The 115,343-nt window shown below is 28.6% G+C and carries 120 protein-coding genes and 1 pseudogene (2 of these 121 only partly in view); 86 read left to right on the top strand and 35 right to left on the bottom strand.

Annotated features, from left to right (window positions below; all coding sequences use genetic code 11):
- The 25 genes from nhaD to AEBR_RS09340 form a co-directional block, all read left to right on the top strand.
- On the top strand, window positions 1–1,110 hold the 3' portion of the coding sequence (gene nhaD / locus AEBR_RS09460) for a sodium:proton antiporter NhaD (RefSeq protein ID WP_129086483.1). Its footprint begins 279 nt before the window's first position; only the last 1,110 of its 1,389 coding nucleotides appear in the window; its start codon lies beyond the left edge, outside the window; the stop codon is at window positions 1,108–1,110.
- Between the two features lie 129 nt (window positions 1,111–1,239).
- The gene (gene guaA, locus AEBR_RS09455) at window positions 1,240–2,775 is read left to right on the top strand and encodes a glutamine-hydrolyzing GMP synthase (RefSeq protein WP_128979615.1); all 1,536 of its coding nucleotides are present in this window, start codon (window positions 1,240–1,242) and stop codon (window positions 2,773–2,775) included.
- Window positions 2,776–2,907: 132 nt separating this feature from the next.
- Window positions 2,908–3,159, top strand: a complete 252-nt coding sequence (locus AEBR_RS09450; RefSeq protein ID WP_172658885.1) for a hypothetical protein — start codon at window positions 2,908–2,910, stop codon at window positions 3,157–3,159.
- Between the two features lie 169 nt (window positions 3,160–3,328).
- Complete coding sequence (locus AEBR_RS09445; protein ID WP_129086485.1) at window positions 3,329–3,667, top strand: hypothetical protein; 339 nt, start codon at window positions 3,329–3,331, stop codon at window positions 3,665–3,667.
- A 392-nt stretch (window positions 3,668–4,059) separates the two neighbouring features.
- Window positions 4,060–4,335 carry a hypothetical protein gene (locus AEBR_RS09440; RefSeq protein WP_129086486.1) on the top strand — a complete coding sequence of 92 codons (276 nt, stop codon included), beginning with the start codon at window positions 4,060–4,062 and terminating at the stop codon, window positions 4,333–4,335.
- Window positions 4,336–4,337: 2 nt separating this feature from the next.
- A complete protein-coding gene (locus AEBR_RS09435; protein ID WP_129086487.1) occupies window positions 4,338–5,447 on the top strand; it encodes a PIN domain-containing protein in 1,110 nt (369 codons plus the stop codon).
- 295 nt (window positions 5,448–5,742) lie between these two features.
- Window positions 5,743–6,564: an HNH endonuclease gene (locus tag AEBR_RS09430; RefSeq protein WP_129086488.1), complete on the top strand. Its 822-nt coding sequence runs from the start codon at window positions 5,743–5,745 to the stop codon at window positions 6,562–6,564.
- Between the two features lie 33 nt (window positions 6,565–6,597).
- Window positions 6,598–7,524, top strand: a complete 927-nt coding sequence (locus tag AEBR_RS09425; protein ID WP_129086489.1) for a phospholipase D-like domain-containing protein — start codon at window positions 6,598–6,600, stop codon at window positions 7,522–7,524.
- Window positions 7,525–7,628: 104 nt separating this feature from the next.
- The gene (locus AEBR_RS09420; protein WP_129086490.1) at window positions 7,629–7,838 is read left to right on the top strand and encodes a hypothetical protein; all 210 of its coding nucleotides are present in this window, start codon (window positions 7,629–7,631) and stop codon (window positions 7,836–7,838) included.
- Window positions 7,839–8,258: 420 nt separating this feature from the next.
- Window positions 8,259–11,234: an Eco57I restriction-modification methylase domain-containing protein gene (locus AEBR_RS09415; protein WP_129086491.1), complete on the top strand. Its 2,976-nt coding sequence runs from the start codon at window positions 8,259–8,261 to the stop codon at window positions 11,232–11,234.
- Complete coding sequence (locus AEBR_RS09410) at window positions 11,221–12,843, top strand: Eco57I restriction-modification methylase domain-containing protein (RefSeq protein ID WP_129086492.1); 1,623 nt, start codon at window positions 11,221–11,223, stop codon at window positions 12,841–12,843. Before AEBR_RS09415 ends, AEBR_RS09410 begins: the two co-directional genes overlap by 14 nt.
- A gap of 54 nt (window positions 12,844–12,897) precedes the next feature.
- Complete coding sequence (locus AEBR_RS09405) at window positions 12,898–13,062, top strand: NUDIX hydrolase (RefSeq protein WP_164969449.1); 165 nt, start codon at window positions 12,898–12,900, stop codon at window positions 13,060–13,062.
- Window positions 13,063–13,634: 572 nt separating this feature from the next.
- The gene (locus AEBR_RS09400) at window positions 13,635–13,781 is read left to right on the top strand and encodes a hypothetical protein (protein ID WP_164969450.1); all 147 of its coding nucleotides are present in this window, start codon (window positions 13,635–13,637) and stop codon (window positions 13,779–13,781) included.
- Between the two features lie 119 nt (window positions 13,782–13,900).
- Complete coding sequence (locus AEBR_RS09395; RefSeq protein WP_129086493.1) at window positions 13,901–15,130, top strand: DEAD/DEAH box helicase; 1,230 nt, start codon at window positions 13,901–13,903, stop codon at window positions 15,128–15,130.
- A gap of 121 nt (window positions 15,131–15,251) precedes the next feature.
- Window positions 15,252–16,124, top strand: coding sequence for a DMT family transporter (locus AEBR_RS09390; RefSeq protein WP_228712145.1), 873 nt, complete (start codon window positions 15,252–15,254; stop codon window positions 16,122–16,124).
- A 192-nt stretch (window positions 16,125–16,316) separates the two neighbouring features.
- Complete coding sequence (locus tag AEBR_RS09385; protein ID WP_129086494.1) at window positions 16,317–17,135, top strand: alpha/beta fold hydrolase; 819 nt, start codon at window positions 16,317–16,319, stop codon at window positions 17,133–17,135.
- Between the two features lie 10 nt (window positions 17,136–17,145).
- Window positions 17,146–17,613 carry an HAD family hydrolase gene (locus AEBR_RS09380; protein ID WP_129086495.1) on the top strand — a complete coding sequence of 156 codons (468 nt, stop codon included), beginning with the start codon at window positions 17,146–17,148 and terminating at the stop codon, window positions 17,611–17,613.
- Between the two features lie 16 nt (window positions 17,614–17,629).
- The gene (locus AEBR_RS09375) at window positions 17,630–18,241 is read left to right on the top strand and encodes a LysE family translocator (protein ID WP_129086496.1); all 612 of its coding nucleotides are present in this window, start codon (window positions 17,630–17,632) and stop codon (window positions 18,239–18,241) included.
- Window positions 18,242–18,256: 15 nt separating this feature from the next.
- On the top strand, window positions 18,257–18,736 hold the full coding sequence (locus tag AEBR_RS09370) for a GNAT family N-acetyltransferase (protein WP_129086497.1): 480 nt from the start codon (window positions 18,257–18,259) through the stop codon (window positions 18,734–18,736).
- A 45-nt stretch (window positions 18,737–18,781) separates the two neighbouring features.
- A complete protein-coding gene (locus AEBR_RS09365; RefSeq protein ID WP_129086498.1) occupies window positions 18,782–19,156 on the top strand; it encodes a hypothetical protein in 375 nt (124 codons plus the stop codon).
- Between the two features lie 9 nt (window positions 19,157–19,165).
- On the top strand, window positions 19,166–20,011 hold the full coding sequence (locus AEBR_RS09360) for a DMT family transporter (protein WP_129086499.1): 846 nt from the start codon (window positions 19,166–19,168) through the stop codon (window positions 20,009–20,011).
- A 45-nt stretch (window positions 20,012–20,056) separates the two neighbouring features.
- Window positions 20,057–20,545 carry a GNAT family N-acetyltransferase gene (locus AEBR_RS09355; RefSeq protein ID WP_129086500.1) on the top strand — a complete coding sequence of 163 codons (489 nt, stop codon included), beginning with the start codon at window positions 20,057–20,059 and terminating at the stop codon, window positions 20,543–20,545.
- Window positions 20,546–20,562: 17 nt separating this feature from the next.
- Window positions 20,563–21,852 (top strand): APC family permease, encoded by a 1,290-nt coding sequence (locus AEBR_RS09350; RefSeq protein ID WP_228712146.1) that lies wholly within the window; start codon window positions 20,563–20,565, stop codon window positions 21,850–21,852.
- Window positions 21,853–21,931: 79 nt separating this feature from the next.
- A complete protein-coding gene (locus AEBR_RS09345) occupies window positions 21,932–22,885 on the top strand; it encodes a C-terminal binding protein (RefSeq protein ID WP_129086501.1) in 954 nt (317 codons plus the stop codon).
- Window positions 22,886–22,894: 9 nt separating this feature from the next.
- Entirely contained in the window at window positions 22,895–23,689 is a 795-nt protein-coding gene (locus AEBR_RS09340) for a PhzF family phenazine biosynthesis protein (RefSeq protein ID WP_129086502.1), read from the top strand.
- A 5-nt stretch (window positions 23,690–23,694) separates the two neighbouring features.
- On the opposite strand, the gene AEBR_RS09335 is transcribed toward AEBR_RS09340, so the two are convergent.
- A complete protein-coding gene (locus tag AEBR_RS09335) occupies window positions 23,695–24,090 on the bottom strand; it encodes a hypothetical protein (RefSeq protein WP_129086503.1) in 396 nt (131 codons plus the stop codon).
- 92 nt (window positions 24,091–24,182) lie between these two features.
- On the opposite strand from AEBR_RS09335, the gene AEBR_RS09330 reads away from it, so the two are divergent.
- From AEBR_RS09330 to AEBR_RS09305, 6 genes are all read left to right on the top strand, one after another.
- Window positions 24,183–25,115: a sialidase family protein gene (locus tag AEBR_RS09330; protein WP_129086504.1), complete on the top strand. Its 933-nt coding sequence runs from the start codon at window positions 24,183–24,185 to the stop codon at window positions 25,113–25,115.
- Window positions 25,116–25,158: 43 nt separating this feature from the next.
- Window positions 25,159–25,854, top strand: coding sequence for an alpha/beta fold hydrolase (locus tag AEBR_RS09325; RefSeq protein WP_129086505.1), 696 nt, complete (start codon window positions 25,159–25,161; stop codon window positions 25,852–25,854).
- Entirely contained in the window at window positions 25,847–27,034 is a 1,188-nt protein-coding gene (locus tag AEBR_RS09320; RefSeq protein ID WP_129086506.1) for a DUF3095 family protein, read from the top strand. The genes AEBR_RS09325 and AEBR_RS09320 overlap by 8 nt, the downstream gene beginning before the upstream one ends.
- Window positions 26,973–27,677, top strand: a complete 705-nt coding sequence (locus AEBR_RS09315) for an alpha/beta fold hydrolase (RefSeq protein ID WP_129086507.1) — start codon at window positions 26,973–26,975, stop codon at window positions 27,675–27,677. The genes AEBR_RS09320 and AEBR_RS09315 overlap by 62 nt, the downstream gene beginning before the upstream one ends.
- Before the next feature lie 88 nt (window positions 27,678–27,765).
- Window positions 27,766–28,326, top strand: a complete 561-nt coding sequence (locus tag AEBR_RS09310) for a DJ-1/PfpI family protein (protein WP_129086508.1) — start codon at window positions 27,766–27,768, stop codon at window positions 28,324–28,326.
- A gap of 44 nt (window positions 28,327–28,370) precedes the next feature.
- Window positions 28,371–29,105 (top strand): IclR family transcriptional regulator, encoded by a 735-nt coding sequence (locus AEBR_RS09305; protein WP_129086509.1) that lies wholly within the window; start codon window positions 28,371–28,373, stop codon window positions 29,103–29,105.
- 38 nt (window positions 29,106–29,143) lie between these two features.
- Here the strand turns inward: AEBR_RS09305 and AEBR_RS09300 are convergent, their stop codons facing one another.
- Together AEBR_RS09300 and sfsA are read right to left on the bottom strand one after the other, a co-directional pair.
- Entirely contained in the window at window positions 29,144–29,335 is a 192-nt protein-coding gene (locus AEBR_RS09300; RefSeq protein ID WP_129086510.1) for a YgaP-like transmembrane domain, read from the bottom strand.
- Between the two features lie 89 nt (window positions 29,336–29,424).
- On the bottom strand, window positions 29,425–30,108 hold the full coding sequence (gene sfsA / locus AEBR_RS09295; protein ID WP_129086511.1) for a DNA/RNA nuclease SfsA: 684 nt from the start codon (window positions 30,106–30,108) through the stop codon (window positions 29,425–29,427).
- An 86-nt stretch (window positions 30,109–30,194) separates the two neighbouring features.
- On the opposite strand from sfsA, the gene AEBR_RS09290 reads away from it, so the two are divergent.
- From AEBR_RS09290 to AEBR_RS09270, 5 genes are read left to right on the top strand one after another with little or no spacing between them, the layout of a single operon-like run.
- On the top strand, window positions 30,195–30,596 hold the full coding sequence (locus AEBR_RS09290; RefSeq protein WP_129086512.1) for a bacteriohemerythrin: 402 nt from the start codon (window positions 30,195–30,197) through the stop codon (window positions 30,594–30,596).
- On the top strand, window positions 30,583–30,771 hold the full coding sequence (locus AEBR_RS09285) for a hypothetical protein (protein WP_129086513.1): 189 nt from the start codon (window positions 30,583–30,585) through the stop codon (window positions 30,769–30,771). The genes AEBR_RS09290 and AEBR_RS09285 overlap by 14 nt, the downstream gene beginning before the upstream one ends.
- An 8-nt stretch (window positions 30,772–30,779) precedes the next feature.
- Window positions 30,780–31,787 (top strand): ATP-binding protein, encoded by a 1,008-nt coding sequence (locus AEBR_RS09280; RefSeq protein ID WP_129086514.1) that lies wholly within the window; start codon window positions 30,780–30,782, stop codon window positions 31,785–31,787.
- Entirely contained in the window at window positions 31,768–32,997 is a 1,230-nt protein-coding gene (locus AEBR_RS09275) for a vWA domain-containing protein (RefSeq protein ID WP_164969451.1), read from the top strand. Before AEBR_RS09280 ends, AEBR_RS09275 begins: the two co-directional genes overlap by 20 nt.
- A complete protein-coding gene (locus AEBR_RS09270; protein WP_129086516.1) occupies window positions 32,969–33,673 on the top strand; it encodes a hypothetical protein in 705 nt (234 codons plus the stop codon). Before AEBR_RS09275 ends, AEBR_RS09270 begins: the two co-directional genes overlap by 29 nt.
- A gap of 56 nt (window positions 33,674–33,729) precedes the next feature.
- Here AEBR_RS09270 and AEBR_RS09265 read toward each other — a convergent pair whose 3' ends face one another.
- Window positions 33,730–35,118, bottom strand: coding sequence for a hypothetical protein (locus AEBR_RS09265; RefSeq protein ID WP_129086517.1), 1,389 nt, complete (start codon window positions 35,116–35,118; stop codon window positions 33,730–33,732).
- Between the two features lie 1,759 nt (window positions 35,119–36,877).
- Between AEBR_RS09265 and AEBR_RS09260 the strand changes: the two genes are divergently transcribed.
- Both AEBR_RS09260 and AEBR_RS09255 read left to right on the top strand, forming a co-directional pair.
- Window positions 36,878–38,269 carry an SEL1-like repeat protein gene (locus AEBR_RS09260; protein ID WP_129086518.1) on the top strand — a complete coding sequence of 464 codons (1,392 nt, stop codon included), beginning with the start codon at window positions 36,878–36,880 and terminating at the stop codon, window positions 38,267–38,269.
- Window positions 38,269–40,860, top strand: a complete 2,592-nt coding sequence (locus tag AEBR_RS09255; protein ID WP_129086519.1) for a phospholipase effector Tle1 domain-containing protein — start codon at window positions 38,269–38,271, stop codon at window positions 40,858–40,860. The genes AEBR_RS09260 and AEBR_RS09255 overlap by 1 nt, the downstream gene beginning before the upstream one ends.
- A gap of 15 nt (window positions 40,861–40,875) precedes the next feature.
- Here the strand turns inward: AEBR_RS09255 and AEBR_RS09250 are convergent, their stop codons facing one another.
- The gene (locus tag AEBR_RS09250; protein ID WP_129086520.1) at window positions 40,876–42,048 is read right to left on the bottom strand and encodes an aldo/keto reductase; all 1,173 of its coding nucleotides are present in this window, start codon (window positions 42,046–42,048) and stop codon (window positions 40,876–40,878) included.
- 88 nt (window positions 42,049–42,136) lie between these two features.
- Here AEBR_RS09250 and AEBR_RS09245 point away from each other — a divergent pair, with 88 nt between their 5' ends.
- From AEBR_RS09245 to AEBR_RS09225, 5 genes are all read left to right on the top strand, one after another.
- Entirely contained in the window at window positions 42,137–42,700 is a 564-nt protein-coding gene (locus tag AEBR_RS09245; RefSeq protein ID WP_129086616.1) for a hypothetical protein, read from the top strand.
- A 10-nt stretch (window positions 42,701–42,710) separates the two neighbouring features.
- Window positions 42,711–43,133, top strand: a complete 423-nt coding sequence (locus tag AEBR_RS09240) for an ArsC/Spx/MgsR family protein (protein ID WP_129086521.1) — start codon at window positions 42,711–42,713, stop codon at window positions 43,131–43,133.
- Complete coding sequence (locus AEBR_RS09235; protein ID WP_129086522.1) at window positions 43,118–43,417, top strand: hypothetical protein; 300 nt, start codon at window positions 43,118–43,120, stop codon at window positions 43,415–43,417. Before AEBR_RS09240 ends, AEBR_RS09235 begins: the two co-directional genes overlap by 16 nt.
- A gap of 72 nt (window positions 43,418–43,489) precedes the next feature.
- On the top strand, window positions 43,490–44,053 hold the full coding sequence (locus tag AEBR_RS09230; protein ID WP_129086523.1) for a hypothetical protein: 564 nt from the start codon (window positions 43,490–43,492) through the stop codon (window positions 44,051–44,053).
- A 44-nt stretch (window positions 44,054–44,097) separates the two neighbouring features.
- Complete coding sequence (locus AEBR_RS09225; protein WP_129086524.1) at window positions 44,098–44,577, top strand: GreA/GreB family elongation factor; 480 nt, start codon at window positions 44,098–44,100, stop codon at window positions 44,575–44,577.
- Window position 44,578: 1 nt separating this feature from the next.
- Here AEBR_RS09225 and AEBR_RS09220 read toward each other — a convergent pair whose 3' ends face one another.
- On the bottom strand, window positions 44,579–44,893 hold the full coding sequence (locus AEBR_RS09220) for a monooxygenase (protein ID WP_129086525.1): 315 nt from the start codon (window positions 44,891–44,893) through the stop codon (window positions 44,579–44,581).
- Between the two features lie 64 nt (window positions 44,894–44,957).
- On the opposite strand from AEBR_RS09220, the gene AEBR_RS09215 reads away from it, so the two are divergent.
- From AEBR_RS09215 to AEBR_RS09195, 5 genes are all read left to right on the top strand, one after another.
- On the top strand, window positions 44,958–45,380 hold the full coding sequence (locus AEBR_RS09215) for a MarR family winged helix-turn-helix transcriptional regulator (RefSeq protein WP_129086526.1): 423 nt from the start codon (window positions 44,958–44,960) through the stop codon (window positions 45,378–45,380).
- 5 nt (window positions 45,381–45,385) lie between these two features.
- Window positions 45,386–46,300, top strand: coding sequence for a class I SAM-dependent methyltransferase (locus AEBR_RS09210; protein WP_129086527.1), 915 nt, complete (start codon window positions 45,386–45,388; stop codon window positions 46,298–46,300).
- Window positions 46,293–46,523 carry a cysteine-rich CWC family protein gene (locus AEBR_RS09205; protein ID WP_129086528.1) on the top strand — a complete coding sequence of 77 codons (231 nt, stop codon included), beginning with the start codon at window positions 46,293–46,295 and terminating at the stop codon, window positions 46,521–46,523. Before AEBR_RS09210 ends, AEBR_RS09205 begins: the two co-directional genes overlap by 8 nt.
- A gap of 86 nt (window positions 46,524–46,609) precedes the next feature.
- On the top strand, window positions 46,610–47,821 hold the full coding sequence (gene sstT / locus AEBR_RS09200; protein ID WP_129086529.1) for a serine/threonine transporter SstT: 1,212 nt from the start codon (window positions 46,610–46,612) through the stop codon (window positions 47,819–47,821).
- A 94-nt stretch (window positions 47,822–47,915) separates the two neighbouring features.
- Window positions 47,916–49,154, top strand: coding sequence for an L-lactate MFS transporter (locus AEBR_RS09195; RefSeq protein ID WP_129086530.1), 1,239 nt, complete (start codon window positions 47,916–47,918; stop codon window positions 49,152–49,154).
- A gap of 9 nt (window positions 49,155–49,163) precedes the next feature.
- On the opposite strand, the gene AEBR_RS09190 is transcribed toward AEBR_RS09195, so the two are convergent.
- On the bottom strand, window positions 49,164–49,682 hold the full coding sequence (locus tag AEBR_RS09190; RefSeq protein ID WP_129086531.1) for a hypothetical protein: 519 nt from the start codon (window positions 49,680–49,682) through the stop codon (window positions 49,164–49,166).
- Window positions 49,683–49,800: 118 nt separating this feature from the next.
- Between AEBR_RS09190 and AEBR_RS09185 the strand changes: the two genes are divergently transcribed.
- Entirely contained in the window at window positions 49,801–50,925 is a 1,125-nt protein-coding gene (locus AEBR_RS09185) for a hypothetical protein (RefSeq protein ID WP_129086532.1), read from the top strand.
- Between the two features lie 2 nt (window positions 50,926–50,927).
- On the opposite strand, the gene AEBR_RS09180 is transcribed toward AEBR_RS09185, so the two are convergent.
- The gene (locus AEBR_RS09180; RefSeq protein ID WP_129086533.1) at window positions 50,928–52,697 is read right to left on the bottom strand and encodes a L,D-transpeptidase family protein; all 1,770 of its coding nucleotides are present in this window, start codon (window positions 52,695–52,697) and stop codon (window positions 50,928–50,930) included.
- Between the two features lie 169 nt (window positions 52,698–52,866).
- On the opposite strand from AEBR_RS09180, the gene AEBR_RS09175 reads away from it, so the two are divergent.
- The 4 genes from AEBR_RS09175 to proX all read left to right on the top strand — a co-directional run bounded on the left by AEBR_RS09175 (window position 52,867) and on the right by proX (window position 56,910).
- A complete protein-coding gene (locus AEBR_RS09175; RefSeq protein WP_129086534.1) occupies window positions 52,867–53,514 on the top strand; it encodes a hypothetical protein in 648 nt (215 codons plus the stop codon).
- A gap of 204 nt (window positions 53,515–53,718) precedes the next feature.
- The gene (proV, locus tag AEBR_RS09170) at window positions 53,719–54,924 is read left to right on the top strand and encodes a glycine betaine/L-proline ABC transporter ATP-binding protein ProV (RefSeq protein WP_129086535.1); all 1,206 of its coding nucleotides are present in this window, start codon (window positions 53,719–53,721) and stop codon (window positions 54,922–54,924) included.
- Entirely contained in the window at window positions 54,917–55,939 is a 1,023-nt protein-coding gene (gene proW / locus AEBR_RS09165) for a glycine betaine/L-proline ABC transporter permease ProW (RefSeq protein ID WP_129086536.1), read from the top strand. The genes proV and proW overlap by 8 nt, the downstream gene beginning before the upstream one ends.
- Window positions 55,939–56,910, top strand: coding sequence for a glycine betaine/L-proline ABC transporter substrate-binding protein ProX (gene proX / locus AEBR_RS09160; protein ID WP_129086537.1), 972 nt, complete (start codon window positions 55,939–55,941; stop codon window positions 56,908–56,910). Before proW ends, proX begins: the two co-directional genes overlap by 1 nt.
- Before the next feature lie 12 nt (window positions 56,911–56,922).
- On the opposite strand, the gene AEBR_RS09155 is transcribed toward proX, so the two are convergent.
- From AEBR_RS09155 to AEBR_RS09130, 6 genes are all read right to left on the bottom strand, one after another.
- Window positions 56,923–58,290 (bottom strand): aspartate kinase, encoded by a 1,368-nt coding sequence (locus AEBR_RS09155; protein WP_129086538.1) that lies wholly within the window; start codon window positions 58,288–58,290, stop codon window positions 56,923–56,925.
- A 22-nt stretch (window positions 58,291–58,312) separates the two neighbouring features.
- Window positions 58,313–58,618 carry a hypothetical protein gene (locus AEBR_RS09150; RefSeq protein WP_128977780.1) on the bottom strand — a complete coding sequence of 102 codons (306 nt, stop codon included), beginning with the start codon at window positions 58,616–58,618 and terminating at the stop codon, window positions 58,313–58,315.
- Between the two features lies 1 nt (window position 58,619).
- Window positions 58,620–59,009: an ectoine synthase gene (locus AEBR_RS09145; protein ID WP_129086539.1), complete on the bottom strand. Its 390-nt coding sequence runs from the start codon at window positions 59,007–59,009 to the stop codon at window positions 58,620–58,622.
- A 1-nt stretch (window position 59,010) separates the two neighbouring features.
- Window positions 59,011–60,291 carry a diaminobutyrate--2-oxoglutarate transaminase gene (ectB, locus tag AEBR_RS09140; protein WP_129086540.1) on the bottom strand — a complete coding sequence of 427 codons (1,281 nt, stop codon included), beginning with the start codon at window positions 60,289–60,291 and terminating at the stop codon, window positions 59,011–59,013.
- On the bottom strand, window positions 60,288–60,791 hold the full coding sequence (ectA, locus tag AEBR_RS09135; protein WP_172658884.1) for a diaminobutyrate acetyltransferase: 504 nt from the start codon (window positions 60,789–60,791) through the stop codon (window positions 60,288–60,290). Before ectA ends, ectB begins: the two co-directional genes overlap by 4 nt.
- Before the next feature lie 249 nt (window positions 60,792–61,040).
- A complete protein-coding gene (locus tag AEBR_RS09130; RefSeq protein ID WP_129086541.1) occupies window positions 61,041–61,688 on the bottom strand; it encodes a winged helix-turn-helix transcriptional regulator in 648 nt (215 codons plus the stop codon).
- Window positions 61,689–61,877: 189 nt separating this feature from the next.
- Here AEBR_RS09130 and AEBR_RS09125 point away from each other — a divergent pair, with 189 nt between their 5' ends.
- Window positions 61,878–62,216 (top strand): MerR family transcriptional regulator, encoded by a 339-nt coding sequence (locus AEBR_RS09125; protein ID WP_129086542.1) that lies wholly within the window; start codon window positions 61,878–61,880, stop codon window positions 62,214–62,216.
- 10 nt (window positions 62,217–62,226) lie between these two features.
- Here the strand turns inward: AEBR_RS09125 and AEBR_RS09120 are convergent, their stop codons facing one another.
- Both AEBR_RS09120 and AEBR_RS09115 read right to left on the bottom strand, forming a co-directional pair.
- Complete coding sequence (locus AEBR_RS09120; protein WP_129086543.1) at window positions 62,227–62,703, bottom strand: HugZ family pyridoxamine 5'-phosphate oxidase; 477 nt, start codon at window positions 62,701–62,703, stop codon at window positions 62,227–62,229.
- Window positions 62,704–62,806: 103 nt separating this feature from the next.
- Window positions 62,807–63,856, bottom strand: coding sequence for a hemolysin family protein (locus AEBR_RS09115; protein ID WP_129086544.1), 1,050 nt, complete (start codon window positions 63,854–63,856; stop codon window positions 62,807–62,809).
- 170 nt (window positions 63,857–64,026) lie between these two features.
- Here AEBR_RS09115 and AEBR_RS09110 point away from each other — a divergent pair, with 170 nt between their 5' ends.
- On the top strand, window positions 64,027–64,416 hold the full coding sequence (locus tag AEBR_RS09110) for a hypothetical protein (protein WP_129086545.1): 390 nt from the start codon (window positions 64,027–64,029) through the stop codon (window positions 64,414–64,416).
- A 58-nt stretch (window positions 64,417–64,474) separates the two neighbouring features.
- Here the strand turns inward: AEBR_RS09110 and uvrA are convergent, their stop codons facing one another.
- Window positions 64,475–67,285: an excinuclease ABC subunit UvrA gene (gene uvrA, locus AEBR_RS09105; RefSeq protein ID WP_129086546.1), complete on the bottom strand. Its 2,811-nt coding sequence runs from the start codon at window positions 67,283–67,285 to the stop codon at window positions 64,475–64,477.
- A 192-nt stretch (window positions 67,286–67,477) separates the two neighbouring features.
- Here uvrA and acnA point away from each other — a divergent pair, with 192 nt between their 5' ends.
- The gene (acnA, locus tag AEBR_RS09100; RefSeq protein ID WP_164969452.1) at window positions 67,478–70,009 is read left to right on the top strand and encodes an aconitate hydratase AcnA; all 2,532 of its coding nucleotides are present in this window, start codon (window positions 67,478–67,480) and stop codon (window positions 70,007–70,009) included.
- On the opposite strand, the gene AEBR_RS09095 is transcribed toward acnA, so the two are convergent.
- The 7 genes from AEBR_RS09095 to AEBR_RS09065 are packed head-to-tail and all read right to left on the bottom strand — an operon-like array spanning window position 70,006 to window position 76,131.
- Complete coding sequence (locus AEBR_RS09095; RefSeq protein WP_129086548.1) at window positions 70,006–70,740, bottom strand: sulfite exporter TauE/SafE family protein; 735 nt, start codon at window positions 70,738–70,740, stop codon at window positions 70,006–70,008. The two genes, acnA and AEBR_RS09095, sit on opposite strands and share 4 nt — an antisense overlap.
- Window positions 70,740–71,516, bottom strand: a complete 777-nt coding sequence (cysE, locus tag AEBR_RS09090; RefSeq protein ID WP_128977805.1) for a serine O-acetyltransferase — start codon at window positions 71,514–71,516, stop codon at window positions 70,740–70,742. Before cysE ends, AEBR_RS09095 begins: the two co-directional genes overlap by 1 nt.
- A 1-nt stretch (window position 71,517) precedes the next feature.
- On the bottom strand, window positions 71,518–73,314 hold the full coding sequence (gene speA / locus AEBR_RS09085; RefSeq protein WP_129086549.1) for a biosynthetic arginine decarboxylase: 1,797 nt from the start codon (window positions 73,312–73,314) through the stop codon (window positions 71,518–71,520).
- Between the two features lie 2 nt (window positions 73,315–73,316).
- Window positions 73,317–74,534, bottom strand: a complete 1,218-nt coding sequence (hisS, locus tag AEBR_RS09080; RefSeq protein WP_129086550.1) for a histidine--tRNA ligase — start codon at window positions 74,532–74,534, stop codon at window positions 73,317–73,319.
- A complete protein-coding gene (gene tmk / locus AEBR_RS09075) occupies window positions 74,527–75,093 on the bottom strand; it encodes a dTMP kinase (protein ID WP_129086551.1) in 567 nt (188 codons plus the stop codon). The genes hisS and tmk overlap by 8 nt, the downstream gene beginning before the upstream one ends.
- On the bottom strand, window positions 75,084–75,575 hold the full coding sequence (coaD, locus tag AEBR_RS09070; RefSeq protein ID WP_228712148.1) for a pantetheine-phosphate adenylyltransferase: 492 nt from the start codon (window positions 75,573–75,575) through the stop codon (window positions 75,084–75,086). Before coaD ends, tmk begins: the two co-directional genes overlap by 10 nt.
- A 1-nt stretch (window position 75,576) precedes the next feature.
- Window positions 75,577–76,131: a UbiX family flavin prenyltransferase gene (locus AEBR_RS09065; protein WP_129086552.1), complete on the bottom strand. Its 555-nt coding sequence runs from the start codon at window positions 76,129–76,131 to the stop codon at window positions 75,577–75,579.
- Between the two features lie 223 nt (window positions 76,132–76,354).
- Between AEBR_RS09065 and AEBR_RS09060 the strand changes: the two genes are divergently transcribed.
- From AEBR_RS09060 to AEBR_RS08985, 16 genes are all read left to right on the top strand, one after another.
- Window positions 76,355–76,996 carry a recombinase family protein gene (locus AEBR_RS09060; RefSeq protein ID WP_128977812.1) on the top strand — a complete coding sequence of 214 codons (642 nt, stop codon included), beginning with the start codon at window positions 76,355–76,357 and terminating at the stop codon, window positions 76,994–76,996.
- A gap of 17 nt (window positions 76,997–77,013) precedes the next feature.
- Entirely contained in the window at window positions 77,014–77,658 is a 645-nt protein-coding gene (locus AEBR_RS09055; protein ID WP_129086553.1) for a CBS domain-containing protein, read from the top strand.
- Window positions 77,659–77,737: 79 nt separating this feature from the next.
- Entirely contained in the window at window positions 77,738–79,051 is a 1,314-nt protein-coding gene (locus tag AEBR_RS09050; RefSeq protein ID WP_129086554.1) for an MFS transporter, read from the top strand.
- A 228-nt stretch (window positions 79,052–79,279) separates the two neighbouring features.
- A complete protein-coding gene (gene rplI, locus AEBR_RS09045; protein ID WP_129086555.1) occupies window positions 79,280–79,729 on the top strand; it encodes a 50S ribosomal protein L9 in 450 nt (149 codons plus the stop codon).
- Window positions 79,729–80,265, top strand: coding sequence for an ATP-dependent protease subunit HslV (gene hslV, locus AEBR_RS09040; protein WP_128977816.1), 537 nt, complete (start codon window positions 79,729–79,731; stop codon window positions 80,263–80,265). The genes rplI and hslV overlap by 1 nt, the downstream gene beginning before the upstream one ends.
- 6 nt (window positions 80,266–80,271) lie before the next feature.
- Window positions 80,272–81,600 carry an ATP-dependent protease ATPase subunit HslU gene (gene hslU / locus AEBR_RS09035; protein WP_129086556.1) on the top strand — a complete coding sequence of 443 codons (1,329 nt, stop codon included), beginning with the start codon at window positions 80,272–80,274 and terminating at the stop codon, window positions 81,598–81,600.
- Between the two features lie 70 nt (window positions 81,601–81,670).
- Window positions 81,671–81,976 (top strand): hypothetical protein, encoded by a 306-nt coding sequence (locus AEBR_RS09030; RefSeq protein WP_128977819.1) that lies wholly within the window; start codon window positions 81,671–81,673, stop codon window positions 81,974–81,976.
- Window positions 81,973–82,761, top strand: coding sequence for a TatD family hydrolase (locus AEBR_RS09025; protein WP_129086557.1), 789 nt, complete (start codon window positions 81,973–81,975; stop codon window positions 82,759–82,761). Before AEBR_RS09030 ends, AEBR_RS09025 begins: the two co-directional genes overlap by 4 nt.
- 36 nt (window positions 82,762–82,797) lie before the next feature.
- Window positions 82,798–84,198, top strand: coding sequence for a lytic transglycosylase domain-containing protein (locus AEBR_RS09020; protein ID WP_129086558.1), 1,401 nt, complete (start codon window positions 82,798–82,800; stop codon window positions 84,196–84,198).
- Entirely contained in the window at window positions 84,185–84,985 is an 801-nt protein-coding gene (locus AEBR_RS09015) for a septal ring lytic transglycosylase RlpA family protein (RefSeq protein ID WP_475404877.1), read from the top strand. Before AEBR_RS09020 ends, AEBR_RS09015 begins: the two co-directional genes overlap by 14 nt.
- Window positions 84,986–84,995: 10 nt before the next feature.
- Entirely contained in the window at window positions 84,996–85,568 is a 573-nt protein-coding gene (hisB, locus tag AEBR_RS09010; RefSeq protein ID WP_128977827.1) for an imidazoleglycerol-phosphate dehydratase HisB, read from the top strand.
- Window positions 85,565–86,062 (top strand): KdsC family phosphatase, encoded by a 498-nt coding sequence (locus tag AEBR_RS09005; protein WP_129086559.1) that lies wholly within the window; start codon window positions 85,565–85,567, stop codon window positions 86,060–86,062. Before hisB ends, AEBR_RS09005 begins: the two co-directional genes overlap by 4 nt.
- Window positions 86,053–86,589, top strand: a complete 537-nt coding sequence (locus AEBR_RS09000; protein WP_129086560.1) for an LPS export ABC transporter periplasmic protein LptC — start codon at window positions 86,053–86,055, stop codon at window positions 86,587–86,589. Before AEBR_RS09005 ends, AEBR_RS09000 begins: the two co-directional genes overlap by 10 nt.
- A 4-nt stretch (window positions 86,590–86,593) precedes the next feature.
- Window positions 86,594–87,100 (top strand): LptA/OstA family protein, encoded by a 507-nt coding sequence (locus AEBR_RS08995; protein ID WP_128977833.1) that lies wholly within the window; start codon window positions 86,594–86,596, stop codon window positions 87,098–87,100.
- Window positions 87,100–87,702 carry a ribosome biogenesis GTP-binding protein YihA/YsxC gene (gene yihA, locus AEBR_RS08990; RefSeq protein ID WP_128977835.1) on the top strand — a complete coding sequence of 201 codons (603 nt, stop codon included), beginning with the start codon at window positions 87,100–87,102 and terminating at the stop codon, window positions 87,700–87,702. Before AEBR_RS08995 ends, yihA begins: the two co-directional genes overlap by 1 nt.
- Window positions 87,692–88,153: an N-acetyltransferase gene (locus AEBR_RS08985; RefSeq protein WP_129086561.1), complete on the top strand. Its 462-nt coding sequence runs from the start codon at window positions 87,692–87,694 to the stop codon at window positions 88,151–88,153. Before yihA ends, AEBR_RS08985 begins: the two co-directional genes overlap by 11 nt.
- Window positions 88,154–88,182: 29 nt before the next feature.
- Here the strand turns inward: AEBR_RS08985 and AEBR_RS15490 are convergent.
- From AEBR_RS15490 to AEBR_RS08965, 3 genes and pseudogenes are all read right to left on the bottom strand, one after another.
- Window positions 88,183–91,383: pseudogene (locus tag AEBR_RS15490) on the bottom strand (efflux RND transporter permease subunit).
- Window positions 91,376–92,143 (bottom strand): efflux RND transporter periplasmic adaptor subunit, encoded by a 768-nt coding sequence (locus AEBR_RS08970; protein WP_129086564.1) that lies wholly within the window; start codon window positions 92,141–92,143, stop codon window positions 91,376–91,378. Before AEBR_RS08970 ends, AEBR_RS15490 begins: the two are co-directional and overlap by 8 nt.
- Window positions 92,144–93,496, bottom strand: coding sequence for a TolC family protein (locus AEBR_RS08965; RefSeq protein ID WP_129086565.1), 1,353 nt, complete (start codon window positions 93,494–93,496; stop codon window positions 92,144–92,146).
- Window positions 93,497–93,731: 235 nt separating this feature from the next.
- Here AEBR_RS08965 and AEBR_RS08960 point away from each other — a divergent pair, with 235 nt between their 5' ends.
- Window positions 93,732–94,082, top strand: a complete 351-nt coding sequence (locus AEBR_RS08960) for a cupin domain-containing protein (RefSeq protein ID WP_128977847.1) — start codon at window positions 93,732–93,734, stop codon at window positions 94,080–94,082.
- Window positions 94,083–94,086: 4 nt separating this feature from the next.
- Here AEBR_RS08960 and fliP read toward each other — a convergent pair whose 3' ends face one another.
- The gene (fliP, locus tag AEBR_RS08955) at window positions 94,087–94,818 is read right to left on the bottom strand and encodes a flagellar type III secretion system pore protein FliP (RefSeq protein WP_420370942.1); all 732 of its coding nucleotides are present in this window, start codon (window positions 94,816–94,818) and stop codon (window positions 94,087–94,089) included.
- Window positions 94,819–94,903: 85 nt separating this feature from the next.
- On the opposite strand from fliP, the gene AEBR_RS08950 reads away from it, so the two are divergent.
- Entirely contained in the window at window positions 94,904–95,770 is an 867-nt protein-coding gene (locus AEBR_RS08950; protein WP_228712149.1) for a nucleoside recognition domain-containing protein, read from the top strand.
- Between the two features lies 1 nt (window position 95,771).
- Here AEBR_RS08950 and mrdA read toward each other — a convergent pair whose 3' ends face one another.
- From mrdA to AEBR_RS08935, 3 genes are all read right to left on the bottom strand, one after another.
- Window positions 95,772–97,550: a penicillin-binding protein 2 gene (gene mrdA, locus AEBR_RS08945; protein WP_129086567.1), complete on the bottom strand. Its 1,779-nt coding sequence runs from the start codon at window positions 97,548–97,550 to the stop codon at window positions 95,772–95,774.
- A 504-nt stretch (window positions 97,551–98,054) separates the two neighbouring features.
- Complete coding sequence (locus AEBR_RS08940; RefSeq protein ID WP_128977853.1) at window positions 98,055–98,351, bottom strand: EscU/YscU/HrcU family type III secretion system export apparatus switch protein; 297 nt, start codon at window positions 98,349–98,351, stop codon at window positions 98,055–98,057.
- 1 nt (window position 98,352) lies between these two features.
- Window positions 98,353–100,434, bottom strand: a complete 2,082-nt coding sequence (locus tag AEBR_RS08935; RefSeq protein WP_129086568.1) for a flagellar hook-length control protein FliK — start codon at window positions 100,432–100,434, stop codon at window positions 98,353–98,355.
- A gap of 87 nt (window positions 100,435–100,521) precedes the next feature.
- On the opposite strand from AEBR_RS08935, the gene fliW reads away from it, so the two are divergent.
- From fliW to ftsZ, 7 genes are read left to right on the top strand one after another with little or no spacing between them, the layout of a single operon-like run.
- Window positions 100,522–100,896 carry a flagellar assembly protein FliW gene (gene fliW / locus AEBR_RS08930; protein WP_128977857.1) on the top strand — a complete coding sequence of 125 codons (375 nt, stop codon included), beginning with the start codon at window positions 100,522–100,524 and terminating at the stop codon, window positions 100,894–100,896.
- Window positions 100,897–100,919: 23 nt separating this feature from the next.
- Window positions 100,920–101,267, top strand: coding sequence for an arsenate reductase (glutaredoxin) (gene arsC, locus AEBR_RS08925; RefSeq protein WP_129086569.1), 348 nt, complete (start codon window positions 100,920–100,922; stop codon window positions 101,265–101,267).
- 2 nt (window positions 101,268–101,269) lie between these two features.
- A complete protein-coding gene (locus AEBR_RS08920) occupies window positions 101,270–101,623 on the top strand; it encodes a hypothetical protein (protein WP_129086570.1) in 354 nt (117 codons plus the stop codon).
- The gene (locus tag AEBR_RS08915; RefSeq protein WP_129086571.1) at window positions 101,623–103,938 is read left to right on the top strand and encodes an AAA family ATPase; all 2,316 of its coding nucleotides are present in this window, start codon (window positions 101,623–101,625) and stop codon (window positions 103,936–103,938) included. Before AEBR_RS08920 ends, AEBR_RS08915 begins: the two co-directional genes overlap by 1 nt.
- Before the next feature lie 49 nt (window positions 103,939–103,987).
- Window positions 103,988–105,451 carry a peptidylprolyl isomerase gene (locus tag AEBR_RS08910; RefSeq protein WP_129086572.1) on the top strand — a complete coding sequence of 488 codons (1,464 nt, stop codon included), beginning with the start codon at window positions 103,988–103,990 and terminating at the stop codon, window positions 105,449–105,451.
- 2 nt (window positions 105,452–105,453) lie between these two features.
- Window positions 105,454–106,854: a cell division protein FtsA gene (gene ftsA, locus AEBR_RS08905; protein WP_128977867.1), complete on the top strand. Its 1,401-nt coding sequence runs from the start codon at window positions 105,454–105,456 to the stop codon at window positions 106,852–106,854.
- Window positions 106,854–108,002 (top strand): cell division protein FtsZ, encoded by a 1,149-nt coding sequence (ftsZ, locus tag AEBR_RS08900; RefSeq protein ID WP_129086573.1) that lies wholly within the window; start codon window positions 106,854–106,856, stop codon window positions 108,000–108,002. The genes ftsA and ftsZ overlap by 1 nt, the downstream gene beginning before the upstream one ends.
- 17 nt (window positions 108,003–108,019) lie before the next feature.
- On the opposite strand, the gene AEBR_RS08895 is transcribed toward ftsZ, so the two are convergent.
- Window positions 108,020–108,400, bottom strand: coding sequence for a heat shock protein transcriptional repressor HspR (locus tag AEBR_RS08895; protein WP_128977871.1), 381 nt, complete (start codon window positions 108,398–108,400; stop codon window positions 108,020–108,022).
- Between the two features lie 13 nt (window positions 108,401–108,413).
- Window positions 108,414–109,301 carry a DnaJ C-terminal domain-containing protein gene (locus AEBR_RS08890; protein WP_129086574.1) on the bottom strand — a complete coding sequence of 296 codons (888 nt, stop codon included), beginning with the start codon at window positions 109,299–109,301 and terminating at the stop codon, window positions 108,414–108,416.
- Window positions 109,302–109,461: 160 nt separating this feature from the next.
- Between AEBR_RS08890 and AEBR_RS08885 the strand changes: the two genes are divergently transcribed.
- From AEBR_RS08885 to AEBR_RS08865, 5 genes are all read left to right on the top strand, one after another.
- On the top strand, window positions 109,462–109,776 hold the full coding sequence (locus AEBR_RS08885) for a hypothetical protein (RefSeq protein ID WP_129086575.1): 315 nt from the start codon (window positions 109,462–109,464) through the stop codon (window positions 109,774–109,776).
- Window positions 109,777–109,778: 2 nt separating this feature from the next.
- A complete protein-coding gene (locus tag AEBR_RS08880; RefSeq protein ID WP_129086576.1) occupies window positions 109,779–110,933 on the top strand; it encodes an FAD-dependent oxidoreductase in 1,155 nt (384 codons plus the stop codon).
- Between the two features lie 87 nt (window positions 110,934–111,020).
- Window positions 111,021–111,614 (top strand): hypothetical protein, encoded by a 594-nt coding sequence (locus AEBR_RS08875; protein ID WP_129086577.1) that lies wholly within the window; start codon window positions 111,021–111,023, stop codon window positions 111,612–111,614.
- A 76-nt stretch (window positions 111,615–111,690) separates the two neighbouring features.
- Window positions 111,691–112,260 carry an ankyrin repeat domain-containing protein gene (locus tag AEBR_RS08870; RefSeq protein ID WP_128977882.1) on the top strand — a complete coding sequence of 190 codons (570 nt, stop codon included), beginning with the start codon at window positions 111,691–111,693 and terminating at the stop codon, window positions 112,258–112,260.
- Window positions 112,261–112,375: 115 nt separating this feature from the next.
- Window positions 112,376–112,951 carry a superoxide dismutase gene (locus tag AEBR_RS08865; protein ID WP_129086578.1) on the top strand — a complete coding sequence of 192 codons (576 nt, stop codon included), beginning with the start codon at window positions 112,376–112,378 and terminating at the stop codon, window positions 112,949–112,951.
- Window positions 112,952–112,987: 36 nt separating this feature from the next.
- Here AEBR_RS08865 and AEBR_RS08860 read toward each other — a convergent pair whose 3' ends face one another.
- Window positions 112,988–115,165, bottom strand: coding sequence for a heavy metal translocating P-type ATPase (locus AEBR_RS08860; protein ID WP_129086579.1), 2,178 nt, complete (start codon window positions 115,163–115,165; stop codon window positions 112,988–112,990).
- 9 nt (window positions 115,166–115,174) lie between these two features.
- Window positions 115,175–115,343, bottom strand: the 3' portion of a protein-coding gene (locus AEBR_RS08855) for a heavy-metal-associated domain-containing protein (RefSeq protein WP_129086580.1). The gene runs 38 nt beyond the window's last position; 169 of the gene's 207 nt are visible here — the last part of the coding sequence; its start codon lies beyond the right edge, outside the window — the gene reads right to left on this strand; its stop codon occupies window positions 115,175–115,177.

Here is a 115,343-nt window from a genome sequence, read left to right as displayed (position 1 = left end):
GCACAACATTTGATATTAGAAATTGCAGAAATTTTCTTCTTTTTATTTGTTGCTATGACATATATAGAATCTCTAATTCATATGAGTGTATTTGATAAGCTAAAATATGATCTTGTTTCAAAAGGGTATACGTATAGAAAACTCTTTTGGGTTACTGGATTTTTAGCGTTTTTTATCTCTCCAATTGCAGATAACTTAACAACTGCACTTATTCTTTCAACTGTGTTAATTACAATTGAAAAAACAAGAAAAGATTTCTTAGTTCCAGGTGCAATAAATATAGTTGTTGCAGCAAATGCTGGTGGTGCTTGGTCTCCTTTTGGAGATATCACGACTCTTATGGCTTGGACATCAGGGAAAGGTGCTTTTTCTGACTTCTTATTCCTTTTCCCAGCTTCAATTTTAGGATATATTGTAACTGCATTTTTATTATCTAAAGTGGTTCCAAATGAAGCTCCATCTTTTGATGCTTCAAAAGAGGTTGCTCCTAAAATGGCAGAAGGTGCAAAAGTTGTAATGGGACTTGGAGTATTTACAATCTTTTGTGCTGTAATGTCTCACCAAGTTTTACATCTACCAGCAATGTGGGGTATGATGTTTGGTTTATCTTTACTAAAAGTATATGCTTATGGACTAAAAAGAAAACATGGGAAAGAACACTTCAATATTTTTCATTCAATGGCAAAAATTGAAAACAATACTTTAATGTTCTTCTTTGGTATCTTAGCAGCAGTTGGTGCATTATACTTTATTGGATGGCTAGCACTTGCTTCAATTGTTTATGACCCAACAGTATTAGGTCCAACAATAGCAAATATTGCAGTTGGATTCTTATCTGCAATTGTTGATAACGTGCCTGTTATGTCAGCGGTTCTAAAAGCAAATCCAACAATGGAACACTCTCAATGGATGCTTGTAACTTTAACAGCAGGGGTTGGTGGTTCACTAATCTCTTTTGGTAGTGCAGCAGGTGTTGGAGTTATGGGTAAACTTCATGGAATTTACACATTTGGTTCTCATATGAAATATGCATGGATGGTACTTGTAGGTTATATCCTATCTTGTGTTATCTGGTATATACAATTTCAAATGTTTGGTTTTGGAGCATAAGAGGTTTATCCTCTTATGCCACAATTTTTTTACTCTTTATAGCTTTAATATAAACTCTTATTTAATTAACTTCAAATAGCTTTTAAGATATAATCGCGGATACTTACAAAATTCAAAGGAATCTTTTTTATGAAACATGTACCAATAGTTGTATTAGATTTTGGTAGTCAATATACACAAATTATTGCAAGAAAATTAAGAGAAGCTGGAGTTTATTCGGAGATTGTTCCATATAATGAAAAAATCGAAGATATAAAACAAAGAACTCCAAAAGGAATTATCCTTTCTGGTGGACCAGCTTCTGTTTACGCTGTAGATTCTTATCATCCAGATGAAGAAATTTTTAAATTAGGACTTCCTATTTTAGGTATTTGTTATGGAATGCAACTTATCTCTCAATATTTTGGAGGTTCAGTTATTCCAGCAAGTCATCATGAATATGGAAAAGCAAAACTTACATTTGAAAAAGAGTGTGATATTTTTAAAGATACAACCAATGGGCAAACAGTTTGGATGTCACATGGGGACAAAGTTGATGTTCTTCCAAATGGTTTTGAGATAATTGGTACCAGTGAAAACTCTCCATTTGCGGCTATTGCAAATGAAAAAGATAGTATTTATGCTTTCCAATTTCACCCAGAAGTTTACCACTCAGAGCAAGGTTCAAAGATTCTTAAAAACTTTGCAAAATATATTTGTGGATGTGAAAGTACATGGAATATGGGTTCTTTTGCAAAAGAACAAATTGCAAAAATTCAAGAAAAAGTTGGAGATAAAAAAGTTCTTTGTGGTGTTAGTGGAGGAGTTGACTCTTCTGTTGTAGCAACACTTTTAGCTGAAGCAATTGGAGATCAACTTATTCCAGTATTTGTTGACCATGGATTACTTAGAGCAAATGAGAGAGAAGATGTTGAAGCAATGTTTAAATCAAGAGGTGTAAACCTTATTACTGTTGATGCTTCTGAAATCTTCTTAAAAAAACTAGAAGGTGTTACAGATCCTGAGAGAAAAAGAAAAATTATAGGTGAAACTTTTATTGAAGTATTTGACCAAGAAGCTAAAAAACATGATGGCATTGAGTTTTTAGCTCAAGGTACTCTTTATACAGATGTTATTGAGTCTGTTTCTGTAAAAGGACCATCTAAAACAATTAAATCTCACCATAATGTGGGAGGATTACCAGATTGGATGACTTTTGAACTAATTGAACCTTTAAGAGAGATTTTTAAAGATGAAGTTAGAGCTTTAGGACTTGAACTTGGACTTCCTTCTCATATGATAGGACGACATCCATTCCCTGGACCAGGTCTTGCAATTAGAATTATGGGTGATGTAAACAGACCTGATTTAGAACTGTTAAGAAAAGCAGATGTAATTATGCTTGATGTTCTTAGATCAACTGGATATTATGATAAAACTTGGCAAGCTTTTACAGTTTTATTAAATGTAAAATCTGTTGGAGTTATGGGAGATAATAGAACGTATGATAATACTGTTTGTGTTAGAATAGTTGAAGCAACAGATGGTATGACTGCAACATTTGCTCATATACCACATGATATATTAGAAACAATTTCAAGAAGAATTATCAATGAAGTTGATGGGATCAATAGAGTAGTGTATGACATATCTAGCAAACCACCAGCAACAATCGAATGGGAGTAAAAATTTAAATTTAACTTCATCTTGCACTAGATTTAGATTTCGAGGTACTTATAGTACATCTTCATCTAAATCCAGCACAATCTAAAGCAAACTATTAATTTTAGAAAAAAGAATATAAATTAGGAAATAAATATGAAAATACTTAAATCGTTATTATTTTACCCTATGATGTTAATAAGAGGGTTATTTTTGAGAATTGTTCATTTATTGGCAGGTTTATGTATTTTAGGTCTTATTATGACTTTCTTTTTAGACAATACTCCAATTAATTTGCCATTTATTTTTCTTATAATTGGCTCATTGCTTGAGGCACTAGCTCATTTTTATGATATTATTTTAATAAAATTAAATCCTACTGATAATGAGCTAATTTTACACCAATAATTTTTAATACAAATAAAAATTTAAATTAGCAATAGCAATTAGAAATATTTTTGACTATATAGTTAATTATATATACTCGGAATTTCTCTAGAGAACTAAAAAAAGATGGATACACTTTCTATTATAGGTATAGTAAGAGTAAAAATAAGACCATTCTAAGGAATTTATCATGTCAGACTATGGTATTTGTAAGTTAATTATTCATGTAGACAAAGACGAAAGATATGTAATTTCAGAAACTCTAGAGTATGAAGATATGCTTCAATTATGTGGATTGCCAAGAAAATCTGAAAAATATATTCATAGCAACACAATTAAAGTAATCAAGAAAGACCAAGACTTTACTCTGGATTGTCAACTAAAAGAATATAACAGATTAGGTGTCTCAAAAGCTGTTTATGAGTTTGATGACCCTTACTCTACTTTAGAACAACATTTTTTTAAAGCAGCTAATACGTTAGTAGCTGGTGATGACTACATACTTCATCTAAATGCTTTCAATTATTAATAAAATATAACCTGACTTACTTTATTCATACAAATGAATTTAGTTATATTACACAATTTTACAAAAATCCGGTGATAGTCGCCATATTTTCGTAATATTTTTCGTTGAATAACTATTTTAAGGATATTTTATGTGAATGTTACGTTATCGAGCTATTTAAGTGATAAACTTATATAATGTATGTTTAATAAATAGTTATCGGCTCGCCTACGGCGACCCGATAACGGCAGTACTGAGCGAGTTCTTGTCATCCTTCGCCTTCGGCTCGGATAACAAGTCGCAGGAGCGAACACTCTTTCCCTCTCATTCAGTTGGATTTCGAAAACTTCGTTTTCAATCCTCCCTTCTGAGTGTCGCTCAGCACTGCCGTTATATTATTAGAAGGAATCAAAATGACTATGTATAAGTACATTGAACAAACTAAACTAAAAAAAGAACTTGATGAAAGAAATCCATTCTTAGTTGTGAATGAATGGGCAGACAATGCTATGGAGTTAGAAAGTAAAAAAATGATTAATGAAATCAGAGAACTTTTTAATTCTTTTACACTCCAAGAAATCAATACGTTTAGAATTGAAAGTCATTTAAATATGATATTCGAAGAATTGTCTGAAAAAAATATTTCTAGATTTTTGTCAAGTCAAGTACATTTGAAAAAAAATAGCTGATAATGAAATACATATTTTTAGACACAAATATATTCTTTAAAAATTGGTATCTTGACAGCAAAGATTTTGAAATATTAAAGCATTATATTAATACATCGGATAATGAATTATTAGTATCTAGATTAGTTTGCGAAGAAACAAACAATAAATTCAATGAAAGTTTTGTTGAATTAAGCCATACAATTGAAAAGTCAATAACAGATATTAATAACCTTACTAAAGGTGAAATATCAATTTCATTAGAGAATATCCATGATTACAATATCTCTTCAATTTTAGAGAAAAAATTTCCTCTAATATACTTTGACTATACTGATGTGCCTCACGAAAAAATTATTTCTAAAATTTTTAAAAAAGAAAAACCTATTAAAAACAGTGACATAGGCTATAGAGATGCATTAATATGGCTTTCCTTTGTAAATGCCATAAAACATACAAAAGTAGGAGTAGATGAGTATATTTTTATTTCAAAAAATCATAAAGATTTTTTTCTAAAACAAGGTGATACTTATTCTCTACACCATGATCTACAAAAAGATCTAGATGATGAAAATGTATCTGTATATATAGACTTGAAAAGTTTTTTTGACTCCCATCATATTTCCATTCCATTCAAAGAACTAAAAAACGATGAATTTCATAAATTTCAAGATCAATATACTTACTTAATTGAAGAAATGATTGACTATCAAATAGAAGAATATTTCTCCAATATTCCATACTCAGAGATACGACAAGCTATAAAGAAAAAATATTCTTTAGATACCTACATTTTAAGTAATATGTTCAATTTTAGAATTGAAATCATTGATGGAACCGAAGACCCAGAAATCGACAGAGTACAATATCTAGATGATAATGACAATATGCTTGTAGACTACCACTTGTGGATCCGTAACTGCATGATATATTTTGAAATACCAAATTTTTATTGTTCTTTTGTTGAAGATACCATTTATGCTCTATTTCAGGATGATAAAACAAATGAAACAACCACTTACTTTTTTTCGCCTCCCGATATATGTTTAGAATTAGAAATATTTTGTGATGTCAATAAGGAATATGTATCAAGTTTTGAGGTTATAGAAATGAACTTAGAAAAATACTGTTGAAAAAATATAACAAATCAAAGGAGGCCAATCAAAAACCCGCGGGCGGCTTTTTGATTGCTCATTTTAAACGTTATCGGCTCGCCTACGGCGACCCGATAACGGCAGTGCTGAGCGAGTTCTTGTCATCCTTCGCCTTCGGCTCGGATAACAAGTCGCAGGAGCGAACACTCTTTCCCACTCATTCAGTTGGATTTCGAAAACTTCGTTTTCAATCCTCCCTTATGAGTGTCGCTCAGAACTGCCGTTGTATATAATCGATATAATTTATTCATAATTAAAAATTCTAAGGAGTAGTATGAAAGAAAAAGACATATTTAAGATGGATTACTATCAAACATATTATTTTGCGGATATTTGCAACACTATTATGGAAAATGAATTTGAATATTTAAGAACCTTAGATGATTTTTGGGGAAATGGGCACATAAGTAATTTTATAAAACCTTTTCAAAAATATAGTAACTTACATATGTTTATTGAATTTACTATTGATAGACTATTTTATGAATCAAATCAAAATTATTCAGAATTTACAATTGATGAACTTTTAAATAAGAGGTTTTGGATAAATAACACACTTGACTACCATAATATTGAACATATATCATTTAAAGAATGGTATAAAAATAATAGTAATATTTCAACTCATGCAGAAGATTTAATGTATAAATATTTAGAATTTTTAGAGTTTAGTGATTTTTATATAAAGTTAAAAAATCAAATGATAGAAGAAACTTTTTTTATTTTGTTTTTAAATAGAAAATTTTTACGAGAATTTAACTTAAATCTTTCAGGAATATTAGAAATATCAGATATAGATGATATAAATGATTTCACATTAGTAAAACAAAATAAACTTGTATTAAAAAGAAAGCATATACCAAAATGGGCAGAAAAAGCAGTATTCTATAGAGATAGAGGAATCTGTACATACTGTAAAAAAGATTTATCAGGTGTTATGAATATTTCAAATAAATATCATATAGATCATATTGTACCATTAGAAAAATATGGACTAAATGATGTTTCAAATTTACAACTGTTATGCGAATCTTGTAATACTTCAAAAGGTAGTAAGCATACAAAAATTTCAAATGATTATGAAAGATGGTATTGATAAAATGTACAAAAAAACATTAGAGAAAAATAAATGTATTCTGTAGCACATTTTGAAGATATTAGTTATCATATTCGTAGAACATTACTCTCTGCAAAGTATTCTGTAAAGATTTGTGTTGCTTGGATTAATGGAAATATTTATAATACAATATTTCAAGAATTAAATGCTCGTGGCGTTAATATTGAAATAATCTATAACGATGATTATATTAATGCGAAGACACCTATTATAAAACTTGATAAAATACTATTATTTCCTGTGTTACCTAGATTAAGAAGTGCACTAATGCATGATAAATTTTGTATCATTGATGATGAAATATTAATTACTGGTAGCTTTAACTGGTCTATAAATGCAAGAAATAGTTTTGAAAATATTGTAATTATTTATCAGGACTATAAACTAATTAAACAATTTCTACACGAATTTGAAGATTTAAAAAACCATTTTTATTATGTTCAGCAAAATATACCATACAAACAAAAATGTACACAGTGTAATTCAAATACATATAATCTAGGTATATTTAGAGAAGAAGAAGGTAAATATTCAGATTCAGTAGTTCAGATATGGCAAATTTGTTATGCTAATCAACATACTAAACTAATATCAGAACAAGATGAGCAATTTATACATTCTTGGTTATTAGAAAATGATACAGATGATTTCAATGATGATGAAAATGAATATAATAAAGAAATTATGTTAGCTGAACTTAATTCAGAAAGAAAGAAAACTATTGAAATTCAAAATTATTTCAATTCTAGTCATAATGTGCCTATGCATGCTATAGGACAAAAGATTTTAACTAATTCTACACAACATTATAAATGGAATGAAGCACCAGATTGGGAAATTAAAATTATATGGAGAGATATGTATTTTAGAAAAATTATACCTAGCGAACTATATAATGATGAACAAATTGAAAATATTATAGAGAATTACAACTATTAAATATATAACAAAACATAGGAGCTAATAAGTTACCTTGCGGTCACTTATTAGCTCTATTCAAACGTTATATATAAAATTAACTTACAATAATAGGAGAAAATATTATGCATCATACGGATGTTCAAAAAATTGCAAAACTAGGTGCCAATATCGTAATAAGTGATGAATCAAATATTCATCATACAGATGCAATGAAAATTATTGAAATTGCTATAGAAAATGGAGCTACTGTTACAATAGAAAAAAAATATCACCATACTGATATAGAGAAAATGGCAAAAGTTGCAGGCAATAAACTTACAGTAAAAATATAACAAATCATTGGAGAGAAATATTTGACCCTAGCGGCTCAAATATTTCTCAACTCAAACGTTATCGGCTCGCCTACGGCGACCCGATAACGGCAGTGCTGAGCGAGTTCTTGTCATCCTTCGCCTTCGGCTCGGATAACAAGTCGCAGGAGCGAACACTCTTTTCCACTCATTCAGTTGGATTTCGAAAACTTCGTTTTCAATCCTCCCTTCTGAGTGTCGCTCAGCACTGCCGTTATGTTTCATTTTAAAGCACTTGACTGCTTCTGTGCATTTATCTTCCAGAAAGAAAAAATATTACAAAATGACATATTTTACTATTTTCACAAATTTTCTTGATAGAATCTTTCTTATGATATTTAATCAATTTGATTAATATTTTTAGATAAAATTACTAAATTATAACTATGGGATTTACTTTCAATGAATATTAACGACTTAATCAAAAAATATGATGAAAATAAAGATTATTATCAAACACCTAAATACAATGAAACCCAGTTAAGAACAGATTTTTTAAATCCTTTTTTTGAATTACTTGGATGGGATATTCGCAATACTAAAGGTAAACCTACTAATGAACGAGAAGTTTTATTAGAAGAGGGACTAAAAGAAGACACTTATTCTACTACAAAAAAACCTGATTATACATTTAGACTTTTTTCTGAAAGAAAATTTTTTCTAGAAGCTAAAAAACCTAGTGTGAAGATTGAATCTGATGAAAAATCAGCTAAGCAAGTTAGAAGATATGGATTTACTGCAAAACTAAAAATTTCAGTTTTATCAAACTTTGAATATTTATCAATTTATGATTGTTCACAAAAAGTTGAAGCCACTGATTTAGCTAATAACTCAAGAATTAAACTATATCATTACTCTGAATATGAAGAAAAATTTGAAGAGATAAAACAGCAATTAAGTTATGAAATTGTTTACAATGGTGTATTTGATGAAATATGGAAAGATATTGAGGCACAATTAGAACGATTCAGTGTCGATAAACTATTTTTAAAACAGATTAATGATTGGAGAATATTATTAGGCAAAGAAATATACTCACATAAACAAGATTTAACTATTGAAGAACTGAATGATATTGTTCAATCTTATATTAATAGTATTGTTTTTTTAAGAGTTTGTGAAGATAGAGATTTAGAAACTTATAAAACTCTTTTAAACTATGCAGATAAAAATGATTTTAATTCATTAATAAATAAATTCAAAGAATCAGATAAAAAATATAATGCAGGTTTATTTAATCTTGATTTTGTAGATGAAATTATTTCTAATAATAGCTCATCTTTTTGGACAATAATAAAACAGCTTTATTTTCCTGAAAGTACTTATTCTTTTTCTGTATTTGCTTCTGATATACTGGGAAGTATTTATGAAATATTTTTAGCAGAGCAGTTAAATATTATTGACAATGAAGTATTACTAATAAAAAAAGCAGAACATATAGATAGAGATATTGTAACTACTCCAACATTTATTATTCAAGATATTCTTCGCAAAACTGTTGTTAAACACTGTGAAGATAAATCAGATGAGGAAATATTAAATTCTACTTTTGCTGATATTGCATGTGGTTCTGGTGCATTTCTATTGGAAGTTTATCAGTTACTACATGATATTTTAGTTGACTATTATATAGAAAATAATGTAGATAAACTAATACAAATATCTATAAATACATATAAATTACCTTTTGATATAAAAAAACAAATATTAAAAAACTGTATTTTTGGAGTAGATAAAGATTTCAATGCAGTTGAAGCTACTAAATTTGGATTACTTCTTAAACTTTTAGAAAATGAAAACAACTCTTCTATAACAATACCTGTTCTACCAAGCTTAGAGGAAAATATATACTTTGGAAATAGCTTAATTAGTTCAAATGAAACTGATGATGCAAATATTGATGCAATAAACCCATTTGATTTTTTTGATACTAAATTTGATGTAATTGTAGGAAATCCTCCTTATATGTCAACAGAAGACATTAAAGAGTTTACACCATTAGAAAAACCAATTTTTGAAAAAATTTATCAATCTGCATATAAGCAGTATGATAAATATTTTCTTTTTATAGAACAAGGGATAAACCTTTTAAAAGAAAATGGATACTTTGGGTATATTGTTCCTAGTAAATTTATCAAAGTTACATCTGGAAAAAAATTACGAAAATTTATAAGTGACAACAACCTATTAGATTCATTAATCTCTTTTGGTTCAAATCAAGTTTTTAATAATAAAACAACATACACAAATATTTTAATTTTAGGTAAAAAAAAGAATGATAAATTTAATTATGTAAGTGTTAATAAACTAAATGAATGGAAAGCACAAAAAAACATTACCTCTAATCTAGTTTCAAATAAAGTGATTAAAGATGATAATTGGGTATTGATTCCACCACACTTAAAAAATATATACGATAAAATTATTAGTAATAGCATTTTATTAAAAGATTTAGTGTTGGAAGATAATATTATTAATGGTATTCAAACTAGCTCAAATACTTTATATATTCATCTATGTTCAAAGCTCGCAAAAGAAGACTCAACTTATTACTATATAGAAAAAGATAAAAAAATATGGAAGATTGAAAAAGAGCTTACAAAACCGTATTACCAAACAACAAAAAATGATACAAAATTTAATACATTTCGAGATGTTCAAGCAAATTCTTTTGTCATATATCCATATAAATTTGACTCTAATGGTAATCTAAAACTGGTATCGCTAGATGATTTAAAAGCAAACTATAATGGGCTATATAGTTATTTTACTCACTATAAAGAAAAGCTTGTCAGTAGAGATATTTCACCTGAAGCAAATGACTTTGATTGGTATAAATTTGGCAGAAGTCAACATTTGACATCTGCAATTTGCGAATCAAAAATTATAGTTGGTGTATTATCTAATGGCTATAAATACTCTATTGATTATAATGATACATTTGTATCGTCAGGAGGTACCGCAGGATATGCAATGATAAAGATTCCAAGTGATTCTGATTATTCAATATACTATATTCAAGCACTATTATCTTCAAAATACTTAGAGTGGTTTGCTTATTGGTATGGCGAAATTTTTAGAGGCAATTTTGTGGCTAGAGGAACAAAAATATTAAAAAAACTACCAATAATTAAAATAGACTTTTCAAGTGCTACGTCAAAAAAACTGCATGATAATATATCAAATACTCAAAAAGATTTAAATAATTTGCAAACTAGAATAGATAAAAATAATGGCAATAAAAGAAAACAAACTCCACTACAAAGACAATTTAGAACTAAAAAACAAGAACTAGAAAATTTATTAAAAGAGTTATATGACTTAAAAGACAAAGATAACTTAATACTAAATGTATCGGATATTTATGCGATTGATTAATGATGCATCAGAAGAAAAGTTAAGAGGTGGCTTTTATACTCCTTCCCCTATAGCGTCATTTATTTTAAAATGGGCATTTAACGGGAATAAAAAACTAGATATTCTTGAACCAAGCTGTGGTGATGGAGTATTTTTAGAAGAGATTCAAAAAGGTGCTTATGAGTATAATTCAGTAACTGCAATAGAATTTGATGAGATTGAAGCCAATAAGTCTAAAAGTATTGAATTAGATAAATCGACTATTATAAATACAGATTTTCATAAATATTGCATTAATACAAATAAAAAATTTGATTTAATTATAGGTAATCCTCCTTATATAAGATATCAATATTTTGATAAAGAGCAACAACAATATGCTTCTGATATATTTAATAAAGCAGATATAAAATACTCAAAATTAACAAATGCTTGGGTTTCCTTTGTAATAGGTTCTTCATTACTTTTAAAAGAAACTGGAAAAATAGGTTTTGTTCTTCCTGCTGAAATACTTCAAGTGGGTTATGCAAAACCTTTAAGAGAGTTTTTAGCACACTTTTACAATAAAGTAAATATAGTATCTTTTGAAAAACTAGTTTTCCCAAAGATACAACAAGAAGTTGTTTTATTGCTTTGTGAGAAAAATAATTCCAATACACATTTAATAGAACATTTAGAATTAAAAGATGCAGAAGAGCTAAAAAAACTTGATGTATCTAAACTAAAAAGTCCAAAAAAGAAAATAGATTTTAAATCTAATAAATGGACATTCTATTTCTTAGACCAAGAAGAGATAGATTTTTTAGAAAAACTTCAAGAAGATAGAATTATCCCGAAACTAGATAATTATGCAAAAGTAGAAGTTGGTATAACAACAGGTTCAAATCCATTTTTTACAGTTCCTTTATTCACTGTAAAAAAATATAATTTAGAAAAATATGCAAAACCGTTAGTTGGTAGAAGTGTACAAGTACCTAGTGCTATTTTTACAGAGAAAGATTGGGAGAAAAATAGAGAGGTAGAGGCTCGAACACATCTATTAGTTTTTCCAGAAAATTCTAAATTAAAAAATGAAAAAGGTGCACTGGAATATATTAAATTTGGAGAAAATGAACATATCCATAAAGGATATAAATGTAGAATTAGGAATGAATGGCAAATAATACCATCATTAAGAATCTCTGATGCTTTATTTATTAGAAGAAATAATCTATATCCTAAATTTATAATTAATGAAGCCAATGCCTATACAACAGATACAATGCATAGAGTTAGCATAAAAGAAAATATTAATATAAAAGCACTCACTGCAAGTTATTATAATTCTATCTCTTTAGCATTTTCAGAAATTTGTGGAAGAAGTCATGGAGGAGGAGTTTTAGAACTTATGCCAAATGAAGTTGAAGAAATTCTTTTACCTTATAATGAAAGTAATGCTGAACTACTTCCTTTTATTGACAAGATGATTAGAGATAAAAAAGATATATCCGAAATATTAAAAATTACAAATCAAAAGATACTAAAGGAAAACTTTGGTTTTTCAGATAGTGAAATAAAATTAGCTGATCAAATTTGGAAAAAACTATCAAATCGTAGATTAAATCGTGGAAAAAAACATAACAAAATCTAGCAGTGAACGCTAAAGCATCACTGAAGTCAAACGTTATGATTCAAAGGAAAATCTGTGAAACACTATGTAACTGGTTTTTTATTTACAAAAGATTTTAAACATGTTGTTTTAATAAAAAAACTAAATCCAGAATGGCAACGAGGCTTATTTAATGGTGTGGGTGGGAAAGTAGAAGAAAATGAAAAGCCTTGCGATGCTATGTCGAGGGAATTTAAATAAGAGACGGGAGTTGTCATAAACGCTGAAAAATGGGTTCATTTTTCACATATTCATCGTCCCAACTTTTATCACTTGGATCTATATTATGCTCATTCTGATCTTGCTTTTGATGTCAGGACTATTGAAAAAGAAGAAGTTCATATAGTAAAAGTTAATAACTTACCAAAAAATATTATTCCGAACTTACAATGGCTAATTCCTTTGGCTTTAGATAAAGAAATGGATTTCTCAAGTCCTATTTTAATGCAGGAAATTGCTAAAGAAAGAATTAAATCATAACAAATCATTTGAGAGAAATAAGTTAGACTACAATGAAAGAGGCAGTTATATATACTTAAAAATCCAAAAATTATTAAATAAAACATGATGATAAGTTTATATTAATCTTTTTTTAATTTTAAATACATTTTTTTAATAGATTTAATTAAATTAGTATAATTAAGTAGAATCTCATTAAGCTACGATATACTCTAGGATATAACAAAAACATAAGTTTTTAGCTCATTTAGTAATTTTTATATCAGAAATAATTGATTGTTCTATTAATTTATAAATAAAAAAAAGGAATCTATATGGCTAAACCTAATTATAATTATGAAAAAAGAGCAAAAGAGATAGAAAAACAGAAGAAAAAAGAGGAAAAACGTTTAAAAAAACAAGCTAAAAAAGAAAACACATCTGAATCTTCTAATGATTCAAACTCAAATACTGAGGATTAATTATAAAGCTTTTATATAGCATATTTATAATACTCAGTTTTCAGTTGATTCTAATAAATTCATAAAAGAGATTATAGCTATTAAGAGATTTCTTAATATAATAAACCAAAAGGAAATACTTGTCATTTGATATATTTAACTTATCTCTAGAACTTACAAAAGCATTAGAAAAAAACAATTATAAAGTGCCGACTCCTATTCAAGAAGCAGTAATTCCTCTTGTAAAAACAAAACAAGATATTATGGCACAAGCAAAAACAGGAAGTGGCAAAACTGCAAGTTTTGTAATCCCTATACTTGAAACACTAAAAGAAGATGAAGTACAAAAAAAAGCAAAAATAAAAGTTTTAGTTTTAGCTCCAACAAGAGAACTTACTCTTCAAATTGCTCAAACTTTTTCAACTTTAAGTCAAACTTTTTCAAAACAACTTTCTATAGTTTCAGTTATAGGTGGAGAGAAAATCGGTGAACAACTTTTAAAGATACAAAAAGGCTGCGATATAGTAGTCGCTACTTCAGGAAGATTAGTTGATATTATAGGAAAAAAGCAAATTGATTTATCTACAATTGAATATTTTGTTTTAGATGAAGCTGACAAAATGCTTGATTTAGGTTTTGTTCAAGAGCTTGATGAGATTTTAAAAATTATTCCAAAGAATAGACAAAATCTTTTATTTTCTGCAACATTTTCACCAAAAGTTATTGATATAGCTTCAAAGATAACTAATAAAGCTTTAAAAGTGAAAATAGAAGATTCAAATACAAATGTAAAAGAGATAACTCAAAGGGCAATATTTGTAAAAAAAGAGGATAGAAGTACACTTTTAAGGCACTTGATAAAAGAGAATAACTTTAAGTCTGTATTGGTTTTTATGGCAAATAAAAGAGCAGCAGATAATATAGCAAATAAGTTTATAAAAAAAGGTTTTGAAGCTGAATCTTTTCATGGAGATTTGAGCCAAGAAGAGAGAATCTCTACTCTTAATGATTTTAAAAATAAAAAAATCGATATTTTATTCTCTACAGATATTGCTTCAAGAGGATTACATATTGATGATATAGATTGTGTTGTTAATTTTGATTTACCAAGAAGTACAGAGGAGTATATCCATAGAATAGGAAGAACTGCAAGGGCAGGGAAAAGTGGAACAGCTATTTCATTTTTAGACAATGAAAATTTAAACCATTTTAAACTAATAGAAAAAAGATATAAATTAGATATACCAAAAGAGCAAATTGAAGGCTTTGATTTCACTATTGCAAATACTACAAAACAAAAGGGAAGCTTACCTATAAAAGGTAAAAGAAAAAGTAAAAAAGATAAATTAAGAGAGAAAGGGTTAAGATAACTATCTTTAAAATCTACCTATATGAAGTTTTAAATAATATAAATACTCTTATTACAAACTCCACCTTTATAGATTTTAATTAAATAATACTATTTATTTTATAAATTCAAAAAGGTTATAGATGTGTGAAAAGTTAAAATCAATAGATAAAGGCGTCCTTTTTATGCTTATTAGTGCATTACTTGGTGCACTAAATGGAGCTTTTACAAAATATCTATCACAAAGTATGGATCCTTTTGAAATAGTTTTTTATAGAAATTTAATAGGCGTTTTGATTGTAATATACAGTTTAAAAAAATATCATATCTCTATAAATACTTCAAAATTACATTTACTCTTTTTAAGAGGTATCTTTGGTGCACTTGCAATGGTTTTATTTATTTATACTATTGCAACTATTCCTTTAGGAGAGGCTGTTGTTTTAAATAAGACTTCACCTTTTTTTATAACAATTCTTGCCTACTATTTAATGAAAGAGACAATAAACTTAAAAACTTTTATTGCTCTTATTATTGGCTTTTTAGGGATTTTATTTATTATGAAACCTTTTGGAGTAGAGTTTTCTTATGAGCATATATTAGGTGTGCTTGGAGGATTTTTTGCAGCAGCAGCTTATGCAACTATAAAAAAAATAAAAGATATTTATGATGCAAGAGTTATTATGCTCTCATTTATGGGGATGGGTGTGATTATTCCTTTATTACTATTTATATTTACTCCTTATGTAAAATTTACTATGCATGTGGAGTCTTATATTTGGTTTCTTTTAATATTTATGGCAATTTTATCAACAACTTCACAATGGTTTTTAACAAGAGCTTACAGTCTTAGCAAAGCAAGTATAATTGGTATTGTAAGTTATACAAATATTCCTTTTGCAATAGGTTTTGGTGTAATATTAGGAGATTTATTGCCTGATACTTATACTTTAATAGGTATTATACTTATTGTAAGCGGTGGTGTATTAGTTAGCCGTAAAAGTAAAAATCAATAATTTTTATATAAAGAGTTAAAATGGAAAATAAAAACATACCTTTTCAAACAATAGATTGGTCAAAAAAACCTAAAATAGAACATAATTGATGGTGATTTTTTAAAACTAAAATAACTATTCTTAAAAATTATTTTTTATTGACATAGCTTATAAAATGGAATATAATCAATTATATATACCAAAGGATTTATTATGAAAAATCTTACAATGAAAACATCTGATAATGTAAATATAAATTACATTATGGAAGGTAGTGGTAAACCTTTGTTACTAATTCCAGGTTGGAGTTGTAGTTTACACTTTTTTGATAAAAATATACCTGTCCTATCTAAAAATTTTAAAGTTATTGCAATGGATTTGCGTGGTCATGGCAAATCAGACAAACCTGATCATGGATATAGAATTTCTCGTTTTGCAATGGATATAAAAGAACTTTTAGATTATTTAGATTTGGAAGATGTAACTATTGCTGGCTGGTCTATGGGTGCTTCAATTCTTTGGAGTTATTTGGAGCTATTTGGTAATTATAGAGTTAGTAAACATATTAGTATTGACCAATCTCCTGCTCAATATTTTGCACCTGATTGGAAATGGGGGCAACTTGGCTGTTATGATGTTGAGTCATATTTGCGTCTTTGTGCCTCTTTGACATATGAAGAGAGAGCAAGTGCAGAAGGTACTGTTTATGGTTGTATGCATAAAAAACCAACAGAAGAAGAGGTAAAATTTTTAGCAGATGAGATTATGGAATGTCCAGCAAGAGTAAAGATAGATATAATGAGAGATCATACAAATCTTGATTGGCGTGATTTTATTCCATATATATCAATACCAACATTAGTATGTGTTGCAAAACAGAGTCAAGTGTTTCCTTGGCAAGGAAGTGCGTGGGTAGGAGAAAATATACCAAATGCAAAAATAGAGTTTTTTGAAGATTGTGGACATATGTTGTTCTGGGATGATTCTGAAAAATTCAATCGCGTTGTAGCAGATTTTATTTTAGATAACTAAAAGAGAGAGTATGAGAATAGAGATACCAGGAAGAGAAGCTTTTGAGATAAAGAGTATAGTATTTGACTATAATGGAACCATTGCAATAGATGGAAGAGTGATAGAAGGTATTTTAGAACAGATTAATGAATTATCAAAGAGTTTTGATTTTTATGTAATTACTGCTGATACTTATGGAACTGTTCAAAAAGAGCTTGAGAATACAAGTTGTAAAGTTATTACTATAGGTAAAGAGAATCAAGATGAAAAAAAACTAGAGTTTATAAAGAGTTTAGATTCTAAAACTGTTTTAAGTGTAGGAAATGGTAGAAATGATAAGTTGATGTTAAAAGAGTCTATTTTAGGCATTGCAATTTTGCAAGATGAAGGTTTATGTACGCAAACTTTTTTAAACTCTGATATTTTGGTTAAATCTATTTTTGATGTATTTGGGTTTTTAAGAGATAAAAATAGGCTTATTGCAACACTAAGAAATTAGAATAAAAAGGAAAATAATGAGTACGGAGTTTTTAATTACCTCTTTAGTAGTGGTTTTAATACCTGGAACGGGAGTTTTATATACAGTTTCAGCAGGTTTGTTTATTGGCGCAAGGGCTGCTGTTTTTGCAGCTATTGGATGTACTTTTGGTATCTTGCCTTCTTTACTTGCAAGTATATTAGGACTTGCTGTTGTTATTCACTCAAGTGCTTTAGCTTTTCAAGTTATAAAATATATTGGTGTTGCATATCTTCTTTATTTGTCATGGTCAATGTGGAAAAATAGTAATGCCTTGGCTTTAAAAAAAGAAAAGTCTGATGAAAGACTTTTTTCAGTTATGATAAAAGGGTTTTTAATAAATATTTTAAATCCTAAATTAACACTTTTCTTTTTGGCTTTTATTCCTCAATTCCTCTCTTCAAATAGTAGTTCATATACAAGTGAAATGTTGGTTTTAGGTTTGATTTTTATGCTTATGACTTTGGTTGTTTTTATTTTGTATGGTTTACTTGCAACAAGTGTTAGAGAGTATTTAATAAATTCTGAAAAGATTAGTAAATATATACAAAGAGTATTTGCAGGAACTTTTGCTTTACTTGGGCTAAAACTTGCTTTTACAGATAGATAACTTGTAAGGATTCTTTTGTCAATTTATAAAGCAACAATAGATGATGCAAAGCTTATTTCATCAATTATTAGTAAAGCAAACAAAGATATAGCAAATAAGTTCTCTTTGGATATAAATAATTGCCCTAAACATCCCTCTTTTTATACAACCCAGTGGGTGCTTTCAGATATGCAAAGGCAAGAAGAGTATTTTTTATATAAAAAAGATAAAGAAGTGGTTGCTTGTGTTGCTTTTGAAAATCCAAGAGAAGAGGTTGGTTATTTAAATCGTCTTTCTGTAATTCCTTCTTATCGTCATAAAGGTATAGGAGAAGAGTTGGTAAAATATATCTTTGAGTATGCAAAGAGTAAAAATATAAAGAGATTAAGTATTGGAATAATTGCAGAACATCAAGTTTTAAAACAGTGGTATATAAAATTAGGTTTTAAAGAGTCAAATAAAAAATCTTTTCCCCATTTACCCTTTGAAGTTTTGTATATGAATATCTACTTTTAATCTAAAAATAACTAAAATAATAGAAAAATAATTTGGAGCAAAACTATGGAAGAGATAAAAGATAAAGAGCTTATTCATTATAAATGGGTGCTAAATCGTATACAAACTATTAAATATCTAATTGTAACAACAATCTTAGCTCTAATGGCATACACTGGAAGTTCTATTGATATAACAAATGATTTTTTATCTTTGGCAATTTTATCTATAGCTTCAATATTTTTATTAATCTCTTTATATCTTGCTGGAAAAGATGCAGGTGCTTCAATATTTTATATTGAGCAGTCACAAGAGGGAATTTCAAAAGAGTCAAGAGTGATTATGTATGTTCTTATTTTAATATCTTCAACTCTTATATTCATAGCTAAAATTTTAAATACTTTAGAGATGATTACCACAAATAGCGCAATGATGAGATAAAGGAAAGCAGTGTCTTTAACAGTTATGTTAGTAGTTTTATTAGCTGCGTTACTTCATGCAAGTTGGAATTTTTTAGTTAAACAAAATAGCAATAAAAATCTTAGTATGTCTGCTGTTGTATTAGGGCATACTCCTTTTGCTTTTATTGCACTTTTATTTGTGCCAATGCCAGAAATATCTTCTTTGCCTTATATAATAGCAGGAGCACTACTGCATACAGGTTATCAACTCTTTCTTTTAAATTCATATAAAATAGGAGACTTAAGTCAAGTCTATCCTTTGGCAAGAGGTGTAGCACCTCTTCTTGTGGCATTTGTAGCAGTTTTTATTTTAAAAGAGAGTTTGAGTTATCTTGAAATTTGTGCAATTATAGTAATCTGTACGGGAATTATTAGTTTAGTTCTTGTTAGACGAAGTGATGGTCTAAGAAATTACAAAGCAGCATTTTTGGCTATTGTTACTGGCTGTTTTATTGCTTCATACTCTATAGTTGATGGACTTGGAGCTAGGGTTTCACAAAGTCCTGTAGGGTTTTACTCTTTTCTTACCATATTAAATGCAATAATTTTTATGGTATTTGTCTCTATTAAACAGCCAAATACATTAAAGCAAGTTATTACAAAAAATTCAAAATTGGCATTAAGTGGTGGACTTTTCTCTTTTACTGCTTATTCTTTAGTTATTTGGGCTTTTACAATGGCACCAATACCTTTAGTGACAGCTTTAAGGGAAACAAGCATTGTTTTTGCTCTGCTCTTAGGAGTTTTTGTTTTAAAAGAGAGATTAGATTTGGTTAAACTTTTTGCTTCAATCACTACTTTAATAGGTGCAGGCTTACTTAAAATAAACAAATAGAAAGTTTCTTCTTATTATAATGTTTCTTCAAATTAAGGAAAAATAATGCTTATACGTGATGCAAATATCTCTGATTTTGAAGAGATTACAAAAATATACAACTATTATATTAAAGAGACAGTTATTACTTTTGAAGAGGAAGAGATAGACAAAGAAGAGATGATTAAAAGATTTGAAAAGATTAAAAAATCAGGGCTACCTTGGCTGGTTGCACAAAAAGATGGAGAGATTTTAGGATATGCATATGCACACTTTTGGCATGATAGAAGCGCTTATAGATTTAGTGTTGAACCGTCAATTTATTTAAATAAAAAATTTATTGGAAATGGTGTAGGAAAGGCTTTGTACAAACAACTTTTAACAAAATTAAAAGAGTTGGGAATAAAAAATGCTCTAGGTTTAATAACTGTACCAAATGATGCAAGTATAGCTTTGCATGAAAAGTTTGGTTTTAAAAAAGTTGGAGAACTTCCAAATATTGGGATTAAATTTGATAAATGGTTAAATGTAGGACTTTGGCAACTAGAAATGTAATATAAGGAGACTAAGTTTTGCAAAATAAAAGAACTATAGGGTTTTTTGGTGCTGTTGCAATTGGTATTGGTGGTATGGTAGGAGGAGGTATCTTTGCTGTTTTAGGTGAAGCTGTCTCTTTGGCACATGGAGCAACCGTAGTAGCATTTTTATTTGCAGGTATAGTTGCTTTATTTACTTCTTACTCTTACTCAAAACTCTCAGTAAAATATCAAACCCTTGGAGGTACAGTTAGTTTTATAGATAATGCCTTTGGACATAACTATTTATCAGGAAGTGTAAACTTTATGCTTTGGCTTAGTTATTTAGTTACAATCTCTTTATATGCTGTTGCTTTTTCCTCTTATGCCCAAGCATTATTAGGTAGTTCAAACAATTTTTATAATCATTTATTTATTTCGATAGCTATTATTTTGCCTTTAATTATCAATCTTATTAGTGCTTCTTTTGTAAGTAAATCTGAAACGGCAGTTGTTATAATAAAAGTTTTGTTACTTTTTTTAATAATAATTGCAAGTTTTTCTTATCTTGATTTTGAACGATTATCTCCTTCAAAATGGCAGGGAAGTTTCTCTATTTTGGTTGCTGGAATGATTATTTTTGTTGCTTATGAAGGGTTTGAACTTATTGCAAATTCAGCTCAAGAGATAAAAGAACCAAATAAAAACCTACCAAAAGCTTTTTATACCTCTGTTCTAATAGTAATTATTCTCTATCTTCTAATAGCAGTTACAACAATTGGAGCGGTTGATGAAAAGGAGTTAATGAATGCAAAAGATTATGCTCTTGCAATTGCAGCTAAACCTGCATTAGGACAAGCTGGATTCACAATTGTTTCTATTGCTGCTCTTTTGGCAACCTTTTCGGCTATTAATGCAACTATTTATGGAAATGGAAGATTAGGATATCTTTTGGCTATTAAAGGAGAGTTACCTAAACTTTTTGATAAAGAAAAAGATGGAATACCTTCTCTTAGTATAAGTGTAACAGCATTTTTTAGTTTAGTTTTAGCAAATAGTATTGATTTATCTCAGATAGCCATAATTGGGAGTGCAAGTTTTCTTCTTATCTTTTTTATTGTAAATGTAGCAGCACTAAAACTTTATAAGGAGATAGAAGCAAATAAGCATTTGCTTTTGGTTTCATGTACTATTAGTTTTATTGCATTAGTTACGCTTTTAGTTCATACTTTTTTTACAAATAGGGACTCAATTTATATTTTTATACTCTTTATTCTAATATCAATTCTTTTTGAAGTTTTTTATGGAAGAATGATTAGAAAACATATCTTTAATCGACCATATTAGTAGAAATAAGTTAGATTTTTAATCAATAATTAGATAAATTAAATTTTTAAAATTTTAATAAAGATTGGATTGAAATATTATGAACAGAGTTTACATTACAGATAAAATAACAGACCCTTACATAGAAAAAGATGTTTTAGGTGATGAATTATCAATGACACTACATGAAGAGGTAGAAGTTTTATTAGTTTGGCACAAAAAAATAACCAATGAATTTATAGATAGCCTACCAAACTTAAAAGCACTAATTAGATTTGGTGTGGGGTATGATGTTTTTTTAGACTTGGAGTATATAAAACAAAAAGGTATTTATGCTTCAAATACTCCTGATTATGGTACAGAAGAGGTTAGTGATACAGCAATTGCAATGATTATGAATATAGCTCGTGGTATCTCAAGATATGATTATAAATGTAGAGATTACAGAGACTCTTGGCAAATAAATACATTAGATTATATAAAAAGAACAAGTGATTATAAACTTGGGGTAATTGGAGCTGGAAGAATAGGGGGAAGTGTAATTCTAAAAGCAAATGCCCTTAGATTTCAAACACAATTTTATGACCCATATCTATCAAGTGGAACTGAAAAAATGCTTGGGGCAAAAAGATGCGAGAGTTTAGAAGAGTTGATTGAAAGTAGTGATATTATCTCAATAAACTGTCCTTTAACTTCTGAGACAAAAGCAATGATAGATGAAAAGTTTATAGCAAAAATGAAAAAGGGAGCTTCTATTGTAAACACTGCAAGAGGTGCTATTGTAAAAGATTTGGATGTTTTTTATGAACCACTAAAAAGCGGACATTTAAACTGTGTCAATCTTGATGTTTTGCCAACTGAACCTCCTGGAACTGGTCTAATGCTTGATGCTTGGAGAGCAAAAGAGTCTTGGCTTGATGGAAGATTTATGATAAATCCTCATTCAGCTTTTTATAGTGATAAAGCCTATTTTGATATGAGACAAAAAGCTGCATTAAATGCAAAAAGAGTAATAGAAGGGAAAAAACCAATAAATATTGTTAATGGACTATAAGGGAAAATAATGAGACTAAAAATAGATATAGTTGATGCATTTGCTGATGAACTTTTTAAAGGAAATCAAGCAGCAGTAATAGTCTTAGATGAGTGGTTAAGTGATGAATTAATGCAAAATATTGCAACAGAAAACAACCTCTCTGAAACAGCCTTTTTAGTAAAAAATGAGAAAGGGGTTTATCATATTAGATGGTTTTCTCCAATTTCTGAAATTGACTTTTGTGGGCATGCAACATTAGCAAGTGCATATATACTATTTAATAGTAACTCTAATATAGAAACAATAACTTTTTTTGCAAAAGCAGTTGGAGAGTTAGAAGTTAAAAAAGATAATGATTTTATTTTAATGGATTTCCCAAATAGAAAACCATCAAAAGTTGAAGAAGCTCCAAAAGAGCTCTTTGATGGCTTATCAATAACTCCTTTGGAAGTTTATAAAAATCAACAAGCTTATTTTGCAGTTTATACTAATGAAGATGATGTTTTAAATGTAAAATATGATAGTACTGAGTTGAAAAAATTGGCACCCTTTGATGTGGTTGTAACAGCACCATCAAATAATAAGAGTTATGATTTTACCTCAAGATATTTTTGGCCTGCAAATGGAGGGGATGAAGATCCTGTTACAGGTTCTATTCATACAGGGCTTGCACCTTTGTGGGGACAAAAAATGTCAAAAGAGAGTTTAGTTGCCCTTCAAGCTTCAAAAAGAACAGGTGTTTTATACTGTAAAGTCTCTAAAGATAGAGTTTTAATTTCTGGGAAAGCAGCTCACTATTTAGAGGGTAATATTACTATTTAAGTAGTTTACTTCTCTATTCTTTGTAGCAGTTTATAATTTTTGTAGTAGTTTAATGTTTGCATTAAAATTAATGCAATTAATCCCATTACCCAGTATAAAAACCAAAGTTTAATCATTCCTATAAAGCCATCTTCACTATAAAAGTCGATTACTTCAAAGATTAAAAAGAAGATTATTAGTGATTTAAGGGAACTATTATTTATGGGAATGAACTCAATTATTTCATAATCTTTTAGCTTGAATTTGAAAATAAAAAAAATAGAAGTAATTAAAATTAGAGCAAAAATTGAGAGGTATTCTCCTTTTATTATCTCTAGGGTTTTAATTTCTCCAAAAACAAATAAATAGGTTGCAATGATTATTATAAATGTTGTTGGAAATAGAAAAATAGGTTTGTTCAAACTCTCTCCTTATCGTTAAAGATGATTTTATCATAAAATTATTAATATAAAAATTTATCTACTTCTAATAGAAATCGTGCTAAAAATAGTTTATGAAAGATAAATTTGAACTAATAAGTGTAGATAAAATTTGGGATAAAGCCCCACACAATGCCTTTACTGATCTAATTAGATATGATAATAGCTGGTATTGTACATTTAGAGAGGGTGAGGACCATTTCACAAATGGGAAGATTAGAGTAATTAGTTCAAAAGATGGTAAAAAGTGGAAAAATATTAAATTTTTTAGGAATAAGAAGTTTGATTATCGTGACCCAAAATTTTCCATAACAGCTAAAAATGAACTTATGATTAATACAGCAATACACACTATTGACTCTTCAAATAAAAATCTATATCAATCAGCAACTTGGTTATGTAATGATGGTAAAAATTGGAGTGAAGCATATATTTGTGAAAGTGGAAAAGATAGTTGGCGATGGAGTGTATCTTGGGTAGATAAAAAAGCATATAGTGTTGCTTATATAGGGAAAGACAGATTAGGTTGTTTATATAGCTCAAAAGATGGAAAAACTTGGAAAGTTGTTAAAAAAGAGTTTTTCCCAGACAGCCTCTCTTTAGGAAATGAGAGTTCTATACTCTTTTTAAAAAACAAAGATGCATATTGTCTTTTAAGAAGGGACAATGGAACTTGTACAGGAGTGCTTGGATACTCTAAACCACCTTATAAAAATTGGAATTGGAAAGATTTAGAGGTTCGAATAGGTGGTCCTAAAATGATTTTTTTGGAAGAGAAAAATCTATTTTTAACTGTTGTTAGGTTAAATGATGAAAAAGTTAGAACATCTTTATGTTTAATAGACCCAAAAAAATCCAAACTCAAAGAAGTTTTAGAATTGCCTTCTTGTGGAGATACAAGTTATGCTGGGATGGTATATTTTGAAGATATACTTTGGATAAGCTACTACTCTTCACACGAAGATAATAAAACCTCTATCTATTTGGCAAAAGTTAAAATTAGTTAAAGTATTTAGTTTTTTCTAATAAAAATCGTGATAAAACTACTCTATGAAAGAAAAAATATATTTAATACCTGGTCTTATGACTGACAATAGATTATGGAGTAGATTAAAACCCCATTTAGAAGATGAGTATGAGTTAATTCATTTTCAACTACCACCTTGTGAAAACTTTGATGAAATAGCTGAACTTTTGGATAAAAAAATAGGTAATGATAAAGTTAATCTTTTGGGATTCTCTTTAGGAGGATATGTAGCTACACACTATTCTTTAAAATATCCCCAAAAAGTTAAAAGACTTTTTTTAGTTAGTTCAACTCCAAGTTCAACAGAAGATAAAGATATTCCAAGAAGGCAAAAAAAACTACAAGAGGCAAAAGAAAATGAATTTTCTCCCCTTAGTTTAGAAAAAGCAAAAGATCTTTTGGAGATAAAAGAGGATGAAGAGTTAATTCATATAGTTGCTAATATGTTTAATGATTTGGGAAGAGAGACTTTTATTCCTCAACTCTCTTCAACTTTAAAAAGAGTAAATCTTTTTGATGATTTGATTAAACTTGATATTCCTATTAGTTTTTATTACAGTAGTGAAGACAGACTTTTAAACCATACTGCAATTAATGCAATTTTACAAAAAGAGCATAAAATGAGAGTGATTTCAAGAAAAGGAGAGAGCCATAATATTCCTTTGGAGTTCTCAAAAGAGCTTAGCTTTGAGATACAAAGGTGGATGAAGAGTGAGTAACAGAACTTTCTTTAGAGACTTAAAAGCAATTAATAGTTTTGAAAAACTATATATTGATGAAGTGTATAAAGAGGTTCCCTCTGATTGGTATTTACTTGCAAGTGATATAAAAAATTCAACTTTGAAAATAGAAGAGGGTAAATACAAAGAGATAAATATGGTTGGTGCAATGACTATTATTGCAATTTTAAATATTGATAAAACCCTTGATTTGCCTTTTGTTTTTGGGGGAGATGGTGCTTTTTTATTAATACCAAAATTTATATATGAGCAGTCTAAACAAGTTCTTTTAGCTCTTAAAGAACTTGCAAAAGAGTCTTATGATTTGGATTTGAGAGTAGGGCTTATATCTTTATTAGAACTTCAAAAAGAGAAAAAATCTATATTAGTTGCAAAATATAGTTCAAACGCTGAATTTTCTCAAGCATTAATAAGAGGTGAGGGTTTAGACTATTTTGATTATTTACTGAAAAAAGATGAGAAGTATCATTTAAAAGGTAAACCTAAAAAAGATTTTTCCCTTGATTTGCAAGGATTAGAGTGTAGATGGCAATATATTAAATCTACAAAAGATGAATCTATCTCTTTAATTTTTAAATGCCTAAATCAGGATAGTTATAAAGATATCTTAAATGGCATTGAGAGTATAATAGGTGATGTACAAAGCAGACATCCCCTTTCAATAGAAAATTTGAATTTAGCTTTTGATAGTAGCAATTTAAGTGTTGAGGCATCAATTTTTTCTAAAACTTTTTTAAAAAAGCAAATAGTCCTTTTCAAACTAAGAGTTATTAATCTTTTGGGATCTCTTCTTATGGGGTTAAAAATAGGGCAATGGGCAAATTACAAAAAAAGAATTGTTCAAAGTGCAGATATTCAAAAGTTTGATAATATGGTAAAAATGGTATTTTCAACTTCCTATGAAAAGAGTGAAGAGTTGGAAAATTATTTAGAAAATAAGTTTAAGAAGAGTATTTTAGTTTATGGCTTGCATAAATCAAAGTATAGTTTAATGACTTGTTTGATTTTTGAAAGGCATGGAAAACATATACATTTTATAGATACAAGTAATGGAGGTTATGCTCTTGCAGCATCTGCATTGAAAAAGAGATTAAAAAATGAAAAAAGAGAAAATATACTTAATTCCGGGACTAATGAACAACGAGGAGCTTTGGAGTAAAATAAAACCCCAGCTTGAAAAGAGTTTTGAACTAATACATATTCCCATCCCAAACAGTGATGATTTTGAAGAGGCAATTAAAGAACTAGACAAATCTTTTGATGAAGAGAAAATAAATCTTGTAGGTTTCTCTTTGGGGGCTTATTTAGCTTCCTACTATATTTCAAAAAGAGCCAATAGAATAAAAAAGGCTTTTTTGATATCAGGAACTCCAAGTTCACTTAAAAAAGCAGAAAATGAGAGAAGAGAGCTTCTCTTAAAGCAACTAGATAACTTAAAATTCAAAAGTTTATCACTACTAATTATAAAAGCACATCTTAACAAAGAGAATAAAGAGAATAGTGAATTAATAAATTTGATTCATAGAATGTTTTTAAGTTTTAGTTTAGATGAGTATAAGATACAATTGCGCTCAACATTTAATAGAGTTGATTTACATAATGAGTTAATAAGCTCAAATATACCAATAAAACTTTTATACTCAAAAGGGGATAAACTCTTAAACCAAAACTCAATAAAAAAGATGAGAGAAAAAGCTTCAAAGATAGAGATGCTTGTTATGGAAGGCAGAAGCCATATGTTACCTTTGGAAGAGCCAGAGATTGTTGCAAAAGAGATAAAAGAGTGGTTTAGTTTCATATAGTGAAACATTAATCATTTAGAAACTCTCTTATATTTTTTATTAACACCAATTGTAATAATATAGATACAAATTATTACAAGGAGTGATTATGTCAAAAAAGATTCTTATTATTGCAGGTGATTTTGTAGAAGATTATGAGCTTATGGTTCCTTTTCAATGCCTTAAAATGTTAGGTCATACAGTTGATGTTATTTGTCCAGACAAAAAAGCAGGAGAGCATGTAAAAACTGCAATTCATGATTTTGAAGGTGATCAAACTTATACAGAGAAACCAGGTCACAATTTTACTTTGAATGCAAGTTTTGATGAAATAGATGAAACTAGTTATGATGCACTTTTTATCCCTGGCGGTAGAGCTCCTGAATATATTAGGTTAAATCAAAGAGTGTTAGAGATAGTAAAACATTTTGATGCAAAAAATAAACCAATTGGTTCAGTATGCCATGGAATTCAAGTTTTAGTGGCAGCAGGGATTATCAAAGGAAGAACTTGTTCTTCTTATCCAGCTTGTTCTCCAGATGTAAATATTAATGGTGGAACTTGGGTTGATGTAGGTTTTGAAGCAGCACATGTGGATGGAAATCTTGTTTCAGCTGCAGCTTGGCCAGCTCATCCAGAACTTTTAGCAAAATTTAACGAACTTTTATAAAACTTGTGCAAGACTAGGAGACTAGTTTTGCACCAAGGAAATAGATGTCTTCACAACTTAAATCTCTCTCTAAAGGTCTTATTGTTTACAAAGAGATAGTAAACTATGGAAAACCAATTTTAGCTTCAACCCTTTGTCAAAAGCTTGATATAAACAAAAGCACAATGTCTAGAATTTTAAAAACCCTAAAAGATGAAGATTATATTATCTATTTAGATGGGAGTAGTGAAGTTATAGCAAAAAACTTGGAGAATATAGATTTAAAAAAAACAAGAATTCAACTTTTGGTTGAAAAGAGCAAACCTCTTCTTGAAGAGATTCATAAAAAAACAAATGAGTGCTCATACCTTGGTATTTTTGATAACTATAAAGTTTTATATCTAAATCAGGTAGATAATTCTAATAGAAAAATTAAAACAAGAAATAGTATAGGACTTCAAACCCCTTTACATACAAATGCTTTGGGAAAATCAATTTTAGCTTTTGGAAACTATAGTGTAGATAATCTAAAATTAGAACAATATACTCTAAATACAATTACAGACATAGAACTTTTGAAAAAGAGCTTGCAAGAGGTTTTAGAAAATGGCTACTCTTTGGATATAGGTGAATATCAAGATAATATGCAGTGTGTTGCTGTACCTCTATTTAATCATGAAAATATACTTTTAGGAGCAGTTGGAATCTCTGGAACGAAAGATAGATTGTCTTTGGAAAAACTAAAAAGTTTAGGTAAAGAGATTTTAGATATTGTGGAAGAGTATGAGATTATCTGTTAGTATATTCCCACAAAAGTGGAAATATACAAAATACTCTTTTAGAGATTTTTAGGTGTACACTTTTTAGTGAAAATACAAATAGGGCAGAAATCAATAAGTCCTACAATTAAAGGTATTACCCCTAAATAAAACCAAAAAATTCCAGTATAAACACCTGCAGCAATTAATAAAATCCCAATTATAATCCTAAACTTTCTACAAAAGTTTCTAATTTTGTCATATTTATTCATAATATAATTTCCCCTAATAATTTTAGAGGAATTATATATTATTAAAACTTATTATAAATTTAAAAAGTAAGTTAAGTAAAACTTATAATTTAACTAATCTTTTTTATTATTTTTATCTCTTCTAAATCTATTTCTGATTGGTAGACTAAAACTTCTACACCATTTTTAGTAACCTCTTCAAAAGTCTTTGCATATTTTTTATCAATCTCTTCTGCTAATCTAAAAGGTAGATTGTCAGTTCTTTGTATAACATATAGCATAACAGAACGGTGACCCTCTTTTACCATTTGTTCTAACTCTAAAAGATGTTTTGTTCCTCTTGAAGTAACTGCATCAGGAAAAGCAAGGGTATTATTTAGCCTTAAACTTACGCTTTTTATCTCAACATAACACTTTTTGTTTTCATCTTCTAAAAGAATATCAATTCTACTATTTTGTCCATATTTTTGTTCAGGTTTTAGATTTTTGTAACCTTGAAGCTCTTTTATTGTGCCATTTTCTATTGCTTCAATTGCAATCTTATTTGCAACTCCTGTATTGGTACAAATAAGATTTTCACCCATTTTAGTAAGCTCCAAAGTATATTTTAGTTTTCTTTTTTTATCATCATGGAAAGTTACCCAAACAGGACAGTTCTCTTCAATACAGCTGGTCATAGCCCCACTATTTGGTACATGAGCAGTTATAGTTTCTCCACTATCCAAAACAATATCAGCCAAAAATCTTTTATATCTTTTTATTAGTTTACCACTGTATAGTTTGTCAAATTTCATTTTTATCCTTTTATCTTTAATTTTATAACCAATTTATACTTTTATTTTTTTTAATAACTAGGAATAAAAATTGCATATAAAATAGTATGAAAAATTTTGAGAATGAAAAACACCTACTTAATTATGATGAAATTGATGAACTTCATAGGGAATTTTTAGATATTTACAATAGTGTAGATAGTTCTAGTATTGATAGTTATATCCAAAAGTTAACGGCACTTTTACAACAAAGCAAGAGACACTTTAATGTAGAAGAAGAACTTATGGATAAATATAGTTATCCAAGAAGTAGAGAACACAAAGATGAACATAGAAAAGTTCTTGCAGAGATGCAATATTTTATAAACAATACAAACTCACTATTTGGTAAAAAGATGCTAAAAGCTTACTATAACGAGAAGTTAGGAGATTGGTTTGATTTACACCTTTTAAGTATGGATAGTGATTTAACTGCATTCTTGAAAAAGGTAGAAAATGGGATTGTTTGAAGATAAAATCAAAGATGAATTGATGCAAACAATCTTTACAAATAATTTAAAAACTTTTGAGACTATAAATTCAAAATTCAAACTTGATGAGAGCGAAAAATCAAAGGTTTTAGACCTTGTTTCAAAATTTAATGAAGAGTTAAATAGAGTACTTAAAAACAAAAAACTTTCATAGGATAAAAGATGATTACACCAGCAATTGGAACAAGCGAATTATATAAACAATTAAAGGCACTTTTAGATGCTGATATTCCATGTTTTATTCACGGAAGTCCTGGTATTGGAAAATCATATATAGTAAATGACATTGCAAAAAGAAGTGACTTACAACTAATTGATGTGAGATTATCTCAACTTGATGCAGTTGATTTAAGGGGAATTCCTACAATAAAAAACGAACAAACTAAATGGATGCCACCAATTTTTCTACCAAGTGATGAAAATTCAAAAGGAATTTTGTTTTTAGATGAATTAAACTCTGCTCCACTTTCAGTACAAGCTGCAATTTATCAGTTGGTTCTTGATAGAAAAATAGGTGAATATACACTTCCAAAAGGGTGGAGAATTATCTGTGCGGGTAATAAAATAAATGATAAGGGAATTGTTTTTAAACTTCCTAGTCCTCTTATAAATAGAATGGTTCATATTGTACTTGAAGCAAAATATGATGATTTTAAAGGTTGGGCAATCAAAAATGAGATACACCCTTTTATTATTGGATTTTTAGGTTTTAGACCAGATCTTTTAAGTAGTGAAGTTCCAAGCTCAACTGAGACAAATCCTGCTTTTTGTACTCCTAGAGCTTGGAATATGCTCTCAAATATCATAAAAAGAAATGAAGAGATAGCAAGTCTGCATCCAATCATTTATGGAACAGTTGGATATGGTGCTGCAATTGAGTTTATCTCTTTTGTAAAAGTTTATAAAACACTACCAAATATTGATGCAATTTTGGAAGGGAAAAGTGAAATGGTTCCCAATGAACCAAGTGCTTTATATGCTTTATGTGCTGCAATTATTGAAAAATATAGCAATAAAGAGCAAGCTGTAAATCTATTTTTGTATGTAAAACATCTACCAGTTGAGTTTAATGTAATGCTTATAAAAGATTTAATTGTAAAAGATGAAGATATAGCAGAACTTGAAGCTTTTGATGCTTGGATGGAGCAATATGGACAATACATCATATGATGAAGTCTTTCAAAAAATACGAATAAACTTCCTTTTTAATCACCCTTTTTTATCTGTATTAGCACTATCTATTCCAACTATTTATCAAGAAAATAGTAACTCAGCTTTTCAAACAAATGGAAATGAGATACATATTGATTTGAAAAAACTTGAAAAATATAGTAATGAAGAGATAACTTATCTTTATGCTCATACTTTATTACATATAGTATTAAAACACCCCTATAGGCAAAAAACAAGAGAAAGAAGAGTTTGGAATCAAGCATGTGATTTGGTTATAAACTTGATTCTTTCAACTTTTTCAAATGTGGGACAAATGCCCTTAGATGAAGTTTTAGATTTAGATTTAAAAGATAAGTGTGTTGAAGAGGTTTATGAAATTTTATATAAAAAAGAGGAAAAAGAACAGAATCAAGAGTCAAATGAGGGTGAAAAACAAAATAGTGAGATAAAAACTACTCCAAATAAAAAAGGTGATTTAGAGACCAATATTTATGATAAATCTAAGATGGATTTGGAAGAGGTAAGTGATGAAAAAAGAAATGAGAAAGAGAGAGAAAAACTTGATGGTATTATAATTCAAGCTTTATCTATAGCCAAAAAGAACTCCCGTGAGTATGAAGGTATGGCAATAGAGATTGATACTTTGATAAAACCAGAAATATCTTTTCAAGATATATTAAAAGAGTACTTAATAGCATCACTATTTGAAAAAACAACAACTTATGATAGACCAAATAAGAGATTTATACATAATGGTTTATATCTTCCTGGAAGTAAAAAAAATGATGAGTTAATTGAGGTTTTTATAGCTTTAGATAGTAGTTCAAGTGTAACTTTAGATGAGTATAAAAGATTTTTAGGTGTAGTAAAAGATGTATGTGATGGTTTTTATGAATACCAAGTTACAGTGCTACCTTTTGATTTAAAAGTAAAAGAGGAATATATTATAAATTTTGACTCTTTTAATCCTTTGATTGAAGAAAAACTTTTTATCCCTAAAAGTGACGGAGGAACAGATTTTGATGAGGTATTAAGGTTTTTAAAAAAATCAAGTGAAATAAAAAGTAATAATCTTCTAATGGTTTTAACAGATGGTGAGTTTACCATAAGTGAAGCATTGGTTTGTAGTACTTTGTTTGTAGTAAGTGAAAAGAAAAATATAAAGAGGTTTGAAAGCTTTGGAAGAGTTATTCAATTTGACCTATAAAGATGAGGTTGAAGAGTTAAAAGATCAAGAGAACTTTGAAAGTTTAGGGGATGAAAAGTATCTAAATCATCCTGATATGGAAGCTAGACTTTATTGGGCTTTTTGTAGACCAAATGGCTCAAGAGAGGAGCAAATAGCAGACACTGAACCTTTGGTATCTATTATGGCTTTTAACCACTCAAAACTACCAGCACTAAAAAGATTTCAACTGCTTCACAAAGATGTAATCATAGAAGATAGTTTAAGAGTAAAAATAAGAAATAGAACAAGAATGCTTTTTAGAAGCCTAACTGATGATGATTTTACTGAATTAAATCAGGTACTTGATTTAGTCCCTGTTTTTTTGCCTGTGGCAATAGATCAACTAAAAGTTGGAAGAAAATGGAATGATATAGTTGCAAATGAAATAGAGGCAACAAAGTTTATACAAAAAGCAAAAGATTATATAGATGAGAGCTTTTTAGAAGCTCTGTATTTCAAGCTTCAAAGCTTTGAAGAGTTTGATGAAAAAGAGTTAAAAGAGTATTTAGAAAAGATTATAGGTATAAAAAAGTTGGTTCATAAAATCATTTTAGACTATTATCAAAAAAAAGCTATGGAGTGGATTGCAAATAGTGATTTGCATATCTTGCAGAAAAAAGGTTTGGAGAAGTTAGTGGGGAAGTTAGATTATTAATTTTTATAACGGTTGACTTCAGTTACGCATGGCGTTAACTGCTAGGTCTTGTTATGCTATTGATTTGTAATATCTATTTTATAAATATTAAAAGTTGAAAAGCTGATAGTTTGATTATTGTCTTTTGTTAGTGCTAATAAAGAACCATCATTATCAATTTTCAAATCTATTAACCTAGTAGGTCGTCCAGAATTTATGTGAATTGATTGTCTTTTTGCCAATTGGATAGGTTTTCCATTTTGATCAAAAAAACTAATTAACCCATTCATTATACTGTTCCCGTCATATTCCATTCCACCTACAAAAATTCTTCCAACGTTATCTGTGACTATCGTATTGCTTTCCACTCGATAAAATGATCTAATATCAATTCTTCCATTTGTTCCAATTTTATTGTCACTAATACCTCTATGATTTATAGCCACGACAAAACCATTATTTCCTGCACCTACGGTAAGTGTTGTTCCATTTGGTAAAGTGGTGATATTATTGACTTGATTAACAAAACCATTGTGTAGTAAAACTGTAGAAATGTTTTTTACACCATTATCTCCAAAGTTATTATCTAACTTACCATCGGATTGATATTTTGCTACAAGACCAGATCCTGATTTTGCAGCGATGTAAAATGCATTTGAGTGAACATCATATGAAATACCAGAAGGGTAAGCAGTTTTATAAGTTTGTGGTAATGTTTCAGAAATTCCATTTAGTCCAAATGAAGGTACTATATTACCATCAGTATTTACAGCAATTATCGCTGTTCCTAGATCGTGTACTTCTGAACATAATAAATAAATTACTCCATTATGTAAAACGGCATTCTTACATCTTGGAACTTTCTCATTATTAATTTGAATTGTTTTAATCTGACCATTATTGAAAGTAGTTTTATTTTTACCATTGCTATCAAGTACAAGCATAAATGCTTGTGGTCCATCTTCTTTGTAAAGTGTTCCTATTATTAATAATTCATTATGTGGTAATGACAATATCTGTGATGGTTCTGGTCTACCTGAATCAAAATCAATTAAACGGTAACCACTACCTGAAGCACCAAACTCTTCATTCCAACTACCATCTTTTCTAAAGGCATCGATACGAATTTGTATCGTTTGTTCTCCTTCTACGTCATAAAATTTTGAAAGAACGAAGTACATATTATTATGGATAATAAAGTTTATTGGCTCAATTGTTTTACTATAATCTCCAACCAACTGATCTACTTGTGAGATAATACTTTTATATCCATGGGTGATTTCACTTTCAACTTTTAATAGCTTCTGTTGGAAATTGAAGTAGATCAATAATAAGACAGATATAACAATTAAAGATACTCCAATATATAAGGCAATATTGTCATTGGGACTACTTGCCAACTCAACAGAATAATTATCTGTTTGCAGGGTAAGACTAATAAAGTTGAAAATTTTTGGAGAAATCAAACCACCTCCAAGAAGAAACAAACCATAGGTAATCTTTTTTTCTATTGGCGAGTTTAAAATTGAGTCTAATTTTTTAAGAACTATTTCTTTTAATTCATGCTTTTTAATTCAATATCCTTTGTAGCATAACTATTTATTAATAATACATTATATATAAATAATATATAAAATCACATAATAATAATACATATTTAATGTTAATATATTAGTTTTAAAAAAGTCCTAAGATAAGGAACTTTATGCTATTAATAAAATAATATATTACAAATGTAATATTTTTTAAGTTTGTCTTAATTTTAATATAAAGTTCAAATGTATAGTTTATAACTGAATATATCCAATAAAACTACATAATGTATATTTATTTGTCAAAAATCATAATAAAACAACATTTTGTTAGTTTTATATTAATTTAAAATTGGAGATAATTATGGCTAAAAAATTATTAGAGATCATGAGAGATAAATTCTAAATATTCACTTTTTACAATATGTAATCCTGTTTGCAGGCAAAAAAGTATTAAAGCGTACTCACTTTAGTGAGTATAAGAGAGGGAGGAGTTTACTCTTCAATCATAATAAGCTTAAAGCATTTTAAATAATACTTTATTCTCAAAAACCATTTCTGTTCTTTATACTCTCTATCAACTTTCTTTTATGAAGAAAGAAAGTAGCAAAGAAATCACCCACAGAGTTTCGAAGGCAGAAGCTTCCCTCGCTTATTATTATCTCTTTTGAGTGCCTAAAAACTTGCTAAAATGTGCTATTAGCACATTTCTTTACGCTTCAAACAGTTTAGTCACTTGTTTTCAAAAGAGATAAATAAACACGCGGCTTCTCAAATGTGGGGATATGGGATAAGGACTTTTGATTTTTTTAGTACCATTTTATGTGGATTGGTGTGATACTCAAATATTGTAAAGAAAATTCGAGGCTAGTGTATTTCAGTCCAGACTTTATTGAAGCCGAGTGCTTTGCTTTTTAAAGTGGAAAGAGCCGAAACTGTTTGACGAGAGAAAAGTGATTAAATATCACTTTTTCGAGGAGTTTTGCAGGCTAGCTTTAAAAAGTTAAGTATGAGGGAGCTTTAGCTTTAACAACCATCTGGTTGCTTTTTGCAATACTTTTTACAATTAAAAAGTATGAAAGCGTACTCACTTTAGTGAGTATAAGAGCGAGGAGTTTACTCCTCAAAACATAATAAGCTCAAAGCATTTTAAATAATACTTTATTCTCAAAAACCTTTTACTGTTTTTTATATACTTTATCAACTTTCTTTTATGAAGAAAGACAGTAGCAAAGAAATCACCCACAAGCTTTCGAAGGCGGAAGCTTCCCTCTTTTTTTATTATCTCTTTTGAGTGCCTAAAAACTTGCTAAAATGTGCTATTAGCACATTTCTTTACGCTTCAAACAGTTTAGTCACTTGTTTTCAAAAGAGATAAATAAACACTCGGCTTCTCAAATGTGGGGATAAGGGACAAGGACTTTTGCATTTTTGATACCATTTTATTTAAGTTGGTGTCTAATTAAATCTATGTAAAAAAGTTTTTAGAAAAAGAAAAATAGTTAATAGACGATAGTTTATGGGAGGCTTTATATTTTAAGCTTTAAAGCTTCGGAGTGGATTGTAAATAGCGGTTTGCATATTTTGCAGAAAGAAGGTTAGAAAAAATTAGCAAATAAACTCAAATAAAAAACATAATTTATTTTATTATAAATAATATATTGTATAATCTTTATTTTATTTAGGATTAATAATGCAAATACCCCAGCTACAAAAACTACTAATAATACTGCTCACAATAATTGTACTAAATGGTTGCAATAAAGAGATAGAAGATATACCATTAGAAAAAGAGCAAAAAGATATATCAAAAATAAATATAGATGAAGTTCTAAGAAACTTTGATAAAAAAGATAAAGATATTTTGTGTAAAGAGTTAGTAAATAAAAAAGAAGAATATTTAGAGTGTGTAAAAGAAGCAGTAAAAAATAAACCAACAATAAAAAATCTAGAATACTTAGCAGGATTATATGTAGTAAAAAGAGAATTTCAAAATGCTATAAAAGTATATGAAGAGGCAATAAAAAAGGGAAGTAAAAAAGCAACTTACTCATTAGCTGGTTTGTATAATGAACAAACAAAACAAAGAGAAAAAGCAAAAAAACTATTTATGAGTATAAAAGAATATAAAGATTCAACTTGCCAAATAGGAGGAATATTAGCTTTAAAAGATAATGATGATGCCTTTGATTTCTATGAAGACCAAATAAAAAAAGGGAATAATAAAGCCTATATCTGCCAAGGCTTACTACATGTAAAAGAGAGAAATTATTATGAAGCAAAAGATTCCTATGAAAAACTGCTTAGCCTAGGAGATAAAGAGGCATATTTTTATTTAGGTAATTTGTATTCAGCATATTTGCTTAAACATGGAAGAGCAATAGATAGTTATACCAAAGCAGCAAAAGAGTTAGAAGATGGAAATGAGAGAAAAGTGCTTTCAATGCTTAATTTAGGTGCTGAATATGCAAGTTATAATAGATATGATGATGCTGTTTATTGGTTAGTTCAAGCTTTAAAAGCAAAAAAAATAGAGTTTCCAATTGAATATAAAGAAGTAAATCCTTTAGAATCTTTAGTATATTTGTATAGAAAAACAAATAATGAAGAAAATATGATAAAAGTTTTAAAAAAATTGCAAGAGCTTGGAGAAAGTGGTGGGTATTCTGATTTAGCAATATATTATAAAAAACATAAGAATTATAAAAAAGCAGAAGAGATATTTAGGGAGTGTATTAATAAAGGATTTGGTGATTGTGCTGCTGGGTTAGGTACAATGTATTATGATTTAGGAGATAAAGATAAAACAAAAGAATCTTATATGATTGGTGTTTCAATGGGTAATTCTTATTCGATGAGAGGGTTAGCACTATATTATAAATTAATGGAAAAAGATTATAAAAAGTCTATATTTTGGTTTAAAAAAGCAACTAAATTAGGAGATGAAATCGCTGCGCGAAACTTAGCATGGTTATATGAAAAAGAGTTAAAAGATGAAGAAAAAGCAAAAATATGGTTTAAAAAGGCTTATGATTTAGGGGATAAAAGCTTAGAAAAAAAACTTAAAAAGCTGGGAGTTTTATAATGGGTAAAAAAGAGAGATTTATTGGAGAGGTTTATTATAACAATGATGAGTTTATGATAAAAGAGTCTTTTTCTTTAGTGAATTCTAGCAAAATCTATATTGATGATGAGCGAAGTAGATGTGCATATATGGTTATATCAAAAGAAGAAGCAAAAGAACTATCTGGAAGTTTAGATGATGAACAAAAAGTCTTAAATGATATAAAAAATAAATATGGAGCAATAGTTAGACAAGCTATAAAAGAGGAAGAAAAGTATAAAAAACAATATAAAGACTCTTTTTTAAGTAGTGTAGATATAGATAGTAAAATAGTTTATCTTCAATCTATACCAATAATCTATGGAAAAAAATTTGAGACATTTTTAAAAGCTAAAGAGTTTTATTGTGAACAGAAAAATTTAGATGATGAAAAAAAAGAGGAAGATATAAGTGCAGGTGTTGCATATCTTAAAAAATCAAAAGAAAAATGTAATGATATCTTAGATATAGAGAGAAGAAAGTTTAATGTAAATCTAAAAACTTCTGATTCAAAACAAGCCTATGCTTTAATAATGGTACCCTATGTTTATAATAAAAAAAATGAAGAAATGGTTCTTACTTTAGAAGAAGGAACTGACTCTTTAACTTTGATGCCTAAAACTAAAGTGGAGTATGGAGTTTTTTTTGATGGTACAAATAACAATATGTACAATATTGAGTTTTATCAAGATTATAAAAAGTATATGAGTGAGCAGTGTGAGTATATTAATGAAAATATAAATAATAGTTTTCCAAAAAGACAATTTCAATATAGTTCATATATTGAAGTTATAACTTACCACCCAGACCCAGAAAACTACCCAAATATTATGAATCTTGTAAGAGATGAAATAACAGATAAAATAAGATATTTTCAAGCAAGTGCAAATATAAAAAATAATTATGGCAAAGACAATGCCTCAAAAGATGCAAAAGAGGTTTTTGGTTTTTTACTTGAAGTTAGAAATACCCTAAAAGGTGAAGATAGTTTTCTTGAAAATATGGTAGAGAGTATGCAAGGTATAAATGGAGTTACAGGAAAAGAAGAAGAGATAGATGAACTAATCATCAAAAAAATCCTTCCATCAAATAGTGATAGTAGTAGTTATACAAATGGATATACAAATATAAAAAGACTATATGAACACTATGAAGGAGCAGATAGTTTCTCAAAAAATCCAAATGCCCACGAATATGATTTAAGAAGATTTAGAGTATATGCTTCTGGTTCTGGTACTGTTGATCCTTTTGATAATAATTCTTTGGATGATGACTCAATGGTTGGGCTTGGTTTAGGTCTTGGTAAAACAGGAGTTCATGCTCATATTTTATATATTTGTCATAAAATAGCAACTGAACTAAGAAATAATAAATTATCCCATATAGATGAACTTGTTTTAGATACATTCGGTTTTAGTAGAGGTGCAACAGAAGCTAGACACTTTGTATGTTCTATTCAAGAAAAGTTTGAGCTTATAAATGATGAACAAAATTATCTAAAATATGCACTTGATACAAAAGAGAAAGATATATTTTCATGTTTTTATCCAAATCAAGATGGCTTATATACAAAGGTTGGTAAAAAGGTTTATTTTAATCCTCTTCGAACTGATATAAAACAAGTAAGTGAAACAGTAAGTAGTGGGCAATCAGCTACAATATATCATCAAAATCCATATTATAATGAAGCAGAAATCTCAATAGATGCCATCTCTTTTAGACATGTAAATATAGTAGATACCGTAACTCATCTTGGAGTGAAACAATCAAATGACTGGAAAGATTTAAAAATAGATTTCAAAAAAGATAAAGTTGGTTCAGTATTTCATCTAATGGCAGCAGATGAATACCGATATAATTTTGATGCATATTCAATCTTTAAAGATAAATATGAAGGAATATTCAAAGAAGAGGGTAACTTCAAAGAGTTTATGGTTCCTGGAGCTCATGCTGATGTTGGTGGTGGATATGAAAACTTTGGTTCTGTTGAGAGTGTAAAAATTATGGATTATTATTCAGGCGATAATAATAAAATAAAAGCTTGGAATAATAAATACAGATGGATAGATAATGAAGATATAGATATACAAGGAGTAGATAGCTTTTATAATCTACAAAAAGATGGTATATTTTATAAAAAGTCATCATCTTATAACCAAGAAAATGTAAGTGGAGTGATAATGTGTCGAACAAACCTTTCTTGGGAGTATGAACTTGTAACTTTATATTTGATGCACAATGAAGCAATTGATAAGTTTAAAAATAAAAGTGAAAAAGATAGAGTACCTTTAAATAGATTGCTAGATAAGTATAAACTATCAAGTATAAAAACACTAAATGACAAGGAACTAAAACTTTTATATGATATAAAAAATAAGTTAGAAGAACATAGTGCCTCAACTTATGATAAAAAAGAAAAAGAGTTACATCTAAGTTTAAGAAGTAAATTTATACATCACTCTTCAAGTTTTGGAATTGTAAATAAACCTTCAACTAAAGGAAATAAGTTTTCGAATGAAGAAATATATGGAAAAAGAAGTATTTATGGCTCAACAGGAGATAAATTTTCTTAAAACAAAGGTTAATTCTTAACTTCTGTTATAAGCCAATACTTTTTGTACATATCTTACATCTCTCATCCCAACTAAGATTCTAGTTATATACTCTTTCTCTTCTAAAAATTTAAGTGCATAGAAGTCTAAAGGCTCCTCTATTTTTATCTCTTCACTTACTTTTTTTGATATTTTACTTTTTACATTGTTTTTATAACCATCTAAAAAGTTATCAAAGAGTTGGAAATATATTGGATCAAGTCCTGCTTTATTTACCATATAAGGGATAACTTCATACTCAATAATATCGTCAACATCTCCTGCCCATCTATACTCATTTTCAATAGCTAAAAGTTCTTTTAGAGCCTCTTGGAAGTGTTCATTTGGTATCTCTTTTACTTGATTTAAAAGAAGCTCATAGTTGATACACTCATCATAACTAGCTAGCCTTAGCATTTTGTTCTCTTTAAAAGCATTTAATGGTCTATTTACTTGTACTTCTAAGCCATTTTCATGTGCCCATTTTGCACACTCTTCACCATCTCTTTCAAAAAGATTCATTGGAAGTTGTATTACTTTAAAGTGGTGTTTATCTCCCATAATCTCTTTTGCATAACCAACTAAATGTTTGTATTCTAAAAAGTGCATATCTGAACGTTTTTTGGCAAATGAGTTTGAACTAATTCCATAGGCTTTTATTTTTCCCTCTTTTGCTTTTAGTTCAAGTAAGGCAAAAACTCTTTTTATTCTTTGTTGCATTGTATTATAATGCTCTAACATAGCTTCAGCAGTCATTCCCCCTTTTATCTCTTTTAAAAGATAATATTCTGGATTGTGAAGTAGATACACATCAATATAGCTAGTGTTTAGTCTTTTTAATGAAGCTTCAATTTGTTCACTTATAAAATCTGGATTTATTGAGTGAAAACAATCTTCATCATATTTTACTAAATCATCAACTTTAAGTCCCTCTTTTACTTTTTTTAAAAGTGGACCTTGAATATACCCACCTTTTGAAACAATAACAAAATCTTCTCTTTTTCTATTTTCTAAAACTTGTCCTATTAAAACTTCTGCTTCACCATACATATAGTTTGATGAAGTATCAATATGTTTTATTCCATTATCCAAAGCAAATTTCAGAGCCTCTTTATGAAGTGGATTTTGGTAAGTTACCCTATAAGTTCCAAATGAGTATTTTGATAGCATATTTAACCTTTCTTTTTATGAGAAAATATTATATACAAATTCTATACCACTATCAATACAAGGTATGAATATTGCATATACAAGTTTTATGGAAGAAGAATATGATTTAGAAACTTATGACAGATTTTTAGGTGAGTTTAAGCAAGAGGGCAATCACTGGGATAAAATAGAGAAACGTACAGCTACTCTTTTTCAAGTTCTAATTGATGGTGATTTAAAAGAGTTGGTTTTTGTATTAAAGCACTACCCTAAGTATGTACAAATCGTTTGTGACCACTTTAGATATCTCTATAATTATTCAGAGCAAGAGGCTGATATTTATGCTGCATCAAAGCTTTTAGAGATGAGTGAAGGGTATCATCAAAAACAATTTGTAAGAAATTTAGTTAGGAAATTAACAAAGATAAATGAGTATGATATCTCATCTTTAAAATCTTTTTTAGATGAATTAATTGAGAATCAAAACAGAATACATCCCATAATTTTGGGGTTTTATAAAGTAGAAATAGAAAATAATATGAGTCATAACAACTATCATAAACTACAAATAAAAGTGATAGAAAAGAACCTAACAAAATTGATAGTTGATAGTAGTTTTGATTTTACAGCAAGTGATAGGGATGCAAATTTAGATATACCATATATGGACTAAAGGACTTTAGATGTTTTATGCTAAAAAGAAGATTACATTTTATGAAAAACCAGGGTGCGCAGGAAATAAAAAGCAGAAAGATGTTTTAAAAGCAAACGGAGTTGATTTTGAAGTAAAATCAATGCTTTCTCAAAAATGGGATACCCAAACACTTAACTCTTTTTTCTATGGTTTAGAAAAAGAGCAGATAATTAATCAGTTTGCACCACAAATAAAAAGTGGAGAGTTAAATATAGCTAATTACACAAAAGATGAGTTAATTAAGCTTATGATTAAAGAGCCTCTTTTAATAAAAAGACCTTTAATTGAAGTTGATGATATTAGAATTTGTGGTTTTGATATTTCTAAATTGAATCTTGCATTAAATCTTGAAATTGATACTAATAAAGAGATTGGTACTTGCCAAAGTAGTGATTCATGCACAACTGTTTAGTTGAGATTTGTAAAGAGTTTGAAAAGCTAAAAGGATTTTTAACAAATCCAACAAAAGAGCAAGAAGAACTTGTTAATAAACTTTTTTACTCTTTTATGGAGTGTTTTCCAACTCTTAAAGAGGAAAAACTAGAATATCCTAGTGAGTTTGTTGAAGATGTAAGGCTTTTTAATGATGGTCATGAGTTAGTTAATAAAAAATTTGAAGATATACAAATTCGTTATCTAATGCTAAGTGATTTCTACGATTTTGTAAGGGTAACTAAAAAATATAAAAAAATTTGATAAATTTTTACCTTAATTATTAGGGAATAGTTTTTGCATAACAATAGGAAATATTAAATAGAAGGAAAGAATATGGCAACTCCTATTGAGTTTATCAGAGAGAACGAACTAGCATGGCAACCATCTTTTAGTGGTGATTTAAGTGGTGGAACTTATGGATACAGAGGAGCTTTAATTATTGAAGCTGGGAAACAAATATCAGCAGATAGAAAATTACCTCCAAAAATTCAAGCAAAACAAGTAATTATGATTACTGAAGGTGAAACAATTAAATTTTTTGCTTGCGAATTAGATAGTTTCAATGATTTAGCACCAATGGTTGAAAAATACAAAGCTTTCTTCACTGATGGTTTATATCTACTATATGTAACAGATTTAGAAAAATCTGGTACTTTTGAGTATGAAGGAATTAAATTTACTGCTTTCCCTCTAGATGAAAGTTCAGTATGGAATGAACTTTTAGATTTGGCTGATTTGGATAAAAGTGATATGAAAGCTCTAAAAGAGCAAGAAGAAAAAATTGAAACTTTGTATGATGAGTTATCAAGTGCAGATGTTGAAGAAGTATCAAAAACTTATGAAGAGATGTTAACTTTTGTAGGAGAGAGTTCTAAACAACTTATGGGAGCAGTTTAAGACTGCTTCACCTGCAATTCAAACTTTTTTCTCTATAATTGCGTATGCAAAAAGAGTTAATAACAGAGTTTGGATATCAAGAAATAGTAAAAGAGTTTAACAAACTTTTAAAAGAGAAACCATATTGGGTAAAAGAGAAAGAGCTTGCAGCCCAGCTTGGTGATAGAAGTGAAAATGCTGAATATATCTCTGCAAAAGAGATGATACGAAATATAGATAAAAGATTACGATATTTAGATAAAATCATAAACAGTTCAACTGTTGTTGATACTACAAAAATTCCCCACAAAAAAGTAAATTTTGGTTCTCAAGTTACCCTTTTAGATTTAGATAGTAATGAAAAAAAAGAGTATGTGATAGTAGGTACTTATGAAACAAATCCAAATGAAAATAGAATCTCAAACAAATCTCCCTTTGGAAAGGCTCTTTTAGGGAAAGAGTTAAATGAGGAGTTTGAGTTTGAGATAAATAATCAACACTTTGAGTATGAGATTATTGATATAAAAATGTATGAGTTTAAGTAGTTTATAGATTTTTTAAAAAAGTGGCTTTACTTAAAAGACTTAACTTTTCATTTATCTCAAAAAATTTTCCTTTAATATTTTTGAAACCAAAACTTTCTAATCTTTCAGTATGTTTTTTTAGATATCTTTTGGCATCTTCCATATTATCAAAAACATATATTCCACCTGCTTCATTTGTCTCTTTATTCTCTGTCCATAGTTTAAAAATAAGTCCTTTTTCAGTTGCTATATCTTTTGCTAAGTCGTTCATTGCTTCTGTCATCTCTTTATTAAATGGTCCATTATATGGAAAATCTAGTTGTAAAAGGAATTTCATGTTATACTCCAAAAAGTTTTTGCAATATTAACAAAAACAGTAAAATTTGTCAACTAGGTTTACAATGTCAATATGTTTTTTATCTCTAGAAACAAGCAAAGTTTTTAATGACTTGATATTAAAGAAGTTGCAAGAAGAGGGCTTTGATAATCTATCTGCCTCTTTGATAACAATTTTCCCATTTATTGCAGAGTATAAAAATATCTCAATAAGTTCATTAGCTCAAAAACTAGGTTATTCAAGACAAGCAATGCATAAAAATCTAAAGAAATTAGAATCTTCATCTTATATAATTTTAAAACAGTTAGAAAACAAAAAAGAAAAAATTGTTGTATTTACAAAAAGAGGGAACAACCTAATGCTTGTAGCAAATAGTTTTATACAAAGTATTCAAGAAGAGTTATATTCACAAATTGGAACAAAAGATATAAATAATTTTATAAGAACTCAGCAAAGAATTTTTGAAATTTTAAATACAAAGGTTTAAGAGTAGTGACATTAGATGATTTAAAAGAGATAATAGAAAAAAATTTTGAAAAAAGAACTAGAGAGTTTAAAAGAGTTTTTCATGGGCGTGGGAACTTCTATGAGGATTTTTCATATTTAACTGTTGATTGTATAGATGAAATACTCTTTGTTTGTTTTTATGAGAAGAAGGAACTTCAAGAACAAATAGAAAAACTCTTAGAAGAACTTGCCCTAACTTATGCTTTTAAAACCTTTGTCGTTCAAGAAAGATATTTAGAAAAAGCACCTTGTAAAGTTATCTTTGGAGCGTTGAAAAAAGAAGAGATAGTAGTTGAAAATGGTTTAAAGTATTCAATAAATTTTGATAATAGAAATATTGGAATTTTCCCTGATATGAAGAGAGGAAGAGAGTATATAAAAGAGATATCAAAAGATAAAACTGTTTTAAACCTTTTCTCTTATACTTGTGCTTTTTCTGTAGTTGCATTAAGTGGTGGGGCAAAAAAAGTAGTAAATGTTGATATGGCAAAAAATGCTTTAAGTATAGGAAGAGAAAATCATCATTTAAACAGTCTTGATACAAAAAAAGTAAAATTTATGCCCTATAATATTCTAAAATCTTGGAGTAGAATAAAAAAAGAGGCTCCTTATGATATCATCATAATAGATCCGCCATCTTTTCAAAAAGGAAGTTTTGCTGCGACAAAAGATTATGAAAAGATAATAAAAAGATTGGATGAATTAGCTTCAAAGCAGTGTTTAATTTTATCTTGTCTAAACGCTCCTGAATTAGATGCAGATTTTATAAAAGAACTTTTTAAACAAAATGCTTCAAGTTTTAAATTTATAAAAAGATTAGATAATCTTGATGAGTTTGTTTCAAAGGATGAAAATAGGGCTCTTAAAAATATGATTTTTGAAAGGAAGTTGAGTGATTGATTCTAAAATTTGTCCTTTCTGCAAAAAAACAAATGGTTGCCAAGCAGATATTCCAAATAATGATTGTTGGTGTAATCATATAAAAGTTCCTCTTGAATTAAGAGAATTAATTACAGAAGAATTTAGAATGAAAGCTTGTATTTGTAGGGAATGTATTGAACTATTCATAAAAGATAGAAACTGTTTTATTGACAAATATATAATCAATAAAATCATTAATTAACAATTTTTATGCAATTTATATATAACTAACTTTAAAAAAACATCTGCTAAAATCTTAGTTTAAAATTTTAATTATTAGGATTAAGTATGAATTTAAAAAGTATTGTTTCAAGATATGCCCGTGGTAATTTGGTTTTACAAATTATTGTAGGTATTGTATTGGGAATCATAGTCTCTATGCTTTCAAAAGATTTAGCAGCTTCAGTCTCTATATTAGGAGACTTGTTTGTGAAAGCATTAAAAGCTATTGCACCTATTTTAGTTTTTGTTTTAGTTACTTCAGCTATTGCAACAAAAGAACCAGGAGTCGAAACAAAAATAAAACCTATTATTGTTTTATATGCAATAGGAACTTTTCTTTCTGCAATGCTTGCAGTAATTGTAAGTTTTATGTTTCCTACGACTCTTGTTTTTTTAGAATCAGGAAGTGATGCTTTAAATCCACCAAGCAGTATTATTGAAGTTTTAAAAACTGTACTATTTAATGTTGTTGATAATCCTGTGAATGCTCTTTTAACTGGGAATTTTATTGGTGTATTAGCTTGGGCTATTGCACTTGGTTTTGCTATGCATAATACCTCTTCAGAGACAAAAAAGATTCTTTTTGAACTTTCATCTGCTGTTACAAAAATAGTTGAGTTTATTATAAAACTTGCACCTTTTGGTATCTTTGGATTAGTTGCAGAAACTTTTGCAAAAACAGGTTTTGAAACACTTCTTACTTACTCTAAACTTATAGTTGTATTGGTTGCAACAATGCTTTTTGTTGCTTTTGTTTTAAACCCATTAATTGTTTTTTTTAAAACAAAGAAAAATCCATACCCTTTAGTAATTACTTGTATTAAAGATAGTGGTATTACAGCATTTTTTACAAGAAGTAGTGCAGCAAATATCCCTGTTAATTTAAATCTTTGTAAAAAATTAGGGCTTCATGAGGATACTTACTCTATTTCAATCCCTTTGGGAGCAACTACTAATATGGCAGGGGCTGCTATTACTATTACTATATTAACTCTTGCAACAGTTAATACTCTTGGAATAAATGTTGATTTAGGAACAGCTTTTCTTTTATGTATTATCTCAAGTTTGGCTGCTTGTGGTACTTCTGGGGTTGCTGGTGGATCTATTCTTTTAATACCTTTGGCTTGTTCTTTATTTGGAATCTCAAATGATATAGCTATGCAAGTTGTTGCAACTGGATTTATTATTGGAGTTATTCAAGACTCTATGGAGACAGCTTTAAACTCTTCTACTGATGTTGTTTTTACAGCAGCATGCCATGATGAAAATATGAACTAAGATTTTTCTTAGTTCATATCAAACATAATAAAAATTTATCTATATATTAAAAAAAATTGTTAAAATCTCAACTAATTTTTTATTAGGGAAAATAATGGTTGAGAAAAATCGTTGGCTTATGGCACTTGCGGCAGTTGGTGTGCATATCTGCATAGGTTCTGTTTATGCTTGGAGTGTTTATGTAAAGCCTATTCAAGAGAGTTTACATTGGAGTTTGACTGATGTTACTATCTCTTTTAGTATAGCAATACTTTTTTTGGGACTCTCTGCTGCTCTTATGGGAAAATTTGTTGAAAAAAATGGTCCTAGAGTTTCTGCAATTATAGCTGCATCATTTTTTGGTTTGGGAACCATGGGTTCTGGACTTGCAATTTTGATGGAGTCAAAACTTCTTTTATACTTTTTTTATGGAGTTTTAGGTGGCTGTGGACTGGGAATAGGATATATCTCACCTGTTTCTACTTTGGTTAAATGGTTTCCTGATAAAAGAGGAATGGCTACTGGTTTGGCTATTATGGGATTTGGTTTTGCTTCGGCTATTTGGGGTCCTACAATTAAAATTCTAATAGAGGCAGTTGGAATTGCAAATACTTTTTTTATTTTGGGTGCCACTTATTTTGTAATAATGTTTTTATCTGCCTTATATTTACAAAAACCTGAGGCAGATTTTATGCCAAAAAGATTTAAAAAGAAGCTACAAGAGGGTAAAAAAACTCTTAAAAAAGATTTGGCAAACTTAACACTAAAAGAGGCATTAAAGACTCCAAGATTTTATGGTCTTTGGCTTATGCTTTTTATAAATGTGACTTGTGGAATAGCAATTATTGGTGTTGCTTCCCCTTTATTGCAAGAGGTTGTAGGAATTTCAGCAATTGCAGCAGCTGCTGCCGTTGGATTAATGGGAATATTTAATGGAGCAGGAAGGATTCTTTGGGCTTCAATTTCAGATATTATAACAAGACCCGTTGTTTATATTATCTTTTTTGCTACTCAAGTAGTTGCTTTTTATATGTTACCTTCAATTACACAAATAGTTGTTTTTCAATTTGTTTTATACTTTATTATGACTTGTTATGGGGGAGGTTTTGCTTCAATTCCAGCTTATATTGGTGATATTTTTGGTACAAAAGAACTTGGAGCAATTCATGGTTATATTTTAACTGCTTGGGCAGCAGCAGGACTTGTTGGACCACTTATTATCTCAATTGTAAAAGATATGACAGGAAGTTATGCCCAAACTCTTTATGTTTTTGCGGCATTTTTTATAATTGCATTAGTGGTGTCAGTTTTAATGCTTATTGATGTGAAAAAATTAAAAAGAGAGTTAAAATAGACTCTCTTTTTATTTAACTTCCCAAAAATATTTTTTATCATCTTTTACCTTTGAGAAAAAAAGATCTCCACTATTTCTCCAAGCATCTAAAATAATACTATCTTTAAAATCTATATCGTATCTGGTTATTATAAGACTGTTGTGTTCAAAATATTCATTTTCATTTGCTACAACTTTTAATATGTCAAAGGTTTTATAGCGTTTAGTTTTAAGATAAAAAAGCAAATCATTTGCATAGTGATAACATAAGCCTCTTTTTTTTATATTTATATTTATTAAAAAATTGTTAAATAATGCTGGCGTTACTGCATCATATTTTAAAGCCAAGTAGTCAGAATAAGTTACACTATTTTGTGCAACACTATAGGCTTCATTTTTATCTATTTTATCTGAGATAGAGAGAATCAAAGTGTATAGTTCATCTGTTTTTGTTTTAAATTTATCTTGTTTTTCCAAAAAATTTTCATTTTTAACACTACATCCTAAAAAGAGAAAAACTGTAATAATCAAAAGTATTATATGTTTCATTTTAGATATTTATTTCCTTTATTTCACATTATATTTTTATTTGATTAAATTATACTTTACAAAACAGAATACTTTAGGTATAATCAGCAAATTTAGGGAGTTAATAAAGTTTTATAAGTTGCAACAGTTAAAAATCACAGACCAGATAAAAAGTTTAGATATATCAAAAATAGAGAAAAATCTCTTTTCATACAAATACTCATCAAAAAATATAAAACCACTTTTAAAATCAGAGAATTTAGATATTTCAATGGAGAATATGGCTACATATAATAGCTTTAAAGGTGAAGTTTATGAAAATATAATTTATGAGTTACTTCTTGATTATGCAAATGAAAATGATCTTATTAAAAAATTTGTTTTAAAAGGTCCCCATCAAAATAGAGTTGATAAGTTTTATAAAACAGGACTTATGATAGATAGAAGTTTACAAATTGTTTATAAATCAAATTATAAAGATATTAGTGAATTTGATGCTCTCTTTTTTACAGATGATGCTTTGTATTTTGTTGAGATGAGTACTTCTAAAAAGACAGTTAGTTTAAATAAAAGATTAGATAAAAAATATGCTCTTTTAAAATTGCTTTTCCCAAATATTCACATTAGAGCTTTAATTGTATTAACAGAAGGTACAGTTGGTTTAAGAAGGTTTCCTAACTTTTGTACAATTTGGATTACAAAAGATATAGAGAATGATGATCTTCTAAAAAGAATTGCCTATAACAAAGACAAAGCAGCTTTAAGTACTAAATATGATAATAAAAAATTTATTGAGGCATATACAATTGAGCATGAAAAGTTTGTCTATTTTCAAACATTAGATTGGATATTAAAGAAAAGTAGAACTAAAAATCCATATTTTATAAATTTTAATTTCTTTAAATCAAAAAGAATGAGTCTATATTTTGATATCTATACAAAACTTTATATAGGATTTATGAATCCTGAGGAGTTTTTATATATAGTTCCTTCATATAGTGATGAAATAGAGAATATTTTTGTAACAATTGAGAAAATCAATACAAAAGAGTTTGATATTGTTTTTTATGTTAAAAATAGTAATGGAAAATTAAAAAGAGTAAGAGTTACAACAAAAGAGACTTCAATAAGAGATAAAGAGTTAGACGGTTTTACAAATGCAGAGGTTAGATTTATGAAATATCTAATTGAAGATAAGTATTTCTTACAAAAGAGTCAAATAGCTGCTTTAAAAGAGAATCTACAAAAAAACTTTTCTAAATAGTTTTAGAAAAGAAGCTTCTCTTGCATTTTGTCATAACCATATACATCATTTCTAAACTGTAATTCCCCTTCTTCATCTATCCAAGAGGTTAAATAGACAATGTGAACAGGTATTTTTTTATCTAATTCAAACTCGACTCTATCTCTATTTTTTAAAATTTCATCTGCTTCTTCATAACTAATTTTTGAATTTTGTGAAAGGATAGTTTTTAGTAAATCTTTAGGATTAGATAATCTTATACAACCATGTGAAAGTGCTCTATTACTATTTTCAAAAAGATTTTTAAATGGAGTATCATGCAAATAGACTGAATATTGATTTGGAAATAGAAATTTCATTTTTCCAAGAGGATTTTTGTCTCCAGGAATTTGAATAAATCTCATTGGAGCACTCTCTTCATTCCCTATAAGATTATTATTTAAAAAAATATTCCAATCAAACTCTTTTGTATCATACTCAATTGAATCATGATCCCAATTTTCGTGAATTTTTATATCTTCCTCTTCTAAATAGTTTGGATTTTTTATCAAATTTGGAATAATTTCATCTTTTACTATCCCTTGGGGAATTCTCCAATAAGGATTTAAAACAATTTGCGACATTCTGTGGCTAAAAATTGGAGTAGGGTGTTTTGAACCACCTACTATTATTGGCATATCAAGGATCTTTTCTTTATTTGAGTACATTTTCATTGTAAAATCAGGAATATTTACAAGAATATATTTATCTCCAAGATTTCTAGGAAGCCATCTCATTCTTTCCAGATTTATTCTCATTTTTTTAATTTTTTCTTCTATTGGCATATTTAAGGCATTTAAAGTGTTTTTACCAATAATTCCATCTGGAATAAGACCATGGTTTTTTTGAAATTTTTTAATTGCTTCAAGGAGTTCTTTGTCATACAACTCATTAGAATTTTTTATTGGTAATAAAGTATTATTGTTTATATTAATAGAAGAGGTACTCTTGTCAATGTTTATTGTCTCAATATCTTTATCTTTTTGTGTTATAAGATTGTTTTGTTTTAATCTCTCTCTTATTACCCCAATTTCTGGATAGTATTCTCCCAATTTAAGAGCTTTGTGAAAATTTGGTATTTTTATATAACCACCACTTTTAGCCATTTGTTCATAGTTATGTATTGCTTCTGATAGTAATTTTGCATTTAAAAAAGTATAATTTACTTCATCAAGAGCAATATGAATATTGTTATAGTCATATGCTTTGTATAACAGAAGTCTAATATCTTTTTTAGTCTTATATCTTTGCCAGTTTGCATTGATATTTTCCTTCTCTTTTAGTTCATCAAGTTCTTTTTGAAAAAGACTCCAATTTACACTTCCTTTTGAAAGAAGAGTCATATATTTATGATAAACAGAGACCAAAAGAAAATCAAAATTTATGATATTTTCAACTGTTGGATTGTTTTTTAAAAGTTCTGTTCTTATATCAACTTGATCTAGGGGAAGAAGTTTAGAAAGATTTAATTTTAAAGCTTCATCATTTTTTATTTCATTAATCAACCCAACTGCTAAATTATTTATTCGACGATATTGGGTAAAAAATGGTTTAAATTTATGTTTTTTATAATATTTATATAATAAGCGACTATTGATATCTAAGTTTTGTTTCTGTTTTAATGCCTCTTCAATTGCAGAAACTAAATGCAAGTTGCTATATTCTACTTCATTAAATTGATCACTTTTTAAATAAGAAGCAAATAGATTAAATGAAAAAAATAAAATAAATAAAATTCCATAAATTTTATTCATACTTGCAAAATCCTTAGTTATTTTGGTCTATGTATAAATATTATAATGAAAATAATCTAAAAGTTCTCATTCTATGTTGGTTGCCTTTTTGTTACATGGTATTTGATTTAATCAAATTTTAAGAAATGTAAAATTATAATTAAGAAAATATCTATGAAAGGAGTTAATTATGGAATCTTTAGAGTTAAATAACAATATTGCTAACTATAAAGCGTATGATTCAAATGTTGAACAAGAGTTAACAAAAAATCAGAATCAGCCTAAAGATAGTGCTATAGATGATTCAAGTTACAAAAGTAAAATCCATAATTCTGCTGTTAATGTCTCTATCTCTATGGAGAGTTTAAAGGTATATCTAAATATTAAAAGTTCTGAATTTACTTATGAGAATTCAAATACACAAAAGGCTTTAATAAATATTATAGATAATGAAAATATTTATGATTTCCTTTCAGGTAAAGAGATAAATAATGGATTTAGTTTAGCAGATATCGGATATACAGGTAAAGCAATTACAGACTTAACTGCTGATGAAGCTAAAGAGTTAGTTTCAGATGAAGGATTTTTTGGGGTTACTGAGACTTCAAATAGAGTAAGTTCTTTTGTTATTGGCCTTGCAGGTGATGATGTTAAAGCTTTAGAAGAAGTTAGAGCTGGAGTTGTAAAAGGTTTTGAAGAGGCTGAAAAACTATGGGGTGGAGAGCTTCCTGAAATATCTTATAAAACACAAGAGAGAACACTTTCACTTATTGATGAAAAAATTGCATCGCTTACAAAAACAGATTTAGAAAAAGAGGTTGAAAATAAAACTGAATAATTTTATATTTTAATCTCTTTTCACACCACATAATCTAAATACCACATATAATTTCATAAATATTTTTTTGTTTTAAAATCCAAATTTTCTTTCTTAAACAATGATGCATTTAAGATCACTTTATCTTATATTAAGTATAATTTATACATAATAGTTGTAAAAATATTACATTTCATATGTAAATAAAATTATAGGAGTTTAAAAATTTATTATAAAAAAAATAAAAAACTTGTTGTTAAAAATGTATTTAAAGTTTTTGGAGAAGAACCTAAAAAAGCTTTAAAAATGCTACAAAATGGAAAATCAAAAGAGGAAATTTTTAAGAAAACTGGTATGACTATAGGTGTTCAAGATGCTAGTTTTGAAATATACGAAGGTGAAATCTTTGTAATAATGGGGCTTTCAGGCTCTGGAAAATCTACTTTAGTTAGATTACTTAATAGGCTTATTGAGCCAACTTCTGGAAAAATATATATTGATGAAACTGATGTTACAAATCTTAATGATAAAGATTTAATAGAGATAAGAAGAAAGAAAATTTCAATGGTTTTTCAATCTTTTGCACTTATGCCACATATGAATATTTTGGATAATGTTTCATTTGGTTTGGAGTTAAGTGGAGTTGATAAAAAAAGTAGATATGAGGCTGCTCTTGATGCTTTAAAGCAAGTAGGACTTGAAAATTATGGATTATCATATCCAGATGAGCTAAGTGGAGGTATGCAACAACGTGTAGGACTTGCAAGAGCTTTAGCTAATAATCCAGATATTATGCTTATGGATGAGGCTTTTTCCGCTTTGGATCCTCTTATTAGAACAGAGATGCAAGATGAACTTCTGCAACTTCAAAATAGTGCCCAAAGAACTATTGTATTTATTTCACATGATTTAGATGAAGCAATTAGAATAGGGGATAGAATAGCAATAATGCAAAATGGTGAGATTTCTCAAATTGGAACTCCTGAAGAGATTATAAACAATCCTGCAAATGATTATATAAAATCATTTTTTAAAGGTGTTGATGTAACTTCAGTTTTAACAGCATCTCATATTGCAAAAAAAGTACGCTCAACAATAATAAATAAAGAGGGAACAGGGATAAAAGCTGCTTTACAATATATCTCAGATTTTGATGATGATTATGCATATTTTATTGAAAAGAGTGGTAAATATATTGGAATTCTAACCTTAGAATCATTAAAAGAGCAAAAAAGAGTAGGTGGCACAATTCATGATGCAATAATTGATGAAAGTCCTATTAATGAAAATCTTCAAATATCTGAATTTATCTCTGATATTGCAGAGCATAAATATCCTACTGCAGTAATAAATGAAGAAGGTAAATATAAAGGTACCATTTCAAAAAGTAGGCTATTAAAAGTATTTGATGAAGGAGTAGATTATGAGTAATGATCCTTGGGGAAATGCTTCTACGGCTCAAGCAGATAAACAATCATCTGTAGATTGGGTACATACAACAGCTGATAATTTAGATAGTTCGCAAAGTTTTGATATTTTACACCCTTTTGATAATGCAGTTATTCCTTTTGATGCCTGGACAAACTCAGGTATTAATTGGCTTGTTGAGAATTTTAGAGACTTTTTTATTTTAGCAAAGGCACCAATTGATTTTGTATTAAAGTCAATTGAAGGCTTTTTGCAATATCTTTCACCTTATGTGGTTATTGCTTTTTTTGTTCTTCTAGCTCTTCAATTCTCCACAAAAAAGATGGCTTTTGGTACTTTTTTATCTTTTTTATTAATTGGTTTTATTGGTGCGTGGGAAGAGTCAATGGTTACTTTGGCTTTAGTTATAACCGCTGTTCTATTCTCAGTTATTATTGGATTACCACTTGGAATATGGAGTGCAAGAAGTAATAGGGTTGATAGTATCCTAAGACCAATATTAGATGCAATGCAAACAACTCCAGCTTTTGTCTATTTAATACCTATTGTAATGCTATTTGGTATTGGTAATGTTCCTGGAGTTATTGTTACTATTATTTTTGCATTGCCACCTCTTATTAGATTAACAAATTTAGGAATTAGACAAGTCCCAGAGGATTTGATTGAAGCCTCTAGGTCTTTTGGAGCAAGTTCAAGACAGATGCTTTTTAAAGTACAAATTCCAGTTGCAATGCCAACAATTATGGCAGGAATAAATCAAACCTTGATGCTTGCTTTATCAATGGTTGTTATTGCTTCAATGATTGCCGTTGGCGGTTTAGGGCAGATGGTTTTAAGAGGAATAGGAAGACTTGATATTGGACTTGCAGCTGTTGGTGGATTAGGAATTGTTTTATTGGCGGTTATTTTAGATAGATTAACACAAGCAATGGGAACAAGAGATAAAAGTCAAAAAATAAAATGGTATCAAAAGGGACCAGCAGGATTAATTTATAAACTAGTTAAAAAGGAGAAATAATGAGTAAAAAAATAATATTAGGAGCACTAGTTTCACTATTACTTTCAACAGGATTGAGCGCTGCAAAGATTACAGCTTTGAAAACAAATATAGCTGAAGAGTCTTTTCAAATGAAAATTGTAGTTGAATTACTAAAAAAGATGGGATATGATGTGGAGATGACTAATGATGTGAGTTATGATATAGCATATCAAACAATTGCAAATAATGCAACAAGTGATGATGTATATTTTATAGCTTCAAGTTGGGATCCTTTACATAATGGAAAACTAGAGGCTTTGGGTGAAGATAAATTTGCAAAATATTCAGAGTTTATTTCAGGATGTGCCCAGGGTTATTTAATAGATAAAAAAACAGCGGAAAAATATAATATTAAATATATAAATGATTTAAAAGATCCAAAAATTGCTAAAATTTTTGATACTAATAAAGATGGAAAAGCTGATTTAACAGGTTGTAATGCAGGTTGGGGATGTGAAAAAGTTATTGAGTATCAATTAGACGCTTTTGGATTAAGAGATACAATTGAACATAATCAAGGTGAATATTCAGCACTTATTGCAGATACAATTGCAAACTATAAAACAGGGAAACCAATTTTATATTATACTTGGACTCCATATTGGGTAAGTGGGAAATTAGTTCCAGGAAAAGATGTTGTATTTTTACAAGTAACTAAATCTGCTAATCCAAACCAAAGTTCTACAAAATTGCCAAATGGAGTTGATTATGGTTTTGCTGTAAATTCACAAAAAATTGTATCTAATGCCAGTGTTAAAACAAAACATAAAGATATTGCAAAATTATTTGATATTGTAAAACTTAGTGTAAATGATGTAAGTGGTGAAAATATGCTTATGACAAATGGTCAGAAAAAAGAGAAAGATATTGATAGACACGTTAAAATATGGTTAGATAATAATAAAACAAAAGTTGAATCTTGGATAAAAGAGGCAAAAGCAGTAAAATAGAGGATTTCTCCTCTATTTTTTAATTAAATGTTCATATAAAGTCTTTAATGCTGCTTCTGAAATATTTTGGGAAACTCCAATATGAAAAGATATTTTAGACGGACTTAAATCAAACATTTCAAAACTTATATTGTTGTTTTTTAATGCAGTTATGGCATCAACTATTGTAAAAGTATTCTCTTTTAATCCTATTCCAACAAGGGTTATTATTGATAGATGATAGGTAACTGTAATTGTATTTGTAAACAATCTTTTTTCAATAGCTCGTCTTAAATTATTTATATTTCCCTTTAAATCCTCTTGATCAACTAAAATTGCAATATCATCTTTATCTGTTGGATAGTGGTAAGTATTTACATTAAACTCTTCAAAAATTTTAAGTAGTTCAGCTGTAAAACCTATTTCATCAGCTAACATATTTTTTTGTATATGAATAGATGCCATATTATCTAATTTTGCTATTCCTACTAAATTCTCCATTGGAACTCTTTCGTTTAGTATCATTGTTCCTTGATGTGCAGGATTATTTGTATTTCTAATATTTATTGGTATTTTTCTTTTTTTACAATTTAGCATTGCATTAAAGTGGAAGACATTAAAACCTTTTGAGCTTAAAAGCCTTATCTCTTTAAAAGTTAATCTTGGAATTACATTTGCATTAGATATAACTCTTGGGTCCACTTCATAAACTCCATTTGTATCTGTCCAGTTTTCATACATATCTGCATCTAAAGCATAAGCAATTTCTCCACCTGATAAATCAGAGCCTCCTCTACTCATTACTGCAATTTCATTCTCTTTTGTTATTCCATAAAATCCTGGAACAATAAATATTTCATCTTTTTCAAAAGTAAAAGTATTTTGAATATTTGTATATGATTCTTCTTGGATTTTACCATCACAAAAGTTCCCATTTAGTATAAATTTAAATTCCTCAGGGAGTTTTAAAATGGTATTTAATCCGCTCTTTTTGAAAAATTCACATATAATTTTTGCATTGTAGTGTTCTCCTCTTGAGAGAAAGAAAGCTTCTCTTTTTTTGTCTTTTAAAGTAGAGTTCTCTAAATCCTCTTTTAATTCATTCAAAATCTCTTTGTTATCAATTTTTAATTCATCACATAGGGTTTTAAATTTACTTAAAATAGTATTCAAACTCTCATTTTTTTTAATAGAGTAGGGGTGTTCAGAAAAGTGTTTTCCCTCTTTTGCAAGATTTAATAAATGATCAGTTATTTTTTCATCAAATATTTCATCTCTTCCTGGTGCTGATACTACAATTACTCTTCTTTTTTTATCCTCTTTTACTATATCTAGGACCTTTTTAATTTGGGAGGAGTTCTTTACGGAACTTCCACCAAATTTACAAACTTTGATACTCATTTTTTCCCTTTTAGCTTTTTTATTAAGATGCATCTACTCTTTTTACTAGCTTGTTATCTTTGTAGATTTCCACTTTTTTGTTTTTTAGTGCCATTTCGTCAATAGTGTATATTTGAATCTCATTTTTATCTTTAAAAAAACAATCAATAGCTTTTTTTGCAATATTTAATGAAGAGTTATTGCTTAACTTAACTACTAAAGAGTTGTCATTGAGTATAACTTTTTGATTTTCAATTTTAAATCTTTTAAAGGAGTGAATATAGTTAATAAACTCAAGTTTTGAATCTTTTGATATAAGTAAGTAGTTTTCAATATATAGATATTTCATTTTATTCTAAAGGGTATACGCCGTTTTCATCATGATTTTCACTCCCTTTTATTGGTGGATTAAATACACAAATAAGTCTCATATCTTCACTTCCTCCGTAAAGATTATGGTCATCATGTTCGTTTAATGCATACATTACGCCATCATATATTTCATGAACTTCTCCTGTTTTTAAATCCTCTATTTTCCCATTTCCTTTAACACAATAAACAGCTTCTAAATGATTTTGATAATGTATATGTGTTTTTGTATTTGCTTTAATAATTGTTTCATGGAAAGAAAAGCCCATATTGTCACTTTTTAAAAGCATTCTTCTACTACTCCATTGTCCCTCTTTTGCATGAACCTCTTTTTCTGTTCCTATTATATTTTTTATATCTCTTACAATCATATTAAAACTCCTTAGTCAATTTATTTTTTTTATCTTCAAATAGTTTGTCAACCGCTTTTTCAAATCTGTTTAATCCCTCTTTTAAATCCTCTTCAGAAATTGTAAGTGGAGGCAGAAACTTTACAACTTGTCCATCACTTCCACAAGTCTCGCAGATTAGATTTTCATTAAATGAGTATTCTGAAATTTGAGAAGCAATTGCTTTATCATTTTTTACTTCAAAACCATAAACAAGTCCTCTTCCTCGTATATCTATTGTATAGTCATCTTTATGTTTATTTGCAATTTGTTGTAGTTTATCTTTTAGTATTTTCTCTTTATAAAATACTGCATTTGATAAATCATCATTTTGCCAATAGTTATCTAAGCAAACTTTTGAAGCTACAAAAGCTAAATTGTTTCCCCTAAAAGTTCCAGTATGTTCTCCTGGTTTCCATTGGTCTAAATCAGGTTTTAAAAGTAGTAATGCCATTGGAAGTCCACCACCAATTGATTTTGATAGTGTTACCATATCAGGATTTATTCCAGCAAATTCAAAAGAGAAGAAATCTCCACTTCTTCCATTTCCTACTTGAATATCATCAACTATTAAAAGAATATCATACTCTCTACAAATAGACTCTAACTCTTGAAGCCACTCTTTAGAAGCAATATTTATACCACCTTCTCCTTGAATAGTTTCAAGAATAACAGCAGCTGGTAAATCAACACCGCTACTTCCATCATTTAAAAATTTTCTAAAATATTTTAAAGTATTAATATCATCAAAATATCCATCAAAGGGCATAAAGGTTGCATTTGCTCTGCTTATATAACTCTCATCTCTATACTCATTGTTACCTGTAACTGCCAAAGAACCTTGAGACAAACCATGATAACCATTTGTAAAAGCAACTATATTACTTCGCCCTTTTACTAAACGAGCTAATTTTAATGCAGTCTCAACTGCATTAGTACCTGTTGGTCCAGTAAATTGAAGTTTATATTCTAAGTTTCTTGGTTTTAAAATAGTCTCATTGAAACTTTGAATAAACTCTTTTTTTGCAGTAGTTGCCATATCTAAACCATGTACAATCCCATCTTTTTTAAGATACTCAATTAATGCATCTTGAATATGTTCATTATTGTGTCCATAATTTAATGTTCCAGCTCCTGCAAAAAAATCAATATATTCATTGCCTTGTTCATCTGTTAAAATTGCACCTTTAGAAGTTTCAAAGATTGTTGGGAAACTTCTTATATACCCTCTAACTTCTGATTCTAAGTTTTCAAAGATTCTCATTTTAATTCCTTTTGTTTTATTGGTCCTATCTCATAAAGTACTTCTTCTTCGTGAGAATTTATAAAGTCCTCTTTTTTAAAAAACTTTTTAGCAATAATTTTAGTATCAAGATTTTTTGCAAGTTTAGTAAACATTTTAATTGAAGATTTATTATCAGGGGACACAGTAGTATGTATTCTTGTAATTCCACTATTAAGTTTTCTTTTAAGAGTGTTAGAGATAAGTTTATTTGCTAAACCAATCCCTCTAAACTCTTCATTAATAGCAACTTGCCAGATAAATAGTATCTCTGGTTCATTGGGAAGTTTATATCCTGATACAAAACCAACAACTCTATTTTCACAAACTGCAATAGAACAACTCTCTTTGAAATGTGTATTTTGTAAAAGATACAAATATTCAGAATTTAAATCTAAATTTTCACACTCTTTAATTAATCTAAAAACTTGTTTAGAATACTCTTTCGTAGGTTTACGTATGTAGATTTTTTTTTCATACAAAATATCTCCTTTTGTCATAATATATGTAGATAATTAACATTTAATATGTAAAAAATTTACAAAATATGTGTAAAAATATAACAAATTAATCTTTTATTAAGCTTAAGTAATGATTTGTGTTTTTTAATAAAATAGCCTGGGTAGTTGATTTTATGGTATCTATAATAGATTGTAAAAAATTTGAGAATTTAAATTGAAAAGGAAATTAGTTTAAGCAAGACAAGAAGTCTTGCCTGTGGTTATAATAGATTAAACTATTTGATAGCCTCTGTGTCTAACAGTATTAATGAAGTTTTCTTCAAATGTATTTTGAATACTTTTTCTAATAATATTTATATTTACTTCAACAACATTTCTTACTACCCATTCCGGATCATCCCAAAGTACATCTAGGATCTCCTCTTTTGAGATAGCAGGTCTATGTCTGTTTTTAATTAAATATTCTAGAATACTAAAGGGTTTTCCGTTTATTACTAATTTATTGTTTTTATTATCAGAGATTGATTTTTCCTCTTTATTAATAATATATTTGCCTTTAAAAGTATACTCATTTTCAAAATTTTCTTTATGAATAGACTTCATTTTAGCAAATATCAATTCATTTGTAACAGGAGTTTTAATTACATCTAAAGCTCCTTTTTTTAGAAGTTCAAGCTCTTCCTCTTTTGTAATATTATCTACAATAAATATTACTGCTGTTTGTCTAGGGTTTATATGTTTTAAAATATGTTTTAATGTTTTCGCATTATCATATTTAATTAAAATTAGATTATAGTATCTAACTTCACTGTGATAAATAGCATCATCAATTTCTGATACATTATCACAAATATACAGTTCATTCTCTATCAGATAGTTTAATATTTCTTTATTAATATTTAATGATAATAGACGCATTATGTATTAAACCTTTTCATGGATTTTTAAAATTAAGTTAGAGGAGAAAATTTTACATTCATGATGAAAAATTTAACTTAAAATAATGTATACTTATATCATAAAAATCTTATAGGAATCTTATTCCGATGTAGAAATCTCATTTTTTTAATAAAAAATTTACTATAATTGCTCAAAAAAAGGATTGACTTGGCTCTATTAGATAATAATAAAGATGTATTACCATTAAGCAGTATTGCAGAACTTCTTACAACAAAAGTTAGAACTTTGAAAATGTATGAAGAGAAAGGACTTTTCCCCTCAAAATCTGATTCAAAAAAACTATACTCAATAAATGATGTAAAGGTAATCTCTTTTGTTCACTATTTAGCAAGTGTGAAGAAGATAAATGCAAATGGAATAAAATATATTTTAGAGATGTTATATACAAATATGGATGAAAAGAATCGAAAAGACTTTTTAGATATTGTAGAACAAAAAATGGAAAAAATCTCAGGTATTGATGTAAGTGATGTAGAGGTTTTTTAACCTTCTACCTCTACTTTTGATGTCCCCTTAAATCCCCTCGTTGGATCAAATCTTCAAACTTTTCTCCACCAATATTATAAGCTTCTCCAAATCCAAAGACTGCCTCTCCATAAAAAGGAGTAAACTCAAAGAAAGAGAAATCTTTCATCTTTTTTAATATTTTTACTGTTTCACCATGTCTCTTTTCAAACTCATCTATTAGTATATCAAACTCATTTGTCTCTCTTAAAAGTTTTTTTACATCACATTGTAATAAAGCTCTTTTTCTAGCAAAAATATTTGAAGTTGAATTTTCATCTTCTATAAAAAAAAGTGTAGATTTTGAATTGATACTTAGATTTTCATAGTGCTTTGCCATTGCACTAATATATATGTAAAACTTTCCATCAATTTTGATAAATGGTGCATAACTAGAGAAAGGGAAACCATTTTTATCGGTTGAAGATATAACACTGCTTTTAAAACTATCTATAAAATCTTTTAACATAAGCTATCCTAAAATTTTTTTAGAATTTAACATTTGTTTATATAGATATAGCTTTGACTTATTTGTTTTTTTATTGATTAAGTTAAATAAAAGAGAAGAGCTTTTAGGCTCTTTTACTTGCTTTTTCTCTTCTCTTTGCTTTCATTTTATTTAGGGCTAAACTTCTCATGTCTGCCGTTGTGTCAGATTCATCCATAATTTCAAGACCTAAAAGAGTCTCAATACAATCTTCTAAAGTGATAATCCCTTCAGTTTGATCATAATTATCCAAAACAATAAACATATGTTCTCTTTTTTGGATGAACTTATTTAAAGCTTTTCCTACTGGAATATTTTCATTTAAAGATACTACAGGTTTCATAATAGATTCAAGGGTTGCATTTCTATCTTTAACTGCTTGTTTAAATAGTTTTTTTGTTAAAACTATTCCAACAATATTATCTATTGAATCTTCATAAACAGGTACTCTTGAAAATTTGTATGTTCTTTTATCTTCAAGAATATCTTTAATAGCAGTATTTTTTTCAACAGCATACATAACTGATCTTGGTGTTAAAATATCTTTTATTTTAATCTCATTCAAGGTTAGGGTATTTTCAATAATATCTGATTCTAAGTCACCAATTACTCCCTCTTCTTCGCTAAGTAAAGTTGTATGAATCAACTCCTCTCTTGACAGATAATCGCTACTCTCTTTTCCTTTGATTTTTTTTGTTACAAATTGAGTAATAACAATTATAGGGTAAGTTATAAATACACATACTCTGATTATTCTAGCAGCAACAACAGCCAGCTGTTTCCAATATACTGCACCAATTGTTTTTGGAATAATCTCTGCAAAAAATAGAATTGCAAAAGTTAATATAATAGATATAGCCATAACTAATGTTTTATCTCCACCAAATACATTTTGTGCCTGAACACCAATTGCAGTTGCACCTAAAGTGTTTGCAATTGTATTAAGTATAAGAATTGAAGCAATTGACTGATCTATATCTGTTTTAAGATCTTTTAACAATTTTCCTGCAGATGGATTTTTTTGCTCAATAACAGCAATATAAGTGTAATTTGATGATAAAATTACAGATTCTAAAACGGAACATAAAAACGATGTGCCTATTACAAGGATAAATAGAAATATCAGAAATTCCATTTTCCATCCTTTTTATATAAATTGCACCTCTGGGAACAATCTTCCAATAATACTCCTTTAAAAAAAAATAATAGCTAATAATAGCAAAAAATAGATAAAAAATCTTTTTTTTTGACAAAAAAATAAAAAATTTTGTATAATATGTTTAAGGATGTTGTAAGGAGGTTATTATGGAATATGGATTAATACCTACAATTAACCAATATGCAGAGAATAATGAGTTGTTATTACAACAAGTGCAACCTTCTAATGAAATTGCTAAATTAAGTAATGGCGATGAAGCTAAAAAGATTGCAAAAGATAATTTTTTAAAAGGTGTTGAAGAGGGGCAAGATAAAACCTCTGAAAGTTCAGAAACAAATTCTGTATCAGTTAAGAATGCACCTACATATCAAGAGGTTGTTTTAACTAATTTGAATTTTGGATTCAATAACTCTTCTAGAGATTTTTATGTAAAAGCCATAAGAGGAGATTCTGAGAGTCAATACCCAACAGATGAGATGATGAGATTAAAAGCTTATTATCTGGCTGAAGAAAAAGCTGCAAGAGCTGCTGAATAACTAATACATTTTACTTATATAAATATAATAATCTATTTTTGCAGCTCTGCAGTTTTAATTAATTTATCTCTTTTTTTAGATAATACCCTGTATATGAACCAGTTTGTTTATGATTTTTCGCTAACTCTTCAGGAGTTCCTTCGGCAATTATTTTACCACCTTTGTTTCCACCTTCTGGTCCCATATCAATAATCCAGTCAGAATTTTTTATAATATCAAGGTTATGTTCAATTACTAAAACAGAGTTTCCAACTTCTACTAAATGGTGTAGAACTTTTGTTAGTCTATCAACATCTGCAAAGTGTAATCCGGTTGTTGGCTCATCAAGAACATAAAGAGTATTTCCTGTATCTTTTTTACTAAGCTCTTTACTAAGTTTTATTCTTTGTGCTTCTCCTCCTGAAAGGGTAACTGCATTTTGTCCTAAAGTTATGTACCCGAGACCAACATCTGATAGAGTTTGTAATTTTGCTTTTATTTTTGGAACTTTTGCAAAAAATTCAAGTGCTTCATCAACACTCATATTTAAAACATCAGAGATATTTTTACCTTTATATAAAATCTCTAAAGTTTGTGCATTGTATCTTCTCCCTTTACAATCATCACATTTAACCATAATATCTGGTAAAAAGTGCATCTCTATTTTTATTTCACCTTCCCCTTGACATTTTTCACATCTTCCCCCTTTTACATTAAAAGAGAATCTTCCTACTTTATATCCTCTTAATTGAGCCTCTTTAGTTTTTGTAAATAGAACCCTTAATTCATCCATTAATCCTGTATAAGTCGCGGGGTTACTTCGTGGAGTTCTTCCTATTGGGCTTTGATCAAGGTAGATTACTTTATCAAGTTTTTCTAATCCTTCAATACTTACCCCATCAACTTTTTTTACTTTTTTTGCATGATTTAAAAGCTCTTTTGCAACAGGAAGTAGGGTTTGAAGAATAAGTGAAGATTTTCCACTTCCAGATACTCCTGTAATTGAGACCAAATTTTTAAGTGGAATTTTTACATCTAGATTTTTAATATTATTGATATTAACATCTTGTATCTCTATAAACTCTTCTTGAGGTCTATTGTGTGGATAATCTATCTTTTTTTCACCATTTAAGTATTTTGCTGTTAATGTTTTTGCTTTATTCATCTCTTCTAAGGTTCCAGCAAATACAATTTCTCCACCATATTTTCCAGCTTTTGGACCAATATCCACAATAAAATCTGCAGCTTGAATTGTCTCTTTGTCATGTTCAACAACAATAACACTATTTCCTTTTTCTTGTAAAGCTTTTAGGGTTTTTATTAATTTGCTTGTATCTCTTTCATGAAGTCCAATTGATGGTTCATCTAAAACATACATAACTCCTGTAAGTCCAGAACCAATTTGAGAAGCGACTCTAATTCTTTGTGCCTCTCCTCCACTTATGGTTCTTGCATCTCTTCCTAAAGTAATATATCCAAGTCCTACATCATGTAAGAAATATATTCTTTCTCTAATCTCTTTTAAAATAGGAGCAGAGATCATTTTTGCCTGTTTATTAAAATATTCAAAATTTCTTTCATCTGCAAAAAAGTTATAAGCATCTTCAATTGGTAAGTTTATCACATCAGAAATAGTTTTTTTAGCAACAAAAACACTTAAAGATGAAGGTTTTAATCTATTCCCTTTACAGTCAGAGCAGACTTTTTCTGTCATAAATTCAGCCATCTCTTTCTCATCTTTTATCATATCATAGGCAATTTTTACAATACCTTCCCATTTTCTGGTTAGTTTATGTCTTTTCCAAAAGAAAGTTGCCTCTTCAACTCCTCCATGAAGTACAGCTTTTTGTTGATGTTCTGGTAACTCTTTAAAAGGAATTTTTATATCAATACCTGCACCTTCACAATAAGCAAGAAGCATTTTAAAGTAGTAACCTTTATTAAATCCATAGATGATTTTAATTGCACCATCTTCCAAAGGCAACTCTTCATTTATAACTTTTTTCATATCAAGAGCATATCTAATACCAAGACCATCACAAGTAGGACAAGCCCCTTTTGGTGAGTTAAATGAAAAAGATAGAGGTTCAAGTGGTTCAAAAGAGATTTTACAATCAAAACAAGCCATATGTTCAGAGTAGTGAATATGTTTCTCACAGTTAAGCTCTTCAAAATTCATTACTTCTACTTCAAGCTCTCCAAAACTCTCTTTTAGACCCTTTTCAACATCTTGTGCTATTCTATCTCTATTTTCATCTTTTATAGCAACTCTATCAATTACAACTTTAATAGTATGCATTTGAGTCTTAGCTAATTCAATATCTTCATCAAGTCTAACCATTACTCCATCAACTAATGCTCTTACATAACCTTTTGATCTAAGACTCTCTAACAAATCGGCAAAGGTTCCCTTTTTTCTATTAACTAATGGTGCTAAAATAACAATTTTTGCCTCTTGAGGTAGAGTGAGAACTTGTTCAATAATATCTGAAACACTCATTTGAGATATTGGTTTTCCACATTTATGGCAGTGTTGTTTCCCAACTCTTGCGTATAAAAGTCTAAAATAGTCATATACTTCAGTAATAGTACCAACAGTTGATCTTGGGTTTTTTGAAGTTGTTTTTTGATCTATTGCAATTGCAGGAGTTAAACCTTCGATTCTTTCAACATCAGGTTTTCCAACTTTATCTAAGAATTGTCTTGCATAAGCAGAAAGTGATTCAATATATCTTCTTTGTCCCTCAGCGTATAGAGTATCAAAAGCCAGTGTAGATTTTCCAGAACCACTAAGTCCTGTAAAAACCACAAGTTTGTTTTTTGGTATCTCAAGGTTGATATTTTTTAGGTTGTTCTCTTTAGCATTGTATATTTTAATTGTATCGTTCATTAGTTGTCCATCATAGAAAATAAAACCGTTATTATAGGATAGATTTTATAATAGTTTATTAAAGTTTTTAGCTAGTAGTTTATATATAATTGTATCTTTATATTACAATTCATACATTTATAATCAAAAATAATAATTTCTTAATAAGTCATTTGCTATCTTATTATAGTCGATATAGGGAGAGAAAATCTATTGAATATAATAAATAGTTTTGAAATAGAGGGTGAAAAGTTTTATTATTATGATATTACTAAAATAAGTGATAGTTCAAATAAGTTAAAAAAATTGCCAATAGTTTTAAAAATTCTTTTAGAAGCTAATTTAAGAAAAGCAAAAAATGAAGATGAATTTTATAAAGTTATTGATATTTTTGTAAATAGAAACAATGAGAAAATATGTTTTTATCCTTCTCGAATAATTATGCAAGATAGTACTGCAATACCAGCATTAGTTGATTTAGCCTCAATGAGAGATTTTGTAAAAAATGAAAAAAAAGATCTAAATAGAGTAAATCCTCAAATTATGGTTGATTTGGTTCTTGACCATACCTTGAATTTCAAAGCTGATATGAAAGAAGAGCTTGAACAAAACCTTGAAAAGTACGAGTTTATAAAATGGGCAGAGAGTAGTTTTTCAAACTTAAGAGTTGTTCCTCCTGGTTCTGGTATTTGTCATCAAGTAAATTTAGAGTATTTATCAACTATCCTTCATGTAAAAAATGTTGAAAATATGTTTTTGTTATATCCAGAAATTGTTGTAGGAACTGATTCAAACACTACAATGATTAACTCTTTGGGAGTTCTTGGTTTAAGTATAGAAGGGATAGAAGCAGAATCTGCAATTTTGGGATTACCTATCTATTTGGATTTACCAAAAGTTGTAGGAATTAAAATCAAAGGAGAACTAAAAGAGGGAATAACTTCTTCAGATTTGGTAATAATTTTGATTAAAATGTTAAAAGAGCATAAACTAAAAGGAAAACTTGTAGAGTTTTTTGGTGAGAGTTTAGATTATATTACTTTGGAAGATAGATCAACCATATCAAATCTTGCACCAGAATATGATGCAATATGCTCTTTCTTTGCAATAGATGAGAGAACAATAAGTTATTTTGATAAGACAAGAAATAGTAATGATTATGGGAAAATCATTAAAACTTATTTACAAAAGCAACAGCTGTTTTATAACAATGAAGAGTTGGAATATGATGAGATAATTGAGATTGATTTATCTTTTTTAGAGCCAACTATTGTGGGACCAACAAAATCTAAGGAGTTGGTTGATATTAAAACTTTTAAAGATATAGCTGTTATAAATCAAAGTAAAAACTTCAAAGATGCAGATATTGTATTAGCAGCTATAACTTTATGTAGCCTTACTTCTAATCCTTATCTTATGATTCATGCAGCATTGGTTGCAAAAAAAGCAGTTGAATTTTCTCTTAGTATAGATAGTTCAATAAAACGATATTTTGCTCCAAATAGTTCTGTTGTAAAAGAGTACTTAGAAGAATTAAATTTACTAAAATATTTAGAGCAGTTAGGTTTTAATATTGTTGATTTTGTTTGTAGTGCTAATGGTGAAAATTATAATAATCTTGAGACTACTGCTAAAGAAGAGATAAAACTAAATAATCTAAATGTTTGCTCAGTTACATCAGGAGATGAAGAGTTTAAAGATAAAATAGATCCTTTAATAAAATCAAACTACTTAATGTCTCCCTCTTTAGTAATTATTTACTCTTTAATTGGAACAATGAAGTTTGATCTATTTAATGACGTAATAGGTGAAATAGGTGATAAAAAAATATATCTAAAAGATTTATGGCCAAGTGATGCAGAAGTAATATCTTATCTTGAGGAGATAGATTATACTCTTTATAAAAAGATTTATGAAAATATATTTATAGGAAATGAGTTTTGGCAGAACTTAGATATTAAAGGAAAGGATACTTTCTTTTGGAATGAAAAATCGGTTTTTATACAACCAACAAAGATTTTTGAAGATATTAAACTGGAGAAAATAGATATTCAAAAAGCAGGAGTTCTTGCACTATTAGGAGATAATATTGCAACTGAACAGATATCTCCAATAGGGCAAATTCCTCTTTATAGTCAAGCTGCAAAATATTTGGAGAGCAAAGAGGTTAAATCTTTTGAATATGGAACTTTTGCAAGTAGAAGAGGGGATGCAAATCTTATGGTAAGAGCTGCTTTTGATAGTTTAAATATTAAAAATATGATGGTTTCAAAAGAGGGCAGTTTTACTATGGATTATGAGAGTAATGAGATTGTCTCAATTTTTGAAAAATCACAAAAATTTAAAAATCAGAATAGGGCTTTGGTAATATTTGCAGGGAAAGAGTATGGTATTGGAAGTGCAAGAAATTGGGCTGCAAAAGCTATAAGACTTTTGGGTGTAAAAGCAATAATTGCAAAATCTTTTTGTAATAGACATAGATTAAATCTTATAGCACTTGGAGTATTACCATTAGAATTTATAGATGATGATATCTCCTCTTTAAAATTAAAAGGAAATGAAGAGATTTCAATAATAAGTGAAGAGATAAAAAAAGGTGCTATTATAAAAGCAATAATATATAAAAATGAATTAGAGATTCAAATTGAATTAAAATGTAGATTAGATAGTGATGATGAGGTTAAGTATTACAAAAATGGAGGAGTTTTATCTTATCAATTAAAAAATATTTTAGGAGAGAATTAAATAGTTTTGTAAACCATTATGCCTAATATTAGGGTGTTCATTATTAAAATTGATTTTTTATAATTTTTGGCACCTGTCCTATTTTTAATTTTAATTCCAAAAAATACACCAATTAAAGAAGCAATACCAATAATACTTCCTTCATAAAATAGCATTTGTCCTGTAACTGTAAGGGAGAAAAAACCTGCAAGAGAAGAGAAAATTACAAAAAATAGACTAAGGCTTGTAGCTGTTTTTAAAGGATATTTCATAACTCCAACAAGTAAAGGTATAAGCATAATTGCTCCACCAACACCTATACTCATAGCTATTACTCCAACAATAAAACCAACAAGTATCAAAACAACCTTGTTATGTTGTTTTACTGCAACTTTAGGTTCAGCAGGAGATACAAAGATTTTAATAATAGATAAAAGTACTATAAATATAAATAGATATTGTAAAAAGAGGTTAGATACAAGGGAATGAACAAAACTATTCATTAATCCACCAAGTGAACCACCAATGCCTAAAATAATCCCCTCTTTAAATACCTCTTTAGCTTTTTTTGAATTAAGATATGAGCCATAAATTGAACTAAAGACCATCTGCATAATTGATATGGAGATTGCCTCTTTCATTGAAAAACCTGCTACAACAAGTATTGGAGTTAGGATTGTTCCTCCTCCAAGACCAAAAAAGCCAGCTACGAATCCTGCAGTTAATCCAAATAAAACTAATTCAAAAAACATTATTCTTTTTCAATAGAGTTCATGGCACCAATAAACTTTTTGTAGATGCACTCCAAATCGTGATCCTCATTTGTTAAATCTATTCCTTCATGGTCTTTTAGAGCATGTTCAAGAATAGCAACTCTTTTTAATAAATATTCAAACATCTCTTTATTGATGTCTGGAAGGTCACTATGATTAAGTCTTTCATTTTTGCAATCTCTTTTTATCACTTTTGCTGGAACACCAACAGCTGTAGAGTTTTTTGGAACATCACAAATTACAACTGAGTTTGCCCCAATTTTTCCATTTTTGCCAACTGTTATATTTCCTAAAACTTTTGCTCCACTTCCAATAACTGAGTTTGCTCTAATTGTAGGGTGTCTTTTCCCTTTATTAAGACTTACTCCACCTAAAGTTACACCTTGATAGATTAGTACATCATTTTCAATAATAGTTGTCTCACCAATTACAACACCAATACCATGATCTATAAATACTCTTCTTCCTATTGTTGCTGCTGGGTGAATATCCATATGGCAAAAGAATTGAGTTAAACCCATAATTACTCTAGAAATAAGTTTAAAACCTTTTTTATATAATCTATGGGCAATTCTATGATTTATTATTGCCCAAACACCAGGGTAGTTAAAAAATAGTTCAATTGTTGAGTTAAGTGCTGGGTCATTTAGTTTTGGAACAGAAAAATCCTCTTTTATTTGATTCCAAAGACCTAACTTTTTATTTTCACTCTCAATCTCTGCTATTAATTCGTTTATTGTATTTTCATCATTCATATTAACTCCAAGTAGTCTTTAGATAACTATTATCATGAAGATATTGTTTTAATGTTTGATATGTATTTCTATCAAGATTAGTTTTTAATATTTTTTTGATTTCGTTTGTATCATAATCAATATCTTCAAGAATATCTATAATTTTTTGAGACTCTAAAATTTTTTCAAGTTTTACTTCGCCATCTTCAAATACAACATTTATCTCTGTTGGATGAGAGAAAAGATTGTGTCTCATTCCTAATATATCCTGATAAGCTCCCACATGGAAAAACCCAAGATAATACTCCTCTTCTTTAAGATTTACGTCATGTAAATAAAGAGGTTTTTCTGGATTAAAGGCAATCTCCCCATCACTATCACAAGTTATATCCCAAAGACTAGCACTTCTTGTTGGATTTTTGTCTAAATGTGTAATAGGCATTATAGGGAACTCTTGTTTAATTCCCCAAAAATCTGGCAGTGATTGGAAAATTGAGAAGTTAACTAAATATTTCTCTTGTATTTTGTCATCAATTCTTTTTAGCTCTTCATAATCATCAACTTCTAAAAGCCAGATAGCTTTTTTGATAATTAGATTTGCTAAAATCTCAGCATTACTTCTATCTTCTAAATCTATATAACCAAGATCAAATAGTTTTAATAATGATTCAAGGTGGTCAATACTATCGTGCATATATTCCAATGCTGTTTTTGAGTTCATATCATTATATAACTCTCTTAACTCATCAATTAGAGGAGGATTATGCTCTTTTAATCTTAAATGTTCTGAATCATACTCCGCACTAAATAGTTCTAAAACTGGTGTAATTAATACAGTTGAACTAGCACTTATAAATCTTCCAGATTCTGTGAAAATATTTGGCTCTTCAACCCCTTTTTGTTTTGCAATATTTTTAAGTGTAAATACAACATCATTTGCAAACTCTTGAAGATGATATTGTGCAGTTCTATGAAATTGTGAATATTCAACTGCTAATCCACCACCAATGTTTATAGCACTTAATTTATTTGCACCTAAATTTTTAAGTTCTGCATAGATATGTCCTGACTCTTTTAGCGCATTTTTTAGTGGTCTAATTGAGTTCATTGATGAACCAATATGGAAGTGAATCATTGTTAAGGTATCTGTTAGATTATTCTCTTCAAGCATCTCAAAAGCTTCCAAAACTTCTGTTGAACTTAATCCAAATTTTGCATCAATCCCGCCAGATTTTGCCCAAGCTCCACTTCCAGAGTTAAATAGTCTTACTCTAATACCAACATTTGGACAAGGTAATGAAGTCTCTTTTTCAACCTCTAAGATAGTTTCAAGCTCATTTAACCCTTCTATTATTATTGTAATATTGTGTCCCATTTTTTTGGCAATAAAACTTAAATGAATCATCTCTTTATCTTTAAATCCATTAACAGTAATAGGTGCACCCATTTTGTTATAAGTCATAGCTAAAAAGAGTTCTGCTTTACTTCCTGCTTCAAGTCCATAGTTATACTCTTCACCTAAACTAACAAGGGGTAAGATAAAGTTTGGAAGTTGATTTACTTTAAGAGGGAAAACAGCATTGAACTTCCCTTTGTAATCATACTCATTTATAGCATTTGTATATAGTGTATATAGTTTATTTATCTGCTTTTCAATTAAGTGAGGGAACCTAAATAGTAAAGGACCCTTATAATCTTTCTCTCTAATCTCTTTTACCATTTTTATCAAAGAAGGTTTAGATTCGTGATTTACTTTTACAACTCCACCTTCAATTATAAAGTTATCATCTCCCCAGATGTCAATACCATAATTTTCCAAATTTAAAAATCCTCAATTTTAATTGTTTTTTCTTCTTTTGTAGTTAAATTTTTAATAAAAATTGTACTATCTTTTATCTCATTTTCTCCAATTAAAGCAACAATATTTGCTCCATTTTTTTCTGCAATACTAAAATGTTTTCCAAAACCTCTTGGAGTATATTCAATAAAAGTTTTATACTCTTTTCTTTTTGTTGTTGCAATTTTTGTTAAAATATTTAGGGCATCATCACATAATGCTCCAAGATAAATTACATCTTTTTGTTCTTGATTCATTTTAACTAATTCAAGTAACCTTTCGATTCCAATTGCAAATCCTATTCCAGGAGTTGATCTTCCCCCAAGAAATTCAACAAGTCTATCATATCTTCCCCCACCTGCAATTGCACTTTGAGCTCCAATCTCATTTGAAGTAAATTCAAAAGCAGTTTTAGAGTAGTAATCTAAACCTCTAACAAGGTTAGTATTAATCTCATATTCAACACCATTGAAATCTAAAATCTCTTTTAGTTTTTCAAAATCTCTATTGCAATCTTCACATAAATTATAAGTGATTTTTGGGGCATTGTATAATAGTTGTTGACATTTTTCATTTTTACAATCAAGAACTCTAATAGGGTTTGTTTCAATTCGTCTATTACAGTCTTCACAAAGTTCTTCTTTGATATTTGTTAAATATTTAACTAGAGTATCTCTATACACTGGCATACATTTAGGACAACCAAGTGAATTTAGTTGTAATTTAAATCCAATTTTAAAGAAATCTAAAATATCTTTTAACATCATAATAACATTTGCATCTTCATAAACTGAGTCTATTCCAAAGACTTCACAGCCAAATTGGTGGAACTCTCTTAATCTTCCTTTTTGAGGTCTTTCATATCTAAACATTGGTCCATAATAGTACCATCTATATGTACCTCCAGCTCTATCAAACTTGTTTTGAACAAAACTTCTAACAACTCCTGCAGTGCCTTCTGGTCTTAGACATACATCATTTTCGCCTTTATCTATAAATTGATACATCTCTTTATTTACAATATCAGAACTCTCTCCAACTGATCTTTTAAATAGTGCGGTTTCTTCTAGAATAGGAGTCTCAATATAGGTAAATCCATAGTTTTTTGCAATTTTTGATGCATTTTCAATAAAATATGTAAATAGTTCACTATCGTTTCCTAAAATATCATTCATTCCTCTTAGACTTTGAATATTAGCCATTAATAAAATCCTCTATTTTTTCTGAAATCTCTTTGATGCTTAAACTTGCATCAATAAATATGTGGTTTAATTTCAACATTTTAACTGTCTCTTTCATTCTATTTTGTATATTAATTAAGTAATCAATGCCCCTTGATTCAATAGAGTCATTAGATTTCCCTTGAAGTCTCTTTGTAAGTTCTTCTTTAGTTAATTCGAGAAGAATTACATGTGTTGGTAAAGTATTTGATGTAGCTATAAGATTTAAAGAAATCACTATTTCTAGGGGCAAATTTGAAGCATAGGCTATTCCACTTATAACACTTCTATCACTAACAATCATATTTTTTTCATTTGGCTTTATAACTTCCTCAATATGTTCAGCTCTATCAGCCAAAAATAGGAACATCTCTGCAACTTTACTCTTTGCTTCACCATTTAAAGCCATCTCTCTTAATTTTAGCCCAAGTTGTGTTCCTCCAGGCTCTTTAGTAAAAATTGCTTCTTTATGATTGTTTTTAAGAATATCAAGCTGAGTTGATTTTCCAGCTGTATCAATTCCTTCAATAACTACATACATTCTATAACCTTTTTAGGGACTAAGTGTTCAAACTTCCCATTAAATCTAATAATTTCTCTTACAATTGTTGAAGAGACAAAGGCATTTTCCAATGTAGGCATTAAATAAAGAGTCTCTATTTTTTTATTAATTGATGAGTTTGCATATCCCATTTGTAGTTCATATTCAAAATCAGATACAGCTCTAAGTCCCCTAATAATTGTATTTATACCCATATTTGTAGCAAAATCAACTAGGAGTGTATCAAAACCGATTACTCTAACAGAAGGCATATTCTCAGTTGCAGCTTTTGCAAAGTCAACCCTTCTTTCATGGCTGAACATAGGAGCCTTTGTTTCACTTTTTGCAACTGCAATAATTACTTCATCGAAGATATTTGTAGCTCTTTTTATAATATCCATATGACCATTTGTTATAGGGTCAAAAGTACCACTATATATAGCTTTTTTATATGTTGTTGTAATATTTTCATTATTTTGCATATTAATTCCATCTTTCATATAAATTATGTTCTATTTTAAGTATATCAAACCATTTCCCTATCATAAACTTCTCCATCTCTTCAAGGCTCTCTTGCTTTGAATAATAGGCTAAAACAGGGGGAGCAATAACAGCTCCCAATAGAGACAACTTATGCATATTCTCTAAAGCAATAGCTGAAAAGGGCATCTCTCTAGGAGCTAATACTATATCTCTTTTTTCTTTTAACATAACTGTAAAAGCTCTTGTAATTAAATTATCAGATATACCTACAGCACATTTTGCTAAAGTATTCATGGAACAAGGCAGGATAATCATTTTATCAGTTTTAAAAGAACCAGAAGCTATGGGCGCATCTATTTGATTCTCTTTATAGAATTTAATATTTTCTTTTGATTTAAATAAATTTTTTATATCAATATTTTCTTCGATTTTTAGGGCTTTTTTTGCACTTTTTGATACTACTACAAAAACTTCAATCTCTTGTGGCAGATTTTGTATAAATTTTAATCCAAGTTTGGCACCGCTAGAACCAGTTATAGCTACAACTAATCTCACTTTTAAAACCTTTTAATCTTTTATTAAAAAATAGATATTAGCCAAAAATCGCTTTATTTTCAAAAGGGATAAGAAACTATCCAATAAATCAAAGAAAAGCGATATCCAATAAGAAAGCTTTAAGCTTTAAAAGTATATCATTTTGTATAATCTTTATTATATTTAATGTATACATAATGTATGTTAAATATTAATAATATATAAATTTGTTAAAGGAATAGCCATGTCAAAAATATTCAGTTTTGTAAGAGTAAATAACAATAATGAAGGTTACACAGAGGCTCAAGTTAAAGCCTTATCAAACTACAAAAATAAAAACAACATCTCAATTTACAAAGAGATAGAAATTGAGATAAATACTCCCCATGATGAAAAAAATATGTTGGAATTTTTAAAGAGTTGTGAAAAGTCTTCTACTCTTTTAGTTTATGACTTAAATGTATTTGGTAGAACAATAGAGACGATTTTAGAAATTGTGAAGTTTCTTTTATCGAATAAAATTAGAATAATTGTAATAAAACAAAATCTTGATTTAATTGATGATAAAGATATGTTAACTCAGATGATTCTTGGTGTTATATCAATGACAGTAAATTTGGAAAAAGATTTAATGAGTCTTAGAACAAAAGAAGCACTTACTGCTAAAAAATTAAATGGTGAGAGTTTAGGTAAACCAAAAGGAACAATTCAAAAATCTAAATTTGATAAACAAAGAGACAAGATTGAAGAGTTATTAGCTGTAGGTTTATCTGTTAGAAAAATTGCTAAACTTTTAGGTTATAATAATCATATTGGATTAAACAATTATGTTAAAAAAAGAAAAATTAGACATAATTTGCCTAATACACTAGATATAGCTAGTTGAACTCCTAAGGATAAATAATGTTTGCAATTTACAACAATAATGGATTGAGTTTTAGAAGTACTGTTGACAATCTTTATACTTTATCTACAGTTGATTCTATTGCAAGGATTAGAAATAATGTGGAAGAGGGGCTTCCTAAAAACCATACATCTACAAAAAATAAGAACAGACTCTATAATGAATCTTCAATAGATGAAGCAACAGAAGTTTATAAGAGTATTGCAAATATTGATACAAAAGTTGAAATCTATCATATAAAAGATTTAATGACAAATGATGTATTAACATTAACAACCAATAATACTCTGCAAGAGGCATATGATTTAATGGTTGAAAATGATATTAGGCAAATTCCTATTATTGATGATACAAGAAATATTGTTATTGCAATGCTTAATGAAAGAGATATTTTAAATTATATTTTGGGCGATTTAGAGTTTGCAAACTCTACTCTTAGAAAAACTTTAGGCACTTTTGATTTAAAAGAGGTAATAACAGCTGATCCAATAACAGATATTAGAAGAGTTGCAAAAGTAATGGTTGATTTTAGTTTAACAGCAATACCTATTGTTGATCAAAATGATAAACTTTTAGGAATTGTATCAAGAGCAAATATATTAAAAGCAGTTTCTAATACTCCTCCTCTTCAAATTTGGGGATAATTTATTTTAATCATACTATCTATTGTTTTAATAGCAATTTTTTAATACAATTTCCAAAACTATTCTCTAAGGATAATAAATGTCCTCTAAATCTAAGATTGACTCAATCTATGAAAAACTTGTTGATGAAGAAGATGCAAGAGTTTGTAAAGCTATAGATGAAAAAGCTTGTAAAGTTGTTCCAGGAAATTTTCTACTTACCATAATAAGTTACTTTTTTAATAAGTTAGCAGATTCAGTATCAAATACTAAAGTTGTTTTACCTTGGATTATGCAAAGTTTAAATGTTCCTTTATATCTTATAGCTTTTTTGGTTCCTATCCGCGAATCTGGTTCATTACTTCCTCAGCTTATAATTGCAGCATATATTAGAAAAATGCCCATAAGGAAAAATGTTTGGGTTCTTGGAGCTTTTCTTCAAGCATTTTCAATGATAGGAATAGGTGTAGTTGCATTTACACTAGAAGGCATTATGGCAGGATATATGATAATTTTATTGCTTGTTATCTTTAGTTTGGCAAGAGGTCTAAGTTCAGTTGCCGCAAAAGATGTAGTAGGAAAAACTATTCCTAAAACAAGAAGAGGAGCATTAAATGGTTGGTCAGGAAGTGTGGCTGGAGTATTAGTTGTACTTCTTGGTGGATATTTTATTATAAATGGAGAGAAACCTTTTTCTCCTTCAAATTTTGGGGTTTTATTGACTTTTGCAGGTATTTTTTGGCTTCTTGCTGGAATTGTTTATAGTAAAATCGTTGAATATGAAGGGGAGACTGAAGGAGGAGGTAATGCAGCTGTAGTTGCCTTTAAAAAACTCTCAATTTTAAAAACAGATAAACCTTTTAGACTTTTTGTAATAACAAGAGCACTATTTTTGTGTTCAGTTTTAAGCGCACCTTTTTATGTTGTTTTAGCTCAAAAACATCTTGGTTCAAATAGTTATCTTCTTGGAATGTTTATTCTCTCAAGTGGAATGGCTTCTCTTCTTTCTGCTCCTATTTGGGGAAAATTTTCAGATGTTTCAAGTAGAAAAGTTATGATAATTGGCGCAAGTATATGTACTGTTTTTGGATTTTTAATCTTTTTTATGGATTTGCTGTTTAGTAGTTTGCTATCAGTAATTTGGATTATGCCTCTTTTTTATTTTTTCCTTAGTATTGGTTATGAAGGGATTAGAATTGGAAGGAAAACCTATTTAGTTGATTTGGCTGAAGGTAATAAAAGAACTGATTATGTGGCTGTTAGTAATACTTTAATAGGAATAATTCTTCTTTTTAGTGGATTTATTGGAACTTTAAATACCTCTTTAGGTGTTGCTGGAATAATTTTGTTTTTATCACTTATTGGTCTTTTAGGAATATATTTAGCGCTTAAATTGCCTGAAGTAGAAGATTAAAAGGGTCATTTTAAAGAAATTCTAACTATCAGAAAATTAGTAGGAGGAGACTGATATTTTAAAAGTTCTTTTTGTATTAAAATGACCGTTACGATAATTTTAAGAATATATTGTTAATTTTTTGTTTGATTAAAATAATTAGTTTTAAAAAATAAGTAAAACACTACCTTAATACTTGCTTCAAATAGTTTATAGTAAAATATTCAACTTTTAAAAATTGGAGATATAATGAAAGTTTTATTGATTAAAGAGGTAAAAGGTACTGGTAAAGCTGGTGAAGTAAAAGAGGTAAAAGATGGATATGGTAAAAATTTTTTAATTGCAAAAGGTTTTGCTCTTCATGCCACACAAGAGGTACTTGATAATTATAAAGAGGAACAAAGAATAAAAGCAGAGCAAGAGGCTAAAGAGATTGCCCAAGCAAAAGAGTTAGCTCAAAAATTAGATTCAACAAAACTTACTATTTCACATAAAGTTGGTGCAAATGGACATTTAATAGGTTCAGTTACAAGTAAAGAGATTAGTGAAGCCTTACAAGAACAATTTGGAATCGAAGTAGATAAAAAAGCAATTACTCTAAAAGATAAAATAAAATCAGTGGGAATTGTAGAAGTTGATTGTAAATTAGGTCACTCTGTACATGCAAATTTAAAAGTTGACATTATCGGAGTTGAATAATGTTTGAAGCAACTACGATACTTGCCTATAAAGGGCAAGGACAAGCTGTAATTGGTGGAGATGGTCAAGTTACTTTTGGTAATGCAGTTTTAAAAGGGAATGCCACAAAAATTAGAAGACTTTATAAAGATCAAATTTTAGCAGGTTTTGCAGGAAGTACAGCAGATGCTTTTAATCTATTTGATATGTTTGAAGGACATTTAGAATCTTGTAAAGGTGATTTGCTTAAAGCAGTTGTTGCTTTTTCAAAAGAGTGGAGAAAAGATAAAGTTTTAAGACGTCTTGAAGCTATGATGATAGTTTTAAATAAAAATCATATTTTTATTCTTTCAGGTACTGGTGACGTAGTTGAGCCAGAAGATGGAAGTATTGCTTCAATAGGAAGTGGTGGGAATTTTGCTATTTCTGCCGCAAGAGCTTTAGCTAAACACTCAAACTTAAAACCTGTAGATTTAGTAAAAGAGTCTTTAATGATTGCAGGTGAATTATGTATATATACAAATCAAAATATTAAAATATTAGAGATAGAGGATTAAAATAGCATGGAATTAACACCAAAGCAAATTGTTAAGTATTTAGATGATTATATAATTGGGCAAGATAGTGCCAAAAAAACAATTGCCCTTGCTTTGAGAAATAGATACAGAAGAATGAATGTAGGTCCAGAACTAAGAGAAGAGATTATGCCAAAAAATATTCTTATGATTGGTAGTACTGGAGTTGGTAAAACAGAGATTGCTAGAAGACTTGCAAAAATGATGGGTCTACCATTTATTAAAGTTGAAGCTTCAAAATATACGGAAGTAGGTTTTGTTGGTCGAGATGTTGAGTCTATGATTAGAGATTTAGTTTATGAATCAATAAATCTAGTAACAAGAGAGTTTGAAGATAAAATAAAAGATAAAATTGATGGTGAAGTAAATAGACAGATTATTGAAATTCTTGTTCCATCTCTTCCTGAGGGAGCAACACAGAGTGCAAAAGAGTCTTTTATAAAAACTTACAACAAAATGGAAGAGAAACTTTTAAATGGTGAGCTTGACGAAAGAAAAATAGAGATTGAAGTTCCTAAAAAAACCCATGTAGAGATTATTGATTCTTCAATTCCTATGGATATGACCTCTATGCAAGAGAGCCTTAATAAAATGCTTGGTGGCTTAAATAAAGAGAAGATAAAAAAAGAAGTAACCATAAAAGATGCAAAAATTCTTTTAAAAGAGGTTGCAAGTGATAAACTTCTTGATAAAGAGGCAATTAAAATAGAAGCGATTAAAAGAGCTGAAAATGGAGGGATTATCTTCCTTGATGAGATTGATAAAATTGCAACAAGTTCAAAAAGCCAAAATCAAGACCCAAGTAAAGAGGGTGTTCAAAGGGATCTACTTCCAATTGTTGAAGGAAGTATAGTTCATACAAAATTTGGTCAAGTAAAAACAGACCATGTTCTTTTTATAGCTGCTGGAGCATTTCATGTTTCTAAACCTTCTGATTTACTTCCAGAGCTTCAAGGAAGGTTTCCTTTAAGAGTAGAATTGGACAATTTAGATGAAGAAGCTTTATATAAAATTTTAACAAATACTAAAAATTCTCTTTTAAGACAATATCAGGCACTCTTAAAAGTAGAAGATGTTGAGTTGGAGTTTACTGATGAAGCCATAAGAGCCTTTGCAAAATATTCTGTGTCTGCAAATGAAAAGACAGAAGATATTGGAGCAAGAAGACTTCATACAGTTATTGAAAAAGTGATAGAAGATATATCTTTTGAAGCAGATGAAAAGGCTGGAGAAAAAGTTATTATTACTAAAGAACTAGTTGAAGAGAAGCTTGATGAGATTATAGAAAATGAGGATACAGCAAGATATATTTTATAATAGGGTTTATTTTAACACTACTATTATTTTTATTTTGCTAGAATTTATCAAACACCTTGGGAGATAAGCAATGAAGATCGTAACTTTTTGTGATATAAATGATGGTATTATTGATTCTAAGCATACAATAGAACACTTTCAAAGTGGAAGCACAGGTGATGCTCAAATTGCAATTTTAGACATTAACTCTATTTTTGATTTTGAAGAGAACAAACATGAAGCTTGCGCTGAAAAATTTGCAACAATTGCAATTTTAGAAGATGAGAGTGATTATGATGCTTTCAAAAATTTTGGTATTGACTCATGGATAAAAGTTGATGACCTTGGCGATATTAATGAGTTAATCAATATTATTGAAAAAAGGTTTTTATCATAATAATAGACACCCATTGTCACTTAGACAACGAACAATATTATGAAGATATTGATGAAGTAATACAAAGAGCCTTAGAACATAATATTAAAGGCTTTTTAATACCTGGAGCAGATTTTAAAGATTTGCCTCAGGCTATAAAACTTGCAGAAAAATATGAACAAATATTTTTTTCTGTTGGAATCCATCCTTATGATATTGATAAATATGATGAAAAAATAATGCAAGAGTTTGTTACTCATCCAAAATGTATTGCAATTGGTGAGTGTGGACTTGACTACTATAGACTTCCCGAAGATGAAAAAGAAAAAGAAGAAAATATAAAGAAACAAAAAGAGGTTTTTATTGCTCAAATTGAGTTTGCAAAAAAAGTCAAAAAACCATTGATTGTTCATATTAGAGAGGCATCAAATGACTCTAAACAGATTTTAGAAAAGTATGGTGCAAAAGAGGTTGGGGGAGTTTTACACTGCTATAATGCAAGTGAACATTTACTCTCTTTAGCTGAAGATAATTTTTATTTTGGGATTGGTGGAGTATTAACTTTTAAAAATGCAAGAAAACTTGTGGAGATTTTACCAAAAATTCCCCTTGAAAAATTGATTATAGAGACTGATGGTCCATACTTAACTCCACATCCTCACAGAGGGAAAAGGAATGAACCCTATTACACTATTTTTGTAGCTCAAAAGATGGCAGAACTTCTAAATTTATCCCAAGAAGAGATTGAAAACCTTACCACAAATAATGCGAAAACCCTATTTAAGCAGTTTTCTAATATTATTTAGCTAAAATATTACCTATTTTAACAAATAGGATATAATTTGAAGAGATTTTTAGTACTACTTTTTTCACTTTCAGTTTATCTAAACGCAACATTAACCGGTTCAAATTTTTCACAAAGAGACATCGAAGTTTTAGAATCACTTGATATAGACCCCACGTATATTACTGATTATAGATTACAAGTAGTCTATTCTCAACTACAAAGCAAAATCAACGTAGAGCACTATATTCAAAAATTTAATGATGCTTCTATCTTTTTGCCAAGAATAAAAGAGATTTTAAAAGAAGAGGGAATTCCTGATGCTTTTATCTATATGGCAATGGCTGAATCAAACTTTACAATTGATGCAAGATCTAATGCAAGAGCAACTGGACTTTGGCAATTTATGTATGAAACAGGAAGAAGATACGGTTTAAAAGTAAATACATATGTTGATGAGAGAATGGATTTAGTAAAATCAACTAGAGCTGCAGCTAAATATTTAAAAGCTTTACACAATAGATTTGGTAAATGGTATCTAGCGGCAATTGCATACAATTGTGGTGAAGGAAGAGTTGTTGAAGCTCTTACAAGAGCAATGTTAGATTTGTATGTACAAAAAAATCCAGATATGAAGAATGATGACAAAATTAGAGCTTATAGAGCTGTAATCAGAGCTTATCAAACAAGAAGAGCAAAATTTTCTCAACTAAAAGAGATATATAATGAAGTTAAAAAATATAATATTGATCCAGAATTGGAATATCTTTTAAGGGAACAATCACAAGTAAATAGAGAGTATTTACCCCAGGAAAGTAGAAGATATATTAGAAAAATCGTTGCATTAGGGATGATAAATTCACAAAATTTTATGAAATTTGATGAAAACTCACATATTTTAAATATGGGTATAGCAAAAACTATTGCTACTGTTCCTGTAAAAGGTGGCTTACATCTAAAAAATATTGCAAAAGTTATGGATATGTCATATGAAGAATTATTAAGTTTAAATAAGCATATTAAACAATCTATTATTCCTCCTATGGAAAAGAGTTATACAATAAATATTCCATATAATAAATTGACTATGTTTAATCAAAATAGCAGCTCTATTGAAGATACCAAATATGCAATTCATATTGTAAAAACTGGTGATACTTTGTATGCAATTTCAAGAAGATATAAAGTTCCAGTAAGTTTAATAAAAGAGTATAACAAACTAAAAACAAGTTTTTTAGCTCTTAAGCAAAAAATTGTATTACCAATACCAAAAGATATGGTTGGTAAAGTTGAATTTAATACTTATAATGATACAAAAGCAAAAAATTATATAGTTAAAATTGGAGACTCATTATCTTCAATTGCAAAAAAATATAATATGGATGTTAAAAAGATTATGAAAGACAATAATTTAAAAACAACGTTTTTAAAAATAGGGGATAAAATTGTTATTAGATAGAAAAAAAGTTTTATCTTTATCTTTTATTGTAATTTCTGTTTTTTTATATAGTGGATGTTCTACTAAAAGTACAAATTATAGCTATGGAAATAGTGGAGAGTATAAAGCTATTCCAAAACAAGAGATAAGAAATTCTGAGGCAATGCATAGGGCAACTATGAGACCTTATCAAATCGCAGGAAAATGGTACTATCCAACATTAGCTAAAGTTGGAGATGAGCAAAGAGGAATTGCTTCTTGGTATGGACCAAATTTTCATGCAAAAAGAACTTCAAATGGTGAGATTTATAATATGTATGCAATGACAGCTGCCCATAAAACTCTGCCTATGAATACAATGGTTAAAGTTGAAAACCTTGACAATGGTAAATCAACAATTGTAAGAGTTAATGATAGAGGACCTTTTGTAAGCGGAAGAATAATTGACCTTTCAAATAAAGCAGCCCATGAAGTTGATATGGTGGGAAGAGGTACTGCAAATGTTAAAATTACAGTTCTTGGTTTCCATGCAAAAATTGCTCAAACAAAAGCAGAAAAAGAAGAGACTGCAACAGTTGGAAAATATTTTGTACAAGTTGGTGCATTTAGAAGATATGAAGGTGCTAAAATTACAAAAGAGAAATTTGAAGTTGCACTTGAACGAGGTTATAGTGTTATAATCAAAGAGGGAATTTATCTAGATGAACCAATCAATAGAGTTTGGGTAGCTGGATTTAGATCTGAAGAGGAAGCTAAAGATTTCAAAGACAAAAATGGTTTAAATAGTGCAATGATAATAGCTGAATAGGATAGAGAATATGACTGAGTTAAAAAGAGAGACAAAAGAGACAAATATTAGTTGTAGAGTTGATATTCAAGGAACAGGAAGTTCTAAAATAGATACTGGAATTGGTTTTTTTGATCATATGTTAGAAGCTTTATCAAAACATAGTGGAATTGATATTGAGTTAAATTGTAAAGGTGATTTACATATTGATGCTCACCATAGCGTAGAAGATTGTGGAATTGTTTTAGGTAAAGCTTTAAAAGAAGAGATTTTCCCTATTAAAAATGTTGAAAGATATGGTAATGCAACAGTAGTTATGGATGAAGCAGCAACAACTTGTGCTTTAGATTTATCAAATAGACCTTTTTTGGTTTATGAAGTAAATATTAGTGGAAAAGTTGGAGAGTTTGATGTTGAACTTGCAGAAGAGTTTTTTAATGCTTTAGTTATGAATTCTGGAGTTACCTGTCATATAATCAATGATAGAGGAAGAAATAAACATCATATATTAGAAGCTAGTTTTAAAGCCTTTGCTGTGGCGTTAAGAAGAGCTTTGGTTGAAAACACTAAACTTGGAGTACCTAGTACAAAAGGTGTTCTATGATTGAATTAATTGTTCTTGATGTTGATGGAACATTAACTGATGGTGGAATTACTTATACAAATAGTGGAGATGAGATAAAAACATTTAATGTTGCTGATGGTTTAGCAATTGCAACTTGGACAAAAAGAATGGGAAAAAAAGCTGCCATAATTACAGGAAGAACCTCTAAAATTGTTGAACAAAGAGGTAAAGATTTGGCAATAACTCATCTTCATCAAGGGATTAAAGATAAATATGCAGTTTTAGAAGAGATTATTAAGAAAGAGGGACTCTCTTGGAATCAAGTTGCTGCTATTGGTGATGACTTAAATGACTATAAGATGTTAAAAAAAGTTGGTCTATCTTTTGTTCCTGCTGGTGGTTCAAAATATGTTAAAAATATTGCAAATATAGTTTGTGAAGCCTCTGGCGGACATGGTGCAGTTAGAGAGATGATAGAGTATATTGTAAAAGAAGATGGATTAGAAGAGGAATTTATTAGAGTATGGCTGTAAGAATCTTTGTAAGTGCACTCTTTATAATAACAGTAATAGCCTATTTTATACCAGCTAATAAAAGAGCTAATAACAATAAAGATAAAGATTTACCACTTTTAATTTTTATTGATTCAACTATGTACACGTTAAATACAGATAGTTTAAATAGAATAATCTTTAGTAAAAAGGCAATTAGATATACAGATAGAGATGTGATGAATGACAGCTCTTTGATGTTAAAAAGTCTTGATAAAGATAATAAAAAGATTACTGATACTCTTTTGGCTGATATGATAATAAGAAGAGGGGATGAGTTTAAATTTTTAAATGATGTAAAATTTACAAGAAATAACTATGTAACTTTAAACACTGATGAATTATTGTATAATTCCAAAACTAAGATTGCTACAAATACTTTGCCATTTGAAGGGACATATTTTAACCATTATATAAAAGGTAAAAGTGTATATTTGGATTTGAACAAATATTATATGGAATCTTTAGATACCCATTTTGAAATTGAAATACAAAAAAAAGGAAATTGATATTATGAAATTTATTTTAGCATCTATTCTTTTTGCGACTATGCTTTTTGCAGACTCGGAAAAACTTATAATTGATTCTAACAACTTTGAAACAGACGATGCAACTGGTGTAACCATTTTTACAGGAAATGTAAAGTTAAAAAAAGTAAATGATAAATTAAACTCTAAAAAATTAGAAATTTTTATGAAACCAAATAGCAAAGGTAAAGCAAAAGAGCCTTTAAAATATGTAGCTACTGGAAATGTTGATTTTGAGATACACTCAAATGGCAAAATCTACAAAGGTAAGGGTGATAAAGTAATATATAATCCTAATACTCAAGAGTATACAGTTATTGGAAATGGACATATAAAAGAGCTTACTGAACAAAGAGAGTTATTGGGTGAAAAAATATTTATTAATGAATTAACTGGAAATGCTAAAGTAAGTGGAAATGAACAAAAACCAGTTAGATTTATTATTAATATTGAAAGTAAAAATAGTGCTAATGAGAGTGATAAAAACAAATAATGAAAATAGTTGATGCAAAATTTTTAACCTCTGCACAAAGTATTGTGGATTCACCAAGTCCAGATATGGCAGAGGTAGCTTTTCTAGGTAGAAGTAATGTTGGTAAATCATCTCTGTTAAATACTTTAACAAATAGAAAAGGTTTGGCAAAATCCTCTTCAACTCCAGGTAAAACACAGTTGATTAACTATTTTGATATAAAGTTTAAAACTGAGAATGAAGAGCTTCCTTATGTATATACAAGATTTGTAGATTTGCCAGGATTTGGATATGCTAAGGTATCAAAAAGTCTTAAAAAAGAGTGGAATAAAAATCTGACAGGTTATTTAGAACAAAGAGCAAACTTGCAGATTTTTGTTCATTTGATTGATGCTAGACATCCAGAACTTGATATTGATAAAAATGTTGATGAGTTTTTGGAATCAATAAAAAGAGGGGATCAGATAATTATTCATGCCTTTACTAAAATTGATAAACTAAATCAAAGTGAATTACAGAAATTAAAAAGAGCATACCCAAAGGGTATATTTATCTCAAACCTTAAAAAAAGAGGTTTAGAACAGTTACAAAATGCTATAACAGGATATCTATTTGGAAATTAATTTTTTTAAACCTAATGTAACAAACATTGAAGCAATGCAAAAGTTAGTTCAAGAAGAGGTAGAGAAGGGTGTTATTCTACTTAGAACTGAAGATGAGATGGCAACTACTATTAGATCATACACTGTTGTTGAAGTTGATGGTAAAATTGCAGGTTTTGTTGCTTTGCATGTGCATTCTCCAAGATTATCAGAAGTTAGAAGTTTAGTTGTCTCAAAAGAGTATAGAGGTCTTAAATTAGGTAAAAAGCTAGTTGAAGCCTGTATTAATGAGGGAAGAAAACTTGGTCTTCAACAACTTCTTTCTCTTACTTATCAAAAAGGTTTTTTTGAGAGTATTGGATTTTATGAAATAGAGAAAGATAAAATCCCTGAACATAAAATTTGGGCTGATTGTATTAGGTGTAAACATTTTCCCATTTGTGACGAAGTTGCAATGGTTTATGACTTATAAAGGTTACCTTTTATTTAGGTAACCTTTTTTTATCTCTGTGCTATTATTTTTGATATATGATTTTTTATTATCACTGGAACAAAAAACATTGATACAATATATGACATAAGTGTCCCTCCAATAAGAGCAACTCCAAGTCCTCCAAATACTGCATCAGTTGCTAATAAAGATGAAGCAAATACCATTGTTAGAACAGTTAATATAATAGGTTTTGATCTTGTTGCAGTTGCTTTTGCTATGGCTTCATTTATACTAAAACCTCTCTCCTCAACTAACTGTTTTGTAAAATCTATTATTAGTGTTGAATTCCTTGAATTAATACCAATTAATCCAATAAATCCAATAAGTGAAGTTGCTGTTAGATAAAAAGTGTCTGTGGTTAGTATATCCATAATTATATGGGCAAAAATAACTCCAATAATAGAGATAAAACTTGAAAGAACTATTCCCCATGAAAGAGCAAAATTTTTATAATAAACTACCATTAAAAAAAAGATTAATACAAGAGCTATAATAAAAGCTCCACCTAAATCAATAAAAGTATCAATGGTAACTTTTAATTCTCCATCCCAAATTAAACTAAATCTTTCTCCTGTTTTTTTATCTAAAAAATTTAGATTTAACATATCTGTTTTAGTAACTTCATAATCTTTATCAAAACCATTTAAAAAATCATCTCTGGCATCAAGTAGGGGATAGATTTGACTATCTTTATTTGTTTCAGCTATGACATTTATCATCGGTTCTAAGTTTTTAGAGGTAAGAGTTGGTTCTTTTTTTATTTTTTTTACTTCAATTAACTCCGTTAGAGGAACTGTAAAACCATCTTTGTTTATTAGTTTTAGAGTTGATAATTTATTTATAATATCCTCTTTTTTATTTGAGTCAAAAACTCTTTGATTGTCTAGTCTTAAAAAGATTGGTACCTGACTTTGGGAATCTGCTTCATTTACAACAGATAAAATCATACCTTCATAGGCAAGATAAACAATATTTTTAACTTGTTCTAATGAAAGTCCACTTTTGATAATTTTATTATTATCTAAAGAGATTTCAAATTTATCATAACTATCATCAGCCATCACATCAATATCAACTAAAGTTTTCTGTTTTTCTAAAACTTTCGCTACTTTTTTTGCAAACTCTCGTCTGCTTTCAAATGATTTGCCTCCATAAATTTCTGCGACAATAGAAGCTAATACAGGCGGTCCTGCAGGCAGTTCAATAAGTTTTATATTTGCTTCATATTTTGAACACTCTTGAAGTTCATCTCTAATTGAGCTAACAAAGTTATAACTACTTATATCTCTGTTTTTCTCTTTTTTTATATTTACCATTATCTCAGCTTGTGACTGTTTGTCTTTTAAAGCACTTTGTTTAACTAAAGCTGCAAAATCAAGGGGTTGTCCCTCTGCTATAAAAACTGAGATATTAGTTACTAAATCTTTTGCAATAAGTTTTTTTGATATACAAGAAGTTACCTCTTTTGTTTGTTCAACTGATGAACCATCTTTTAAATCAACATAGACTGAAAAAGTATCAGAGTCTTTACTTGGAAGCATTTTTGCTTTTACTATTTGGGTTGGGAAGGTTGCCACACTTAAGATAAACAATCCAAGTGTAATAGTATATACCATTAGGGATTTTTTAGGGTTTTGAATTATTTCATAAATAAATTTTTCTAATTTCATTTTTTGTCCCTATAAAAATTTTTTAACTAAATATGGTGTAAAGACATAAGCAACTATTAATGACACTATTAAAGCAATAGGAACAAAAACAGGAAGAGGGTGCATAAATTGCCCCATCATACCGCCAACAAAAAACATAGGTAAAAAGGTCATTATAATTGCAACAGTAGCTATATTTGTGGCATTTCCAATCTCATTTGTAGCATTTATAGAAATAGTTTTTAAATCACTTTTCCCACCATCTTCTTTTCTATGTCTTACAATATTTTCAATAACAATAATTGCTGCATCAACTAACATTCCAAGGCTAACTATTAATGCAAAGAGTGTAATTCTATTTATAGTCTCTTCCATTAGAAACCCTACAAAAAGTGTAAGGGATAGAATCATAGGAACAAGTAAAGATACTATCATTGCCTCTTTTAATCCTAGTGAAAAGATAAGAAGTATGGCAATAATAACAATCGAGATTAGCAGATTTTGAACCAAAGAGTTAACTGCATTATTTGCTGTATATCCATCATCTCTTGTAATAATATATTTTATGCCTTTTTTCTCTAATGACTCTTTTATTGAATCTATATATGAAAATATATCTTCATTTATCGTAACTGAGTTTGCGCCTTTTAGTTTTGATACCATTAGGGTTATTTGTTCAATACCATCGTTGTTATCTTTTGTATATAGATATGCCTCTTTTTTATTTTGAATGTCATATCCTCTGGTAATAGTTGCAATATCTTTTAGATATACAGGAATACCAAAATTATATGAGATTATGATATTTTCCAAATCTTTTTTTGATTCAATGGCATTTTTAATACTTAAAACTGTTAGACTATTTTCTCTGTTATCTGAGTTTATATTTGGAGTTGTAAGAGATAGCGCTTTAATTTGGTTTGCAATTTGTCCTAAAGATAGATTATAGGCTGAAATCTTATTTGAATCAACTTCAATATTGTATTGATCTTTCTTTTCGCCTTTTAAATCAACTAATGCAACTTTATCTATCTTATTTATTTCATAGGCAATTTTGCTTACTTCATTATAAAGTTTTGTTTGAGAGAGGTTGTCCTCTTTTGTAAAAAAAGCAATTGTTGCAATTGGAATATCTGTATCTATATCCATAGTTTTTACAATTGGCAAAAGGGCACCTTTTGGCATAATATCCATATTTCTCATTACTTGGTCATAAAGTTTTAAATTTGACTCCTCTTTATCCTCTCCAATATAGTATTGAACTTGTACAATTCCAAGAGAGTCTTTAGCATAGGAGAAAATATGTTCAACTCCTTTTATCTCTCTAATTTTTTTCTCTAAAGGTTCTATAATAACTTTTTTTATCTCATCTGGTCTAGCTCCTGGAAGAGCAACAATAACAGAACCTCCACTAACTTTTATCTGAGGATTCTCTTCCCTTGGCATAAACTCCAATGAGATAAGTCCAAGCATCAAAATAAAGAGACTTAAAATAAAAGTAAGAGGGTGCTCTATAAAAGTTTTTGCAAGTTTTCCTGCTATATTTAGTTGATTATTCATTGTTACTTAACTCAAAATAGATTTTACTATACATACCTGGATATAGTTTTTTATTCATTTTGTCAAAAGATATTTTTACAGAAAAAGAGTGAGTCATATTTTGTATATTTGGAATTATTGATTCAATCTTTCCTTTTGTTTTTAATCCTATTGACTCAATTAAAATATTAACCTCTTGACCTATTTTTATTTTTCCTAAATTGCTCTCATTTATCTCTGTTTTGATTTTAAGACTATCTAAATCTGAAAGAATAATGGCAGGAGATGTTGGCATTGCCATTTCACCACTTTTAATACTCTTTTTAATAATTAGACCATTATTTGGTGCAGTTATTTTTAGGTATTTATATTGAAAATTTACCTCTTTTAATTTAGCTTTTGCAATAGAGATCATATTCTCTATATTTTTAAGTTTTAATTCCAACTGCTCCAAGTCATATTTAGGTACTAAATCCTTTTCATAAAGTCTTTTATATCTTTCATAATTGGTTTTTACATTATTTAGATTATTTTCTTGAATTTGAAGGTTTAAAAGTGCCTCTTGTTTATTACTATCAATATTTGAAGAGTCTATCTCATAAAGAAGTTGACCTTTTTTTACAAAATCTCCCTCATGTACATAAACTTTTTTTATAAAACCCATATATCTGCTACTTATTATCTTTTCATTGTCTGAGATCACTGTACCACTTAACTCAATTGAAAATAGATTTGTTATTGATACAACTAAAATTGATATTATTATAAATAGTTTTTTCATTTAATTTTTGTCCTCTTTTAAACTTTGTCCTCTTGCCAGATTAATCTTTGCTAAAGCTAGTGACAGCTCATAATTTGCCATAATAAAAGAGGCTTCATTTTCCCTAAAAATAGCCTCTTGTTTTAGAAGTTCTGTCATTGCAATTAGTTGATTTTTATACATCAGTTTTGATTGTTCTAAAACTTCATTTGCAAGCTCTTTAGCCTCTTTTTTCTCTTTAAAAGCTCTTTTCTTTGCTTTTAATTCCAAGGTTGCTTTTTCAACTTCCAATTTAATAGAATCTTTTAGTTGATTAAGTCCCAAAACAGTCTTATTTAGAGCTATTTGACTCTTTTGTTTCTCTACACTTCTAGTATCATCAAAAAGGGTATATTTAACTCCTAAAAGCCCCATATAATAATCTTTATTGCTATCAAAGTTCATTTGATTATCATTGTATCCATACTCTACATATGAGTAGATACTTGGATAGTATGAAGAGTTAGATAGTTCAATATTCTTTTTCATACTTTTTTCTTGTTCTTTTAAAATCTTTAAATCATCTCTATTTGAAATAGCTTCATTTATAGAGTTTTTCAAATCTTTATTCTCTATCTCTATAATCTCTAAATCTTTTACATCATCAATATTCTCATTTGAAGTTAAAAATTTCAAGTAGGCAATTGCAATATCAAATCTATTTTTTGCTTCTGTTAGTCTGCTTTTGATATTTAATTCATGAACTTGTGCTTGCTTTTTATCAATTTTAGTAACTAATCCTTCATTATAAAAAGCATTCGCTGATTCTACAAAAAGAGTAGCTACCTCTTTTGCTTTTTGTGTTGCTTTTATAAATTCCTTTGCCACAACTGCACCATTATAAGCGTTTAAAAGCTCAAATTCTAAAGATTTTTCATCTAAAGTAAGTTTTAACTCTTGAGCTTTTTGGGCAATCTTCATCATATCTTCTTGGGTTTGTAGTTTAAAACCTGTAAAAAGTGGAATCTCATAGGTCATTTTTGTATTAAAATTGTTTCTATCTTCTGGATAGTTTAAATCTGTTGGTTGGGTATTAAGCCCTTGGGACATTTGAGAGAAACCAAAGTCTTTAAATGAAGCTTCTCTTGATGAAAGTTTACTATTAAAAACATAACCTGCGTGGTTTGTTCTACTTGCTTCATGTTTAAGTTCAAGTTTTCCATAAGAGAAAGATTGTACTTTTTTTACATCAAGTTTTGAACTCTCAATTTCAAGCTTTTGTTCTTGCAGTTGTTTATTGTTTTCAAGAGTTAGTTTTAGTGCAGTTTTATAATCAATTGTAATTGAAAAAACATAAGAATTAAATAATAATAAATATAAGATAAATTTATGCATATACTATCCTATAAGGTAATTTATAAGGGATTATACACCAATTTTATTAATTTTTCTTCAATTAGAATTATTAATTAAAATTATCTTCCTTTTTTTTAGTTATGTATGCTAAAAGTAACACAACAACTACAATTATTGAAAAACCTATAAGCTCATTTTGAAGATTTTCCATTCTTTTATCCTTTTGGTATTAAACTATTAGTTATAATATCAAAAAACTTAAAGGATATAAAATATGTATTGTGATAATTCAGAAAATTTTGAAAAAAAGTGTATACCAAATACAGTAGATGCTAAAATTGCAGTTTTAACTCCAAAAGAGGATAAAGATTTTATAGTTAGAAAAATTGTATTACAAAAGGGTGGTTCTATGCCAAACCATACAAATGAGATTCAGCATCAACAATTTGTTTTAAAAGGTGAAGCAAAAGTTGTAATTGATGGAAAAGAGTTTCATGCAAAAGAGGGTGATTTTTTATATATTCCAGGTGGAGCATCACACTATTATGAAGCATGTTATGGAAAAGATTATGAGTTTTTATGTATGATAACTACAAAAGAGGACAAAATAGAGTTTATTAAATAATATTTTATTTAAAGGATTGGGCTAGATTCCCTATAATTAGAGCCCAACCATCAATTATAATAAAAAATATTATCTTAATAGGTAGAGATATCATTACGGGAGGTAACATCATCATCCCTAGACTCATTAAAACGGAAGCAACAATAATATCTATAACCAAAAATGGTAAGAAGATAAGAAAACCTATTTCAAAGGCAGTTTTTAATTCACTAACAATAAATGAAGGCATAAGTAGTGTTAATGGAACCGCATCAATATTTTTTGGATTTTCCTCTTTTTTAATTCTATAAAATAGAGCCAAATCCTCTTCTCTTGTATTTTTAATCATAAACTCTTTAAAAGGTTTAACTCCTCTTTCAAAAGCCTGTTGATAGTTGATTGTTTCATCCATATAAGGTTTAATACCTTCTTCCCAAGATTTTTTTGCATATGGTTCCATAATAAAAATTGTCATAATTAGAGAAAGAGAGATAACTATCTGATTTGGTGGTGTTGTTTGAAGTCCCATTGCTTGTCTAAGTAAAGAGAAAACAATAATAAGCCTTGTAAAACTTGTAATCATTAAAAGTAGTGTTGGCGCAAGTACTAAAAGTACTAAAATAAGAGCTATATTTATAGTTTTTACAAATTGTGCAGGTTGTTCTAACGCTGCAACTGAAAGATTAATAAGTGGTGCTTGCTCTTGTGCAGCCATAAAAGAGAAGGTAAAGAATAAAAGAGCAACTATAATTCTCAACAATACTATCCTTAAATAAAGTAGGCAAATAATACCCAAAGAATTATTAATATGGTATAATACCGCTTTTTAAAAAGAGGCTATTTTGGATTATAAACAGAGTTTACACTCATCTCTTAGAAGTGCTTGGATAATTATAAAATTGGTTATACCAATTTATATATTAGCAGAGGTTTTATACTATTATAATATTTTGTCATATATATCTTTTCTTGTGGAACCATTAACCTCTTTACTTGACTTGCCTAAAGAGACAGCACTTAGTATTATAAGTGGAATGTTTTTAAATATTTATGCAGCAATTGCTTTTGCAGCTCCTTTAGAACTAACACCAAAACAGTGGACAATTTTAGCTATTTTTCTTGGAATTTGTCACTCTTTAGTTGTAGAAACAGCAGTAATGAAAAAAATTGGTATATCAAATGTTTATTCAATTTCATTAAGAGTAATAGTTGGATTTGTTGTAGCTTTTATAGCTACATTTATTCCTGATAAACTCTTTGTAGATACAATTTCAAATGTAGTAGTTGAGAGAAAAGTATATGAAAATCTTTTTGATGTATTAAAAAATTCTTTTTTTGACTCTATATATCTTACTTTTCAAATAATTGTACTTATTAGTTTAATAATACTTTTTATGGACTTTATAAAAAGTAGAGATTTTATTAAAAAGTTTGAAAAGAATATCTCTAGAAATTTTTCTATTTTTGTAGGTATGATATTAGGTATTACTTATGGAGCAGGAATTTTAATAAAAGAGTCAAAAAGTGGCGCATTAAGCAAAAAAGATATATTTATAATTGGAACTTTTTTGATGATTTGTCACGCAATAATTGAAGATACTCTTTTATTTGTAATATTTAATGCAAATCCTTATGTAATTGTGCTTTTTAGAGTAACTTTTGCAATAATATTTACTCTTTTATTACTCAATTTATACAAAAAGATTTGAGTTATTTATTATTTTTAATATATCCTAGTTCTTCTAGTTTATTAAATATTTTACTCATAACATGTCCTGCTGCACTCCCTCCATGCCCTCCATGCTCAACAATAATAGATACTACATATTGAGGATCTTTATAAGGACCATATCCTGTAAGCCATGCGTGAGATCTATGATAATATTTAAGCTCACTCTCTTTCATTCTCTTTTTCTCTTCTTGTGGAATTGCTACAACTTGTGCTGTTCCTGTTTTTGCTGCTAAAGTAATATTTGATTCTCTTACATGGTAATAAGCAGTTCCATTTGGATTATTTGCAACATCATACATTCCTTCTTGTACAAGCTTCAAATCACTTGGTCTATAAGTTATTTCTTTAGGAGCTTCATAAGCATCAAAAGCTAAGTGGGGCTTAGGAAGATTACCTGTGGCGATAAAAGCTGTATATCTTGCTATTTGCATAGGAGTTACAGTCATATATCCTTGTCCAATTGAAGCATTTATTGTATCTCCCAAATACCATGGTTGTCTATATTTTTCTTGTTTCCACTCTTTATTTGGATTTGTTGCATAAAATTCATTACCTAAATCTATCCCTGTCTCAACTCCAATCCCGTATTCTTTTAAAGATTCAGAGATTTTATTGATTCCAACTTGTAAGCTTCCTTTATAGAAAAAGTCATCACAACTCTCTCTAATTGCTCGTTTAAATCCAACTCTTCCATGTCCATCATGTTTCCAACATCTAAAATTTCTCTTTCCTAGTTGCATAGAACCACTGCAATAGACTTCAAAATTTGGTTTTATACCATTTTCTAAAAACGAAAGAGCTATTCCCATTTTTATTGTTGAACCAGGAGGGTAGATACCATTTATTAATTTATTTGTAAAAGGGTGGTTAAAATCATTTCTTAATTTGTTCCACTCATCAATTGATATTCCATCAACAAAGATATTGTTGTCAAACTCTGGATAAGAGCCAGCTGCAAGTATTTCCCCATTTTTTGCATTCATTACAACTACAGCACCACTATCTTCTCCAAAAATCTCTTGAATATATTTTTGTAGTCTAATATCTATTGAAATATTTAAGTCATTGTCTGTAAAAGCTTCTGTCTCTTCTAAGGTCTCTATCTCTTTATTTAAAGCATTTACTTTTACAATTTTTTCTCCAAGTTTTCCTTGAAGTTTTTCATTGTAGTATTTTTCAAGACCATTTTTACCTATAATATCACTATATCTTGAAAACTCATTATTCTCAATATCTATTTTTGATGCTTTACCAACATAACCTATAATGTGTGAAGCATTTTCTCCATAAGGATAAACCCTTTTTACTTCTGCTTTTATCTCAATATCATCATTTGAGTTAAAAATTGTATATTTATCAAAAAAGTTTTCATAGGGAATAAACTCCACAATTTTTACAAAATCATGTTTATAGTTTGAGTCAAGCTTCATATACTCTTTTAAAAGGTCCTCTTTTGAATATTGAGAGAAATGATTATTTATTAAAGTTATTAACTCGTCTAGTTTTTCTCTTTTTTTATATGACCTTAAATGGGGTTTTAGATTTATTGAAAATCCCAATTTATTCATAGCTAATGGAACACCATTTCTATCTTTAATAATTCCTCTATTTGGTACCTTGTAAATCTTTTTAATATAGTTTCTTTTTGACAACTCTTCATAATAGGTATTTGATTTTATACTTAAAAAATATATTCTTGAAAGTAGGGTAATTAATACTATTAAAATTAATATAAATATTAGGTTTAATCTTTTCAAATGAAAACTCCAAATATGACAAAATCAATTAGTAAATTTATTATAAGTGTATAATTTAATTGAAAATTTACTTCATTGTTAAATGACCACATTATATATACGCCAAGATAAAACACAGCCATATAAATATATGAATTCAGAGAGCTAAATGTTAAGATTCTTTTAATATAAGGGGTAATAAAAATATATATAAATGCTGACAGAAGGGATAAAGAGAATATTTTAAATCCATTGTTTAACTCAATTAGTGTTAAGGTTATTATTACAAGCATTAAAGAGTAGTGATACCTCTTTTTTAAGCAGGTAAAAAAAGCCATAAAAAGCACACCTAAAAATAGTATTGGAAAAAAATGAATAGATGATAGTGTATTAATTATTATTGAAAAAATACAAAGCATAACAATAAAAAAAGGATTGTCTAAATTGTTCGTTTTCATCAAGTGCCAGTTTCTGTTTTTTGTTGGATTATATTATAAGTGAACTTACAAAAATATCAATGTAGTTTTATTGTTGACCTTGTTCTCTTTTTCTTCTTTCTAAAGTTGTCAAATCATAGATAAAAGAGAAAATTTCAGCTACAGCTTTATACATACTGTCAGGAATCTCTTTATCAATATCAATGGCAGAAAGAAGTTCTATTAAGTCTTCATCTTTTTTAATTGGGATTTCATTTTTTTGAGCAATTTTGATAATGTTTTTTGCAATTTCACCACTACCTTTTGCCGTAATTTTAGGGGCATTATCAACATTTATATCATACTCTAATGCAACAGCTTTTTTTATATTATTCTCTTCTCTCATTTTATGCCCTTATATCTATTCCCATATTTAAGCTTGAGTTTTGATTATATACATCAGTTTGCTTTTTAACTTTACTTGTCTCCTCTTTCTCCTCTTGCATATCAATAATTTTGATATTTACAGGTATTAGATTTACTTTATTTAACGCTTGTTTTAGTTTTACAGAGTTTTCTCTAAAGGTTTGTTTGAAGCTCTCTTTTGATAGATATACTGTTAAATCTAATTTATTTTTGTCATATAAAGCCAATAGAAGTTGAGTTTGTCCAAACTCTTTTAAAGAAAGATTTATTTCACAATAGAATTTATTTTCATCTATTTTTTTCATTGAGATATTGCCATCTTCTAACATATCCCATAAAAAAGGGATATAAACACTATTGCTATTTGAGACAATAGAGTAGAGTTGATGATACTCTATTTGGGAAACAATTTTATCAATTTGTTTCATGGTCTCGTTTGAAGTTGAATCACTTTTTGTTTGTAACTCCATTTGCATTTGTAAAAGAACACTTTTTATATCATTGTGTAGATTAGTTTGAGCTGGTGTTGTGTTTGTTTGATGATGAATGAAATTGTTTACAATTGTTTCAAGTTTATCAATACTTTTGTAAATACTATTTTGCAAATTTAGATTTTCATGATTTGAAGATAGATTTACAATGCTCTCTTTTAGATTCAAAATCAAAGAGTTTAAGTTGTTTGCAAAATTATTTGGAAAACTATTTGTACTATTTTGAGTTTGAAGAGTTTGTAGTTCCAAAGGCATATCAATCTTAGAAAAAAGATTTTGAATATTTAGGAGTTTATCAATTATTTGATTTATAAAACTTGTATTGGATGAAGGTATATTTATTAATTCACTTTTTAAGCTAAAGAGTGTTTGTTGTATATCCCTTGTTAAACTCTGTTTGTCACTTTGAATATTCACATTTTGTAAAACTTTTGTCTCAAGATTTGATATTGAGTCAATCTGGTTTTTTAATGAATCAACTAAAGTGGCAACAGCTGGATTTTGATTTGAAAGAAGTTTTAAATCTCCTAGTTGTGTTAGTTGATTTAGTGCTGATTTTACTTCCATCTGTGAACTGTTTTTTGAAAAAATATCATTGTTTTGCAAAAGATTATCTATTAGTTTCATAATAGGTTCTTTATTTGAGATTGTACTATTTGATTGAATCTCATTTCTTAATTGAAAGAGAGTATCTACTGTTTTATTTATTAAATCCTGTTTCTCTAAAAGCAGATTTTGTGGTATTGGTGTTTGAGAAGAAGTTATTTGTTGCTGACTTTGGGGTATTGATGTTTGTTGCAATTGGTTTTGTGTTTGTTGTGTTGTTTGTGCTAATTGTGTATTTTGATTAAGATTTTCAATTTTTGATTCCACTAATTGACCGCTGTTTGAAATATTTTTTAATATATTGGTTAATTGATTAAGATTTGATAACTGTTTGTCACTTAAACCATTTGATAATTTTTGTAGTTCACTTGTTAAGGCTTTTAGTTCACTATTTAGCATATTTGACGTTTGAGTAGGGTTTGAACTATTTTGTAATATTTTATCTATCATTGAAGTAATATTTTTTGCTTCAAGTGATGGGATATCTTTTAATATAGTTTTTATCTGATTTAACAAATTCTCTAAATTTTTTGGTAGAGCTTGATTTGCATCAGCTTTGGTTTGTTCTAAAATTTTAGACTCCAAAAATACACCAGATTTATTAATCATCTCTTTTAACATATTTCCATCAAGCTCTGAGATGTTTTTTAAAAAATTTTCCAATTGAGGTCTGTATTTTTCCATTGAAGGATCAAGTTGTTCAAGCAGCGTATTGATTGATTTTGCAAAGCTTCCAAAATCTTTAAAAAGGTTTGAATTTTTAAGTATATTTTCTAAGTTTGAGTTGTTTTTAGTACCTGTTTTTAGGTCATCAAAAAGGTTTTGTAAAATATCTCCAACACTAGTTGCACCTTTTGCAACCTCTTCCAATGTTTTCATATCTGCATTTTTTAGTGCCTCTTTTAAAACATTGTTATTATTTGGCAATAGTATGTTCAATAAGTTGTTGCTATTTGAAACTAACATTTAAGCAGTATATCATAAAAAATCGAATTATTAATTGACAACAAATTCTATTTTAAGTAAAATCTTTTTAGTTACAAAGGAAAATACATGGTTTATGAAGTAGTTATACCAATCGACGGATGTACGGAAGAAAAAGAGTTTGAACTATCTAAACTAGATGATTTTTTTTCAGTTATAACTGGTGTTGAAACAGGTATAACTTTAAGATTGATGAGCTTTGGTGCTCTTAAATCCTTAGCTTTTGAACTTCCTGAGGACTTTAAAAATAAGTTAGATATTGAGAGACTTGAAGATATATCAATATTTTATATCTTTGTACTACAAGCGGAAGTCTCAAACTCCTCGATGAATATTTTTTCTCCCATTATAATGAATAATAAAACAAATAAAATGGGACAAATACACTTAAATCTAGAAGAACTAGGCTTAGAGAGTTTAAACAATATATTACCAAAATTTTAATATATATTTTTCAAAGGTTATAGATGGAAAAGATAACAATTTGGCATAATCCTAGATGTGGTAAATCTAGGGATGCATTAACATATTTAGAAGATAAAAAATTTGATATAAATATAGTTAAATATTTAGATGAAACTCCAAGTAAAGAGGAGATAAAAAATACCCTTAAACTTTTAGGACTTTCAGCAAAAGAGCTTATGAGAACTAAAGAGGATATTTACAAAGAGCTAAATCTAAAAGATGAAACATCAGAGGATAGATTGATTGAAGCAATGGTAAAAAACCCAAAACTTATTGAAAGACCAGTAGTTATTAAAGGAAAAAAAGCTGTTATAGCAAGACCTTTAGAAAATATTGACAAGATTTTATAATCATGCATGAGAAGCAACAAAGAATAAGATATATTAGAGTTCTTGAAAAATTCTTTACAAGAACAGTGTCCCTTTTAAAACTAGAAAATTTTGATGAAGAGCTTTTTAAACAAAGAACACTTAAAAATTATGAAGACCTAAAAAGAGTAGAGGCAATAGATTTAAACTCAAAATATTTTACTGAATTAATAGCTTTTATAAATAAGACTCTGCAAATTGCGCAAACTTCAAGTGAAAATTTTGAGAATGAGAGAACAACGCTGCTTAAAGAGGCAAATCTTCTTCAAAAAGAGAAAAATAGAAATAGTTATAAAAAAGATAAACATAAAAACTCAAAGTTTGATGATGGTTATTAATGGAGACAAATAACCAAGAAGAGAGACTTTTTAATTTAAGTGGAGTGATTAAAAAAGTTCTTTATAAAAATGAAGAGACTAAATATATTATTGCTGTTTTAGAGAATAATCAAAAAATTTGTGGAACATACTTTGATACGGATATTGAGAAGATTGTTGGTGAAGAGATAATTTTAAGAGGAGATTGGATTACCCATAAAAAGTATGGAGTGCAGTTTCAATTTCAAACATTAGAGCTAAAAGAGGCTGAAATTTTCTTTTTTTTAACAAAAATTGTAAAAGGTATTGGCAATAAATTTGCCCATGAACTTTTAGAAAAATATAGTGAAGATGAACTAATTGAAATCTTAAATGAGAAACCTAATGAACTCTTGCAGTTTAAGGGAATAAAAGAGAAAAAACTTGAAAAAATTGTTAGCTCTTGGAATCGATTTAAACACTTAAGGGAACTTGGTACTTTTCTTTCTAAATTTGGTGTTACTTCAAATCTTATTAATAAAATCTACTCACATTTTAGTGAAGTTGAAAATCTAATTGAAAAGATTAAAAATAATCCTTATATTTTGATTGATATAAAAGGTATTGGTTTTAAAAGAGCTGATGAGATTGCAAAGGTTTTGGGTATTGATTTAAAATCAGAGTTTAGAATTAGTGCTTGTATAAACTATACTTTAAGGGAGTTTTGCGATAACAATGGAAACTCCTCTATTGATAGATTTCATCTATATAAACTTCTAAATGAGTCTTTACACTTTGAAAATGAAGAGCTTTTGTATGAAAATGCAATTACAAAAATGCTTGTTCAACAAGAGATTTATGTAACAAGAGAGAATAGATTATCTCCTTCAATTTTATATAATGCAGAGAGAAAAATATTGGATTTTTTTCAAAGAAGAAAAGATGAAAAAAATAGAAAAATAGTTGCAAATTTTAGTGAATATATAGAAAAAAGAGAGATTAGTTTAGGTTTTACTTTAAGTGAAGAGCAAAAAAGAGCAGTAGAGATAATAAATGAAGGGAATAAAACCCTTTTTCTAATAGGTTATGCTGGAACTGGTAAATCAACATCAAGCAGGGCAATATTGGAACTTCTTGAGGAGATAGTATCTTATGATGATATTATTACAATTGCTTTAAGTGGAATTGCAAGTCAAAGAATCTCTGATACAACAGGATACAATAGTTCAACAATACAATCTTTGTTTGTAAAACATGAAGATAAAGATTTCTTTCCACATAAAGTAATACTTCTTGATGAAGCCTCTATGGTAAACTCTGTTATGTTTTATAATCTAGTAAAAAAAATTTCACATGACACAGTTTTTATAATTGTAGGTGATGATGGGCAACTTCCTGCAATTGGAGCTGGAAATATTTTGGAAGATTCAATAAAATATGAGTTGGCTCCTATTTGTAAACTGACAAAAATTTATAGACAAAATGAGAATCAAGCAATAGCTGTAATTGCAAATGAAATTAGAGAAGGGAATATCCCTGAATACTCTAAAGAGTATGAAGACTTTTCATTTATAAATGTCTCAATTAATAACTATTATGCTGTAAAAAACTCTCTTAATCAGAGTGAATTTTCAGGAATAAGAGCTCAAATAAGTGAAAATATTTTAAATACAATACTTAATATTTCAACTTCATATATACAAAAATATTATGACAATATTAAAGCAAAAGATATCTCAAAAGCTTTAACTCTTTTTCAAGTGATCACTCCTATGAAAGCTGGTCCTTTGGGCGTTGAAAATATAAATATACAACTTCAAACACTTTTTAATCATACAAAAGGTAAAGGTTATAAAACAAAACTTTATGAGTTTAAAATGAGTGATAAAGTGATTCATATAAAAAATGAAAATATGAAAGCTCAAACAATGCAAATGTATAAATCAAATTCAACAGAATATCTTGAAAAAAGGGTTTTTAATGGTCAATTAGGTCTTATAATAAAACTTGATTTTGATGAGAGTCAAACTATAGTTTTATATCCCAATGATGATATGGTTGTTTTTTATGATTTTGAAGACTTAAATTCTCTTTTATCTCTTGCTTATTGTTTAACGATTCATAAAACTCAAGGAATGGAGTATGAAAATGCACTTATTCCAATGAGTTTTTCTCACTATATAATGCATAATACCAAACTTCTATACACAGCAATTACAAGAGCTAAGAAGATGTGTTTTATTGTTGGAGAAGAGGATGCATTTAAAAGTGCTTGCAAAAAAATAGAAACTACTAAAAGGGAATCAGTGATAAATGACCTTTTATTGCATAAAAATAATAACTCTTTACCTATTTAAAAGCAACTATTGAGTATTATATCCGAAATTTAATAGAGGATAATGTTTTATGATTACTTGGATGCAAAGACATAAAAAATGGCTTGTAATAACTATTTGGATAAGTACAATAGCCTTTGTTGGAGCAGGATTTGTGGGATGGGGATCTTACAACTATGGTTCAAAAGGTGGAGTTGTTGCTGTTGTAGGTGATAGAGAAGTTTCAGTAGAAGAATATCAAAGAGAATACTCTTCATTATATGACCAATATTCAAGAGTTTTTGGGCAACAATTTAATCAAGAGATGGCTGATAAATTGAAACTAAAAGAGGTTGCATACAATACTGCTATTCAAAAAAATCTTATTTTATCTTTTGCAGATGAGATTGGTTTGGGTGTAACAGATGATGAAGTTGCAAAAGAGCTTGTAAAAATCCCAGGATTTATAAAAGATGGAAAATTTGATAAAGATACTTATATCAAAGTTCTACATCAAAATAGAACAACACCAATAGTATTTGAAGCATCATTAAAAAGAGATATCTTATTACAAAAAGTTGAGAAAATATTTAAAGTAGATGCACAAAAAAGTGAAATTGAAGCATTAAACAGACTTTTCTTTTCAAAAGATAATATAAATATTGAGATTCTAAGCCAAAATGATATAGATTTAAAATATAGTGATGAAGATTTGAAAAAATATTGGGAAATAAATAAAAATAACTATAAATCAGAAACATCATTTGAACTTCAAATTGATGAGATCCCTTTAGTTTCAAACAGTTTTTCAAATGAAGAGATTGAAGATCACTACAATAAATTCAAAACTGAATTTATAAAAGAGGATGGAAAAATTAAATCTTTAGAAGAAGCTAAAGATGATATTATCAAATCTTTAAATGAGAAAGAGACAAAAAAAGTTGCACTTAAAAAGTACCTTCAATTAAAAAAAGGTGAACTTAAATTTGTTTCAACTGAAAATATAAAACAATCAGAATTAGCATTTCCAGAAGAGAACAACCAAGAGGTTATAAATTCAGTACCTGGAGATGTTCTTAAACCATTTTTTAACAATGATAAATTTGTTATTGTAAAAGTTTTAAACAAAATTTTACCAAAAACATTAGAATATGAAGAAGCAAAAGCTTTAGTTAAAGTTGATTATGAAAAAATAACTAAAGGTTTAGAGCTTGAAAAACTTGCAGATAAGAGATTAAAAGTTTTTGAAGGAACAAACATAGGTTATGTTTCAAGAGACTCTTTAAATAGCGTTACTGGTCTTAATCCAGATGACTCTTTAACTTTCTTAAATAGACTTTTCTCAAGTGCTGAAAAAAGTGGTAAAATAACAATCGGTGATAAAATTGTACTTTATAAAATAACTGACCAAACATTAGGTTCTTTTGATGAAGCTAAAAATGAGGTTGTAAAAGGTTCAGTAAATACCTTAATAAATCAAGAATTAATGAATAATTTAGTAAAAAATTTACAAAATAGATATGAAGTACAATCTTCTATAACTTTTGAGGAGTAATTTTGAATAAGACTCTTTTAGCAATTGATATTGGATCGTCAAATATAACTGCTGTAATTGCTAGAAATAATCTAGATTATAAAATAAATATTTTAGGTACAGGGTCATATAAAAGTGCTGGTATAAATAAAGGAGTTATCTCAAATATTGAGTTAGCTTCAAAATGTATAAAAGAGGCAGTTTCTATTGCTAGAAAGAATACAACAGAGCAGATAGAATCAACTGTTGTATCGATTTCAGGAGCATATACTAAAGGAATAAGAAGTTCAGGTAGTGTAAATATTCCAAATGGAGTTATTACAGAGAATGAGATAAATCAAGTTCTTCAAATGGCACTATACAATGCTACAATTATTCCAGAATATGATGTAATTCATGTAATTCCTATATTTTTTAAGATTGATGATTCAGCAGATGTAGAAAATCCACTTAGTATGAATGGTTCAAGATTAGAAGTTTCTGTTTATGTTGTTACAGCTAAGAAAACTGCATTGACAAATATAAAATCTGCATTTAAAATGGCAAATCTAAATGTAAATAACTTTGTCTTAGATGGTTATGCAACGGCAATCTCAACTTTAGATGAACAACAAAAGAAGTTTGGAGCTACAGTTATAAATATTGGAGCAACAACAACAGAAGTTGCATGTTATAAAGGTTATGCACTTATTTATAATGGCTTTATTCCTGTTGGCTCAAACCACATTACAAATGATATCTCTGTAATGTTACATACTCCTCCAATTGCAGCAGAAAAGATTAAGACAGAGTATGGAGACTTACTAAAAACAGATGAAGAACTTGCTAATAAAAAAGTGAGAACGCCAAGAATAGGTGATGAAAAAAACTCTTCTGAAGTATCTTTAGAACATATACAAACTATTATTCATGCAAGAGTAGAAGAGATTTTAATTTTAGTAAAAAATAGTCTTAAAAAAAGTGGAATTAATGAGAGTTTAGGAACAGGTATTGTAATTACTGGTGGTATGAGCAAACTTGTTGGAATAAAAGAGCTTGCAACCCTTGTTTTTGATGACTTACCCGTGAAAATCTCAAATCCAATAAATATAAAAAATGGTTATATGAGTTTTGATGATCCAAAAATGGCAACAATTGTTGGATTACTTCTTTACTCTTTAGAGACAAATAGAAATTTTGAATTGGATTCAAACAAAAATCTTATTAGAAAAAGAAAAATAGTTGATAATTCTCAAGTAAAAGAGCAACCAGAAAATTTTTCTACTGGGTTGAATGCAGCTGCAGATATACAAAAAACTGCAATGGAAGTAAATAGTAAGAAATTAACTGAAGAAGATGATTCTAAACTCTTACCAACACTAACTAAAAAGGACAAGAACACTGGCGTTAAAAAATTATGGAACGCTATTACGGAGTGGTTCTAATGAATAACGGAAATTTATTTAATGTGGATGATATAAAAGTGGAAATGCCTAATAAAACTCTTTCGGACAATGTAGCAAAGATTTCAGTAATTGGAGTTGGTGGAGGTGGTTGTAATATGATCAACCACATGATAAATGAGGGAACGCATAAGATAGATTTAATTGCTGCAAATACAGATTTACAAGTACTTAGAATCTCTAAAGCACCTAAAAAAATCCAGTTGGGAATTAAGCTTACTAAAGGTCTTGGTGCAGGAATGAAACCAGAAGTTGGTAGAGATTCTGCTGTTGAGAGTTATGAAGATATAAAAGAGGCATTAAAAGGTGCTGATATTGTATTTATAGCTGCAGGACTTGGTGGGGGTACAGGAACAGGAGCTGCCGCAATCATTGCAAAAGCTGCAAAAGAGATAGGTGCACTAACTGTTTCTGTTGTTACTAAACCTTTTACTTGGGAAGGTAAAAAAAGAGCAGGACTAGCTAATCTTGGATTGGAAGAGATTAAAAAAGTTTCTGATTCAATTATTGTTGTGCCAAATGATAGATTATTAGAGATAATTGATGAGCATGTAGGGATGAAAGATGCTTTTAAAATTATAGATAATATCCTTTATCAAGCAGTAAATGGTATGACAGAGGTTATTTTAAACCCTGGAAACTCAGATATTAATACCGACTTTGCAGATGTTAAAACAATTATGCAACATAAGGGTATGGCTCTTATGGGAATTGGTAAAGCAAAAGGTGACAATGCTGCACAAAGAGCATTGGAAGATGCAATTGATTCTCCTCTTTTAGATAAACTCTCTTTAGGTGGAGCAAAAGGTATTTTGATTCATTTTAATATACATCCTCAAGTATCTCTTTTTGCAATTAATGATGTTATGTCAAAAATCCATGAGACAATTGATTCAAATGCAGAGATTATTTTTGGTACAACTTCTGATAATACATTAGAAACAGATGAAGTTAAAATTACAATAGTAGCAACTGGTTTTGAATCAAAAAATGATGTCTCTTTTGACGATAGAACAATTGAAGAAGATGCAAGTAAAGCATCATCTAAAAAGATTAATCCTGATGATGAAAACTATTTAGATATACCACCTCTAATGAGAGATTATAAAGTACAATATCAACTAAGATAAAAAGAAGAGTAGTTTTTCTACTCTTCAAAAATTACTACATCATAAGAACTTTTTTTAATGACCAAAGCTTTTGAATTTGGAACTAAACCAAATTTATTTATATCTTTTAATTTTTTCTTATAAAGCTCAATTTCATCTTCTAAATTGGCAATTTTATCATTAAGCTGTAAAATTAAATCTACACCAGCAAGATTAATTCCTAACTCCCTTGTTAGTGTTAAAACATATCTAATATGATCAATATCTTTTTGTGAATATAGTCTAATTTTACCATTTGTTCTAGAGGGTTTAATTAAACCCTCTCTCTCATATTGTCTTAATGTTTGTGGATGAATATTTAAAATCTCTGCAACGGCTGAGATTAGATAAACAGGTTCATTGTATGCATTTGTATCCATAATTTAGCTCCTTTTATAGAGTTTCAGGAAGTTTTTCTTTTAATGATTCAACTAAATCTTTATCTAAATCTTCAACTTTAGGTAGGACTATATTTGCTTTTAAGAAGAGATCTCCTCTTCCTCCTAAAGCTCTATCTTGTACTCCTAACTCTTTTACCCTAAATTTTTGGTTTTGTTTTGTGTTTTCTGGTACTTTTAGTGTAATAGTTTTGTGAATTGTTTTAATTTCAATTTTTCCACCAAAAAGAGCAGTTTTTAGAGGTAAATCAAAATATTTAGTTAGTGTTGATCCCTCTCTTGTATATTCTGGACTAGCAGCAACATTTATTTTGATAATCATATCTCCTCTTTTACCTTGATATGATTTTCCTTTTCCCTTAGCTCTTATTTTTTGTCCATCTTTAATCCCTTCTGGTATTTTAATATCAAAAGAGTCACTATTTAAAGAGATATGTTGTTTTCCACCTATAATTGAGACATCAAATGGAATTGTTATTTGTGCGTGGGTATCTAAATCTGGTTCTGAAAATCCTTGATTACCAAATCCGTTAAAACCACTAAAACCACCTTGAGAGAAGCCAGAAGAGCTAAATCCTCCGCCACCTCCAAACATTTGTCTTAAAATCTCATCCAAATCAACTCCATGTCCTTGACCTCTTGCAAAGTCATGGAAGTTTTGACCTCCAAACATATTATCACCATATTGATCATATTGTCTTTTTTTCTCTGGATCACTTAATACCTCATAAGCAGCGTTTATCTCTTTGAATTTATCTTCTGCTTTTGGGTCTTTATTAACGTCAGGGTGATATTTTCTTGCTAATTTTCTGTATGCTTTTTTTATTTCATCTGCTGAGGCACCTTCATTTACCTCAAGTGTTTCATATAAACTTTTTGACATTTTTTTTCCTATATATTATTCTAATTTTTAAATATTATTTTATCATAAACTTGAGTCAATGTCAATCAAGTTTTATATTATTCTTAGCACTTGCTGACTAAAGAGCTAAAGCTTATGAATTTTAAGAGATTTTAATTAGTTTTTTGTAATTATGCTACTTATGTTTGAAAAAGATGAATGGACTCAACAAGAGCTTTATAAATATACTAAAGAGTTAGAAAAAGAGGGCATAAAAGTTGTATTAGTTGATACAATTTTAAAACCTTTGAATAACATTGAAACAATTACTTATAATCCTTATGAAATGGCACAAATGCCAGAAAGCACTGTATTTGTATTTTATTGTGATACTGGTAAAACTACAAAAGAGAGACTTGAATTTTATAGAAAAAAATTACCAAAACATAGATGTGTTTCACTTAGAGGTGGAAGAGGTTATTGGAGACCTAATTATCAACCACATAATGAGGATTAATTATGTCTAAAAACTATGATTATATAATAGTTGGAGCTGGAATTGCTGGCTGTAGTGTAGCTTATTTCCTCTCACAATATTCAAAATCAATACTCTTAATAGATAGAAATTGTGATATAGCCCAAGGGGCAAGTGGAGCTGCTGGTGCTTTTCTTTCTCCCCTTTTGGGAAAACCAAATGATTTTAAAGAGTTAGTAACTAAAGCTTTAAAATTTTCTACAAACTTTTACTTAGAAAACATAAAAGATGCAATTACAAATTGTGGAGTATTAAGAATTCCAAAAAATGAAGAAGATAGAGAAAAGTTTGAGAGTTACAAACCATATATGGATTTTCCTTATCAAAATAGGGAAGATGGCTATTTTTTTGAGATAGGTTCACAAGTGAGTCCATACGAAACATGCAAATTTTTAACAAAAAATATTGAAACACTTTTAAATTATGAAGTAAACAAAGTGGAAAAAGAAGAGGAATTCTGGTCTCTTAATGATGAATTTAAAGCAAAAAATCTTATTTTGACAACTGGTGCTGATATTTCATTAATAAGGGAAAAATATTTTAATATAAGAGCTGTGTGGGGACAAAAAATTGATATATTAACTTCAACTAAAACTACAATTAATTATCATAAAGAGTGCTCCTTATCACACTCAAAATATATAGAAAAAGAGAATAAATATTTAAGCTCAATTGGTGCAACTCATCATAGAATTGATGAGAATTTAAAAATATGTAATCATTGCCTAGATTCTTTTAAAAATGAGACATCTTACAATAAAAAAAGAGTTGAAGAGGATTGCAATAAACTTTTAACTCTTGCAAGTGACATAAAAATTCTTGAAAATATTGAAATTTGTGATATTAAAATAGGGCCAAGAGCCTCAAGTGTTGATTATTTCCCAATGGTTGGTAAACTTATAGACTCTCAAACTACTTTAATAAAGTATCCTCATTTAAAAAATGGATCTCACGTAAAAAGTAGTATGTTAAGTGCTCATGATAATCTCTATGTTTTAAATGGAGTAGGGGGAAGAGGTTTTGTTTTATCTCCATATCTAGCACATACTTTAGTGGAGCATATAATAAATCAAACTGAAATAAATAAACATATAAAAACTGATAGAATGTTTAGCCGTTGGGTTAAAAAATTAAATTAAATAAAATCAATTATTCCTATATTTTTTATTAAAGAAGTATTAACCTTAATAGGATAAAATTACTCCACTTTTATTAAAGGAAATTAAATGTCAAACATATTAAAAATTGTTTTTTTAGGACTTGTTGGATTCTCACTATTAGTATTTTTCACAGCAGATAAACCTAAACAAATAGTTGCAAGTGAAAATGTTGTAAATATAATCAAGTATGATTCTTTGCCTGATACATTTGAATTAGTTGGGAAAAATGAATTAGTAAAAAAAGAAAATCTTTTTGAAAAAAACAAAAAGTATTTAATTGTTATGGGAAGTCATGATTCTCTTGCCGTTGTAAAAGAGTTACCTAATCTTTTTAAACTTGATATTGCCTATGTTATGGTTGCAAATATATCAGCAGCTCCTTGGTTTGTTAAAAAAATGTTTATTCCAGGAAAACTAGAAGAGTTGAATGAAAATAGTAAAACTCCTATGATATATGATTTTAACGGTGATATGGTAAATAGTTTAAAAGTTAATGATACTTCAAAAACTAAATTCTTTGCTTTTCTTCTAACTGATGTTGGAACAATCTCTAAAATATATGAGGGTGAAGTTAAAAATGGTGCTATTGATGGTTCTATGTCAAAAGAGGAGATAATCTCTACATTAAAGCCTTTAGTTGAATCTCTAAATAATAATTAGTATATAAAAATATTATATTTTAATTAGGTCAAATTAGTTTAAGATTCTTTCGTTAGAATATTTCAAGGATTTTATAATGAGTAGAAATAATATAACACAAAATGAAGAATTGTCGAAATTACTAATTTATAGCTTAGATGATGATGCAAAATTTGACTATCTATTATTAAATGGAGCAAATATTAATTATCAGACAAACAATGGCTGGTCAGTAATGTTTCAAGCAATTTTTTCAAATAATAATGACAGATTGAAAAACGTTATAGATCTTGGAGTTGATGTTAATCAAAGGGATAAAGAGACAAGAAATGGTCTCTTTTGGGCTATATATTCAAATAACTTAACAGCCTTTAAACTACTTGCTTCAAAGGGTGTAGATTTTAATGTTTTTGAAAAAGATATGCTACATGCTTTCCACTATAGTGTTTATAGAGGAAGAGTTGAATTTATCAAAGTAATGTTAGATTATGGTGTAGATATTGATATTTGTGATAATTTAGAAGCCAATGGCTTTTTATACGCAGTTTTATATAAATATAAAGATTTAATAGAGTTCTTTTCTAAAAATGGTGCAAATAGATACAAAGAGGATGTCTTTGGTAATAGTGCACAAAAACTGGCAAAAAAATATAATATAAAACTTTAGTAAATAAGACAAAAATAGTCTTAATTTAAAAACTAATCTTTAGCTCTTATTGATACTTAAAAATAAAGGAGTAAGATTTTATTTAGTTATTAATTTTTACAAAAGGAGATATGAAATGACACATGAATTAATGAAACTACCTTATTCTTTGGATGCTTTAGAGCCTCTTATGTCAAAGGAGACACTTGAGTATCACTATGGAAAACACCATCAAACATATGTAACTAAATTAAATGGTTTGATTGAAGGTACAAAATATGAAAACCTCTCTTTAGAAGATATTATAAAAAGTTCTGAAGGTGGTATTTTTAATAACGCAGCTCAAGTATTTAATCACGACTTTTTCTGGAAAGGATTGACTCCAAACGGTTCAAAAATTCCTTCATCTGTAGAAGCTACTTTAAGTCAAGCTTTTGGCTCTGTAGATAAATTTAAAGAGGATTTTACAAATGCAGCAGTTAACCACTTTGGTTCAGGTTGGGCATGGCTTGTAAAAAATAGTTCAGGGAAACTTGAAATTGTAGCAACAGCTAATGCAAAAACACCTATTACTGATGGATTGACACCACTATTAACATGTGATGTTTGGGAACATGCTTATTATATTGATACAAGAAATGCAAGACCTAAATATTTAGAAAATTTTTGGAATTTAGTTAATTGGGATTTTGTAGCTCAAAATCTTAAATAGATAAAAAGAGGTTTAACCTCTTTTTATCTTTACTTCTTATAATCTTTTTAATTTCAATCTTAATGAATTTAATACAACTGTTACAGAGCTAAAACTCATTGCAATACCTGCATACATAGGCGTTAACATAAGTCCATTTATTGGATATAAAATACCAGCGGCAAGAGGTATTCCAATTGCATTATAAATAAAAGCCCAAAAAAGATTCTCTTTTATAATTTTCATTGTCTCTTTTGAGAGTTTTATACTTTTACTTATTGCTTCAAGGTCATTATTTATTAGAATAATATCACCAGCATCTTTTGTAATATCAGAACCTGAGTTTAATGTAATACCAATATCTGCTTGTTTTATAGATAAAGCATCATTTATCCCATCTCCCACAAACATCACTCTACCTTTTTCTTGTATATTCTTAATTACTTCATATTTTTGGGTTGGAATTACTTCACTATAGACTTCATCTATTCCAATTGTTTCTGCAATATTTTTTGCAGTTATACTATTATCTCCTGTAAGAAGTACAGGTTTTATATTAAGTGCTTTTAAACTCTCTATTAATTCTCTAGCATGTTCTTTTAGTTGATCTTCTAAACTAAACAGACCAATTGAATTATTATCAATTGAAGCTAGGATTACGCCATTAGACATATTTAAATGATTTTCATAGGCTTTTAAATGTATAGGTGATATTTCTATACCATTTTCATCAAGAAGTTGTTTATTTCCAAGTATAAGTTTTTTATTTTCGACTATTGCTTTTATTCCTCTTCCTGGGATTATCTCTAAATCAGTTACTTCCAATTTTGAGTTTGTATTTAAGTCTTCTAGATAATTAACAATTGCTTTTGAAATAGGGTGTTCACTTAAGCTTTCAACACTTAAAATCATTTCAAAATATTTAGGTTCTATATTTGTCTCTTTTACAACTATTTCACCTTTTGTAAGTGTTCCTGTTTTATCAAAAACTGAATATTTAATATCTTTAATTATTTCGAGTATTTCAGGATTTTTAATTAGTATTCCCTCTTTTGCTCCTCGACTAACAGAACTTACTATTGCAATAGGTGTAGCAAGTCCAAGAGCACAAGGGCAAGAGATAATTAGTACACTAATACTAGCTAAAATTGCATTTTGCATATTTCCTACAAATGCCCAAATAATAAAAGTTAAAATAGAGATTGTAATAACAGATGGTACAAAAATATTTGCTATTTTATCTGCAAACCTACTAATTGGTATCTGCTTACTTTGTGCTGTTTTTAGAAGATTAATGATTTTAGATATAGTTGTATCACTTGCAAGTTTTGTAACCTCTACGGTTATAACTCCATTTGTATTTAAAGTCCCAGAGAGAACTTCATCCCCCTTTTGTTTAAATTGAGGCATTGATTCCCCAGTAATCATTGAAGTATCAATATCTGCATTACCTGTTATAATTACTCCATCAGCAGCAATTTTTTCACCTGTTTTAACTAATATTTTATCACCAATATTTAAAAGTTTTGCTAGTACTACTTCTGACTCATTGCTCTTTTTTAGAAGAGTTGCATTTTGTGGAGTTAGATTCATTAGTTTTTTTAAGAAATCACTTGCTTTTTGTTTTGAACGCTCTTCTAAATATCTTCCAAGTAAAACAAAAGTAATAATTACAGCTGCTCCATCAAAGTATAAAAATCTTAAATTTTCAGGAAATAAGTTTGGAAAAAATAGAACAAAGGTTGAATAAAAATAGGCTGCACTAGTTCCTATGGCAACCAAAACATTCATATCATAATTTCTATTGCTAAGAGCCTTGTATCCTAATTTATAAAATCTCATCCCACAAAAGAATTGCACAGCAGTGGCTATTATAAATATAATATATTTTTTGATAGATTCATCAACAATATTTGTAAAAGCCAAAATAAAAATTGCAAGGGTTAAAACAATTGAGATAGAAAAAAGTCTTTTTAGTTTTTCAAAATCTTTTTTTTGAGCAAGTTCTAGATGTTTGAAATCATCTTCTACTTTGTATCCAAGTAGTTCAATCTTATCTATAAGTTTTTGTTTAGAGAAGATTTCGTTATCAATTTCAAACTCTCCCTCATTTGATGCGAAGCTTACTTTACAAGCTTCAACACCTTTTTGTTTTTTTAAGAATTTTTCAATTCCATTGGAGCAGTTTACACAAGTCATCCCTGAGATATTAAGGTGTATTGTCTCTTTTGACATAAATCTTCCTTAATCGTTTATTACAGGAAAACCAATATCAGCCATCTCTTCTTTGAATCTTTTTTCATCAGCTTCATCTTTAATATCTAATGTAACCTCTTTGGGTGTTACATTTAGATTTACTTCAATATTTTCAAACTCATCCCCAAGTGATGCTTTAATCATATTTGCACAGTTA

The organism is Halarcobacter ebronensis (assembly GCF_013201825.1).
Taxonomy (GTDB): Bacteria; Campylobacterota; Campylobacteria; order Campylobacterales; family Arcobacteraceae; genus Halarcobacter; species Halarcobacter ebronensis.
Note: the sequence above shows the minus strand (reverse complement) of the source record. Positions and strands in the feature narration are given on the sequence as shown.

Bases quoted from the DNA above. Each gene is read 5' to 3' on its own strand.
- guaA (WP_128979615.1), top strand. From the start codon at position 1,240: ATGAAACATGTACCAATAGTTGTATTAGATTTTGGTAGTCAATATACA.
- AEBR_RS09450 (WP_172658885.1), top strand. From the start codon at position 2,908: ATGAAAATACTTAAATCGTTATTATTTTACCCTATGATGTTAATAAGA.
- AEBR_RS09445 (WP_129086485.1), top strand. From the start codon at position 3,329: ATGTCAGACTATGGTATTTGTAAGTTAATTATTCATGTAGACAAAGAC.
- AEBR_RS09440 (WP_129086486.1), top strand. From the start codon at position 4,060: ATGACTATGTATAAGTACATTGAACAAACTAAACTAAAAAAAGAACTT.
- AEBR_RS09435 (WP_129086487.1), top strand. From the start codon at position 4,338: ATGAAATACATATTTTTAGACACAAATATATTCTTTAAAAATTGGTAT.
- AEBR_RS09430 (WP_129086488.1), top strand. From the start codon at position 5,743: ATGAAAGAAAAAGACATATTTAAGATGGATTACTATCAAACATATTAT.
- AEBR_RS09425 (WP_129086489.1), top strand. From the start codon at position 6,598: ATGTATTCTGTAGCACATTTTGAAGATATTAGTTATCATATTCGTAGA.
- AEBR_RS09420 (WP_129086490.1), top strand. From the start codon at position 7,629: ATGCATCATACGGATGTTCAAAAAATTGCAAAACTAGGTGCCAATATC.
- AEBR_RS09415 (WP_129086491.1), top strand. From the start codon at position 8,259: ATGAATATTAACGACTTAATCAAAAAATATGATGAAAATAAAGATTAT.
- AEBR_RS09410 (WP_129086492.1), top strand. From the start codon at position 11,221: ATGCGATTGATTAATGATGCATCAGAAGAAAAGTTAAGAGGTGGCTTT.
- AEBR_RS09400 (WP_164969450.1), top strand. From the start codon at position 13,635: ATGGCTAAACCTAATTATAATTATGAAAAAAGAGCAAAAGAGATAGAA.
- AEBR_RS09390 (WP_228712145.1), top strand. From the start codon at position 15,252: ATGTGTGAAAAGTTAAAATCAATAGATAAAGGCGTCCTTTTTATGCTT.
- AEBR_RS09385 (WP_129086494.1), top strand. From the start codon at position 16,317: ATGAAAAATCTTACAATGAAAACATCTGATAATGTAAATATAAATTAC.
- AEBR_RS09380 (WP_129086495.1), top strand. From the start codon at position 17,146: ATGAGAATAGAGATACCAGGAAGAGAAGCTTTTGAGATAAAGAGTATA.
- AEBR_RS09375 (WP_129086496.1), top strand. From the start codon at position 17,630: ATGAGTACGGAGTTTTTAATTACCTCTTTAGTAGTGGTTTTAATACCT.
- AEBR_RS09365 (WP_129086498.1), top strand. From the start codon at position 18,782: ATGGAAGAGATAAAAGATAAAGAGCTTATTCATTATAAATGGGTGCTA.
- AEBR_RS09355 (WP_129086500.1), top strand. From the start codon at position 20,057: ATGCTTATACGTGATGCAAATATCTCTGATTTTGAAGAGATTACAAAA.
- AEBR_RS09345 (WP_129086501.1), top strand. From the start codon at position 21,932: ATGAACAGAGTTTACATTACAGATAAAATAACAGACCCTTACATAGAA.
- AEBR_RS09340 (WP_129086502.1), top strand. From the start codon at position 22,895: ATGAGACTAAAAATAGATATAGTTGATGCATTTGCTGATGAACTTTTT.
- AEBR_RS09330 (WP_129086504.1), top strand. From the start codon at position 24,183: ATGAAAGATAAATTTGAACTAATAAGTGTAGATAAAATTTGGGATAAA.
- AEBR_RS09325 (WP_129086505.1), top strand. From the start codon at position 25,159: ATGAAAGAAAAAATATATTTAATACCTGGTCTTATGACTGACAATAGA.
- AEBR_RS09315 (WP_129086507.1), top strand. From the start codon at position 26,973: ATGAAAAAAGAGAAAATATACTTAATTCCGGGACTAATGAACAACGAG.
- AEBR_RS09310 (WP_129086508.1), top strand. From the start codon at position 27,766: ATGTCAAAAAAGATTCTTATTATTGCAGGTGATTTTGTAGAAGATTAT.
- AEBR_RS09305 (WP_129086509.1), top strand. From the start codon at position 28,371: ATGTCTTCACAACTTAAATCTCTCTCTAAAGGTCTTATTGTTTACAAA.
- AEBR_RS09300 (WP_129086510.1), bottom strand. From the start codon at position 29,335: ATGAATAAATATGACAAAATTAGAAACTTTTGTAGAAAGTTTAGGATT.
- sfsA (WP_129086511.1), bottom strand. From the start codon at position 30,108: ATGAAATTTGACAAACTATACAGTGGTAAACTAATAAAAAGATATAAA.
- AEBR_RS09290 (WP_129086512.1), top strand. From the start codon at position 30,195: ATGAAAAATTTTGAGAATGAAAAACACCTACTTAATTATGATGAAATT.
- AEBR_RS09285 (WP_129086513.1), top strand. From the start codon at position 30,583: ATGGGATTGTTTGAAGATAAAATCAAAGATGAATTGATGCAAACAATC.
- AEBR_RS09280 (WP_129086514.1), top strand. From the start codon at position 30,780: ATGATTACACCAGCAATTGGAACAAGCGAATTATATAAACAATTAAAG.
- AEBR_RS09275 (WP_164969451.1), top strand. From the start codon at position 31,768: ATGGACAATACATCATATGATGAAGTCTTTCAAAAAATACGAATAAAC.
- AEBR_RS09260 (WP_129086518.1), top strand. From the start codon at position 36,878: ATGCAAATACCCCAGCTACAAAAACTACTAATAATACTGCTCACAATA.
- AEBR_RS09255 (WP_129086519.1), top strand. From the start codon at position 38,269: ATGGGTAAAAAAGAGAGATTTATTGGAGAGGTTTATTATAACAATGAT.
- AEBR_RS09250 (WP_129086520.1), bottom strand. From the start codon at position 42,048: ATGCTATCAAAATACTCATTTGGAACTTATAGGGTAACTTACCAAAAT.
- AEBR_RS09245 (WP_129086616.1), top strand. From the start codon at position 42,137: ATGGAAGAAGAATATGATTTAGAAACTTATGACAGATTTTTAGGTGAG.
- AEBR_RS09240 (WP_129086521.1), top strand. From the start codon at position 42,711: ATGTTTTATGCTAAAAAGAAGATTACATTTTATGAAAAACCAGGGTGC.
- AEBR_RS09235 (WP_129086522.1), top strand. From the start codon at position 43,118: ATGCACAACTGTTTAGTTGAGATTTGTAAAGAGTTTGAAAAGCTAAAA.
- AEBR_RS09230 (WP_129086523.1), top strand. From the start codon at position 43,490: ATGGCAACTCCTATTGAGTTTATCAGAGAGAACGAACTAGCATGGCAA.
- AEBR_RS09225 (WP_129086524.1), top strand. From the start codon at position 44,098: ATGCAAAAAGAGTTAATAACAGAGTTTGGATATCAAGAAATAGTAAAA.
- AEBR_RS09220 (WP_129086525.1), bottom strand. From the start codon at position 44,893: ATGAAATTCCTTTTACAACTAGATTTTCCATATAATGGACCATTTAAT.
- AEBR_RS09215 (WP_129086526.1), top strand. From the start codon at position 44,958: ATGTCAATATGTTTTTTATCTCTAGAAACAAGCAAAGTTTTTAATGAC.
- sstT (WP_129086529.1), top strand. From the start codon at position 46,610: ATGAATTTAAAAAGTATTGTTTCAAGATATGCCCGTGGTAATTTGGTT.
- AEBR_RS09195 (WP_129086530.1), top strand. From the start codon at position 47,916: ATGGTTGAGAAAAATCGTTGGCTTATGGCACTTGCGGCAGTTGGTGTG.
- AEBR_RS09190 (WP_129086531.1), bottom strand. From the start codon at position 49,682: ATGAAACATATAATACTTTTGATTATTACAGTTTTTCTCTTTTTAGGA.
- AEBR_RS09180 (WP_129086533.1), bottom strand. From the start codon at position 52,697: ATGAATAAAATTTATGGAATTTTATTTATTTTATTTTTTTCATTTAAT.
- AEBR_RS09175 (WP_129086534.1), top strand. From the start codon at position 52,867: ATGGAATCTTTAGAGTTAAATAACAATATTGCTAACTATAAAGCGTAT.
- proW (WP_129086536.1), top strand. From the start codon at position 54,917: ATGAGTAATGATCCTTGGGGAAATGCTTCTACGGCTCAAGCAGATAAA.
- proX (WP_129086537.1), top strand. From the start codon at position 55,939: ATGAGTAAAAAAATAATATTAGGAGCACTAGTTTCACTATTACTTTCA.
- AEBR_RS09155 (WP_129086538.1), bottom strand. From the start codon at position 58,290: ATGAGTATCAAAGTTTGTAAATTTGGTGGAAGTTCCGTAAAGAACTCC.
- AEBR_RS09150 (WP_128977780.1), bottom strand. From the start codon at position 58,618: ATGAAATATCTATATATTGAAAACTACTTACTTATATCAAAAGATTCA.
- AEBR_RS09145 (WP_129086539.1), bottom strand. From the start codon at position 59,009: ATGATTGTAAGAGATATAAAAAATATAATAGGAACAGAAAAAGAGGTT.
- ectB (WP_129086540.1), bottom strand. From the start codon at position 60,291: ATGAGAATCTTTGAAAACTTAGAATCAGAAGTTAGAGGGTATATAAGA.
- AEBR_RS09130 (WP_129086541.1), bottom strand. From the start codon at position 61,688: ATGCGTCTATTATCATTAAATATTAATAAAGAAATATTAAACTATCTG.
- AEBR_RS09120 (WP_129086543.1), bottom strand. From the start codon at position 62,703: ATGTTAAAAGATTTTATAGATAGTTTTAAAAGCAGTGTTATATCTTCA.
- AEBR_RS09115 (WP_129086544.1), bottom strand. From the start codon at position 63,856: ATGGAATTTCTGATATTTCTATTTATCCTTGTAATAGGCACATCGTTT.
- AEBR_RS09110 (WP_129086545.1), top strand. From the start codon at position 64,027: ATGGAATATGGATTAATACCTACAATTAACCAATATGCAGAGAATAAT.
- uvrA (WP_129086546.1), bottom strand. From the start codon at position 67,285: ATGAACGATACAATTAAAATATACAATGCTAAAGAGAACAACCTAAAA.
- AEBR_RS09095 (WP_129086548.1), bottom strand. From the start codon at position 70,740: ATGTTTTTTGAATTAGTTTTATTTGGATTAACTGCAGGATTCGTAGCT.
- cysE (WP_128977805.1), bottom strand. From the start codon at position 71,516: ATGAATGATGAAAATACAATAAACGAATTAATAGCAGAGATTGAGAGT.
- hisS (WP_129086550.1), bottom strand. From the start codon at position 74,534: ATGGCTAATATTCAAAGTCTAAGAGGAATGAATGATATTTTAGGAAAC.
- tmk (WP_129086551.1), bottom strand. From the start codon at position 75,093: ATGTATGTAGTTATTGAAGGAATTGATACAGCTGGAAAATCAACTCAG.
- coaD (WP_228712148.1), bottom strand. From the start codon at position 75,575: ATGCAAAATAATGAAAATATTACAACAACATATAAAAAAGCTATATAT.
- AEBR_RS09060 (WP_128977812.1), top strand. From the start codon at position 76,355: ATGTCAAAAATATTCAGTTTTGTAAGAGTAAATAACAATAATGAAGGT.
- AEBR_RS09055 (WP_129086553.1), top strand. From the start codon at position 77,014: ATGTTTGCAATTTACAACAATAATGGATTGAGTTTTAGAAGTACTGTT.
- AEBR_RS09050 (WP_129086554.1), top strand. From the start codon at position 77,738: ATGTCCTCTAAATCTAAGATTGACTCAATCTATGAAAAACTTGTTGAT.
- rplI (WP_129086555.1), top strand. From the start codon at position 79,280: ATGAAAGTTTTATTGATTAAAGAGGTAAAAGGTACTGGTAAAGCTGGT.
- hslV (WP_128977816.1), top strand. From the start codon at position 79,729: ATGTTTGAAGCAACTACGATACTTGCCTATAAAGGGCAAGGACAAGCT.
- hslU (WP_129086556.1), top strand. From the start codon at position 80,272: ATGGAATTAACACCAAAGCAAATTGTTAAGTATTTAGATGATTATATA.
- AEBR_RS09030 (WP_128977819.1), top strand. From the start codon at position 81,671: ATGAAGATCGTAACTTTTTGTGATATAAATGATGGTATTATTGATTCT.
- hisB (WP_128977827.1), top strand. From the start codon at position 84,996: ATGACTGAGTTAAAAAGAGAGACAAAAGAGACAAATATTAGTTGTAGA.
- AEBR_RS09005 (WP_129086559.1), top strand. From the start codon at position 85,565: ATGATTGAATTAATTGTTCTTGATGTTGATGGAACATTAACTGATGGT.
- AEBR_RS09000 (WP_129086560.1), top strand. From the start codon at position 86,053: ATGGCTGTAAGAATCTTTGTAAGTGCACTCTTTATAATAACAGTAATA.
- AEBR_RS08995 (WP_128977833.1), top strand. From the start codon at position 86,594: ATGAAATTTATTTTAGCATCTATTCTTTTTGCGACTATGCTTTTTGCA.
- yihA (WP_128977835.1), top strand. From the start codon at position 87,100: ATGAAAATAGTTGATGCAAAATTTTTAACCTCTGCACAAAGTATTGTG.
- AEBR_RS08970 (WP_129086564.1), bottom strand. From the start codon at position 92,143: ATGAAAAAACTATTTATAATAATATCAATTTTAGTTGTATCAATAACA.
- AEBR_RS08965 (WP_129086565.1), bottom strand. From the start codon at position 93,496: ATGCATAAATTTATCTTATATTTATTATTATTTAATTCTTATGTTTTT.
- AEBR_RS08960 (WP_128977847.1), top strand. From the start codon at position 93,732: ATGTATTGTGATAATTCAGAAAATTTTGAAAAAAAGTGTATACCAAAT.
- AEBR_RS08940 (WP_128977853.1), bottom strand. From the start codon at position 98,351: ATGAGAGAAGAGAATAATATAAAAAAAGCTGTTGCATTAGAGTATGAT.
- AEBR_RS08935 (WP_129086568.1), bottom strand. From the start codon at position 100,434: ATGTTAGTTTCAAATAGCAACAACTTATTGAACATACTATTGCCAAAT.
- fliW (WP_128977857.1), top strand. From the start codon at position 100,522: ATGGTTTATGAAGTAGTTATACCAATCGACGGATGTACGGAAGAAAAA.
- arsC (WP_129086569.1), top strand. From the start codon at position 100,920: ATGGAAAAGATAACAATTTGGCATAATCCTAGATGTGGTAAATCTAGG.
- AEBR_RS08920 (WP_129086570.1), top strand. From the start codon at position 101,270: ATGCATGAGAAGCAACAAAGAATAAGATATATTAGAGTTCTTGAAAAA.
- AEBR_RS08915 (WP_129086571.1), top strand. From the start codon at position 101,623: ATGGAGACAAATAACCAAGAAGAGAGACTTTTTAATTTAAGTGGAGTG.
- AEBR_RS08910 (WP_129086572.1), top strand. From the start codon at position 103,988: ATGATTACTTGGATGCAAAGACATAAAAAATGGCTTGTAATAACTATT.
- ftsZ (WP_129086573.1), top strand. From the start codon at position 106,854: ATGAATAACGGAAATTTATTTAATGTGGATGATATAAAAGTGGAAATG.
- AEBR_RS08895 (WP_128977871.1), bottom strand. From the start codon at position 108,400: ATGGATACAAATGCATACAATGAACCTGTTTATCTAATCTCAGCCGTT.
- AEBR_RS08890 (WP_129086574.1), bottom strand. From the start codon at position 109,301: ATGTCAAAAAGTTTATATGAAACACTTGAGGTAAATGAAGGTGCCTCA.
- AEBR_RS08885 (WP_129086575.1), top strand. From the start codon at position 109,462: ATGTTTGAAAAAGATGAATGGACTCAACAAGAGCTTTATAAATATACT.
- AEBR_RS08880 (WP_129086576.1), top strand. From the start codon at position 109,779: ATGTCTAAAAACTATGATTATATAATAGTTGGAGCTGGAATTGCTGGC.
- AEBR_RS08875 (WP_129086577.1), top strand. From the start codon at position 111,021: ATGTCAAACATATTAAAAATTGTTTTTTTAGGACTTGTTGGATTCTCA.
- AEBR_RS08870 (WP_128977882.1), top strand. From the start codon at position 111,691: ATGAGTAGAAATAATATAACACAAAATGAAGAATTGTCGAAATTACTA.
- AEBR_RS08865 (WP_129086578.1), top strand. From the start codon at position 112,376: ATGACACATGAATTAATGAAACTACCTTATTCTTTGGATGCTTTAGAG.
- AEBR_RS08860 (WP_129086579.1), bottom strand. From the start codon at position 115,165: ATGTCAAAAGAGACAATACACCTTAATATCTCAGGGATGACTTGTGTA.